The 115343-nt window shown below is 65.1% G+C and carries 84 protein-coding genes and 1 pseudogene (2 of these 85 running past the window's edge); 42 read left to right on the top strand and 43 right to left on the bottom strand.

All coding sequences use genetic code 11. The features are described from left to right. Nucleotides 1-377, top strand: the final stretch of a protein-coding gene (locus LG3211_RS11800; RefSeq protein ID WP_057943020.1) for an HD domain-containing phosphohydrolase. 1084 nt of this gene lie to the left of the window's left edge; only the last 377 of its 1461 coding nucleotides appear in the window; the start codon falls outside the window, past its left edge; the stop codon is at nucleotides 375-377. Between the two features lie 153 nt (nucleotides 378-530). Continuing rightward, the gene (locus tag LG3211_RS11795; RefSeq protein ID WP_057943019.1) at nucleotides 531-752 is read left to right on the top strand and encodes a hypothetical protein; all 222 of its coding nucleotides are present in this window, start codon (nucleotides 531-533) and stop codon (nucleotides 750-752) included. Nucleotides 753-901: 149 nt separating this feature from the next. On the opposite strand, the gene LG3211_RS11790 is transcribed toward LG3211_RS11795, so the two are convergent. Beyond that, nucleotides 902-2572 carry a trypsin-like serine peptidase gene (locus tag LG3211_RS11790; protein WP_148648872.1) on the bottom strand — a complete coding sequence of 557 codons (1671 nt, stop codon included), beginning with the start codon at nucleotides 2570-2572 and terminating at the stop codon, nucleotides 902-904. Nucleotides 2573-3087: 515 nt separating this feature from the next. Between LG3211_RS11790 and LG3211_RS11785 the strand changes: the two genes are divergently transcribed. The 3 genes from LG3211_RS11785 to lnt all read left to right on the top strand — a co-directional run bounded on the left by LG3211_RS11785 (nucleotide 3088) and on the right by lnt (nucleotide 7362). After that, nucleotides 3088-4176, top strand: a complete 1089-nt coding sequence (locus LG3211_RS11785; protein WP_057943017.1) for a hypothetical protein — start codon at nucleotides 3088-3090, stop codon at nucleotides 4174-4176. Nucleotides 4177-4257: 81 nt separating this feature from the next. Next, a complete protein-coding gene (locus LG3211_RS11780) occupies nucleotides 4258-4875 on the top strand; it encodes a hypothetical protein (RefSeq protein WP_057943016.1) in 618 nt (205 codons plus the stop codon). A 39-nt stretch (nucleotides 4876-4914) separates the two neighbouring features. Beyond that, nucleotides 4915-7362 carry an apolipoprotein N-acyltransferase gene (gene lnt / locus LG3211_RS11775; protein ID WP_222837612.1) on the top strand — a complete coding sequence of 816 codons (2448 nt, stop codon included), beginning with the start codon at nucleotides 4915-4917 and terminating at the stop codon, nucleotides 7360-7362. Between the two features lie 60 nt (nucleotides 7363-7422). On the opposite strand, the gene serA is transcribed toward lnt, so the two are convergent. Next, on the bottom strand, nucleotides 7423-8664 hold the full coding sequence (serA, locus tag LG3211_RS11770; RefSeq protein WP_057943015.1) for a phosphoglycerate dehydrogenase: 1242 nt from the start codon (nucleotides 8662-8664) through the stop codon (nucleotides 7423-7425). A 171-nt stretch (nucleotides 8665-8835) separates the two neighbouring features. Here serA and LG3211_RS11765 point away from each other — a divergent pair, with 171 nt between their 5' ends. Further along, a complete protein-coding gene (locus LG3211_RS11765) occupies nucleotides 8836-10221 on the top strand; it encodes an FAD-binding oxidoreductase (RefSeq protein WP_057943014.1) in 1386 nt (461 codons plus the stop codon). 24 nt (nucleotides 10222-10245) lie between these two features. Here LG3211_RS11765 and LG3211_RS11760 read toward each other — a convergent pair whose 3' ends face one another. Both LG3211_RS11760 and LG3211_RS11755 read right to left on the bottom strand, forming a co-directional pair. Next, on the bottom strand, nucleotides 10246-11025 hold the full coding sequence (locus LG3211_RS11760) for a hypothetical protein (protein ID WP_057943013.1): 780 nt from the start codon (nucleotides 11023-11025) through the stop codon (nucleotides 10246-10248). Nucleotides 11026-11179: 154 nt separating this feature from the next. Next, nucleotides 11180-11626 (bottom strand): DUF1579 family protein, encoded by a 447-nt coding sequence (locus LG3211_RS11755; RefSeq protein WP_057943012.1) that lies wholly within the window; start codon nucleotides 11624-11626, stop codon nucleotides 11180-11182. 261 nt (nucleotides 11627-11887) lie between these two features. On the opposite strand from LG3211_RS11755, the gene paoA reads away from it, so the two are divergent. The 4 genes from paoA to LG3211_RS11735 all read left to right on the top strand — a co-directional run bounded on the left by paoA (nucleotide 11888) and on the right by LG3211_RS11735 (nucleotide 16318). After that, nucleotides 11888-12694 carry an aldehyde dehydrogenase iron-sulfur subunit PaoA gene (gene paoA / locus LG3211_RS11750; protein WP_425479959.1) on the top strand — a complete coding sequence of 269 codons (807 nt, stop codon included), beginning with the start codon at nucleotides 11888-11890 and terminating at the stop codon, nucleotides 12692-12694. Further along, nucleotides 12691-13641, top strand: coding sequence for an FAD binding domain-containing protein (locus LG3211_RS11745; RefSeq protein ID WP_057943010.1), 951 nt, complete (start codon nucleotides 12691-12693; stop codon nucleotides 13639-13641). Before paoA ends, LG3211_RS11745 begins: the two co-directional genes overlap by 4 nt. A gap of 4 nt (nucleotides 13642-13645) precedes the next feature. Further along, nucleotides 13646-15844, top strand: a complete 2199-nt coding sequence (gene paoC / locus LG3211_RS11740; protein ID WP_057943009.1) for an aldehyde oxidoreductase molybdenum-binding subunit PaoC — start codon at nucleotides 13646-13648, stop codon at nucleotides 15842-15844. A 78-nt stretch (nucleotides 15845-15922) separates the two neighbouring features. Then, nucleotides 15923-16318, top strand: coding sequence for a RidA family protein (locus LG3211_RS11735; protein ID WP_057943008.1), 396 nt, complete (start codon nucleotides 15923-15925; stop codon nucleotides 16316-16318). A 45-nt stretch (nucleotides 16319-16363) separates the two neighbouring features. On the opposite strand, the gene LG3211_RS11730 is transcribed toward LG3211_RS11735, so the two are convergent. The 8 genes from LG3211_RS11730 to LG3211_RS25665 form a co-directional block, all read right to left on the bottom strand. Continuing rightward, entirely contained in the window at nucleotides 16364-17290 is a 927-nt protein-coding gene (locus LG3211_RS11730) for a hydroxypyruvate isomerase family protein (RefSeq protein WP_057943007.1), read from the bottom strand. A gap of 61 nt (nucleotides 17291-17351) precedes the next feature. Then, on the bottom strand, nucleotides 17352-18314 hold the full coding sequence (locus LG3211_RS11725; RefSeq protein WP_057943006.1) for a sugar phosphate isomerase/epimerase family protein: 963 nt from the start codon (nucleotides 18312-18314) through the stop codon (nucleotides 17352-17354). A 145-nt stretch (nucleotides 18315-18459) separates the two neighbouring features. Next, complete coding sequence (locus LG3211_RS11720) at nucleotides 18460-19698, bottom strand: nucleoside permease (protein WP_057943005.1); 1239 nt, start codon at nucleotides 19696-19698, stop codon at nucleotides 18460-18462. Between the two features lie 107 nt (nucleotides 19699-19805). Beyond that, complete coding sequence (locus LG3211_RS11715) at nucleotides 19806-20534, bottom strand: 3-keto-disaccharide hydrolase (protein WP_057943004.1); 729 nt, start codon at nucleotides 20532-20534, stop codon at nucleotides 19806-19808. Beyond that, nucleotides 20531-21655 (bottom strand): FAD:protein FMN transferase, encoded by a 1125-nt coding sequence (locus tag LG3211_RS11710; RefSeq protein WP_057943003.1) that lies wholly within the window; start codon nucleotides 21653-21655, stop codon nucleotides 20531-20533. Before LG3211_RS11710 ends, LG3211_RS11715 begins: the two co-directional genes overlap by 4 nt. A gap of 66 nt (nucleotides 21656-21721) precedes the next feature. After that, nucleotides 21722-23035 (bottom strand): Gfo/Idh/MocA family protein, encoded by a 1314-nt coding sequence (locus LG3211_RS11705; protein WP_057943002.1) that lies wholly within the window; start codon nucleotides 23033-23035, stop codon nucleotides 21722-21724. 86 nt (nucleotides 23036-23121) lie between these two features. After that, a complete protein-coding gene (locus LG3211_RS11700) occupies nucleotides 23122-24132 on the bottom strand; it encodes a formylglycine-generating enzyme family protein (RefSeq protein WP_222837611.1) in 1011 nt (336 codons plus the stop codon). Between the two features lie 308 nt (nucleotides 24133-24440). Further along, complete coding sequence (locus LG3211_RS25665; RefSeq protein WP_148648870.1) at nucleotides 24441-24623, bottom strand: gluconate 2-dehydrogenase subunit 3 family protein; 183 nt, start codon at nucleotides 24621-24623, stop codon at nucleotides 24441-24443. A 228-nt stretch (nucleotides 24624-24851) separates the two neighbouring features. Between LG3211_RS25665 and LG3211_RS11695 the strand changes: the two genes are divergently transcribed. The 7 genes from LG3211_RS11695 (at nucleotide 24852) to LG3211_RS11660 (ending at nucleotide 32597) form a co-directional block, all read left to right on the top strand. Beyond that, nucleotides 24852-25703, top strand: coding sequence for a sugar phosphate isomerase/epimerase family protein (locus tag LG3211_RS11695; protein ID WP_187313175.1), 852 nt, complete (start codon nucleotides 24852-24854; stop codon nucleotides 25701-25703). Nucleotides 25704-25720: 17 nt separating this feature from the next. Then, nucleotides 25721-27523 (top strand): GMC family oxidoreductase, encoded by a 1803-nt coding sequence (locus tag LG3211_RS11690; protein WP_057943000.1) that lies wholly within the window; start codon nucleotides 25721-25723, stop codon nucleotides 27521-27523. Beyond that, on the top strand, nucleotides 27523-28152 hold the full coding sequence (locus LG3211_RS11685) for a gluconate 2-dehydrogenase subunit 3 family protein (RefSeq protein WP_057942999.1): 630 nt from the start codon (nucleotides 27523-27525) through the stop codon (nucleotides 28150-28152). Before LG3211_RS11690 ends, LG3211_RS11685 begins: the two co-directional genes overlap by 1 nt. Nucleotides 28153-28217: 65 nt before the next feature. After that, nucleotides 28218-28859, top strand: a complete 642-nt coding sequence (locus LG3211_RS11680) for a 3-keto-disaccharide hydrolase (protein ID WP_057942998.1) — start codon at nucleotides 28218-28220, stop codon at nucleotides 28857-28859. Between the two features lie 994 nt (nucleotides 28860-29853). Beyond that, nucleotides 29854-30297, top strand: coding sequence for a trypco2 family protein (locus LG3211_RS25660; RefSeq protein ID WP_148648869.1), 444 nt, complete (start codon nucleotides 29854-29856; stop codon nucleotides 30295-30297). A gap of 536 nt (nucleotides 30298-30833) precedes the next feature. Beyond that, a protein-coding gene (locus LG3211_RS11665; RefSeq protein WP_148648703.1) for an IS3 family transposase occupies nucleotides 30834-31975 on the top strand; the annotation gives its coding sequence in 2 pieces (ribosomal slippage) (nucleotides 30834-31071 and nucleotides 31071-31975; 1143 coding nt in all). A gap of 166 nt (nucleotides 31976-32141) precedes the next feature. Continuing rightward, a complete protein-coding gene (locus LG3211_RS11660; RefSeq protein ID WP_237049874.1) occupies nucleotides 32142-32597 on the top strand; it encodes an OsmC family protein in 456 nt (151 codons plus the stop codon). Between the two features lie 426 nt (nucleotides 32598-33023). On the opposite strand, the gene LG3211_RS11655 is transcribed toward LG3211_RS11660, so the two are convergent. The 3 genes from LG3211_RS11655 to LG3211_RS11645 form a co-directional block, all read right to left on the bottom strand. Continuing rightward, nucleotides 33024-34502: an OmpA family protein gene (locus LG3211_RS11655; protein WP_057942995.1), complete on the bottom strand. Its 1479-nt coding sequence runs from the start codon at nucleotides 34500-34502 to the stop codon at nucleotides 33024-33026. Between the two features lie 202 nt (nucleotides 34503-34704). Further along, nucleotides 34705-35451 (bottom strand): SapC family protein, encoded by a 747-nt coding sequence (locus LG3211_RS11650; protein WP_057942994.1) that lies wholly within the window; start codon nucleotides 35449-35451, stop codon nucleotides 34705-34707. 339 nt (nucleotides 35452-35790) lie between these two features. After that, complete coding sequence (locus LG3211_RS11645) at nucleotides 35791-48429, bottom strand: FimV/HubP family polar landmark protein (protein WP_057942993.1); 12639 nt, start codon at nucleotides 48427-48429, stop codon at nucleotides 35791-35793. Nucleotides 48430-49052: 623 nt separating this feature from the next. On the opposite strand from LG3211_RS11645, the gene LG3211_RS11640 reads away from it, so the two are divergent. From LG3211_RS11640 to LG3211_RS25655, 3 genes are all read left to right on the top strand, one after another. Then, nucleotides 49053-49418 (top strand): helix-turn-helix transcriptional regulator, encoded by a 366-nt coding sequence (locus LG3211_RS11640; RefSeq protein ID WP_148648868.1) that lies wholly within the window; start codon nucleotides 49053-49055, stop codon nucleotides 49416-49418. Nucleotides 49419-49980: 562 nt separating this feature from the next. Continuing rightward, nucleotides 49981-50478: a hypothetical protein gene (locus tag LG3211_RS11635; RefSeq protein ID WP_057942992.1), complete on the top strand. Its 498-nt coding sequence runs from the start codon at nucleotides 49981-49983 to the stop codon at nucleotides 50476-50478. Between the two features lie 175 nt (nucleotides 50479-50653). Then, on the top strand, nucleotides 50654-51037 hold the full coding sequence (locus LG3211_RS25655) for a hypothetical protein (RefSeq protein WP_148648867.1): 384 nt from the start codon (nucleotides 50654-50656) through the stop codon (nucleotides 51035-51037). 75 nt (nucleotides 51038-51112) lie between these two features. Here the strand turns inward: LG3211_RS25655 and LG3211_RS11630 are convergent, their stop codons facing one another. From LG3211_RS11630 to LG3211_RS26380, 5 genes are all read right to left on the bottom strand, one after another. Further along, on the bottom strand, nucleotides 51113-51583 hold the full coding sequence (locus LG3211_RS11630; RefSeq protein WP_057942991.1) for a hypothetical protein: 471 nt from the start codon (nucleotides 51581-51583) through the stop codon (nucleotides 51113-51115). A 311-nt stretch (nucleotides 51584-51894) separates the two neighbouring features. Continuing rightward, entirely contained in the window at nucleotides 51895-55212 is a 3318-nt protein-coding gene (locus LG3211_RS11625; protein WP_083512484.1) for a S8 family serine peptidase, read from the bottom strand. Nucleotides 55213-55889: 677 nt separating this feature from the next. Further along, nucleotides 55890-56762 carry a LysR family transcriptional regulator gene (locus tag LG3211_RS11620; protein WP_057942989.1) on the bottom strand — a complete coding sequence of 291 codons (873 nt, stop codon included), beginning with the start codon at nucleotides 56760-56762 and terminating at the stop codon, nucleotides 55890-55892. A 218-nt stretch (nucleotides 56763-56980) separates the two neighbouring features. Continuing rightward, nucleotides 56981-58825 carry a Calx-beta domain-containing protein gene (locus LG3211_RS11615; protein WP_148648865.1) on the bottom strand — a complete coding sequence of 615 codons (1845 nt, stop codon included), beginning with the start codon at nucleotides 58823-58825 and terminating at the stop codon, nucleotides 56981-56983. A 721-nt stretch (nucleotides 58826-59546) separates the two neighbouring features. Next, on the bottom strand, nucleotides 59547-59705 hold the full coding sequence (locus LG3211_RS26380; RefSeq protein ID WP_187313174.1) for a hypothetical protein: 159 nt from the start codon (nucleotides 59703-59705) through the stop codon (nucleotides 59547-59549). 410 nt (nucleotides 59706-60115) lie between these two features. Between LG3211_RS26380 and LG3211_RS26375 the strand changes: the two genes are divergently transcribed. Together LG3211_RS26375 and LG3211_RS24860 are read left to right on the top strand one after the other, a co-directional pair. After that, nucleotides 60116-60271 (top strand): hypothetical protein, encoded by a 156-nt coding sequence (locus LG3211_RS26375; protein ID WP_187313173.1) that lies wholly within the window; start codon nucleotides 60116-60118, stop codon nucleotides 60269-60271. Between the two features lie 729 nt (nucleotides 60272-61000). Further along, nucleotides 61001-63211 carry a reprolysin-like metallopeptidase gene (locus LG3211_RS24860; protein ID WP_148648864.1) on the top strand — a complete coding sequence of 737 codons (2211 nt, stop codon included), beginning with the start codon at nucleotides 61001-61003 and terminating at the stop codon, nucleotides 63209-63211. 144 nt (nucleotides 63212-63355) lie between these two features. Here LG3211_RS24860 and LG3211_RS26370 read toward each other — a convergent pair whose 3' ends face one another. Together LG3211_RS26370 and LG3211_RS11600 are read right to left on the bottom strand one after the other, a co-directional pair. After that, nucleotides 63356-63529 (bottom strand): hypothetical protein, encoded by a 174-nt coding sequence (locus LG3211_RS26370; RefSeq protein ID WP_187313172.1) that lies wholly within the window; start codon nucleotides 63527-63529, stop codon nucleotides 63356-63358. 302 nt (nucleotides 63530-63831) lie between these two features. Then, on the bottom strand, nucleotides 63832-64725 hold the full coding sequence (locus LG3211_RS11600; protein WP_057942986.1) for a LysR substrate-binding domain-containing protein: 894 nt from the start codon (nucleotides 64723-64725) through the stop codon (nucleotides 63832-63834). 113 nt (nucleotides 64726-64838) lie between these two features. Between LG3211_RS11600 and phnA the strand changes: the two genes are divergently transcribed. Next, nucleotides 64839-66059 carry a phosphonoacetate hydrolase gene (phnA, locus tag LG3211_RS11595; RefSeq protein ID WP_057942985.1) on the top strand — a complete coding sequence of 407 codons (1221 nt, stop codon included), beginning with the start codon at nucleotides 64839-64841 and terminating at the stop codon, nucleotides 66057-66059. 129 nt (nucleotides 66060-66188) lie between these two features. Here phnA and LG3211_RS11590 read toward each other — a convergent pair whose 3' ends face one another. Further along, nucleotides 66189-67349 (bottom strand): LysR family transcriptional regulator, encoded by a 1161-nt coding sequence (locus LG3211_RS11590; RefSeq protein WP_237049894.1) that lies wholly within the window; start codon nucleotides 67347-67349, stop codon nucleotides 66189-66191. A 135-nt stretch (nucleotides 67350-67484) separates the two neighbouring features. On the opposite strand from LG3211_RS11590, the gene psrA reads away from it, so the two are divergent. The 6 genes from psrA to LG3211_RS11560 all read left to right on the top strand — a co-directional run bounded on the left by psrA (nucleotide 67485) and on the right by LG3211_RS11560 (nucleotide 76720). Beyond that, nucleotides 67485-68579, top strand: a complete 1095-nt coding sequence (gene psrA, locus LG3211_RS11585) for an iron-containing alcohol dehydrogenase PsrA (protein ID WP_057942983.1) — start codon at nucleotides 67485-67487, stop codon at nucleotides 68577-68579. 90 nt (nucleotides 68580-68669) lie between these two features. After that, on the top strand, nucleotides 68670-69968 hold the full coding sequence (locus LG3211_RS11580) for an MFS transporter (protein WP_057942982.1): 1299 nt from the start codon (nucleotides 68670-68672) through the stop codon (nucleotides 69966-69968). Between the two features lie 65 nt (nucleotides 69969-70033). Then, complete coding sequence (phnY, locus tag LG3211_RS11575; protein WP_057942981.1) at nucleotides 70034-71479, top strand: phosphonoacetaldehyde dehydrogenase; 1446 nt, start codon at nucleotides 70034-70036, stop codon at nucleotides 71477-71479. Between the two features lie 57 nt (nucleotides 71480-71536). After that, nucleotides 71537-72889 carry a porin gene (locus tag LG3211_RS11570; RefSeq protein ID WP_057942980.1) on the top strand — a complete coding sequence of 451 codons (1353 nt, stop codon included), beginning with the start codon at nucleotides 71537-71539 and terminating at the stop codon, nucleotides 72887-72889. 432 nt (nucleotides 72890-73321) lie between these two features. Beyond that, nucleotides 73322-74644, top strand: coding sequence for a glycoside hydrolase family 27 protein (locus LG3211_RS11565; RefSeq protein ID WP_235114795.1), 1323 nt, complete (start codon nucleotides 73322-73324; stop codon nucleotides 74642-74644). A gap of 420 nt (nucleotides 74645-75064) precedes the next feature. Further along, on the top strand, nucleotides 75065-76720 hold the full coding sequence (locus LG3211_RS11560; RefSeq protein WP_148648863.1) for an alkaline phosphatase family protein: 1656 nt from the start codon (nucleotides 75065-75067) through the stop codon (nucleotides 76718-76720). A gap of 163 nt (nucleotides 76721-76883) precedes the next feature. On the opposite strand, the gene LG3211_RS11555 is transcribed toward LG3211_RS11560, so the two are convergent. Then, the gene (locus tag LG3211_RS11555; RefSeq protein WP_057942978.1) at nucleotides 76884-77261 is read right to left on the bottom strand and encodes a nuclear transport factor 2 family protein; all 378 of its coding nucleotides are present in this window, start codon (nucleotides 77259-77261) and stop codon (nucleotides 76884-76886) included. Nucleotides 77262-77426: 165 nt separating this feature from the next. Here LG3211_RS11555 and LG3211_RS11550 point away from each other — a divergent pair, with 165 nt between their 5' ends. Beyond that, nucleotides 77427-78308: a LysR family transcriptional regulator gene (locus LG3211_RS11550; protein ID WP_057942977.1), complete on the top strand. Its 882-nt coding sequence runs from the start codon at nucleotides 77427-77429 to the stop codon at nucleotides 78306-78308. Between the two features lie 13 nt (nucleotides 78309-78321). On the opposite strand, the gene LG3211_RS11545 is transcribed toward LG3211_RS11550, so the two are convergent. Beyond that, nucleotides 78322-80193: a glycoside hydrolase family 9 protein gene (locus LG3211_RS11545; RefSeq protein WP_057942976.1), complete on the bottom strand. Its 1872-nt coding sequence runs from the start codon at nucleotides 80191-80193 to the stop codon at nucleotides 78322-78324. 129 nt (nucleotides 80194-80322) lie between these two features. On the opposite strand from LG3211_RS11545, the gene LG3211_RS11540 reads away from it, so the two are divergent. The 4 genes from LG3211_RS11540 to LG3211_RS11525 all read left to right on the top strand — a co-directional run bounded on the left by LG3211_RS11540 (nucleotide 80323) and on the right by LG3211_RS11525 (nucleotide 86582). Next, nucleotides 80323-81573, top strand: coding sequence for an ROK family transcriptional regulator (locus tag LG3211_RS11540; RefSeq protein ID WP_057942975.1), 1251 nt, complete (start codon nucleotides 80323-80325; stop codon nucleotides 81571-81573). Nucleotides 81574-81635: 62 nt separating this feature from the next. Continuing rightward, nucleotides 81636-82610: a carbohydrate kinase family protein gene (locus LG3211_RS11535; RefSeq protein WP_057942974.1), complete on the top strand. Its 975-nt coding sequence runs from the start codon at nucleotides 81636-81638 to the stop codon at nucleotides 82608-82610. 16 nt (nucleotides 82611-82626) lie between these two features. Further along, on the top strand, nucleotides 82627-83844 hold the full coding sequence (locus LG3211_RS11530) for an MFS transporter (RefSeq protein ID WP_057942973.1): 1218 nt from the start codon (nucleotides 82627-82629) through the stop codon (nucleotides 83842-83844). Between the two features lie 68 nt (nucleotides 83845-83912). Next, nucleotides 83913-86582, top strand: a complete 2670-nt coding sequence (locus tag LG3211_RS11525; protein WP_148648862.1) for a TonB-dependent receptor — start codon at nucleotides 83913-83915, stop codon at nucleotides 86580-86582. Between the two features lie 66 nt (nucleotides 86583-86648). Here LG3211_RS11525 and LG3211_RS11520 read toward each other — a convergent pair whose 3' ends face one another. Beyond that, nucleotides 86649-87038 (bottom strand): cupin domain-containing protein, encoded by a 390-nt coding sequence (locus LG3211_RS11520; protein ID WP_237049873.1) that lies wholly within the window; start codon nucleotides 87036-87038, stop codon nucleotides 86649-86651. 43 nt (nucleotides 87039-87081) lie between these two features. Beyond that, nucleotides 87082-88062: an alpha/beta fold hydrolase gene (locus tag LG3211_RS11515; RefSeq protein ID WP_057942972.1), complete on the bottom strand. Its 981-nt coding sequence runs from the start codon at nucleotides 88060-88062 to the stop codon at nucleotides 87082-87084. Nucleotides 88063-88217: 155 nt separating this feature from the next. Between LG3211_RS11515 and LG3211_RS11510 the strand changes: the two genes are divergently transcribed. After that, nucleotides 88218-89117, top strand: a complete 900-nt coding sequence (locus tag LG3211_RS11510; protein WP_057942971.1) for a LysR family transcriptional regulator — start codon at nucleotides 88218-88220, stop codon at nucleotides 89115-89117. 119 nt (nucleotides 89118-89236) lie between these two features. Here the strand turns inward: LG3211_RS11510 and LG3211_RS11505 are convergent. From LG3211_RS11505 to LG3211_RS11490, 4 genes and pseudogenes are all read right to left on the bottom strand, one after another. Further along, nucleotides 89237-89446, bottom strand: a pseudogene (locus LG3211_RS11505) (alkylphosphonate utilization protein); the annotation flags it as partial. 114 nt (nucleotides 89447-89560) lie between these two features. Beyond that, a complete protein-coding gene (locus tag LG3211_RS11500; RefSeq protein ID WP_057942969.1) occupies nucleotides 89561-89803 on the bottom strand; it encodes a hypothetical protein in 243 nt (80 codons plus the stop codon). A 61-nt stretch (nucleotides 89804-89864) separates the two neighbouring features. Beyond that, nucleotides 89865-90521: a hypothetical protein gene (locus LG3211_RS11495; protein WP_057942968.1), complete on the bottom strand. Its 657-nt coding sequence runs from the start codon at nucleotides 90519-90521 to the stop codon at nucleotides 89865-89867. Nucleotides 90522-90564: 43 nt separating this feature from the next. Continuing rightward, complete coding sequence (locus LG3211_RS11490; RefSeq protein ID WP_057942967.1) at nucleotides 90565-90924, bottom strand: hypothetical protein; 360 nt, start codon at nucleotides 90922-90924, stop codon at nucleotides 90565-90567. 278 nt (nucleotides 90925-91202) lie between these two features. Here LG3211_RS11490 and LG3211_RS11485 point away from each other — a divergent pair, with 278 nt between their 5' ends. Both LG3211_RS11485 and LG3211_RS11480 read left to right on the top strand, forming a co-directional pair. Next, a complete protein-coding gene (locus tag LG3211_RS11485) occupies nucleotides 91203-91481 on the top strand; it encodes a helix-turn-helix domain-containing protein (protein ID WP_237049872.1) in 279 nt (92 codons plus the stop codon). 70 nt (nucleotides 91482-91551) lie between these two features. Continuing rightward, nucleotides 91552-93240 (top strand): SulP family inorganic anion transporter, encoded by a 1689-nt coding sequence (locus LG3211_RS11480; RefSeq protein WP_237049871.1) that lies wholly within the window; start codon nucleotides 91552-91554, stop codon nucleotides 93238-93240. A 57-nt stretch (nucleotides 93241-93297) separates the two neighbouring features. On the opposite strand, the gene LG3211_RS11475 is transcribed toward LG3211_RS11480, so the two are convergent. The 3 genes from LG3211_RS11475 to LG3211_RS25650 all read right to left on the bottom strand — a co-directional run bounded on the left by LG3211_RS11475 (nucleotide 93298) and on the right by LG3211_RS25650 (nucleotide 95125). Next, nucleotides 93298-93966: a YoaK family protein gene (locus LG3211_RS11475; protein WP_057942965.1), complete on the bottom strand. Its 669-nt coding sequence runs from the start codon at nucleotides 93964-93966 to the stop codon at nucleotides 93298-93300. Nucleotides 93967-94037: 71 nt separating this feature from the next. Beyond that, complete coding sequence (locus LG3211_RS11470; RefSeq protein ID WP_148648861.1) at nucleotides 94038-94244, bottom strand: hypothetical protein; 207 nt, start codon at nucleotides 94242-94244, stop codon at nucleotides 94038-94040. Between the two features lie 95 nt (nucleotides 94245-94339). Then, complete coding sequence (locus LG3211_RS25650; protein ID WP_148648860.1) at nucleotides 94340-95125, bottom strand: hypothetical protein; 786 nt, start codon at nucleotides 95123-95125, stop codon at nucleotides 94340-94342. Between the two features lie 363 nt (nucleotides 95126-95488). On the opposite strand from LG3211_RS25650, the gene LG3211_RS11460 reads away from it, so the two are divergent. The 3 genes from LG3211_RS11460 (at nucleotide 95489) to LG3211_RS11455 (ending at nucleotide 99641) form a co-directional block, all read left to right on the top strand. Further along, entirely contained in the window at nucleotides 95489-95842 is a 354-nt protein-coding gene (locus tag LG3211_RS11460; protein WP_057942962.1) for a YkgJ family cysteine cluster protein, read from the top strand. Nucleotides 95843-95847: 5 nt separating this feature from the next. Next, nucleotides 95848-96057 (top strand): hypothetical protein, encoded by a 210-nt coding sequence (locus LG3211_RS25645; protein ID WP_148648859.1) that lies wholly within the window; start codon nucleotides 95848-95850, stop codon nucleotides 96055-96057. A gap of 485 nt (nucleotides 96058-96542) precedes the next feature. Then, on the top strand, nucleotides 96543-99641 hold the full coding sequence (locus LG3211_RS11455; RefSeq protein ID WP_057942961.1) for a TonB-dependent receptor: 3099 nt from the start codon (nucleotides 96543-96545) through the stop codon (nucleotides 99639-99641). 75 nt (nucleotides 99642-99716) lie between these two features. Here LG3211_RS11455 and LG3211_RS11450 read toward each other — a convergent pair whose 3' ends face one another. Then, nucleotides 99717-101231, bottom strand: a complete 1515-nt coding sequence (locus tag LG3211_RS11450) for a beta-N-acetylhexosaminidase (RefSeq protein ID WP_057942960.1) — start codon at nucleotides 101229-101231, stop codon at nucleotides 99717-99719. Nucleotides 101232-101357: 126 nt separating this feature from the next. Between LG3211_RS11450 and LG3211_RS11445 the strand changes: the two genes are divergently transcribed. Further along, nucleotides 101358-101795, top strand: coding sequence for a VOC family protein (locus tag LG3211_RS11445; protein ID WP_057942959.1), 438 nt, complete (start codon nucleotides 101358-101360; stop codon nucleotides 101793-101795). Nucleotides 101796-101932: 137 nt separating this feature from the next. On the opposite strand, the gene LG3211_RS11440 is transcribed toward LG3211_RS11445, so the two are convergent. The 4 genes from LG3211_RS11440 to LG3211_RS11425 all read right to left on the bottom strand — a co-directional run bounded on the left by LG3211_RS11440 (nucleotide 101933) and on the right by LG3211_RS11425 (nucleotide 111207). After that, nucleotides 101933-106594: a beta strand repeat-containing protein gene (locus tag LG3211_RS11440; RefSeq protein ID WP_083512481.1), complete on the bottom strand. Its 4662-nt coding sequence runs from the start codon at nucleotides 106592-106594 to the stop codon at nucleotides 101933-101935. A gap of 12 nt (nucleotides 106595-106606) precedes the next feature. Continuing rightward, nucleotides 106607-108244 (bottom strand): ShlB/FhaC/HecB family hemolysin secretion/activation protein, encoded by a 1638-nt coding sequence (locus LG3211_RS11435; RefSeq protein ID WP_057942957.1) that lies wholly within the window; start codon nucleotides 108242-108244, stop codon nucleotides 106607-106609. 1 nt (nucleotide 108245) lies between these two features. Continuing rightward, complete coding sequence (locus LG3211_RS11430) at nucleotides 108246-110432, bottom strand: CHAT domain-containing protein (RefSeq protein ID WP_057942956.1); 2187 nt, start codon at nucleotides 110430-110432, stop codon at nucleotides 108246-108248. Between the two features lie 190 nt (nucleotides 110433-110622). Next, nucleotides 110623-111207 carry a DUF4123 domain-containing protein gene (locus tag LG3211_RS11425; RefSeq protein ID WP_057942955.1) on the bottom strand — a complete coding sequence of 195 codons (585 nt, stop codon included), beginning with the start codon at nucleotides 111205-111207 and terminating at the stop codon, nucleotides 110623-110625. A 250-nt stretch (nucleotides 111208-111457) separates the two neighbouring features. On the opposite strand from LG3211_RS11425, the gene LG3211_RS11420 reads away from it, so the two are divergent. Further along, nucleotides 111458-113365, top strand: coding sequence for an ATP-binding response regulator (locus LG3211_RS11420; RefSeq protein ID WP_237049870.1), 1908 nt, complete (start codon nucleotides 111458-111460; stop codon nucleotides 113363-113365). A 19-nt stretch (nucleotides 113366-113384) separates the two neighbouring features. Here the strand turns inward: LG3211_RS11420 and tssE are convergent, their stop codons facing one another. The 4 genes from tssE to LG3211_RS11400 all read right to left on the bottom strand — a co-directional run. Further along, nucleotides 113385-113816, bottom strand: a complete 432-nt coding sequence (tssE, locus tag LG3211_RS11415; protein ID WP_057942954.1) for a type VI secretion system baseplate subunit TssE — start codon at nucleotides 113814-113816, stop codon at nucleotides 113385-113387. Between the two features lie 28 nt (nucleotides 113817-113844). Beyond that, on the bottom strand, nucleotides 113845-114294 hold the full coding sequence (locus LG3211_RS11410; RefSeq protein WP_057942953.1) for a hypothetical protein: 450 nt from the start codon (nucleotides 114292-114294) through the stop codon (nucleotides 113845-113847). 236 nt (nucleotides 114295-114530) lie between these two features. After that, nucleotides 114531-115028, bottom strand: a complete 498-nt coding sequence (locus LG3211_RS11405) for a hypothetical protein (protein ID WP_057942952.1) — start codon at nucleotides 115026-115028, stop codon at nucleotides 114531-114533. Nucleotides 115029-115121: 93 nt separating this feature from the next. Next, nucleotides 115122-115343: the 3' portion of an Hcp family type VI secretion system effector gene (locus tag LG3211_RS11400; protein ID WP_057942951.1), read on the bottom strand. Its footprint extends 273 nt past the window's final position; only the last 222 of its 495 coding nucleotides appear in the window; its start codon lies beyond the right edge, outside the window; it ends in the stop codon at nucleotides 115122-115124.

Below are 115343 nucleotides of genomic sequence, written 5' to 3'. Positions count from 1 at the left end.
TCGCCGCCGCCACCGCGCTGGCCGCGCTGCGCTCGGCGCGGCCCTGGCGGGAGGCGTATTCCGACGCCGCCGCCGGCGATCTGCTGCTGAGCGATGCGGCCGCGGGCCGATACGATGTCGATGTCGTGCATGCGCTGCTCGAAAAACGGCGGCCGACGGCGTCGCCATCGCTTGCACCCGCGACCGGGCTGCTGACCGAGCGCGAGCGCGAAATCCTTCGCTGGGTCAGCCTGGGCGCCAGCAACAAGGTGGTGGCGCAGAAGTTGTCCATCAGTCCCAGCACGGTGCGCACGCATATCGAGAGCGTGTTTCGCAAACTCGGGTGCTCCACGCGCGCAGCGGCTACGTTGAAAGCGGCTCAGCTGGGTTTGCTGTAACGCCTGCAGCGAACGCGTCGCGCATTAACGATTCGTCAAAGGTGATGCGGCATCACAGTTCCCGATTCTGAATTGGGCGGCTGCGTTATTGCTGCGGCGCGGGTCTCTTTATGATGCGCGGCGTGTCCGTATTTCTGGTCAAGGCCCTTCGTTATGACCAAGTCCCGCAATGTCCTCGCCTCGGAACTGTTCACCCTGCGCTCCACGCTGCCGCTTTGGCGCAGGCAATTGGGCGGTGAGTCGGAATTCAGCGAGTTCCTGCATGGAAGGATCGATCGCCTGCTGTCCGAAGCCGGAGCCGACGATCGGCACTACGTGTTGACTCACGTCAATCAGATGCTGGCCACGCACGGCGTGGATCGCCAGTATTCCTGACGGGTCGCTGATTCGCTGTGTGTCGCCTGGGTGCATGCCGCTTGCGGCGTGCGATGTCTGGGCGGGGTCAGGCCATTGGTTCGCGGCTTCAGCACGCACAGCGAGCCGCTCCGGCATGGAGCGGCTCGCCGGTCCGATCGATGCTCGGATCAGTTGATGCCGTTGATGAAGGTCGCGCCGGTGGCGCCCGGATCGAGCCAATTGCTCAAGCGGGTAGCCGCGGTGCCGCCGCCGGTCCACGAAGTGAACACGCGGCCGTACTGGTCGCTGCGATTGCTGCCGGTGGCGCTGCAGCTCGACGGGCCACCGTGCAACTGGCCGATCACGCGCTTTTCAGGGCTGTACAACGGCGAGCCCGACGAACCCGGCTCGGTCACACCGCCCGTGGGCTGCCATTGCACGTTCAAGTGCGTGGTGCCGGCGCCGCCGCCCCAGGCCACGAACGAGGTCGGGCTGACGGACAGGCTGATGCGTTTCTCGGCGACATTCGGATGATGGATGCCGATGGCGCTCGGGAAGTTCTGGTTGCGGCGGTCCCAGCCGGCCCAGAACAGATTGAAGGCGGGATTGGCCGCGGTTCTGAGTTCCAGCAGAGTGAAATCGGAATTGGCCGAGGTCGCCCGCACCACCGAGCCGGACTGGCTCTGGTTCAGCAGTCCATCGCCGTCGGTCGCGTTAGGCGGCGTATTGGGCGCGCGACAGGTCGAGTTCTGGTAATTCCAGTACACCACGATACTGTTCGCGGCCGCCGCGGTGGTCATGCCGCAATGGTGCGCGGTGAGAAAGTACATCTTCTTGTTGTTGGCCGTGTTGTTGACCAGCGATCCGGTGCAGGCCAGCGATCCGTTCTTCGAATACACGCCCACCGAGCGGATGATGTCGCGACGGCCGTTGCCGTCGGGACAGACCACATCGACATTGCAGATGCCCGACGTGCCTTTCTCGCCGCTGGCTTGAGCCATGCGACGCGCGAGCGGGCCGAAGCCGACATAGTCGTGATTGATCTTGGTCAGTCGCAGCTTCAGTTGGCCGGCGCTGACGCGCGGCACCACCACTTCGATCACCGCTTCCTGGCCCGGGACGATCGCCGTCCACAGCTGGCCCATTTCATTGTTGTCGCGGTCGGTGTATTCGCGGATCAGTTCGCGGTCGCCGCCCTTGGTCTGGGTCGCCGGATAAATCAGCATGCGGCCGCCGGCCGGCATGTAGTACTGGGTGAAGCCGAAATTCAGCGACATCGCCTTGTCCGAACGCACGCGCTGGCGCCAGACCACATGATCGGCGTCGAGATCTTCCCATGCACCGGAATTCAGCGGCGTCATGTCCACCGTCATCGGAAAGGCGAAGCGGGGGATATCGCCGCGCTTGTCGCGCAGCCGGTCTTGCGCCTTCAATTTTTCGACGTCGACCGCGGGCATCGTGCGCAGCGCGATCTTGTCGATGGGCGAAACGTTCGGATGATCGAACGCCGCCGGAAGCGTCGTCGGCCCGGCAATCGCGGCGCCGATCGAAAGCGATAACAAAGCCAGGGAACCGTACAGTCGTTTCATGGTTCTTTCCTTCCTAGAGAGAGGGGCCTTCTCCACGACGCAGGCGCACGCATCCGGCAGTCCAAGCCGTGTGTGGCGGCGTGGCCAGCGAGAGGAGTCGGGCAATTGAAAGACGGTTGCGGAAGCACTCAACTGCGCGAGGCAGCGATCGACGGCGACCTCGGACGTGGCCCGGCTTGGCGGCCACAGCGCACCGTATGCCTGCCTCGCACTGCACAACAACGCGAAAAATCGTCGCGCGCACGCGGCTTCCGGACTCGCATCACGCATGTGGAATTAAAATTGTTCAGGTATCTGCACGCTGTCGTGCATGCGGTCGGATGCGTGAATTTTTCGGTGAGAAGTGGTGAGGCTGGATGCCGATTTTCGGCTGCTTTCAGAACCTCGTTCGCAGCGACGACTCATTGAAAAACTTAAAGCGTCTCGCCCGCATGCAAGAGGCCGCGCGGAGAATCTGTCCACCGCATTGATCGATCTGCGATCGCTCACCGCAGCCGAAGAGAATCGACGCACCGGAGAATTTCCTCGCCAGCGAAGCCCCGGGCATCTTCAGGCCGCCTGGATACAGTCCACTGCGCGCCATGTACGAAAACGTGATGCAGCCCTGCGTGGCTGTTGCAGCGCACATTGCACCGCCTGAAACCATACGCTAGCGTCCGGGGGCGATGGCAGGGGGAGCGACGCCGCGACATTCCAGGCGTCCTCGTCGTCAGTCGGACTTCGCGTTTTCTTATCGGACACCAACGGGTGTCCGCAGCGAACATCATCTCGAAGGGGAATTAAGGATGAAGACTCTGTTCCGCAACAAAGCGGGGCGGTTGCTTTCGGCTGTGGCGCTGCTCGCGCTCACCGCCCCCGCCATGGCCAACACCCTCAACCAGAACGTGTCGTGGACCATCGATCGCGCCGGCACCAGCACCAAGTATCGATCCGTCGCCTACGGCGATTCGATCTTCGCCGGCTACAACGGCTCGATCAGCAATGCGGGCAAGTACTCGGCGACGACGGTGGACGCCGAATACCTGTCGGCGCGCTGGAACGCCGACATCGAAAACGTTCGTCGCGCCAAGTCCGGCGCGGTGGCGCGCGATGTCTATGAAAACAAGATCGTGGCCGAGCGTTCCTACATGCAGGCCGCGTCCACCCGCGTGGTGAGTTTCGAGATGTGCGGCAACGACGGTCTGCAGGCGCGTTCGGCGTTCAAGTCGCAGACCGGAACCTGCGACTACAGCGGCATGGACGCGGCGATCAACTCGTGCAAGACCTACGTGGCGCTGGCGATGGACTACATCAACGCCAACGCGAACGCCAACACGCGGCTCAAGGTGGTGTCGAATCTGTACTACCCCGGTTACAACGCCGACAACGTGCAGAGTTCGTGCACCGACGCCGGCACCGGCCAGACGGTGAACATGCGCGACCGCTTCCTGCCCGCGATCGCCAAGATGAACTACTGGATGTGCGAATACGCCCGCCAGAAGGGCTTCAAGTGCGTGGACAGCTTCGCCCAGTACATGGGCGCGGACTACGACAGCAACGGCGACGGCCAGATCGATTCCGACGCGCTGCGCTACGTGCTCGGCGAAAGCGAGGCCAGCTATATCAACCGCACCGCGGTGACCCTGCGTGCGACCTTGCGCGACGCCAACACCAAGTTCGTTTCGTCCTCCAGTTCGTTCGATTACATCCAGTCCGACGACACCCATCCGACCTACACCGGCGGCACGGTGTCGGCCGGCCTGTGGGGCGGCACCACCGGCAGCGGCGCACCGCGTTATTCCAGCTTCACCAACGGCCGCAGCCCGATCTGGAACCAGTACGGGCACGAGCGCATGGGTTGGGCCTTGTCGGTCTATCAGCCGGCCAGCCCCTGATCCAGGCCTGCGACGGACTATCGAGCCGTGGCCGAGCGCCGCCATCGGCATGCCCCGCCGTCCCGAGCGGACGGCGAGGGCATGCGTGTGATTCCGAAAGCGTCCGCTGCCCGCGGCAGGGCGCTGCCGTGGGTGGTGGCCGTCGTCGTGATCGTGGTGGCGCTGGTGGCGTGGCTGTGGATGCGCGAACCGGTGCGCGACGTGAGCACCGTCGTCACGCAGGCTGGGACGGATCGCGACGTGGCGACAGCTCCGGCCGACGACCGGTCTGTATCTACACGCCGCACACAACAAGCCGCGTCGTTGCGACAAGCGCAGGACATGCCGAGCAACGATCCGGACGATTTGGCTTCCTACTTCCAGCCCGGCGATCCGGAACCCACCGGCGCGCAGGTCATCGAGGCCTTGCAGCAGGCCGGCGTGCGCACCGGCCTGGGCGCGTTCAACCCGCCCGGTACGAGTCCGCCGCTGATCGGGCTGGCGGTGCCGGAAGGCTACGAACTGCCGCAAGGCTACGTCCGCCATCATCAGGTTACCGACGAGGGCGTACCCATCGAACCGATCCTGATGTTTTCGCCCGATTTCATTCTGCGCGACGCGCAGGGCCGGCCGATGGCGATGCCGGCCGACCGCGTCGTGCCGCCGGCGCTCGCGCCACCGGGGATGCCGCAGCGGCAGATCCGGATCCCACCGCGCTGACACCGCTACACGGAGTGTTTCGATTTGATCCAGGAGCGGTTGTCCCCGTCCCGCTGGCGTAGTCTCGCCGGCCTTCTCGCCACCGCCTTGTTGCTCGGCCTGTACGCTCGCGGCGGTCTCGCCTGGGGCCTGGGCTTCGTCGCGCTGGTGCCGTGGCTGCTCACGCTAAGCAGCGACCGGCCGACGCTGCGCGTGCTGGCGAACGCGGCGCTGATGAGCATCGCCTTCGTGGCCGCGGTGTTCTATTGGTTCGGCGCGGCGATCGGCGCCTATACCGGCGTGGGTGCGCCGACCGCGACGCTGGTGCTGCTGGTGTTCGCGCCGCTGCTGCAGCCGCAATTCATCGCCTTCGCGCTGGTGCGCCACTGGGCCGGACGCCGCTACGGACCTTGGCTGCGCGCCTTGGCCGCCGCCAGCGCATGGGTCGCGTGCGAATGGCTGGTGGCCAAGCCCCTGGGCGATACGATGGGACACGGCTTGTTTCCGTCGGCCGTGCTGCGTCAGGTCGCCGACCTCGGCGGCGCCGCGGGCATCACCGTGTTGTTGCTGCTGGTCAACGAGGCGATCGCCTTCGCCATCGAACAGCGCGGCCGCGGCGTGCGCGCGTGGCTGCGGCCGCTCGCGGCGGCGACGGGCATCGTGGCGTGCATGGCCGGTTACGGCGCGATGCGACGCGCGGATTTGCAGGCGGCCGTGGCCGATAACGCGCCGACGCTGCGCGTGGCCATGGTCCAGGCCAACATCACCGACTACGAACGCCTGCGCAAGCAGATCGGCGCTTACGGCGTGGTGCGGCGTGTGCTCGATACGCATTACGCGCTCTCATGGTCGGCGATCCGCGACCATCGGGCCGACGTGCTGCTGTGGTCGGAAACCGTGTATCCGACCACTTTCGGCCATCCGCGCAGCGAAGACGGCGCTGCGCTCGACCGCGAGATCCAGGGTTTCGTCGATGCGGCCGGCGTGCCGCTGGTGTTCGGCACCTACGATCGCGACGGGCAGGGCGAGTACAACGCGGCCGCGTTCCTCGAACCCGGCAAGGGCTTGCTCGGCTTTTATCGCAAGACCCATCCGTTCCCGCTGACCGAGCACGTGCCGCGCTGGCTGGACGGGCCGCGCTTGCGCGGCTGGCTGCCGTGGACCGGTACCTGGAACCCGGGCGACGGCGCGCGCGTGCTGCCGCTGCGCAGCGCGGACGGGCGCGAGGTCAGCGTGGTGCCGCTGATCTGCCTGGACGATGTGCACAGCGATCTGGCCATCGACGGCGCGCGGCTCGGGGCGCAGGCCATCGTCGGCATCTCGAACGATTCCTGGTTCACCGCGTATCCGGTCGGCGCTCGCCTGCATCTGGCGGTCGCGGCGTTCCGCAGCATCGAAACGCGGCTGCCGCAGGTGCGCGTCACCACGAACGGATTCAGCGCGATCATCGACGACACCGGCGAGGTGCTGGCGAACACCTCCATCGGCGATCAGGCCGTGCTGACCGCCTTCATCAGCGCCCGCGATCCGTCGCCGACCTTGATGGTGCGCTGGGGCGATTGGGTCGGACGCGCGGGCGCGGTGTTCCTGCTCGCGCTGGCGGCGCTGGCAGCGTGGCGGGCCTTGCGCCGCCGCGCCATTGCCGCACCGAAGGTGGAATCGGCCATCGAGGTCGTGGTGCTCACGCCGTTCTGGCGTGCGCTGACCGGCGCGTTGCGGCTGTGCGCGGGCGCGGGGCTGGTGTGGCTGGCCTTCGACATGCTGGCGCGCATCGGCCTGCAGATTCAGTCCTTGTCGCAGTTGTGGATATTCGCCGCGGCGGTGTTGGCGCCGGCGGTGGCCGCGTGGGCTGTCGAACGCGCGTTCGCCGCGCAAGCGCGCATCGAGGGCTCGCTGCTGGTGCTGGATCAACGCCGGCAACGGATCGAACTCCCTGTGGCATCGATCTCTGCGCTGCGGCCCTGGCGCATCCCGTTGCCGGGCAGCGGCGTCGATGTGCGCCTGGGTTCCGGTCCCTGGTGGACGCGGGGGTTGGCGCTGACGCGTGCGCATGCATTGCAGCGGATGCTGGCCGCGACCGGCGTGCCGGTTCGCCTGGAAGGCCGCTTCGCGGCCGCTCTGGCCGATCGGGCCCAGGCCCGCGCGGACGCACGCCGCCGGATCGATCACCCGCTGCTGAAATTCGCGCTGTTCCCGCTGCTGTTGGCGCTGGTCGCCTTCCGCCTGCACCAGGTCATCGCCTTCGGCGGCGCGTTCGGCGAGTACTACACCTTTGGCTTGGCGGCGTATCTCAGCGGATTGCTGATCTGGTGGGCATCGTGGTCGATCGGTCTGATGCTGTTCGCCGCCGTGCTGCGGATCGCGATCGAAACCGCCGTGGTACTGGCCATGGCCTTGCGATCCGCGCACGCGGCCGCCCTGCGCGACGCGCTGGAATGGCTGAGCCGTGTGGTGTTCTACCTCGGCGTGCCGGCCTGGCTGGCGTGGCGCCTGTTGGCTATGGGCTGAAGGCCGAGTCCTGCCGGCCCCGCGCCAAAGCAGGCGGTGAAACCACCGCCTGCCGCTGACTCAGTACAGCACCCGCGTCCGCAGCGTGCCCGGAACCGCCGCCAGCGCTTCCTTCAACACCGAGGTCTGTTCCTCGGATGCGGTCGCATCGATCACGACATAGCCCACCTTGGCATCGGTGCGCAGATACTGGCCGTCGATGTTGACCTTGTGCGCGCTGAACAAGTCGTTGATCTGCGACAGCACGCCCGGCACGTTGCGATGGATATGCAGGAAGCGGTGGCTGCCGTCGTGGCCGGGCAGGGTGACCTCGGGGAAGTTCACCGCCGACAGCGTCGAGCCGTTGTCGCTGTAGCGCACCAGCTTTGCCGCCACTTCCAGGCCGATGTTGTCCTGGGCTTCCAGCGTGCTGCCGCCGACGTGCGGGGTCAGGATGACGTTGTCCATCCCGACCAGCGGCGAAACGAAGCTGTCGTCGTTGCCCTTGGGCTCCACCGGGAACACGTCGATCGCCGCGCCGCCGATGTGGCCGGATTTCAACGCCGCGGCCAGTGCGTCGATGTCGACCACGGTGCCGCGCGATGCATTGAGAAGGTGCGCGCCCGGCTTCATCGACGCGATCTGCGCCGCGCCGATCATGCCTTGCGTGGACGAGGTCTCCGGCACGTGCAGCGTGACCACGTCCGAGCGCCGCAGCAGATCGTCGAGACTGCTCGCGTGCCGCGCATTGCCCAGCGACAGCTTGGTCTCGATGTCGTGGAAGATGACGTTCATGCCGATGCCTTCGGCCAGCACGCCCACCTGCGTGCCGATGTGGCCGTAGCCGACGATGCCCAGCGTCTTGCCGCGCACTTCGTGGCTGCCGGCGGCCGATTTCGACCAGCCGCCGCGGTGGCATTCGGCGTTCTTCTGCGGAATGCCGCGCATCAGCAGGATCGCCTCGGCGATGACCAGCTCGGCAACGCTGCGGGTGTTGGAATAGGGGGCGTTGAAGACCGGGATGCCGGCCAGTTCGGCCGCTTCCAGGTCGACCTGGTTGGTGCCGATGCAGAAGCAGCCCACCGCGACCAGGCGGCGCGCGTTGGCGATCACCTCGGCGGTCAGGTGCGAGCGCGAACGGATGCCGACGATGTGCGCCTCGGCGATGCGGCGCTTGAGCTCGTCTTCCGGCAGGGACTTTTCGTGGTACTCGATCTGCGTGTAACCGGCGGCGCGGAAGGTATCGACTGCGGTCTTGCTGACCCCTTCCAGCAACAGAACGCGGATGTCCTGCAGGGGGTACGAGGTTTTCTTGATCGCCATTGCGCAAAGAGTGGGGAAGGGGGGCGGACAGCCACAATGCCAGAAGCTGCGGCTTTTTGCTGCGATGCGGCAACGGCCCGGATCGGGCCCCCGGGGCGACCCCGGCCGGAGCCTGGATTGGCCGCGGCATCGCTGGCATGCTCGCCGTCTGCCCACCTCCCCCCGACCCCGATGACCGATCCGCGCCTGGAAGGTTTGCGCCGCGACGCGCCAGACCTGCGCCTGAAGACCGATGCCGCCGACCTGGAACACTACGGCCGCGACTGGACCCGCCGCTGGACCCCGGCGCCGCTCGCGATCGCCTTGCCGGCTTCCATCGAGGAAGTGCAGGCCATCGTGCGCTGGGCCAACGTCCACCGCGTGGCCCTGGTGCCCTCCGGCGGCCGCACCGGCCTGTCCGGCGGCGCGGTGGCGGCTCAGGGGGAACTGGTGATCAGCCTGGAGCGGATGAACCGCGTACTGGCCTTCGACCCGGCCGACCGCACCCTGACCGTGCAGCCCGGCATCGCCCTTGAGGCCGTGCACAACGCCGCGCGCGAGCACGGCCTGACGTATCCGGTGGATTTCGCCGCACGCGGTTCGTGCTCGATCGGCGGCAACATCGCCACCAACGCCGGCGGCATCCGCGTGATCCGCTACGGCAACACGCGCGAGTGGATCACCGGTCTCAAGCTGGTCACCGGTTCCGGCGAACTGCTGGATCTCAACCGCGGCCTGGTGAAGAACTCCAGCGGCTACGACCTGCGCCACCTGGCCATCGGTTCGGAGGGAACCCTGGGCGTCGTCGTCGAGGCCACGCTGCGGTTGACCGACCCGCCGCCGCCGACCAACGTCATGCTGCTGGCGCTGCCGTCGTTCGACGTGCTGATGAAAGTCTTCACCGCCTTCCGCGAGCGCCTGCAACTGGAGGCGTTCGAGTTCTTCACCGATCACGCGCTGCGGCACGTGCTGGCGCACGGCGCGCAGGCGCCGTTCGAGCAGACCCATCCGTACTACGTGGTCACCGAATTCGCGATCGGCGACGAAGCCCGCGAAGCCGCGGCGATGGCTGCGTTCGAGGATTGCATGGAACACGGCTGGGTCAGCGACGGCGTGATCAGCCAGAGCGATGCGCAGGCCGCGCAATTGTGGCGTCTGCGCGAAGGCATCTCGGAAAGCCTGGCGCCGCGCAAGCCGTACAAGAACGACGTCTCGGTGCGGATCTCGGCGATGCCGGCGTTCCTGGAAGAAACCCAGGCCTTGCTGGGCGGCGCCTACCCGCATTTCGAGGTGGTGTGGTTCGGCCACATCGGCGACGGCAACCTGCATATCAACGTGCTCAAGCCCGAGGACGTATCCGACGCCGATTTTGTCGCCCAGTGCGAGCAGGTGACCAAGCTGCTCGCCGCGTCGCTGCAACGCCACGGTGGCAGCATTTCGGCCGAACACGGCATCGGCCTGGTCAAGAAAGCTTATCTGGGCAGCACGCGCAGCGCGGCGGAGATCGCGGTGATGCGCGGGATCAAGCAGGTGCTGGACCCCAACGGGCTGATGAATCCGGGCAAGTTGTTCGACTGATGACCGGGCGCCTCGGCGCCGTGGTCATGCCTTTGGTATCGTCGCGAATCTCGCCGTCTTGACCATGCGCTGCGCGCGGCGGCCGGTGCGGCCTTGCTTGAGGATCCTGCGTTTCCGGGCCAGCGCATCGCCTTCGTGTTCGTAGGTCAGGTTGTCGGCCTTCTTCGGGTCGAAGTAGCCGATGTAGCCGCCGTGCGCGACGCCGAAGGAGGGCAGGCGATGAGCCGTCTTTCCCCGTATCGCCGCACCCATGAAGTTGTTGCGCGAACCCGGTTCCGCTGAAGGCGTGAAGTACAACGGCAGCACGAAGTCCGACACCTCGATTGCGTCGATCGCATAGGACTGGGCCTGCACGGCGTCGCACATCTCGAACCAATGGAACACGTCGCGGTCGCGGCCTTCGGGATGCGGGCCCTGCACGACCAGATTGATCTGCGGATCGGCGATCATTTCCAGCGCTTCGTGCGAGAGGCTGACGGTCCAGTCTTCCTGCAGGCCCTGGCTCAGATCCAGGTACACCACGCCGGCCGGGACGCCGCGGAAGTCGGTGTCGTGCGCGCCGCCCAGGTCCTTGTTGAACTTGTCCAGCACGTAGAGCACGCCGTCGCCGCGCATGTTCAGCGGATCGAACTTGAAACGCTGCTTGCCCTTGCGAGCCGTGTGTCCCTCCAGGCGCAGTGTCGCGCCGAAGCTCCAGTAAGGCTCGAAATCGCGTTCGATCTGGACATTGATCGCCCGGATCACCTTCTGCATATGGATGTCGGTGACGGCGCCGTGGCTCAGGTTGAATACCGAAATGATCATGGCCTGTCCCGTGTTGGCTCGAACACCTCAGGCCAACGTCAGGCGTGGGACGGACAGGCCAAAACCGAGCGTATGCGGGCCATCGCGCGGCTCGGGGACGCCGCCGCGACGTTCCGCACACGCTCGACCCCGGGGATTTCGCGGATGCTTTCGCTCAGTCGCCGATCTTGCGCGAAACGACATCGAAGCCGCCTGCGGGCCACTGCCATCGGCCGGTGATGGTCCGGCCGTCCTCGCTCAGCTGTCCCTTGAAGAAGTTGTCCGAGTCCTTGTCGCCGAACCAGGTCCAGCAGGTGCCGTCGTCGTCGACCTGATGGGTGTAGGTGAAATTGCTGCCGTCGTCGGCCAGAAGGTGGGAACGCAGGGTCTGCGTTTGGTCGTCCCAGGTGACGTATTCGATCCCGGACAGCTTGCGCCCGCGCGGGGTCGTCGCCTCGAACTCCTGGATGAGGTAGTGGCCGCCCAGCCCCATCCGGTAGGTCGAAGTGCCCGGGACCGGGCCTTCGTTCTTCCACGTGCCCAACAGATGCGCGAGTCGCTTCAGCGCGGGGTGCGGCGTCAGCGGAAGCTGCGCTGCTCGATGGTTGTTGTTGTCTGCCATGGGGCCTCCTTCCGGCCTTGCGCCTGTGATGGCCCCTGATCGGCCGGGGCTCTTCTTGACGACGTATGGGCCAGGGGCGGATCGACATTCCGATTAAAGAACTTCGGAGCCCGGGGTTGTTCGGACGGACGCATAGTCGGTTCTTCACGCTGTCAGCGGATCGGGCTGTCGAGCCAACGCGCATTTTGCGGCGCACAATTTTTGCCAAGCCTTCGGCAAAACCAATCGATGTCACGGAAATGATAGGCACGCTGACGCACGATGGCTCGCACAGATCTACTAAAAGATCAGGCCCGAGCTGCGCTAGTATCGAGCAGTTCTTCGCAACAGCGCCGAGCGTCCGCTCGATCGAACGCGTCGCGCGCTTATGGTTTTACTCTTCTGCCTGTTATGCCAGCTATCGCTAGCCTAGAAGGAGCCGCGTGCGTGGACAGCTTGCTCAAACTCGGTATCACGCGTAGGGAATTGCTCAAGGCCGGTGCCGCATCGGCCACCGCCATCGCCGCGCCCTCGGTGGCGTTCGCCAAGGCGCAGGACGATCCGCCGCAGCCGCCGGTGATGGCGACGGTGGCGTTCGAGGTCAACGGCAAGCCCGAGACGCTCGAACTGGACACGCGAACCAGCCTGCTGGACGCGCTGCGCGAACACTTGCACCTGACCGGCACCAAGAAAGGCTGCGACCACGGCCAGTGCGGCGCCTGCACGGTGATGGTCGATGGCCGGCGCATCAACGCCTGCCTGAGCCTGGCGGTGATGCACGAGGGCGATCGCATCACCACCATCGAAGGCCTGGGCACGCCGCAGAAGCTGCATCCGATGCAGGCTGCCTTCATCAAGCACGACGGCTATCAGTGCGGCTATTGCACGCCCGGCCAGATCTGCTCGGCGGTGGCGATGCTGGGCGAGATCAAGAACGGGGTGCCGAGCCTGGTCAGCGATAAATTGACCGCGCGGCCCAAGGTCAGCGCCGAGGAGATCCGCGAGCGCATGAGCGGCAACATCTGCCGTTGCGGCGCGTACTCCAACATCGTCGATGCGATCGTCGAAGTCGCCGGGAGGTCCGCATGAAGGCCTTCACCTATGAGCGCGCGTCCTCGCCGGCGCAGGCCGCCGCCGCGGCCGCCAGCAAGCCCGGCGCCCGGTTCATTGCCGGCGGGACGAATCTGCTGGACCTGATGAAGCTGGAAGTGGAGACGCCCGCGCACCTGATCGACGTCAATCCGCTCAAGCTGGACACGATCGAGCCCACGCCCGAGGGTGGGCTGAAGATCGGCGCGCTGGTGCGCAATACCGATCTGGCCTCCGACGCGCGTGTTCGCCGCGACTATGCGCTGGTATCGCGCGCGCTCGTCGCCGGCGCCTCCGGGCAACTGCGCAACAAGGCCACGACCGCGGGCAACCTGCTGCAGCGCACGCGCTGCCCGTATTTCTACGACACCCACCAGCGCTGCAACAAGCGCAATCCCGGCAGCGGTTGCGCCGCGCTGGGCGGTGTCAGCCGGCAGCTGGCCGTGATCGGCGGCAGCGACGCCTGCATCGCGACCCATCCCAGCGACATGGCCGTGGCCATGCGCGCCCTGGACGCGACCGTGCAGACGGTGCAGGGCGACGGCACCGAACGCACTATTCCGATTGCGCAGTTCTATCGCGCTCCGGCCAATACGCCGCATCTCGATACCGTGTTGGGCAAAGGCGAGTTGATCACCTCGGTCACTTTGCCCAAGCCGGTCGAGGGCGCTCACATCTATCGCAAGGTCCGCGACCGGGCCTCGTATGCGTTCGCATTGGTGTCGATCGCCGCGGTGATCCAGCGCGACGGCAGCGGCCGCGTCGCGGTCGGCGGTGTCGCGTACGCGCCTTGGCGCAGCGAAGCGGCCGAATCGCAGCTTCCCAACGGCGCCAAGGCCGTGACCGAGCGGCTGTTCGCCGGTGCCAAGCCCACCGAGCACAACGGCTTCAAGCTGCTGCTGGCCGAGCGCACGCTCGGCGCGGTGCTGGCGCAGGCGAAGGAGTGATGCCATGAAGTTCGATACCCCCGCCACGAAAAACCCCATCGACCAGCTCAAGGTGGTCGGCAAGCCGCTGGACCGCATCGATGGTCCGCTGAAGACCACCGGCACCGCGCCGTATGCCTACGAGCAGCACGAAGCGGTGCCCAACGCCGCCTACGGCCATGTGATCGGGGCCGGCATCGCCAAGGGCAACATCATGTCGATGGACCTGGACGCCGCGCGCAAGGCGCCGGGCGTGCTGGCCATCGTGACCGCCGCCAATGCCGGAAAACTGACCAAGGGCGACTTCAACACCGCCAGGCTGCTCGGCGGCCCGGCGATTCAGCACTATCACCAGGCGGTCGCGCTGGTGGTGGCGGAAACCTTCGAACAGGCGCGCGCCGCCGCCGGTCTGGTGCGCATTCGCTACGACCGCACCGGCGGCGCGTTCGACCTGACGGCGGCCAAGAAGTCGGCGGTGATCTCCGAGCGCGAGCAACCCGACATCGCCGTGGGCGATTTCGCCGGCGCGTTCGCCGCCGCGCCGGTGCAACTGGACGCCACTTACACCACGCCCGACCAGTCGCACGCGATGATGGAGCCGCACGCATCGATCGCCGCCTGGGACGGCGACAAGCTCACGCTGTGGACCTCCAACCAGATGATCGCCTGGGGCCGCGGCGATGTCGCCAAGACCCTGGGCATACCGAAGCAGAACGTTCGCCTGGTCTCGCCGTTTATAGGCGGCGGCTTCGGCGGCAAGCTGTTCGTGCGAGCCGATGCCGTGCTCGCGGCGCTGGGCGCACGCGCGGCCGGGCGCCCGGTCAAGGTCGCGTTGCCGCGGCCGCTGATCGCCAACAACACCACGCATCGTCCGGCCACGATCCAGCGCATCCGCATCGGCGCGGCGAAGGACGGCACGATCACCGCCATCGGCCACGAAAGCTGGTCCGGCGATCTGCCCGGCGGGGGACTTGAGAACGCGATCCAGCAATCGCGGCTGCTCTATGCCGGCGCCAATCGCATGATGCAGGCGCGGCTGGCCACGCTGGATCTGCCCGAAGCCAACGCGATGCGCGCGCCCGGCGAAGCGCCGGGATTGATGGCGCTGGAAATCGCCATGGACGAAATGGCGGAGAAGCTGGGCATGGACCCGGTGGAATTCCGCATCCGCAACGACACCCAGGTGGATCCGGAGAAGCCCGAGCGCCCGTTCTCGCAGCGCCAGTTGGTGCAGTGCCTGCGCACCGGCGTCGAACGCTTCGGCTGGAGCAAGCGCAACGCGAAGCACGGCAGCGTGCGCGACGGCCGCTGGCTGCTGGGCATGGGAATGGCGGCGGGGTTCCGCAACAACCTGGTGATGAAATCCGGCGCCCGCGTGCGCCTGGGCGGCGACGGCAAGGTCACGGTGGAAACCGACATGACCGATATCGGCACGGGCAGCTACACCATCATCGGCCAGACCGCCGCGGAGATGATGGGCGTGCCGCTGGACAAGGTGGTCGTGCGGCTGGGCGATTCGGATTTCCCGGTCGCCGCCGGCTCGGGCGGGCAGTGGGGCGCCAACAGCTCCACCGCGGGCGTGTATGCCGCTTGCATGAAGTTGCGCCAAGTTGTCGCCGCCAAGCTGGGCTTCGATCCGGAGAAAGCCGCCTTCGCCGACGGCAAGGTCAGCGCGGACGGCCGCAGCGTTTCGCTGGCCAAGGCCGCCGAGTCCGGCGAGGTGGTGGTGGAAGACAGCATCGAGTTCGGCGATCTGGCGAAGAAGTTCCAGCAATCGACCTTCGCCGCGCATTTCGTCGAAGTCGGCGTGGACATCGCCACCGGCGAATCGCGCATCCGCCGCATGCTGGCGGTGTGCGCGGCCGGGCGCATCCTCAATCCCAAGCAGGCCCGCAGCCAGGTGATCGGCGCGATGACGATGGGCATCGGCGGCGCGCTGTCGGAAGAACTGGCGGTGGACAAGCGCCTGGGCTTCTTCGTCAACCACGACCTGGCCGGTTATGAGGTCGCCGTGCATGCCGATGTGCCGCACCAGGAAGTGATTTTCCTCGACGAGGCCGACGACAAGTCTTCGCCGATGAAAGCCAAGGGCGTGGGCGAGCTGGGCCTGTGCGGCGTAAGCGCGGCCATCGCTAACGCCATCCACAACGCCACCGGCATCCGCGTGCGCGAGTATCCGATCACCCTGGACAAGCTGCTGCCGCATCTGCCTGCGATGGGGTGACCGTTTCCGTGCGGCTTGCCGGCGGGTGAACAATGACTGTTGCCCGGTTCCCGCCACAGTCAACAGAACAGGTAATCAATGGCGCTCAAATGCATCAACCCCGTCGATCTGCCGGCGCCGCAAAGCTACACCCAGGTCGTCGTCGCGACCGGAAGCAAGCTGGTATTCGTCTCGGGCCAGGAGCCGGAAGACAGCGACGGCAATCTGGTGGGCCCGGGCGATCTCGCGGTTCAGGCGCGCCAGGTCTACGCCAATCTCGGCCGCGCACTGGCCGCCGCCGGCGCCGGGCCCGAGCACGTCGCAAGAATCACGATCTACGTCGTCAACTACGAACGCGATGCATGCCTGCCGATTATCGAAGCAGCCCGCAAGACGCTGTTCGGCGATCACAAGCCGGCCGATGTGGTGCTCGGCGTGACGTCGCTGTCCCCGGGCTATCTGATCGAGGTCGATGCGATCGCGGTCATCGATTGACCGCGTCGCTGAGAGCTTTCCGCGCTCGACAAAGCCGAAGGCCGCTCAGAAGTCGTCGCTGCGCCGGTAAGCCTCGATCAAACGCCGCTCGCCCTCGACCCCGGGCGAGGCGTTGCCGTGTTCCATGCCGAACACGAAGTCCCGGCCTTCCTTGTGCATGCGCTCGTGGATGTAGGCGAAGATGTTGCGATAGTTGACCTCGCCGGTGCCCGGTTCCTTGCGGCCCGGAACGTCGCCGATCTGGAAGTAGGCGATTTCGTCCCAGGCCAGGTCGATGTGGTGGATCAGGTTTCCTTCGTTTCGCTGCAGGTGATAGATGTCGTAGAGGATCTTGCAGGCCGGACTGTTCACGGCGCGGGCGATGGCGTAGGCCTGCGCGGAGGTGCGCAGGAACAGCTCGGGCCGGTCGCTCAGCGGTTCCATCACCATGGTCAGGCCGTGCGGCTCCATCACCTCGGCGCCGGCGCGGATCGCGTCGATCACGTGGCCGGTCTGGATGTCCACGGGCAACCTGGCCTCGAAGAAGCCGGGCACGATGGTCATCCATTTCGCGTTGACGCGCTTGGCCGTCGCCACCGCATCGCGGCAGGTCTTGACGAAGGCCTCGCGGAATTCCTTCTTGCCGGTGGTGTAGGACACCTTCCAGTTGTCGCCGGCGTCGATCACGAACACGCCCATGGTCATGCCGTTGCCGGCGAGGGTCTCGCCGATGCGTTCCTGCAAGGCCACCGGGCGTTGCATCAGTTCGTTGTCTTCATACGCCTTGAAGCCGGCCTGGGCCATGTAACGAATCTGCGCGATCGGATCCTTGCCCGCCGAGGCTTCGAACATGCCCAGGTGCGGGGCGTACTTGAGCTTGAAGTCCGGGGCGGGCCCATGCGTCGCCGGTTTCGCGCCGGCGGCCGCCATCGAAGGCAACACGGTGGCGGCCGCGGCGGCGGCGGTCGATTGGAGGAAGGCGCGTCGTTGCATGGGCGGGTCCTGTCGGTGAGCGTATCGGGCGATGCGGGCAGTGCGAGATGGGCGCGGCGGCTCAGGTCCACCACGGCTCGTCGGCCGCCTCGCGCAGCAACGCCAGCTTCAGAGTGTCGATGGCGGTCTGGAAACCTTGCTCGGTAGACATCAGCGCGTCCTCGTGTTCCAGGCTCACCACATAGTCGTAACCGGCGACGCGCAGGGCCTGCATGATCTGTTTCCACACCAGCAGGTCGTGCCCATGCCCGACCGAGCGGAAGCTCCACGCGCGTTGCGCGATGTCGCGATACGACCTGCCGTCGATCACGCCGTTGACGGCGGTGTTGGCGCGGTCCACGGCGACGTCCTTGGCATGGAAGTGGAAAATCGCCGGGCCCAGTGCGCGGATCGCCTGCGGCATGTCGACGCCGCGCCATAGCATGTGGCTGGGATCGAGGTTGACGCCCAGGTGATCGCCGGCCGCCGCGCGCAGGCGCAGCGCCGTGTCCACGTTGTGCACGATGAAGTTCGGATGCGGTTCCAGGGCGATGCGGATGCCGTGCTCGCGCGCATCGGCGGTGGCCTCGCGCCAGTACGGAATCGCTTTCTCGTTCCACTGCCATTCCAGCGTCTGCAGCATCTCCGGCGGCCACGGCGAGGTAATCCAGTTGGGGATGCGCGCGGTGTCGCTGTCGCCGGGGCAACCGGAGAAGGTGATCACCACCGGCACTTCAAGGCGTTCGGCCAGGCGCACGGTGCGGCGCAGGATGGCGTCGTCGCGCCGGGCGATATCGGGATCGGGATGCAGCGGATTGCCATGGCAGGACAGGGCGCTGACGATCAGGCCGTGATCGGCGATGAGCGCGCGGAAATCGCGCGCTCGATCGGCCGAGGCGAGCAGGCCTTCGACATCGAGATGATCGGCGCCGGGAAAGCCGCCGGCGCCGAGCTCGACCGCGTCCAGGCCGGCGGCCTGCACCTTGCGCAGCATCTGTTCAAGACTCAGCTTGGCGAACAACGGGGTGAAGACGCCGAGTTTCATGCGATGGTCCTCAAGATTGGGCAGACGCGGCGACCGCCGTCCACATGCCGCCGCGGGCGGCGCTGTCGAGCATGGCGTCGACCGTGCACTGCACGCGCAGCGCGTGCGCGCGCCTGGGCGCTGCCGGCGAGCGCGGCCAACGGCCTCACGGCGCGGGCGCTCCCTGGCCGGTTATGGGTTGCGGTGCGCGGTCGCGGAAGAACAACGCGAACAAGACGAAGACCGCGGCCGCGCCGACAGCGGGAATCAGCCAGATCCGCGACCAGTCGTGCAGGCCGGCATCGCCGGCGACGCGATAGGCGTCGACCGCCTTGCCCGACAGCCACGAGCCGATCAACATGCCCACGCCCCAGGTCACCAGGGTCAGAAAGCCCTGCGCGGAGGCGCGCAGGTGCGCCGGCGCTTCGCGGTCGACGTAGATCTGGCCGCTGACGAAGAAGAAGTCGTAGCACACGCCGTGCAGAAGAATGCCCAGGTACAGCATCCACATCAGCTGGCCGCTGTCGCCGCTGGCGAACAGCAGATAGCGCGCCGCCCACGCGGCCATGCCGATCAGCAGCATCGCCTTGATGCCCAGGCGGCGGAAGAACAGGGGCATCGCCAACATGAAGGCGATCTCGGACATCTGCCCGAAGGTCATCTTGCCGGCGGCGTTGGACACGCCGATCTCGTTGAGAAAGCCGTTGGTGAAGGCGTAGTAGAACTGCAGCGGGATGCAGACCAGCAGCGAGCCGATCATGAACACCGCGAACGATCTGTTGCGCATCAGCTGCAGCGCGTCCAGTCCCAGGAAATCGCGCAAGCCCGGTCGCGCCGCATCCTGCGCCCGCGGCAGCGGCGGGGTGTGCGGCAACGCCAGCGAGAACAGGCCCAGCACCACCAGGGCGATCACCGAGACCAGGAATTGGACCGCGCTGTTTTCCGCGTGCAGCACATACCCGACCAACCAGCCGGCGGCGATCCAGCCGATCGTGCCGAGCACGCGTACGCCGGGGAACTGCTGCTGCGGATTGTCCATGTGGCGGAACGCGACCGCGTTGCTGAGCGCGATGGTCGGCATGAAACACAGCATGTGCAGCAGCAAGGCCGCATAGAACGGCACGAAGCTCGTCTGCAGCGAGGCGTAATACAACGTGGCCGCGCTGAGCAGGAACAACACCGCCAGAGCGCGCTGGCTGGCGAACCAGCGGTCCACCACCAGCCCCACGAACAGCGGCGAGACGATCGCCGCGATGGCCGAGGTGCCGTAGGCCAGGCCGGTCTGTTCGCCGCTGAATTTCATCGCCTGCAGCAGATACGTGCCCATCGTGACCGTCCACGCGCCCCAGGCGAAGTACTGTAGGAACATCATGACCGACAGGCGGATACGGATGGATGCGGTCATGGCGTTCCCGTGGCGCTGCAGTGGAGGAGGGCGTCGAGCCTAGCGATCGGTGTTCCGGGTAGATCCTTGTCGAGAGCGGCGATCCGCGAATCGATGCCCTTGGAACATCAAAGCTCGCGAATGCGGATATTGCGATAGCTGACCGAGTCGCCGTGATCCTGCAGGCCGATGACGCCGCTGCGGGCGACAGCGAAGGACGGCCAGTCCTTGAACTTGCTCGCCGCGACGCGGGCCTTCCAGTCCGGCGAGCCCAGCGTGCATTCGAGCACTTTCTCGCCGTTGAGCCAATGCTCGACGTGGTCCCCGCGCACGACGATCCGGGTCTGGTTCCATTCGCCGACCGGGCGGTTCGCGACCTTGGCCGGCGGATACAGGCCGTACAGGGCCGAGGCCCAGCGGTCGCGTCCGTTCTTGCCGTCGGGATGATGGTCGTTGTCGAGCACCTGGTACTCGATCGCGCTGCGGTAGATCTGCGGCTCCGACTCGCTGCCGCGATAGAAGATGCCGCTGTTGCCGCCGGGCGATATCTTCCAGTCGATGCGCAATTCGAAATCGCCGTACTGCTTGTCGCTGACCAGATCGCCGCCGGCCTCGGTGCGCACCAATGCACCATCGACGGCCTTCCATCCCTGCACCGGTTGCCCGGACTTGCCGTAGCCGTGCCAGCCCCGCAGCGAGCGACCATCGAACAGCGACACGAAACCTTCGCGGCGTTCGGCGGCGCTCACGCTGTCGCTCGCCGCGGGCCGGGCGGCGCTTGCGCTGGTGGCGCACGCCAGCAGGATGCACAGCGCCATGGGCGGCAGGAAGGGTTGCAGATGGACGGAACGGATCATGGCGGGCTCGATGATGTCGACGGAAGAGGGCGAGCAGTGGCCGCGACGGCGGCGCGGCCATGGAGCGGAGCGGCGCCGTCGTACAGCGAATGATTCTGGCGCGGCCAGCCGGTCGAAGCACGTACCTCGGTCGCATTCGCGAGCGGATCGTCCCGCTCCATGCGCATGGCCGCGCCCGGCACCGATTCGACCAGCCGCGCGCCTTCGATCGGGCCGAGCAGGGCGGCGGCGGTATCCAGGCCGTCGGCGTCGATGCCGCGGCGTGCGATCACCGTGGTCGCGCTGCGGCCCAGCATCGGCCAGCCGCTGCGCGGATCGATCAGGTGCGAATAGCGCCGTCCGTCGACCTCGAACCATTGTTCGGCATCGCCGGCGGTGGAGACGGCGGCGTGGCGCAGGTACAGCGTCGTCTGCGCGATCGCTCGCAGTGGAGCTTGCGCGGGCGCCAGCGGCGCGATGCTCACGCGCCAGCCCGGCGCGTCCGGCGGCGCGTCGGACACCGCGATGTCTCCGCCCAGCGCGACCAACGCGCGCGTCACCCCTTGCCCCGTAACCGCGGCCAAGGCTTCGTCGGCCGCGTAGCCCTTGGCGATGCCGCCGACATCCAACCCGATGCCGGGCCGATCGATGCGGACGGTGCGCGCCTGCGCATCCAGATGCAAATAACGATAGCCGCCGTTCGCGCGCGCGCGTTCGATGCGTTCGCTGCGCGGCAATTCGCTGAGCTTTCGGGCGCTGCGCCACAAGCGGGTGAGCGCGCCCTGGGTGACGTCGAAGGCGCCGCCGGAACGTTCGGCCACGTCCTGGCCGGCCTGCAGCACGCGGAACAGATCCGCGCCGACCGCGATGTCGCCGTGGCCGGCCTGCGCGGCCAGGCGCATCAGGCAGCTGTCTTCGCGGTAGTCGCTGAGTTCGCCGTCGAGTTGCGCGATGCGGGCGAACCCGGCGCGCATCGCCCGGTCGGCGCTTGCCGCGTCGGCGGCGTACAGCACGATGCGGGTCTGCGTACCCATGTGCGCCTCGCTGCGCTGGTAGCGCGTGAGCGGCGTCTGCGCGTGCGTCGCGAACGCCGTCGCCGACAGCGCGGCGAAGATCGCGAACGCGGCCAGCGGGCGTTTCACTTGCCTAGCACCCGTTCCAGGCGGCCGGGCAGCAGGCCGACGAAGTCATCGTCATGGGCCGCGCCCTCATGCCTGCTTGTCGCCGGTCCGGCCAGGCATGGCGACGACCGGCACCGCGATCGAACCGCTCAAGGTGAACGGAGCCGGCGCCAGCGATTCCTGCGAATTGAGCGCCTCCTCCCAGGTCACGCGGCCGCCGCTGTAACCGGCCATGCGTCCCATGATCGCGGTCAGGGTGGCTTCCGAAACCTGCTTGAGTTCGTTGAGCGGCTTGCCGCCGCGGATCGCCGCGATCAGGTCGGCGTGTTCCTGCACGTACGGATCGATATCGCTCTCGGCCAGGCGCGAGTCGCGCTTCCAGGCATTGGCGCCGGTGATGACGTGCTGATCCACGCGCGAGTTGCCGCGCGTGCCGACCAGGGCCTCGGAGATGTTGTTGGCGCAGCCGTCCATCTGCCTGCACATGCTGATCATGTGCGCGCCGCTTTCGTATTCGAAATCGGTGGCGAAATGGTCGTACACATTGCCGAACACCGATTCGGTGCGCACTTGCCGGCCCGCCAGGCTCACCGCGCTGGCTGGATGCGCATTCATCGCCCAGTTGACCACGTCCATGTTGTGGATGTGCTGTTCGACGATGATGTCGCCGGCCAGCCAGTTGAAGTACAGCCAGTTGCGCAGCATCCATTCGCCGTCGCTCCAGCCCGGCTTGCGGTCGACATGCCACAGGCCGCCCTGGTTCCAGTACGCGCGGGCGGCGACGATTTCGCCGATGGCGCCGTCGTGGATGCGTTTGATCGTGTCCAGATAACCGGCCTGATGCCGGCGCTGCGTGCCGGCGGCGATCTTCAGGCCCTTGCCGTCGGCGATGTCGGACAGCGCCAGCACCTGGCGCACGCCGGGCGAATCCACGGCGATGGGTTTCTCCGTGAACACGTGCTTGCCGGCTTCGATCGCCGCCTTGAGGTGCTCGGGCCGGAACGCCGGCGGGCTGGCCAGGATGACGTAGTTGATGTCCTGCGCGATGACTTTCTTATAAGCATCGAGCCCGGAGAACTGACGCTCCGGCGGTACGCCGATCGGCTTGCCGAGCTTGGCTTCGATCGCGGCGATGCTCTTGCCCAACTGCTCCGGGAACACATCGCCGATGGCGACCACGCGCACGCCGGGCGCGGCTTCCAGCACGTTGCGCAGCGCGCCGGTGCCGCGGCCGCCAGCGCCGATCAGGCCCACGCGGATTTCGTCGCTGCCACCGGCATACGCGCTGCCGAACACGGAGGCCAGGCCGACCGCGGCGGCGGTGCCGACGCCTCGCTGCAGGAATTCGCGGCGCAGCGGATCGAAGGGTGGCGTTGCGTCGCGGTTGCGTTCGTCGGTCATGGTGCCTTTCCATGTGGGTTGCGTTCGTGTGGGTGGGCGCGCCTTGGCGATAAGCGCCGGCGGCCCGCTGCGTGTGTTGCCGCGCGTTATTGATTGGGACTGGCGCGCGTCACCTTCGATTTGAACTGCTTCAATGCCGGCGCCTCATCCATCGCCCGTACCACGCGAAAGCCCACGAAGCTGGCATCGGTATGCCACCAGACGCTCTGCGGTTCCTGCGGATCGCGGCGGCTCCAGGCCGGTTTGGAGGCCCGGCGCGCGGCGCTGCGAACGTGGACGGCATCGTCTTCGAAGGAACCGCCGCGTACCACGTGCGGATAGCGCGCCGCGCCGGGCAGGGCGACCGGGTCCTTGGCGGCCGGGCCCTTCAGCGCGGCGTAGCGCTTGGGGTCGTAGCGGTCGAGGGTCCATTCGGCGATGTTGCCGTGCATGTCATACAAGCCGAATGCGTTCGGCTTCTTGCCGCCGACGCGATGCGGCGCGCTGTTGGCGTTGCCGGCGTGCCACGCGCTGGCATCGAGCGATGCGGCGTCTTCGCCCGAGGACCACGGCGTGTTGGTGCCGGCGCGGGCCGCGTATTCCCATTCGGCCTCGGTCGGCAGGCGATAGTGATGCCCGGTCTTCGCCGACAGCCAGCGGCAGTACTCGGTGGCCGCGTGCCAGGTCATGCCGATGGCGGGCTGGCGGCCTTTGCCGAATCCCCAGGATTCGTCCGCGTAAGGCGGCGTCGGCCCGGTCACTGCATCGGCGGGCGCGTCGGCGCCTTTGCTCAGCTTCGGAGCGAGTTTGCGGAATTGGTCGTACTCGTCCCAGGTGACTTCGTACTTGCTCATCCAGAACGCGCCGACCGTGACGTCGGTTTGCGGGCCTTCATCGGCCTCGCGTCCGGATTCCGACGCGGGGCTGCCCATGCGGTAACGGCCGGCGGGTATCGGCACCATGTCGAAGCCGATGGCGGTGCCCGCCACCGACTCGGTGTACGCCTTGAGGTCGGCGGTCGGGCCTTTGGCGAAGGCCGGCGCGCCGATCAGCAACACGGATGGCACGAGTGCGGCAAGGCCCAGCGCGGCCGCCGTCGAAATCGCAAGTCGATGCATGTGCATCCATTGGTTTAGATCGATCTAACCCGAACTTGCCCCAGGGGTGCGGGGATGTCAATTTGCACTGCATCATCGTCGCGGCCGTGGGTTCGTGCTGGTGTCGTGCGGCGCTGCGTTTTTACGCGGCTGCGTCGGGCAAGCGGATCGCGGATCAGAACCGCTAGCTGGTTTCCGTCTTGCCATTGCTCGCCTGCGTCTGCGCCAGCGGCACGCACGCGTGATACGTGTCCGCAATCGGACGGCACTGCATCAGCTGCGTGGCGACCGATTCGAAAGTGAAGTAGCCAACAGGGTGAACTCTTCGATCAAAAGGATGAAAGGACGAAGCGCGCCTGATCACCCTTCGGATAGACATCCAGCAACATCTTGTCGATGAAGGCCAGAATCCCGACATCGTTCGCATTCGGCATGTCGATGGGGGAATCATGATCACAGCGACTTCCGCCACCAGCGCGGCCTGCGTCTTGCTGAGGAAGATCGGCGTCCATTCGGCATTACTGCGAAAAGCCGGTAGCATCGAAACCTCTGTTGCAAGCTCGCTTGCCGAGGACTGGCGACGCGAATGCGTTGTCGCGACGCAGCATTGACTTGTCGAATTCCAGCTCTGACATTTTTTGGATTTATCGCATTCCAGCCCTGACATTTTTTGACATAGCGAGAACACGATGCCGACTCGACGTGCCTTTCTCCAAAGCGGTTCGCTTGCGCTTGCCGCGATGATGTCCCCGAATGTCTTTGCCGCGAAACCCCGCACAGGGCCGCTCAACAAACCCATCGGGCTGCAGTTGTGGACGATCCGCGACGATGTCGCGAAGGACCTGCCGGCCGCCCTGAAGGCGGTCGCCGCGATCGGATACGGCGAGGTCGAGTTCGCAGGCATACCCAAGGCGTCCGCCGCCGACGTGTGGGCCATGCTTCGGGACAACGGTCTGACCGCTCCCAGCATGCATTGCGGCATGACCGATGCGCAGAAGGATCTGCCGCAACGCATCGACTTCGCGCAGGCCATCGGCGCGCGCTATATCGTGGTCTCGTTTCCCTCGACCGCCGATGCGCGCTTCAAGGACGGCAATGCGCTGGCGGCCGGGATGACGCTGGACGACTGGAAATGGAACGCCGAACAGCTCAACCGCATAGGCGAGCTGACCCGCAAAGCGGGCATCACCTGCGGCTACCACAATCACAACATGGAATTCCGCTCGTTCGATGGCGTGGTGGCTTACGAGGAACTGTTGCGGCTGACCGATCCGAAACTGGTGACGATGGAACTCGACATCGGCTGGGTCGCCACCGCCGGCGCCGATCCGCTGCGGCTGCTCACCGGCCATGCCGATCGTATTTCGGCGCTGCACATCAAGGACGTGCGCAAGGATGCGAAGACGCTGGTCGATCGCGTCGATGCGCAGACCACCGAGATCGGCAGCGGCCGCGTGGACTGGCCGAAGCTGTTCGCCGCCATGGACCCGCGGCGCATCCGCCATTACTTCGTCGAGCAGGAGAATTTCCAACGAGCGCCGCTGGAAAGCGCGAAGCTGAGCTTCGATTATCTGCGCCGCCTGAAAGCCTGACGCGCTGAGGTAATACCGTGCCATTCCTGACCGCAAGCGCCATCAAACAAACCTATGATGTGATCGTGGTGGGCTCCGGCGCCGCCGGCGGCCAAAGCGCCTACACGCTGTGCATGGACGGCGCCAAGGTGTTGATGCTCGAAGCCGGGCGCAACTACACGCCGGCGACCGAAACCGCGATGTTCCAGACCCCGGACCAGGCGCCGCTGCGCGGCGTGGACACGCCGGAAAAAGCCTTCGGTTTTTACGATGCCACCGTCGACGGCGGCTGGCAGGTGCCGGGCGAGCCCTACATCAACACGCGACGCGACGATGCCGGCCGGTTCGACTGGTGGCGCGCGCGCATGCTCGGCGGCCGCACCAATCACTGGGGCCGGATTTCGCTGCGCAACGGCCCTTACGACTTCAAGCCCTACAGCCGCGACGGCCTGGGCTTCGACTGGCCGATCGACTACGCCGATGTGGCGCCGTACTACGACAAGGTCGAAATGCTGATCGGCGTGTACGGCGACAACGACGGTCTGGAGAACACACCCGATTCGCCTGCCGGCGTATTGCTGCCGCCGCCCAAGCCCAGGGTCAGCGATCTGCTGGTGCAGCAACGCGCCGGGCGCCTGGGTGTTCCGGTGATCGCCGGGCATCGCGCGGTGCTGACCCGGCGCCTGGATGCGGACAACCTGCCGGCCAAACTGCATCCGGGCAACCCCGAAGCGCAGCGGATCTTGCGCGAGTCCATGCTGCGTCGCGCGGCCTGCTGGTGGGCGACACCTTGCGGCCGCGGTTGCTCGACCGGCGCCAACTACCAGTCGACCACCGTGCATCTGCCGCCGGCGCTGGCGACCGGGCGGCTCGACATCGTCTGCAACGCCATGGTGCGCGAAGTCGTGCTGGGCGCGAACGGCAAGGCCGACGGCGTGCGCTTCATCGACAAGACCAGCGGGAAGGAATTCGCCGCCTCCGGGCGCGTGGTGGTGCTGGCCGCCAGCGCCTGCGAATCGGCGCGGATCCTGCTCAATTCCAAATCCACCTCGTTTCCCGACGGCCTGGCCAATTCCAGCGGCAAGGTAGGGCGTTATGTGATGGATACCGTCGGCGCCGACCTGACCGGGCAGGTTCCGATCCTGGAGAACCTGCCGCTGCACAACGAGGACGGCGCCGACGGCGGCCACATGTACACACCGTGGTGGCTCTACAAGGAGCAACTGGCCGGCAAGCTGGGTTTCGCGCGCGGCTATCACATCGAGTTCGGCGGCGGCCGGCGCATGCCCGGCCCGGGCACCGGCGCCAAGCTCGAATGGCTCACCGGCGGCAGCTACGGCCTGAAGTTCAAGCAGGACGTGCGCCGCTACTACGGCTCTTTCGTCAGCTTCGCCGGCCGCGGCGAAATGATTCCGAACGAAAACTCGTACTGCGAAATCGACCCGCTGGTGAAGGACAAATGGGGTATCCCGGTGCTGCGCTTCCACTGGCAGTGGTCCGAACACGAGAACCGCCAGGCCGCGCACATGCAACGCACCTTCGCCAACATCATCACGGCGATGGGCGGGCGCGTGCAGGGCAAGGTCGAGGCCGACGGCGCCAAGGCCATCGCCCCCGGCGGCTCGATCATCCACGAACTGGGCGGCGCGATCATGGGCGCCGATCCGAAAACTTCCGTCACCGATCGCTGGTGCCGGACCTGGGACGTGGACAATCTCTACATCACCGACGGCGCGGTGTTCGCGTCCAATGCCGACAAGAACCCGACGCTGACCATCATGGCGCTGGCCTGGCGCGCCTGCGACCACATCCTGGCGCGCATGCGCCGCAAGGAGCTCTGATGGACCGCCGCACATCGCTGAAGTGGATGTTGAGCGCGGCCAGCGCGCTGCCGCTGTTGCAGCTGGCCGGTTGCAGTTCCGACCTGCCGCCGCCCAGGCTGCCTTCGGGCGTGGGCTACGGCACCGATCCGGATCTGCTCAAGACCTACGGACCCGGTTCGGTCTGGCCGCTGACGTTGGACGAACGCCAACGGCGCATCGCCACCGCGCTGTGCAGCCTGATCGTCCCGGACGAACCCGATGCGCCGGGCGCGGTCGCCGTGGGCGTGGTCGATTTCATCAACGAATGGGTCAGCGCGCCGTATCCGCGACAGGTCAAGGATCGCAAATTGATCCTGGCCGGATTCGACTGGCTGGACGAGCAGGCGGAGCAGCGCTTTTCGCGCAGCTTCGGCGAGTCGATCGAGAGCCAACGCATCGCGATCTGCGACGACATCTGCTATCTGCCCAGGGCACGCGCCGAGTTCAAACAGGCCGCGCGGTTCTTCGCCCGTTATCGCGACCTGACCATCGGCGGATTCTGCACGTCGCCGCAAGGCCGGCAGTACCTGGGCTATGTCGGCAACGTGCCGATGGCCAGTTTCGAAGGCCCGCCGCCGGAAGTGCTCAAACTGGTGGGAGTGGGGTGATGCCGCTGGTCACACGTCGCGATTTCTTGCCGGCCGCGCGCCGGCCTGCCTGGAGGACACACCGCATGTACATTCGTTTGCTCGCCGCCAGCCTGCTGGCATGGGCCAGTGTCGCAAGCGTCCACGCCGCGGAACCGGCGCGTCGCGACTGGCAGTCGTTGTTCGACGGCAAGACGCTGGACGGCTGGCGCGCCAGCGAGGCGCCGGGTTCGTTCAATGTGAGCGACGGCGAGATCGTGGTGCACGGCCCGCGTTCGCATCTGTATTACGTCGGCGAGGTGGAGCGTCACGATTTCCGCGACTTCGAACTGCAGCTCGAAGTCATGACCAAGCCCGGCGCCAATTCCGGCGTCTACTTCCATACCGCCCGGCAGGACGAAGGCTGGCCGGCCAAAGGCTATGAAGTGCAGGTCAACAACAGCCACAGCGATCCCAAACGCACCGGCGGCCTGTATGCCGTCAAGGACAACTATCAGGCGCCGGCCAAGGACGATGTCTGGTTCACGCTGCGCATCCGCGTGGAGGGCCGCCGCATCCGCACGTTCGTCGACGACAAGCCGATCATCGACTACACGCAACCCAAGCGCCCGCAGCGACCGGCCGACATGCAGGGCAGGGTGCTGTCCTCGGGCACTTTCGCGCTGCAGGCGCACGATCCGGGCAGCGAAGTGCGCTATCGCAACATCAAGCTGCGGGTGTTGCCCTGAGCGAGCGTGATAGTGGCAGGTTGCGCGAGGGCTTGATCCGCACGCTCTGACAAATCGACTTTTTGTGGAGACGTGCAAGCGCAGCAGAAGAAACACGACCCGCTTCCCATCTACTGCCAGTTCTACAGCACGCTTAGAGGTGTGACTCCCGGTGGCCGAGCGTAGGCACAAGCTGCAAGTGGCTTCGCAGTAGCAGCCCGCCCGCCTTTGGAGATGGCCGGTCCGAGTTCCTTTCTAAGCGTTAGTTCGGCAGCCAATCGAGACCGGTCCTCCCTGTTGAGCGGTTTGAGGACTACAACGGCAGCTTTCATTCACCGGGCCTTCGTCCGTGCGACCCGTTACGTCGAGCAGTTGGAAGCGCTGGCTCAAGTCCGGGAGTCTGGTAGCACCTAACGAGAGGATTTCCAGTCAAACGCCTCACCCGAACCTGCGCCTGGTCCGAACAGGGACTAAACCAGGTCTCCTGGCCGTGGTACCCATATCGGGATAGTTCCTCCCTGCAAAAAAAGCTTGCTGTGAATCATATGCAGGTGGCACCTTGGTTTCGGGAGAGGGCGGACAAGGACGGGCAGGGTTCCAATGAAAGTATGGTTTACATTGATTTTCCTTTCCGCAGCTTGTTTCGCTGCTAGCGCCCAAACGCTCTATAAGTGCGAGCAAAAGGGTCAACCCACTTCTTACCAGACTCAGCCTTGCTCCACTGCAAGTGCCATCGCCAAAACCTGGGATGCTACTCCCGAACCCGAGCCGTCGAACGCTGAGAAATGGCGTCGTTACAGTGCTAAACAACGCGGAGAAGCGGATTCTCGCTATCTCTCGCGCCTCGCCGGCAGAGGGCATTTGCCAATGGGGCAGGGGAGAGTTGTGAACTCTCAAAGCACCAACAGTGGCATTGATCGGTGCGCCCTTGCTAAGCGACAACGCGATGACTATTTGAACGGCCCGGGTCGCGACGCCGGGATTGATTCGCGACGTGCATTGCATGACAGCGTCTATGACGCGTGCAAATGAAATCCTGTTTCAGACGCTCTATCAACTAGGAAGAGCTATGGATATTCAAGAGTTCGTTAAATCAACGTTGGTTCAGATCGCCCAAGGGGTCCGTGAAGCTCAGCAAGAGGTTCGCGACGCTGGAGGAATTGCGAACCCTTCTACTGGAGGTGGAATCTACAATCGTGAGGTATCACACATAGATTTTGACCTTGCCGTGGTCGTTCAACGTTCTACAGAGGCAGGCGGTGGAGCCAAGTTAGAGATCCCAACTGTTTTTTCTATTGGTGGCAGTGGCAAAGGTTCTGACTCATCCCAACAGACAAGTCGTATCGCTTTCAAAGTGCCCTTCGTTTACCCATTCGATGAGAAAACGCAGGCCGATATTCTTGAGCAAAAACGCAAAAACGAAAGGGCAATTCGTGAGATCAACACCGGTGGATATTGAAGCGAGGCCGTATTGCGTAAAATCTTCATCTCGGCTAAGTCGATCACGACGACCTTGACCGCGAAGCCGCGGCGAGCCTTCGACACCCGATTTGCTTCGGCCTTGCGGCGTGATTCGAAGCCTGCCGCGCGCAGTTCGTTCGCGTCCCGGAACAGCAACCCGCGTAGTCGTTCCAACGGGATTCGTTGCCCGTCATCCGAGATCAGATAGCGGCCGCGCAAACGCCAGCCGTACCACTCGCCAGTGAAGTCCATACCCATGCAATTACGCTCCTTGTAGTTGGCTGGGATTCCAACGATAGCGCGCCATCGACGCAAGCAGCGAGACCAACCAGCGGCGCAGCTCTGATAGAACATAATACACATTATGCGAAGTGTTCGTAGGAAGCGGGACGCCTACCTGCGTCTGGCCCGTCGCAAGTGGCGGGACAGGTGAAGTTGTTACATCCCGACAGGTAATGCTGTTACTTCGGCTGAATCGCCCAGGGTTTCGTAGACATCTCGCAGCCATAAACTATGGCTTAAGTGGAGGTGGTTATGAGCGCGAAGCGATACACCGATGAGTTCAAGATCGAAGCGGTCCGTCAGATCGTGGAGTACGGGCGGCCGGTGGCCGAAGTAGCCGAGCGCCTGGGCGTGTCGGTGCACAGCCTGTACGGCTGGCGGCGTCAGCAAGGCAAAAGCGATGTGGTTCGTCGTGTGGAAAAAGATCAGAACGCGGACGTGCGACGCCTGAAGGCAGAACTTCGGCGCGTGACTGAAGAACGAGACATCCTAAAAAAAGCCGCCGCGTACTTTGCCAAGGGGTAAAGGTGAAGTACGCCTTCATGAAGCAGCACGCCGACGAGTTCGGCCTGGCCGCAATGTGCCGTGTCTTGGGCATAAACCGCAGCGGTTACTACGCTTGGCTTCACGCGCCGGCCAGTGCGCGTGCACGCGACGACCAACGTCTGTTGGGATTGATCAAGCACAGTTGGTTGGAAAGCGGCTCGATCTACGGCCATCGCAAGATCACCACGGACCTGCGCGAGTTGGGTGAAACGTGCAGCAAACACCGCGTTGCGCGTTTGATGAAGCAAGAAGGGCTGCGCGCCATGGTGGGCTACGGCCGGCGGCCGCGGCCGTTGAGCGGGCCGATCGGCGCCGTCGCCAACAACGTGCTGGCGCGTGAGTTCACAGCGCAAGAACCCAATCGGGCCTGGGTGACCGACATCACCTACATTCGCACCCACGAAGGCTTCTTGTACTTGGCCGTCGTGCTCGATCTGTTCTCCCGCAGGATCGTGGGCTGGGCCACGCGTCCAACGCAGCACTCCGATCTGGTGCTGCAGGCGCTGCTAGCGGCGGTGTGGCGACGCAAGCCCGCGCCTGGTTTGCTCTTGCACTCGGATCAAGGCAGTCAGTTCACGAGCGAAGACTGGCAGAGCTTTTTGAAGGCCCACGGCATCGTGTGCAGCATGAGCCGACGCGGTAACTGTCACGACAACGCCGCGATGGAAAGCTTCTTCCAGTTGCTCAAGCGCGAACGGGTTAAGCAACGGATCTACCATACCCATGACAAAGCACGAGGCGATGTGTTCGATTACATCGAGCTGTTCTACAACCCCAAACGACGGCACAGTTCCAACAATGGCCTGTCCCCGATAGAGTTTGAAAGGCGGTACGCACTAAACGGCTGACGACTGTCTACAAAAACCTGGGCGATTCATACAGTACTTACGCTGGTGGTCATTCCCTTGCTTTATTACGTGTTGCTGGCGGCGCGGCGGCACCATGCCGCGGCAGCCTGACCCCCTCAAATAGGAAGCGAAGGAGAAAGCGATGAGCATAGAGCAACCGATCCGCGTGACTCTGGAACTGGAAGAGGGGTACGCGTTCCGCATCCGCTTCGACGACAACGCGCTGGCGCCGCTGCTGAGCGACGAAACCGTACCGCTGGGCGAAGCCCGCGGACCCAATCCGTCGCGGTTGCTGTTGGCAGCAATCGCAAACTGCCTGTCGGCCAGCCTGCTGTTCGCATTGCGCAAGTACAAGAACGTGCCCGGAACACTACACGCCGAGATCACTGCGACACCAACGCGCAACGCCGAGGGACGCTGGCGCATTCCGCGGGCTTTCGTCGAGATCCGCCTTGCTGAAGGTGGCGAGGCGCATACGCAGCTGGACCGGATCCTCAAGCAGTTCGAGGAGTTCTGCCTGGTCACCCAGAGCGTGCGCGAAGGCATCGCCGTCGAAGTGACGGTGATGGACGCCCATGGCCGGGTGCTGCTAGGCGACAAGAGCGTTGAAGCCAGCGCGTGAACGGTATCGATTCCGCCGCCTGACTGGACTGCCCAGCACAATCCCACCATCCCGCAGGGAAGCGAGGCATTGAAGGCGCTGGTCGCGGGTCTATACGTCTCTACGAACCAAGCCTGATCGTCGCCGAAGGCGATCTGGTGGCCATCCGCGGCCGGATCCGTGGATGGTCTGAAGTCCCACAGGTGACCCCAGGCCGTCTAACCCGCCGTCGCTTCCCGGACAAGTGAGCCCACCTTGCATGTGAGGCACATCGCGAATTTAGGGCCGGATCCCCCAAGCTGCACCTTCGAGCCGATCCTGCCAAATCCAGAAGCTCGGTAACCGAAGGTGCGGGCTATTGGCTCTCGAATGGACTGCCCCACTCCCGCCGCACGCCGCCAAAGGAGGACTCAGCCACTTCAGCGTCTGTGCCGCTGCGCAGCCCCACTACTGGAGCACTTTAAATTCCATCCGACGATTCTGAGCTCGCCCTGACTCGGTAGTATTGTCTGCGATCGGCTTGTCCTGACCGTAGCCCTTTCCGACCAGACGCACCGCGGGAACACCCAACTCAGCCAGACGCGCCGTTACCGCATTGGCGCGCTCGACGGACAATCGCATATTGGCCGCTGCGTCCCCGGTATTGTCGGTATGGCCGCCTACCTCGATGCGGGTGCCTTCCGGCGTAGCCTTGATGGCTTCCGCAGCCTTGCGCAAGGTTTCGGAACTGTCGTGCGTAATCGTCGCCGAACCTGTGGCGAAGTGGATGCCAGCCAAGTTAAGCGCTTTGACCAGATCCTCAGCACTGAAACCGGCTTTGAGTGATGACAGTGCCGAAATGCCCTTGTCCCAAAGCCCATTGATCTCGAAGTCGCTAAAGATTCCGCGGAGCTTGTCCGACAGCGCGACCCGCTGATCCTCGGGCAGGGCTGAGGTATCGACGTTGATTCTGTCTCCATCAAGGCTCAGCTTAGCGCCACTTGCCTTCAACTCGGGCAGGAATCCGATGAGCTTGTCGAGCCACCCGGCCGGAGGCGTCGCAGGGTCTACCGCCAAGTCTCCTTGGACGTTACCCACACCGAACGTCGTTTTAAGCGCATCGAGCAACTTGGCCTTCTCGGCATCGCTATGGAGCCGTCCACTCACGACTGCTTTGCCCGACACGTTCTCGATACTGACGCTTGCATTGCCTTGCGGCACCGGCGTGGGCACCACGGACGGCGTAGAAACTGCTGCCGTTGCAGCAGTGTTCGTAGCGGACGCAGACGTCTCGACCGAATTCTTCGTGCAGCCTTTGAATAGCAAGAAGGCCACAACCAAAACTGCACCAAGCAGCAGCCAAGGCAGCCACTTGCCGATACCACCGCCGGCCTTGCGGATTGCGCCCGCTGCCGCATCCGTCGTTGCGTCGGCCGCATGGCCTAGTGTTCTGGCTCCGCCAGCGACCGCGCCGCCCACTGCGGCGACACCCGCCGTTACGGCACCCCAGCCAAATTTGCCCAAGTCGCCGAGCCAGTCTGCGATTTCAGCAACCCAATGCCGCAATGACTCCGGGATGCCGCGTGGCTCCTGTCCGTTCTCGCTCAGCCCATCCACCAAGCCCGGCAGGGTCGCGCCAATCGCCGTCGCAGTCGTCGCGGGTGTCAGGTCCAGTCGATTGGCGATCTCCCCGATCAAGGGATTCCCGAATACACGCTCTACCTGTTCGCGCGGCAGCGCCTCGTTCACACCTTGACCTATCCACGACTGGACCATGCTTGCCAGCCCTTTTTCACGAAACCGCGCGATAAACCCAGAAAAGCCACCGGTTCGCTCGTCGAACAGCATCGCGGTCAACACGCCAATGAGCTGCCTAACCTTATCTCCGGCCAGACCCGTTTTCTGCGACACCTCGAGCACGAGCTTGTCTAAGGATTCAATGCGCATGAAGCCCCCGATAGCGTGATGTTTCACTGGTAATTGAAATGCTGAGCGCCTGAACTCGACGCAAGCGGAGTTGGACAGAATCCACGTACAGAGCCGCGACTTAGCCAATCAGGTGATGGGTGGCATTCTTTATGCCAATGCTCTAGCGCAGCCTTACATGTCTTGAATGAGCTGGAATCACAAGTGCAACCATGTGATTTCCTCAGTTAAAAGCGTTCATCGCTTCGCGCTCGCTTTCTTCCTGCCGCGCCAGTTCCGATAGCCTCTCCAAATTGCGCATCGACAGCAGATGGGTGTAAATCAGGCCGAGTGCGCCGGTGCGAAACAGTTCGGGCAGGTGCGCGTCGTCGAGCTTCATCAGCTTTTCTTCCGACACCGCGTAGACGCCATTCAACTCGGCCTGCGGCTGTTCGCCGGTACCGAAGCGGATCACCTTCTCTTCCAGCAGATCAAGTTCCTTGAGCCTGGTGACGAAGATCGCGGTGCGCTTGAACTCACCGTGCAGTTCCTGCAGGAAACCCATCGCCCGGCCTAGACTTTCGGTATCGGTGCCGTCGTCGCCGAACAACGGTTCACCTTCTTCATCCGACAGGCCGTTGTAGGCCATGTCCACGCATACCGTCACCGTGCCGGTGTTGTGGTCCTCAGCCAACACGAACGGATATTGGCGCAGGAATGCTGGTACATAGCCGCGGCGCCAGCGTGCGCTCTCGTCCACGTACAGGTTCTGTTGGTTGCGCAGGCCCACCAGTACCGCCGGCAGGAAGTCGCCATTGGCCAGCTTGGCGAAGACGATCGCGTACTCGGTGGCCGCGCTGGGGAACTCGGTCGTGGTCACCGGTACCGAGTTGAGACTGGCCGCGAAGCGAACGTTGTGCTGCGAAGAACGGATACGCAGGCGCCGATGGGTGTCGCGGTTGAGCGGGACGACGCGGTCATAGATCAGCATGATTCCGGCTCCTGATACCAGTGGTGGTAGGCATCGACGTGACCGTGAAGTCACTGTGTCGGCATGATGGTTTACAGGGTGCTCGGCCGTCCGGTGTATGAGTTGCAGCCTTCGGCGCTCTGGTGCTTGCTCCAAGTCGAGGTTTGCTGCATCACGGTTGGCAGCCCTCGCTCATGCCCAGGTTCTCGCGCTACAGCTCCACACGCACGGATGCGTACGATGCGTTATCGCACTGCATCGCGATCGCGACCGCACACCATGCGCTAAGCGCCCGGGATCCGTCTCAGCTCCAGCTAGTCGGAACCTGAGCTCCCGCGCATGGCTTCCTGCACTGCTTGCTCATTCACCGCACTGCATTGGCTGTTCCGATGCCGGTCCCGTAGCGCCAGACTTGAACGGCCCATGGCGCTCGACATGGCTCTTGGCATGCTGGCCCACGACCCGCTTGGCCTCGGACACTGGAATGTCCTTCACTGCATCCGCGCAAGGAATGCCGATATCGGAATGCGCCTTCAGCCGGTTCATGTTGTTCCCGTTGAAGGCCGCCGTGTTTCCGCGATACAGGGCGACCATCCGTTGCTCCAGCACACCCGTCGTCATGCGGTTCGCGATACCGGTTACGGAATCCCCGGGGACGGTGGAATAACGCGAGCAATCGTCGAGCATCGGTTGCCCCTGCGACGGCGCCTTGCAGGTTCCGCCGCCACTGGGCGCGGGGCTGCGTGGTTCGGCGACGGCCGCGGCCGCGGGTGCAGCGGCCGCCGCCGCAGCGACCACCGGCAGTGCGGCCGAAGAGCCGCCACCGGAGGAAGCCGCAGCCACCGCGGCCGGCGCCGCGGTCGCGGTATCGGCTTGAGCCGGCGCCCACGGCGCGGCGGATACCGCCGCCATCTGCGTGGTTCCGCCGAACGTGAACCGCACGCCCGCTTGGACCGAGTGGGCCTGATCGTCGCTGCTCAAGTCGGCGCGGTATTCCACGAAGCCGGTGGCGCTGGGCGTGAACGCGTAGGTCAGGCCCGCGCCTGCGTTGATCCGGTTGCGGTCCGGCGAGAAACCGGTGATCGCGAACCCAGGCACTTGCGCCGCGGCGAAGTGGTTCTGCGTGCGTGGCGCGTCGTTGCTCAGATCGTGCAGGTAGCGGATGTCGAAGGTGGGACGCAGACGCCCTGCCTTGCCGACGAACCGCACCCCCGCGCCCACCGTGGTCGTGTCGTAGTCCTCGCCTTCCACGCGCAGATTGGCCTCGCCGGCGCCGGTTTCGATCACATCGTCCAAGCTCAAACGGCTGTGATAGACGCCGACCATCGGCTCGATGCTCGCGCTCGCCGTTTCGAAACGCCATCCCGCTTCGACCATCGCATACCAGCCGTCGGCATCGGCACTGGCCCTGGCCGTGCGGTCGAACACGCCCACGCGCACCGGACGGGTGACATCGAAGTCGGTTTTCGCGTAGCCGGCCGCGCCTTGCACCCATGCGCCGCCATCGGCGCGCGGGGCGTAGCTGAAGTGAGCGCCGAGGTACCACTGATCGCCGTCGGCGCGATCGCCGCGACGCGGCACATCGAAGTCGGACTTGGCCATGCCGAGATGACCGCCGGCACGGAAGCCTTCGCCGAAGGGAGCATCCGCGCCCACAGTCAGGCCCCAGAGGTCATTGTCGATATCGGCCAAGGTGTCGTTGCCCTGGAACGCGGCATCTCCGCCAAAGGTGGTGGCCCAGGCGGTGAAGCCGGCGTCGGCGCGCTCGGTCCGGCCCACGTCGAGTTGCTGCCCGACGCTGCGTTGCAGTCGTTCGGCGCCGTAACGCGAGGCGCTGAGCAACGAGCCGTAGGTTTCGCCGGTCAGCGTGTCGAACATCGGCACCGCCTGCTCCGCGGTGACGCCGCGCGCGGCGGCCACGAGTTGTTCGACCGCGGGATTGCCGCTGTCGGCCAAGGCCTGCAGCGCATTGGCGACCGATTGCTGGTTGCCCGGCAGTCCCGGGAACTCGTTGAAGCGGTTGGCTTCCTCCAGGCGCAGGAACAAATCGCCGCCTTGCGCGAACAGGCTGGCGGACAGGAACGGCAGCGCGGTCTGGGTGACCGAAGCGAAGCCGTTGCCGCTCAGGCTTTGCGCGTCGATGATGCGGTAGTCGGTGATGTCGGCGTAGGCCCCGGCCTGCGGCAGCGCTACCACGGTGCCGCCGTAGAGCGCGGCGGCGCCGGCGACGATCAAGCTGTCGCTGACGCCGGCGCCGGTCTGGCGCAGGATCAGGCTGGAGGTCGGCCCGCTGGCGAAACTGCCGACGTTCAAGGTTGCGCCGGCCGCGCCGGTGCCAGCCGCGGCGCCGGTTGCGCCCGGAAGGCCGCTCGGCGCCAGCTTTCCGCCCAGAGCCAGGCCGCCGCCGATCGTACCGTCGCCGACCAGACTGCCGCCCTCCTGGATCACGGTGAGGCCGGCGAAGGTCCCGTTGACCACGAACGTGCCGCTGCCTGCGTTCATACCGCCGATGGAAGCGGTGAGGAAGTTGGCGGTGGTTCCGGCCGGCACGATCAGCGTTCCCGGGCCGACCAGGCTCAGGTTCTCGAAGCCCGCAAACGCGTTGCTGCTCAGCACGCCCTGCCCGCTTCCGCTCAGCGACAGCAGATCGCCGCCGCCCTGCCCGTCGACCACTCCCGTCACGCTGCCCAGTCCGGCCAGTGAGCTCTTGAACACGTCGTTGCCGCCGCCGAGATTGACCGTGCCGGCCACCGAACCCGATGGCGACAACGTCAGCACGTCGTCGAAGTTGCCGAAGTTCGCGGTGGTCCCGGCCGCGCTGCTGATGCCCGCGGTTACACCGTCGGTCACGCTCAGCGCACCGCCGCGGATGTCGAAATTGCCCGAGAAGCCGGACATCTCGCCCGTCAAGGCGACGGCGGAAGTGCCGTCCTTGATCAGACCGCCGCTTCCTCCGACCGCACCGCTGAGCGTGAACGGGTCAGTCCCGCCGAGCGTCAGCGCGGCCGTGGGACTCACATCGATCGCGTTGCCCAGATTCAAACCAGCGACGCTGGCCTGCAGCGCGCCGCCAGTGCCGCCGACTTGCAGCACGCCGGTGCCCAGCGCGGTATTGCTACCCACGTTGAGGGTGCCGCCGAGCAGATCGAAGCCGCCGGTGAAGCTGTTGTTGCCGCTGAGCGTGACCGCGGCCGGCCCTTCCAGGCTGAGACCGCCGCTGCCGGCGATATCGCCGGTGAGCGACAACGGCGCGGCGTTGGCGACCGAGAGATCGCCGTTCAGAGCGAACGCGTTGCCCAAGGTGGCGCCGCTCAGCGAGCCCAGATTGGCATCGCCGGCCACCGTCACCGCACCGGTGCCCAAGGCGCCATCGCTATTGGCGATGACGGTGGAGCCCGCGCGCAGTTCGACGTCGCCGCTGAAGCCGCTGTTGTCGCCGCCCAGGCTCAACGCGCCCGTGCCATCGACGTTGAGGCCGCCGGTGCCGCTGAGCTGACCGTTGAGTCCGAGGTCGCCGCTGCCGCCGAAGGTGAGATCGGCGTTCACCGCGACGTTGTTGGTCAGCGCTACGTCGGCGGACGAAGCCAAGGTGGCCGCGCCGTCGACCGTCAACGCGCCAGTGCCCAGCGCCGTGTTGCTGCCTACCGTCAGGGTGCCGCCGAGCAGGTCGACGCCACCACCGAAGGTATTGTCGCCGGCGAGCGTCAGGCCGGCCGGGCCGTCGAAGCTCAGACCGCCGGCGCCGCCGATCGCGCCCGCCAGCGTCAGGTCGTTGGTGCCGCCGATGCCCAGCGACGCGCCGGCGCCGAGGTCGATCGCATTGCCGATGTTCAGTCCCGGCAGGCTGGCGCTGAGGTTGCCGCCGAGACCCGACACGTTCAATGCGCCCGTACCGAGCGCATCGGCGTTGCCGAGGCTCAGGTTGCCACCGCCGCTCAAGCCGAGGCCACCGCCGAAGGTATTCGCACCGTTGAGGCTCAGCGTGCCAGTGCCGCCGAAGTTCAGACCGCCCGCACCGTCGATGACGCCCGACAGCGACAGATCGTTCGCGCCGCCGATGCCCAACGCCGCGCCGGTGCCGAGGTTGATCGCGTTGCCCAGGTTCAGGCCGGACACGCTGGTCGCCAAGCTGCCGCCCAAGCCCGACACATTCAATGCGCCGGTGCCCAACGCGCCGGCGTTGCCGAGGTTCAAGCTGCCGCCACCGCTCAGGCCGACGCCGCCGCCGAAGGTGTTCGCGCCGTTGAGGCCCAAGGTGCCGGTGCCGCTGAAGTTCAGGCCGCCCGCGCCGCCGATGGCACCCGACAACGACAGGTCGTTCGCGCCGCCGATGCCCAGCGCAGTGCCTCCAGCGAGGTTGATCGCGTTGCCGAGAGTCAGACCCGGCAGGCTGGCGCTGAGGTTGCCGCCCAGACCCGACACGTTCAAAGCGCCGGTGCCCAAAGCACCAGCGTTACCGAGGCTCAGGTTGCCACCGCCGCTCAGGCCGACGCCGCCGCCGAAGGTGTTCGCACCATTGAGGCTCAGCGTGCCGGTGCCGCCGAAGTTCAAGCCGCCCGCGCCGTCGATGACGCCCGACAGCGACAGGTCGTTCGCGCCGCCGATGCCCAGCGCAGTGCCGCCAGCGAGGTTGATCGCGTTGCCGAGAGTCAGACCCGGCAGGCTGGCGCTGAGGTTGCCGCCCAGGCCCGACACATTCAGCGCGCCGGTGCCCAGAGCGCCTGCGTTGCCGAGGCTCAGGTTGCCACCGCCGCTCAAGCCGAAACCGCCACCAAAGGTGTTGGCACCGTTGAGGCTCAGCGTGCCGGTGCCGCCGAAGTTCAAGCCGCCCGCACCGTCGATCACACCCGACAGCGACAGGTCGTTGGCGCCGCCGATGCCCAACGCCACGCCGGCGCCGAGGTTGATCGCGTTGGCGAGATTCAGGCCGGAAAGGCCGGCACTGAGCGTGCCGCCCAGACCCGACACATTCAGTGCACCCGTACCGAGCGCGCCGGCATTGCCGAGCGTCAGGCCGCCGCCACCGCTGAGGCCGACGCCACCACTGAAGGTGTTCGCACCGCTGAGGCTAAGCGTGCCGGTGCCGCCGAAGTTCAAGCCGCCCGCACCGCCGATGACGCCGGACAACGACAGATCGTTGGCGCCACCGATGCCCAGCGCCGCACCGGCGCCGAGGTCGATCGCGTTGCCGAGGTTCAGGCCGGAAACGCTGGCGCTCAGATTGCCGCCCAAGCCCGACACGTTCAGTGCGCCCGTACCGAGCGCGCCGGCGTTGCCGAGGCTCAGGTTGCCGCCGCCGCTCAAGCCGAGGCCACCGCCAAAGGTGTTCGCGCCGTTGAGGCTAAGCGTGCCGGTGCCGCCGAAATTCAAACCGCCTGCACCGTCGATCACGCCGGACAACGACAGATCGTTCGCGCCGCCGATGCCCAGCGCCGCACCGGCGCCGAGGTTGATCGCGTTGCCTAGGTTCAGGCCGGAAAGACCGACGCTCAAGTTGCCGCCCAGGCCCGACACGTTCAACGCGCCGGTGCCCAAAGCGCCTGCGTTGCCGAGGCTCAGGTTGCCGCCGCCGCTGAGGCCGAGGCCGCCGCCGAAGGTGTTCGCGCCGTTGAGGCTCAACGTGCCGGTGCCGCCGAAGTTCAAGCCGCCCGCACCGTCGATGACGCCCGACAGCGACAGGTCGTTCGCGCCGCCGATGCCCAGCGCCGCGCCGGCGCCGAGATTGATCGCGTTGCCGAGGTTCAGACCGGAAACGCCAGCGCTCAGGCTGCCGCCCAAGCCCGACACGTTCAATGCGCCTGTACCCAAAGCACCGGCGTTGCCCAGGTTGAGATTGCCGCCGCCGGTCAGGCCGACGCCGCCGCCGAAGGTGTTCGCGCCGTTGAGCGCGAGCGTGCCGGTGCCGCTGAAGTTCAGCCCGCCCGCACCGTCGATGACACCCGACAGGTCGAGGCCGTTAGTGCCGCCGATGTCGAGCGCGACGCCGCCGCCGAGGTTGATCGCGTTGCCGAGGTTCAGGCCCGCGATGCCGGCGCTGAGGCCCGCATTGCCCAGGACATCCAATGAGCCGGTGCCGAGCGCAGCCGCATTGCCCAACACCAGGTTGCCGGCGTTGAGGTCGACGCCGCCAGCGAAGCTGTTGGCGCCGGACAGCACCAGGGTGCCGGTATCGTTTTTCACCAGCCCGCCGGTGCCGGAGATCTGCGCCGAAATCGTTCCGGTCATGCCCGCGTCCACGCGGATGATCGTGCTGGCGTTGTCGGTGGTGAGCACACCGCCGAGGCCGCCGGCGATCTCGTAGCCGTTGGAGGCGAACTGCAAACCGCCGAAAGCCACCGGGCCGACGACGGTCACCAGGCCGGCCGTGCCTTGGAACACGCCGAAGGCGCCGTTCACCCAGCCGCTGTTGGCGGTGCCGTTGACGTTGGTCCAATTGGGCGTGGGCGCAGCGGTCCATACCCCCGCTCCGCCGTCGACGCTGCCGTTGGGCAGCACGTTGATGCCGTCCCAGAATTGCACGACGGCGCCGGCGTTGACGGCAAGGTTGATCTGGTTCGACACGCCGGTCTGCACCTGGACGCTGTCGGGCGTGAACGGTCCCGGCAGCGTGCCGAGCAGCAGTCCGCGGTCGTCGAGGGTGCCGGTGTAGCCGATCAACTGATAAACGCCCGGTCCGAATCCGCCGAGGTTGTTGACGTTGAGGGTGCCGTCGAGGGTGAGGTTGCCGTTCACGACGACCCGATCGTTGACGCCGCCGGCGACACCCAAGTCGTAGTTGAGCGTCGCGCCGCTGCCCAGGAACAACGATCCCATGGTGAGGGTGCCGGCTGCGCCGATGCTGCCCGCGTTGAGCACGCCGTCAAGCGTGACGTCACCCAAGGTGCCAGTGCCTGTGAGCGTCGCGCCCGCGTTGACGACGGTCGGCGACAGCAGCGAGCCGCTCACCGCGAGCGTGCCGGACTGGACCGTGGTGCCGCCGCCGAAAGTGTTCGCGCCGGTGAGGTTCAAGGTGCCGGTGCCGTTGAAGTTCAGGCCGCCCGCGCCGTCGATGATTCCGGACAGCGACAGATCGTTCGCGCCGCCGATGCCCAGCGACGTACCCGCACCGAGATTGATCGCGTTGCCGAGGTTCAGACCGGGCAAGCCGACGCTCAGATTGCCGCCCAGACCCGACACGTTCAACGCGCCGGTACCGAGCGCGCCGGCGTTACCGAGGTTCAGACCGCCGCCGCCGTTGAGCGCCACGCCGCCGCCGAACGTGTTCGCGCCATTGAGGCTCACCGTGCCGGTGCCGCCGAGGTTCAAGCCGCCCGTGCCGCCGATGATCCCGGACAGCGACAAGTCGTTAGCGCCGCCGATGCCCAGCGACGCGCCTGCGCCGAGATCGATCGCGTTGCCCAGGTTCAGACCAGGCAGGCTGGCGCTCAGATTTCCGCCGAGACCCGACAGGTTCAACGCACCCGTGCCCAACGCGCCGGCGTTGCCGAGATTCAGCGTGCCGCCGCCACTCAGGCCGAAGCCGCCGCCGAAGGTGTTCGCGCCGTTGAGGCTTAACGTGCCGGTGCCGCCGAAGTTCAGACCGCCCGCGCCGTCGATGATCCCGGACAGCGACAGATCGTTGGCGCCGCCGATGCCCAGCGACGCACCCGCACCGAGATTGATCGCGTTGCCCAGGTTCAGACCGGGCAAGCCGACGCTCAGGTTGCCGCCCAGACCCGACAGGTTCAACGCACCCGTGCCCAACGCGCCGGCGTTGCCGAGATTCAGCGTGCCGCCGCCGCTCAGGCCGAAGCCACCGCCGAAGGTGTTCGCACCGTTGAGGCTCAACGTGCCGGTGCCGCCGAAGTTCAAGCCGCCCGCACCATCGATGATCCCGGACAGCGACAAGTCGTTGGCGCCGCCGATACCCAGCGACGCACCCGCACCGAGATTGATCGCGTTGCCCAGGTTCAGACCGGGCAAGCCGACGCTCAGGTTGCCGCCCAGACCCGAGAGGTTCAACGCGCCCGTACCCAACGCGCCGGCGTTACCGAGATTCAGCGTGCCGCCGCCACTCAGGCCGAAGCCGCCGCCGAACGTGTTCGCACCGTTGAGGCTCAACGTGCCGGTGCCGCCGAAGTTCAGACCGCCCGCACCATCGATGATCCCGGACAGCGAAAGATCGTTCGCGCCGCCGATACCCAGCGACGCACCGCCGCCGAGATTGATCGCGTTGCCGAGATTCAGGCCGGGCAGACTGACGCTCAGGTTGCCGCCCAGACCCGACAGGTTCAGCGCACCCGTGCCCAACGCGCCGGCGTTGCCGAGATTCAGCGTGCCGCCGCCGCTCAGGCCGAAGCCACCGCCGAAGGTGTTCGCACCGTTGAGGCTCAACGTGCCGGTGCCGCCGAAGTTCAAGCCGCCCGCGCCATCGATGATTCCGGACAGCGACAAGTCGTTCGCGCCGCCGATGCCCAGCGACGCACCCGCACCGAGATTGATCGCGTTACCGAGGTTCAGGCCGGGCAGACTGACGCTCAGATTTCCGCCGAGACCCGACAGGTTCAACGCGCCCGTACCCAACGCGCCGGCGTTACCGAGATTCAACGTGCCGCCGCCGCTCAGGCCGAAGCCGCCGCCGAACGTGTTCGCACCGTTGAGGCTCAACGTGCCGGTGCCGCCGAAGTTCAGACCGCCCGTGCCGCCGATGATCCCGGACAGCGACAAGTCGTTCGCGCCGCCGATGCCCAGCGACGCACCGCCGCCGAGGTTGATCGCGTTGCCCAGGTTCAGACCGGGCAAGCCGACGCTCAGGCTGCCGCCCAGACCCGACAGGTTCAACGCGCCCGTGCCCAGCGCGTCAGCGTTGCCGAGATTCAGGCTGCCGCCACCGCTCAGGCCGAAGCCGCCGCCGAAGGTGTTCGCACCGTTGAGGCTCAACGTGCCGGTGCCGCCGAAGTTCAGACCGCCCGCACCATCGATGATCCCGGACAGCGAAAGATCGTTCGCGCCGCCGATGCCTAGCGACGTACCCGCACCGAGATTGATCGCGTTGCCCAGGTTCAGACCGGGCAGGCTTGCGCTCAGGTTGCCGCCCAGACCCGACAGGTTCAACGCACCCGTGCCCAACGCGCCGGCGTTGCCTAGATTCAGCGTGCCGCCGCCGCTCAAGCCGAAGCCACCGCCGAAGGTGTTCGCACCGTTGAGGCTCAACGTGCCGGTGCCGCCGAAGTTCAAGCCGCCCGCGCCATCGATGATTCCGGACAGCGAAAGATCGTTTGCGCCGCCGATGCCCAGCGACGCACCCGCGCCGAGATTGATCGCGTTGCCGAGGTTCAGACCGGGCAAGCCGACGCTCAGGTTGCCGCCCAGACCCGACAGGTTCAACGCGCCCGTACCCAACGCGCCGGCGTTGCCGAGATTCAGCGTGCCGCCACCGCTCAGGCCGAAGCCGCCGCCGAACGTGTTCGCACCGTTGAGGCTCAACGTGCCGGTGCCGCCGAAGTTCAGACCGCCAGCGCCGTCGATGATCCCGGACAGCGAAAGATCATTGGCGCCGCCGATGCCCAGCGACGCACCCGCACCGAGATTGATCGCGTTACCGAGGTTCAGACCGGGCAAGCTGGCGCTCAGGCTGCCGCCCAGACCCGACAGGTTCAGCGCGCCCGTGCCCAGCGCGCCAGCGTTGCCGAGATTCAGGCTGCCGCCACCGCTCAGGCCGAAGCCGCCGCCGAAGGTGTTCGCACCGTTGAGGGTCAACGCACCGGTGCCGCTGAAGTTCAGGCCGCCTGCGCCGCCGATGACGCCCGACAGGGCCAGGCCGTTAGTGCCGCCGATGTCGAGCGCAAAACCGCCGCCGAGATTGATCGCATTGCCGATATCGAGCCCGCCGACGTTCGCTCCGAACCCGGCATTGCCGCTCACGTTGAGCGCGCCCGTGCCCAACGCACCCGCATTCCCCAACATCAGACCGCCGGCCGACAGATCCACTCCGCCACTGAACGTATTGGCCCCGTTGAGGCTCAAGGTGCCGGTGCCGAGTTTGAGCAGACCACCGGTGCCGCCGATGATGCCGTCGAAACTGCCATTCAATCCCAGCCCGCCCACCGACAACCGATTGGCGCCCAGGCCGATGTTGCCGGCGCCGCTCAGATTGCCGAACGAGGCGTCGAAACCATTGAGATTCAGCGTGCCCGCCGCGCCCAGATTCACGCCGGCGCCACCGAACAGACCCGCGGTAAGCGCGTCGCCGAATTGCAGCGTGCCGAAGTCGACCGAAATGCCGGTACCGGCGCCCAGCGATCCGCCGCCCGCCAGCGTCAGCAAGCCGTTGTTGCCGGCCGAGCCGAAATTGAGTGTGCCGCCCGCGCCCAGGTTGAGGCCGCCGCCCCACCCTGCATTGAGGCCGGCGCCGACCGACAACCGGCCGCTCGCCCCTGCCCCGAGATTGAGTGCGTTGCCGAACGTGCCGTTGAGTCCCAGGATCAGCTCGCCGCCGCCCAGGTTCACCGCTCCGGTGCCGAAGGCGGCCAAATTATTGGCGCGCACGCTGCCGCCGGTGAGCGAGAAGCCGCCGGTGAAGGTATTGGCGCCGTTCAACGTCAACAAATTGGGACCAACGTAGCTGACTCCGCCGTCGCCGGCGATCGCGCCACTCATGCTCCAATCGAAATCGCCGGTTAGCGTCAGGTTCGCGCCGGGCGCGAGATTGATCGCATTGGCGAAATTGAAACCGGCGAAACCGGGACCGAACCCTGCATCGCCGGTGACGTTGAACAGCCCGGTCCCGAGCGCGTTCGCATTGCCGAGCTGCAGCGTGCCGCTGCCCAGATTGAAGCCGCCACTCCAGCCTGCGTTGTTCCCGCTCAGGTTGAGCACGCCGGTGCCGTTCATGGTCAGGCCGCCGATGCCGCTGAGATTGCCCGCCAACCCGAGGTTGTTGACGCCGCCGAGGGTCAGGTTGGCATTGAGCGCGATCGCGTTCGCCAGCGTCACCGCGGCGCTCGACTCGAGCGTGGCCGCGCCATCGATCGTCAAGATGCCGGTACCGAGCGCGAGGTTATTGCCGACGCTCAAGGTGCCGCCGGCCAGCCTCAGTCCGCCGCCGAAGGTGTTCGCGCCCGACAGCGCCAGCCGGCCGGTGCCGTTCCAGTTCAGACCGCCGGTGCCGCCGATCACGCCGCTGAAATCCGAGTCGAGCCCGGTCGCTCCCAGCGACAGGAAACCGCTGCCGAGCGAAAGGCTGCCCGAGCCGGTCAAACGGCCCAGCGTGGCGTTCACCCCATTGAGATTGAACGCGCCCGCGCCGCCGACATTGAGCCCAGCGTTTGCCAGCAACCCGCCATTGAATCCCGCACCCAAACCCAGCGTCCCGAAATCCGCGGACAGAGCGGCGCCAGCGCCGATCGACGAGCCGGCGCCCCAATTGAGCAGCAATCCGCCGGTCGCGTCGCTCGCGCCGAAGCCCAAGGTGGAGCCAGCGCCCAAATTGACGTTGCCGCCCAGTGTGGCGTTGAAACCGGTGCCCGCCGAAATCGTGGCGCCCAGGCCGCCGCCGAGATTGATCGCATTGCCGAACACGCCGTTGGCGCCCAACCGCAGCGAGGTACCGCCGCCCAGACCGATCGCACCGGTGCCGAAGGCCAACGTGTTGCCGGCGAAAACGCTGCCGCTGTTGACCGCGAGACCACCGCCGAAGCTGTTCGCGCCCGACAACGACAACAGGCCTGTACCGTTCCAGTTCAAGCCGCCGGTACCGCCGATCGCGCCGCTGAAGGTTGAGTCCAGACCGGTGGCGCCCAGCGACAGAGAGCCGCTGCCCAAGGAGAGACTGCCCGCGCCGGTCAGGCGCCCCAGTGTCGTATTGATGCCGTTGAGATTGAACGCACCGGTGCTGCCGACATTGAGCTCGGCATCGCTCAGCAGGCCGCCGTTGAAGCCGGCGCCCAAGCCCAGCGTTCCGAAATCCGCCGACAACCGCGCACCCGAGCCGATGGTCGATCCGGCGCCCCAATTGAGCAGCAATCCGCCCGTCGCGCCCGCGCGCCCGAACGCCAGCGACGAACCGGCGCCCAGATTGACGTCGCCTCCCAGCGTCGCATTGAAGCCGGTCCCGGCCGAGACCGTCGCGCCCAGGCCGCCGGCTACATTGATGGCATTGGCGAAGCTGCCGTTCGCGCCCAAAGTCAGCGACGTGCCGTTGCCCAGGCCGATCGCGCCGGTGCCGAATGCCGCGGTACTGCCGCCGAAAACGCTACCCGCATTGACCGTCAAACCGCCGCCGAAGGTGTTGGCGCCCGACAGCGACAACAAGCCCGTGCCGTTCCAATCCAGGCCACCCGCGCCGCCGATGACGCCGCCGAACGTCGAGTTCAATCCGGTCGCGCCCAGCGCCAGACGGCCGGTGCCGAGGTTGGCCGAGCCGACACCATTCAGCGACCCAAGCGTCATCGTGCCTGAGGTCAAGCCGGTCATGTCGAGACTGCCGCCGGCATTGAGCGTGAGGCGTGCGGTGCCGCCCGTGCTGGTGCCGAGGAAGCGCGCCGTGCCGCCGCTGTTGACGCCTATCGTGGCATCGCCCGCGCTGCCCGAACCGTTGAAGTCGAGGTTCCCGCCGATAGTGAGATTGGCGCTGCCCGCCGTGCTGGAACCCTGAAACACCGCAGTGCCGCCGGTAGCGACGCTGATCGTCGCCGAACCCGCCGTGGCCGTACCGTCGAAGCCCAGGTCGCCGTTGGCGCCGACATTGATTTGCGCATTGGCGGCCGTGGTGCCGGCGCCATTGAAATTAAGCGCTCCCGTCCCCGTTACCCCGACGTTGAACACGGGCTGGAACAGCGAACTGTTCTCGATACCCGTGCCGGTCAAGTTCAAGGTCGCACCGGAAACGGTGCCGAGGTTGAAGGTGTACTGCGGCGCGAGTGCACCGAACCGCACCGTCCCGATCGAACTGTTCGTGCCGTTGCCGAACGACACCACGGGGACGAACGAGGTGTTGAAGATCGCCGTGCCCGTCGGCACCGAGCCCGAACTCCAGCTTCCACCGTTTGTCCAGGACCCGCCGCCCGCGCCTGTCCAAGTCGCGTCTTGGGCAGCCGCCACGGCCGGCTGTATCAGTTGCAGAACGATCAGCAACTGCAGCCCTATCCGGATGTTCCGGCTGAGAGGGTGCAGACACGGGGATTTACGCTGTTCGCTGCGCCATTTCTTGCTGAACCGATTGACCCAGAAACGACTCGTGGCGTTCTTCCGCATGACCGCTCTCCCCTACTTCGACGTATGGATAACGACGTGCAAAACCTCTTCCTACGCCCTGTTCATGAACCGCATGAATGCGAAGGAAGGACTGGAATGGCGTGTGATTTGCGTCCCAAATTGCGATTAAAGACAGTTCTGCTGTGTCCAATTCATGCGTTTAAAGCGCAAATAAATGCGTCGAATTCGTGAGCCCTTCTACGCCTATTTGCGAAAGATTCATGTCTACTGCAATGAGGGAAACTCCTCATGGGTAGAAGATGAACGGGAAAAACCCTGTAATTTCAGCCTGTTCACGAAAATCGCAGACTCCATCGTTCAGGGTTCAGTCCGCCCTTAGTAACCGGTTAGGAAAACCAGACTCATCCCTAGGCATGGAGTCTCTCTAAATGCATATGGCAGATCGGATGCGCCGTGCTCGGTTGAAAGCCAAGCTGTCGCAACAAGAACTGGCGGGTAAGATTGGCGTGCAACGCAGCGCGGTAGCGCAATGGGAAAAAACGGGCGGCAACCTGCCCTCGATGCATCACTTGATCGACATCGCGCTCGCGACCGGCGTGACGCTGGAGTGGCTGGGAACGGGCCGCGGGCCGATCAAGCCCGACGAAGAAACCTGGACGCCTGCGGTTCAGAGCCTCGACTACGCTCAAGACGAAACCGAGTATCAATGCCTGCAAGACTTAAGACGCCTTCCCCATCGACTGCGAGAAAATGTGGCCGGCATCATTGCCATCCTCGCGAAGAATTATCCCTAGAAGTGCGACGTCCCAGCGCGACTGCTCGACCGATTCGGCGACCATGATCAAATTGGCAGATGCCGCGGTCGCGACGTATCGCGATAAGGACCTATTCGGACAGGGGGCGAACACGACGGAAGGCGCGAACAAAAAGGTGCGGACCTAATTCGGAACCCGGGGTCGCATCGTCTGATGGACTCTGGCACCTATTGATGAACGATCCGCCATCACGGCAATCGCCTGCTATTGAGTAAGGCGTGAAGCACGCTCAGTTCGAGGATGCCACTTTTAGATCGCGTTGTCGCCGGCGCCTCTTCGACGAGTTCGATCGCTGCACGAGATAAGGTTGCCAGCAAAAATTACGCCAGTTAAGCAGCGCCCGGGCCAGTTCGCAGACAACGCTTCGTTACTTACACTTCCTAAAACGAACGCCAGTAGATAGTTCGCTACGCACACGCCGTATCCGCCCCGCCGATGGGCAAAACAAAGATTCGTCTAAAGCATGGCGCATTTCGACGATGATCCCTGAGTACCACTGCCTTCCGCAGCTAGCGCTAAATAGCTTCTTTCGGAGCCCACCATGCTCAACATCACCTCGTTCGGAATTTTCCACACCGCAGTGGCTCTGGTCGCGGTCGCATTCGGCCTGATCGCACTATTCATGCATGGCGAAATCGGCGCCCGCACGCAATCGGGACGGCTCTACGTCTGGTTGACGGCGGTCACGGCTATCACCGGGCTCTTCATCTTTCGCCACGGGAGCTTTGGCCCGCCGCATGTGCTGGCGATCATGACCCTGCTGGTGCTGGCGATCGCCTATGTCGCCGAGCGTAGTAGCAACACAGGTATCGCGCGGTACGTCGCGGTGCTCGGCTACTCGCTCACGCTGTTCTTCCACCTGATCCCGGGACTGACCGAGACCGGGACACGCATTCCGGTGGGCCATCCGGCCTTCACCGGTCCGGAAGATCCGACTCTGAAGGCCCTAGTCGGCGCCGGCTTCCTCGTCTACCTCGCGGGTGCAGCCATCCAAGTAGCGCGGATCCGCCGCTCGCGCGCGCTGGCGGCCTCCACCTAGACTTCTCCCCCTTTTAGAGAGGATCGATGAGTTCGCCAAGATGGGGCGCTAAGAGCTTTTGCTATTTGCTGGATCGCCGAACGGAACGCGGATGACACTTCGGGCGACGATTCGGAGAAACGCCCCAAAATCCGGGGCCTTTTCTTTATCCTGGCAACTGACTTGGGGGGGACTTATGGATGAGACACAGGTACGCCGAAAAAGCGACGACAAGGGCTGGGGATGGATCGGAACAGCATTAGCGGTCTTGGTCTTCATGGGCATCGTCGCGGCCGCTGGCGGAACTTCATATCAGATCGGAAAGCAGCAGGTCGCGGCTGATGACAAAAAACGAACCGAGAGTGAAAAGATCGCCCTCGCCCGTCGTCAACTGGTCGAGAGCCAAATCGCTGATCTGATACAAGAACGAGACGCGCTGCGTGATCGCGTACTAAAGCTCGAAACCGAGCTTCTGGCCGAGCGAAGCGCAAATCCGAACCAACAAAGCTCGCTTCGTTGTATCAATGGCGAGCTTGTTGTACGCCGCGGTGACACGTGGACCTCCGCGGGGGATTGCTAACTTGGTGCCCTGCACTATCAGGCACGCGCAGCTTTCGTTGTCGGGCGCGTTGTCCGCTCGCGCCGAGGCAGCGACTCAGTCTGCGTCGTAGGCTTGGTCCGATGTGGTTTCGACGAGCCTGAGATTGGCGTTGGCGCGCCGATAGTCGCGCGGATCCACCAAGGTCAGCTTGCACTGCGCCGTATCGCCCTCGATATGGATCGCCGCTCCGGACAGATAGATATGTACCGCTTCGCGGCTGCGCTTGCCGAAGCGGGTGAAATAGGTCGCGCGATGGCCGCGCAGCACCACCGCGTTGGCGCCCACTGCTTGCGCCGCAGCGGCCAGGCGATCGAATGCGCGGGCATAACTCGCCTGCGGCGGCGCCTTGTCCATGCTGCTTTCGGTAATGCGGGTCCCGGCTTCGGCCGTGACTGGCCCGAGCTTGCCGTAGGCACAGGCCGGCGTCGCCTTGAGCACCGGTATCGTGGCGGCCGCTTCGCCGATGCCGAGACAACACCACAGCAGCGTGGTCGCAACGATGCAGGTACGTTGCCGATCCGACATGGCGGCTCCCCAGCCTGGCCTTGGAACGGTAAGTATAGGACGCGCCGAACGGGCGATATGTAGTTTTTCGTGCGCAGGCCTGTAGCCGCAACTCGACTGCGTGTAGGCCGCGTTCTTCTCCAGACCTGGGCAACGTAGCCGAACTGACACTTGATGATCCGGATGCGCCGCGGCGACGCTCGTCTGCAGCGCTGGCACGGTGAGCGCGGGCCCCGCCATTGCCGGGCTCACGCCAACGCCGTCAGCGGAAATGATACGCGTACAAAGAAAGGGCCCGAAATGTCCGGGCCCTTCCTTTTGCCGCCGAGTCGTCAAGGCGTCACGGTGAGACGCACCCGCGCAGCGACCTTGGGCTCGAGCGGATCGTTGCTGGCCACACACACATAGCCGATGTGCTGGCCCGGGGACAGCCCCGCGGCATCGACCCGGATACGCAGGTTCCTGCCGGCACCGGGTTGGATGCTGCCCGTAGCGCCGTCCACTACCGCACCCAACCACGGCGTCCCGCAGGTATTGCGCACCTGCATCGTGTAGGCCATGCCGGGCTCATCGTTGCGCACGCCCCAAGGCGCCGCGCGGCGCAGGCGGAAACTGCCGTCGCCGTCCACCGTCGACAGCATCCACAGCCAGCGGTTGGCGAAGCTCGTGGTGGCGTTCACCACCAGCCAGTAATGGCCCGCGGGCAGAGTGGGATTCTGCCCCGCCGCCGCCAGATCCAGCGAGACGCTCTGATTAGGACTGCCGATGGTGACCCCGGGAGCGGTCGGCGTGGCGCTGAACGTCCAGGCCGCGGCGTGCGGCGCGGTTTCCGGATCGCCGGCCGGATTGCCGTTGAGATCGGGATAAATGCTCCAGGTCAACGCACTGGCGGCGCTCGCCAGTTTCCCGCTGGCCATGAAACCCGGCGTGTACAACTTGGCGATCTGGGTCGGCTCGGTCAGAGTGAAATCGTCCGCCGCCAGGTAGGCCGCGCCAGGGCGGTCGGAGAAGATCGAGCTTTCCCAACCGAACCCGCCTTCCACTCTCTGGTCGATGTGAGTGCGGGTGGCCACGCCGGTGTTGTCCAACAGGTAGCGCAAGGGCGAGCCGCCATCGTTGCCCACGCTGAAGCTGGCATAGCCGGCACTGCCGGCTTGCAGGCTCACGGCGATCTCCTGCGGCGTCACCGCGATCGAAGGCGGCAGCACCGACACCGCCACGGGCAGATGCAGCGCCGGCGATGCCTTGCCGCCCATTCCGATCGGAACCAGTTCCACGCTACCGAAGTGCCAACTGCCGTCACCGCGCAGATTGCCGCTGTCTATGGTGACCGCCAGCGTGCGGCTCGCGCCCGCAGGAACTCGCAACACTGGCGCCGAGGTATATCCGCGCAAGCCCTCCAGCTTTACCCGATACATCACCGTGGCATCGGTCGGGTTGCGGAAGCTGCGCTCGAAGGTGCAACTGCGATAGCAATCGCCGTCGCCCAAAGAGGGCAGATTGAGCGCGGACACCTTGCCGCCGATTGCCGGATTGGCCGCCAGATAGCCCGTCTTGGTTTCGTCGAGCACCAGCCCCGCCCTCACCGCCCGGTCCACCTGGACACGGCCGGCGCCCATGCTGAAGGCATCCGCCGGCGTGGTTCCGTCTTCTTTCCAGACTTTCCGCTCGGCGGTCATCATCAGCGCCGACTTCACCTCCGCCGGCGTCCAGTCCGGCCGCATCTGCCGGACCAGACCCGCGGTGCCGGCCAGATGAGGCGTGGCCATGGAAGTGCCGCTGAGCAGACCGACCGCATTCTCCGAACCGGTGATCGCGGTCCCGGAGATCGCCGCCAGGATGTTCACGCCGGGCGCGGCGATGTCGGGCTTGACCAGATCGAACGTTCCGGCCGGGCCGCGACCGCTGAAGCCCGCCAGCACGTCCGGCGTAACAGGCAGCGGCACCGGCGGATACGGAATCCCTCCGCTCACCTGCCCCGGATGAGCGGCATGGAATGCGTTCAGCGCATCGCCGATCGCCTGAGTGGTGACCAAAAGCGGGATGCTTGCCGAGCCCGAGGTACCGAAACTGCTGTCGGCATAATTGACGACAAGCGCGACGCGCGCACCCGCGTTCGCCGCGTTCTGCGCGCGCACCGAGTAAGTGCAGTTGACCGAGTTGCGGCTGATCACCGCGATCGCGCCCTGGAAAGCGTTTGCGGGAAACGGCGCGCAGCCATCGTTCGGGGTGCCCCAGGTCGGACTCAGCACTACCGGCGTCGTGTTCGGCAATGTCGCGTTGAGACGGGGTCCGGCGCTGCTCTCGGTCAGCAAGGCCGAAGATAGCGCTTCGGGCACCGGCGCCGGGCCGGCGATCTTCAGCAACAGCCCGTAATTGCCTCGAGTGTGGGTCGACGCCGCAACCGACGCCGTCCAAGGCTCCTGATGGTGCACCGTGCCCACACCGGACCCGTCGTTGCCGGCGGCCGCGGCGACGAAGATGCCCGCATCGTTGGCATTGAGGAAGGCGAGCGAAACCGATTCGTTCCACGGGTCTTTACCGCCGCTGATCGAAAAACTGATCACATCGACGATGCCGTCGGCTACCGCCTGGTCCACGGCGGAGACCATCGCCGTGCTCGGACACGAACCGCGGCCGCCGGCGACGTCGTAGTAGCACACGTCCGACATGATGATGTTGGCGTGCGGCGCAACCCCCGAGATGCGCACCTCGTTGCCCTTGAACAAAGCGGTGCGGAAGTTGCCCGCGGCGGTGGAGGACGTATGGCTGCCGTGCGAATCGTTGTCGCCGAAGCCCGGTTCCTCGCGAAGGGTCGTGCCGGTGCATGCGTTGACCGGCGGCCCGCATACGAAGTCGTAGCCGCCGATCAGCTTGTCGTTGCAGCGGCCCTCATCGACGCCGCCGGGCGCGCACGAGCCCAGGTAATGCCCGGACCCGAGCGGGTTGGCATGGGTATAGCCCTTCTGGTCGGTCGCGGCGAACGACGGGCTGCCGAAGTTGATGCCGGTGTCGAGGATATTGAACACCACGCCTTCGCCCTTGAATCCGCCTGGCAGCGCGTCCCACAGCACGGATGCGCCGATCAGCGCCGGGCCGACATCGGTGGCCAGATCGTAGAGCCGGTTCGGTTCGACCAGGGCCACGTCGGGCAGCTTGCGCACGCGCGCGGCCTCGGCCGGGCTGAGGTCGACTATCGAGGCGTTGAGCGCATGCTGCAGGCGTTGCCGTACGCGCAGGCTGCGTCCCACGACCGAGGAAATACGCGTCTCATGCGAGCGCTGCGCCTGCTGCAGGTGCGCGACATAGCTGCGCGCCGCAGCGCTGCTGACGTCGAGCTTTCCACCCGACATGCCTGTCGCCGAGCGCAGGCGCGCGGGCGCCGCGAACCCGCGCACGCCACCGCGATAACTCGCCAACGGCTCTTCGCGATAGACCACGATGTAAGGCGTTCGCGGACTGGGCGTCGCCTGATCCGACTTCGCGCCGCTCCCGCCGCCAGCGGCCAGCCGCGTCCCGCCGAGCGCGGCCGACCAGGCCGGCGATGCATCGCGCATTGCGATCGCACCGACCGCAGCGGCGGCCAAGGTCGCCGAACCGGCAAGCGCCATGGCGAGCGTGCTTTTTTTCAAGCCTGCGAATTTCGACATGTTTTTCCTACTCGTTCACGAAAAGGCCGCGGTTGCGCAGCCAGGTGGAGTAACGGCGTGGCGCCCCCGCGCCACCGGCAGATTGCTCGCGGCCGATTGCGCATCGCGAGTGTCGATCATCGTTGGACCAAGCTCGACGACGGTCTAGCTTTCAATCGACGACACCGGTGCCGAATTCCGCACAAAGGCGGGCTTTTGTCTACTCAGGTCTCAAATCGCTTGCGCATGAAATTTTCCGCTGCATCGCCACATGTCGCGGCGAGCCGGCTGGAATCTGCATTTTGGCAATGCGCGACAGCCGCGTTCTGCGCCGCACGGAAGAGCCGGCTGAAATGGCTGATTAGAAAAAATCGATGCTTGATTGCGTTTCGCCAAACTATCTGCGCGACTTTCCATCAGAAATCCTGCCAAGAACTTGCTGTCACTAGGCTGGCCATATCGCTTCCTGCTCTGCTTTTTCGTGTTGCCCCGCAGCTTGCGCGAGTTCAACAAAGCGCACTTCCAAAGTTCGTAGAGATCCGCACAGATTTCCACCGGCCTGCCTGTCAGTATTATTTCCGAGAGATGGGCCAGTCCCCCTGCCCCACTCTCCTCACGCGCCCGGACCCTCATCCGGGCGCGTTTCTTTGTGTGTGCATCAAATCCGTCGGAGCGTCGTTTTCAACCACGGCGCGCTGTCAACGCGCCCGTACCAGCTCGATCAAGGTCTTGACCATCGGTGAAGCCAGGTGCTTGTTGGGCACCACCAGGCTGCTGTTGGCTTTCAATGCGTCGCCCAGGATCTTCTTGGTCACTATCCGCTCGTGATCGGTATGCTCGTCCTCGGCCACCACCGATACTCCCAAGCCTTGCGCGACCGCTTCGCGCACGGATTCGCGGCTGCTGAGCTCGTAGGCGATCAAGGGATCGACGCCCGCGCCGGCCAGGCCCTCCAGAAACATCTTTCGGGTCAATGAGCCGCGCTCGCGGATCAACAGTTCCTGCCCGCTGAAATCCGCGAGGGTCAGCGCGGGCTTCTCGCACAACCGATGGCCGCGCGGCAGCAAGGCCATCAACTCATAGCTGTAGAAATGGAACGTCTGTTGACCGGGCCGCTTCTCGTTCTGCACGAAGAACCCGACATCGACCGCTTCGCTGTCGATCAGGTTCTGGGCTTTGTCGGATGCCACGAAACTGATGTTCACCTTGATGTGCGGATACAGCATCCGGAACTCGCGGATCAGCTTGGAGGTGCGCATCGGATTGACCGCGGCGATGTTGAGCTCGCCGGTATGGGCCGTGGTGTGCGACAGCAGAATGAACTCGGCCTCGCGAAAATGATCGAGGACGGCGCGCGAAGGCGCCACCAGCGCGACGCCGATGTCGGTCAGGCGGTTGTTCTCGCGCTGACGCTGGAACAGCTTGGTCCGGTACGACTCTTCGATGCTGGCGATCTGATTGACGACCGTCGGCTGCGACACGCCGAGGTACTCCGCCGCCGCCTTGAAGCTCCTGAACTGCGCCAGGGCGCAAAACGCGCGGATCTGCGGAAGGGTGAGCAATGACTTCATGAAGACCTCTATGTTTCCAATGTCTTGCAGCACTAATTCCGGCGTCGGCGCTTTCGCGGAATCCAGACCGTCCTTTTCCCGGCTCCGGTGCAAAGCGCGAGCGGTCGAAATCCATCGCCTCCGGTGGGATCGCGCAAGCTGGCGTAGTGCAGCCAATCCCGGCAGAGCGCTCGAACTTCCTTTTCGCAAACCGATCTGGTTCTGTTCATGACGTTTGGTCAGGGCACATAGTCGGAAGGATCCGAGCTGAATCGCACTGGTATCGAAACATCGACGCAGGCGCCTGCCGGCAACACCACGCCCGCGACCGAAACGCTTGTGCCGCCGGCCGCGCCTCCGCTCGCGGGGCAGGTTCCTCCGCCCGAACCGCTGCAAGTCCAGGCGCTCGCCAGGCTTACGCCGGGCGGCAAGCTGTCGCCGATCGTGGCGCCGTCGGCCGGATCCGAACCCGCGGCGTTGCAGGCATGCAGCGTGTAGGTCGAAGTCGTCCCCGGCGTATAAGCATCAAGATCGCCGAGTTCGGATTTCACCATCGACAAGGCCACGCAGGCGGGATCCACCAACGCATTGGCCGAGTTGTTGGCCATGCCTGCGGGCACGGGCGTAACGAAGCCGGACTGCGCCGTAGCGCCTTCGGCCAACGCGCCGGTCACCGCTGCGCTGGCGGAATTGGTCATCGCGGCGCAGCGCTGCGCATCGACGGTCGCGTTGATGGTGTAAGTGACGAATCCGCCCGCGGCGCCGCCGGAGCCGGCCGGCAACAAGGCGGTCGTGTTGATCGGGCCGGAGCCGCCGGACGCATTGCAGGCGCCGCCGTTTCCGCCCTGGCAGCTCCAGTTGCCGAAGCTCAATCCGGCCGGAGCCGGATCCAGCACGGTCGCGGTGACGTCGTGGCTGGTGGTATCGGCCACGCTCGTGCGCGCCGTGTTGTTGCGATAGGTGACCGTAAACTGCGTAGCCCCGCCGGCTGGCGGTGTGGGATTGGCGCCGCCGGCCAAGGCTTTGGTTACCTGCAGGTCGACATCGTTATCCAGGATGGTCAACGTGCCCGCGGCGCTCGGCGCGGTTCCGCATCCTGAGGTGGAGGCCAGCGAGTACTGCGTGGGATTCGATCGGACCTGAAACGTCACCGTTTCGTTGTCTTCGATCACGCTGTCGTCAACGATGTTGATCGGGATCGGAAAGCGCTGGTCGTCGTAGACCCCGGCGGGAATCGTCACGTTGGCGCTGGCGCCGGTCGTGTAGTCGCTGCCCGCAGTGGCGGTGCCGCCGGTAATGTCCACCAGGACCGTGATGCCCCCGGCCGGCACCGTGCCGCGTATCCGGACCTGCGGCAAGGTCGGCGTAGCGGACCCCTCCCGGCTTGCGGAAGCGTTCGGATCGAACTCGAGGTAAGGGCGGAGCGTCACCTGTATGTCGTCGAGCAGATTGCCCGTGGCGCCGCCGCCGATCGCCTGGAAGCCGAAATTGTGATTTCCGGTGGTGCCGGTCCAGGTGAAGCTTCCGCTGTAGTCCGTCCAACCGTTGCCGCCCGCAGCTGAGGTACAGCTGTGACTGGTGACCGTACCGTCGCTGGGGCACGACACGGGCGCGCCGGTGCCGGTAGTGGTGCTCGACAGCACGGCCACCGTGTTGGCGGTGCTGTCGACATTGAAGTTCATCACCTCCGGGACCGTGGCGCTGTTACGGCCGCGATGACTCAAGCGCCAGTCCACTCGCTCATTGTTGGTAAGGCAAATGGTTTGCGACAACCGGGACGCGACATAGGCATTGAGTTCGGCGTGTTGGCTACCCGAGCGCGGCGGCACCGACAGATAGTTGGGACCACGCCAGACCTCGATCGGCCCGGCGATCGGCGAGCCCACGGGCGATCCGGCCAAGGCGCACGACCCGCTCACGGTATTGGCGGGATGATTGGTGTCCCACCCAGGAACCACGCCGGCGGAAATGATCAGATAGCAGTTGTTCCCCGTAAGCGCTGGCTGCTCGAATCCAAGATTGACGAACGTACGCTGCACCTGCGCAGATGAAACCGCCGGCACGCAGGCCAGCGCCACCAACATCAATCCGTACCGTGCGGCTGCGCGACCACGACCTCCAGTATTTCTCGGCACCCGTCGCCTCCCAACGCACTTCCGCGTCGCCTCGCCACATGGCGAAGTCAATTCGAAACACAACGCCGCCTGTCCGCGCACGTGGTGCGCAGGCTTCTCTACCTTGACTCGATCGGATATCGCGGACTGCTTACGACTCGTTCCTTCCCACAGATACGAACCAAATCCGCCCACGGGCGCAGATCATCAGCCAACCTTTCGCGCCGAGGAGAGGCGCCAGTCGCAGAGCACCTGCACTGCACGTTTGTATATTTCCTACATCTTTTCATCGAAATCTGCGCACGCAAATTAGCTCTTTCCTTCTCAATGTCAACACGCAAGTTAAAGTTTTGCCGCCTCACGTAACAAATCGGCATCGCACGCAAATCATCCCGATGCTTCGACAACCACATGCAGATCACGACCTTATCTTCGTCGCGCATGACACCACGCGCACTCGTATCGTGCTGATGAAAGACCCTTACAGGGCAGGATCTTCGCCGAAAATACGCACACGTACCGATAGTTTTCGCAGTTTTTTATCCGATGCAGTGCTGAATTTTTCGCCATCGCGTTCAGCGAACGCTGAGCGATGATGGCTCGCCCGCTCTGGTTAGCGATAACCTAATTTAAATTTTCATTATCAGAATTACGAATTCGTCGACACATCCATGGCCGTCGCGCGCACGGCCTATTTGATCGCACTCATCGCAATGAACGCGATGGCATCGTGCCCCAGGTAATCGGCGCTGCCCCGGAACTCGTATCGCCGTTCATTGAGCGAGCGCCGCGCCGAACCCCTCCCCGCGCGGTTGCTGACACGCTTGTTCCGGTAGTGCACATAGGCCATAACGTCCGCATCCGCGTGCGGCCACTTCGTTGCGTGGACAAGCGATGCACCCGGAAGACACGATTGCAGTCGTCTAGAAGATCAAAAACGGCCTGGGCGCCCCTCGAATCCAGGGTGCGGGCAATCGACTCTGACGGCATGCCTCCGGCGAACGGGAAAGCGCGGCGACATCGCCCCCGCTCGCTCGCCTGACGAGTGTATGACCGACATCGGAATTTCGAAGAAAGAATTTTTGTACCGTGCCAAACCATGCAACGCATCTGAGCACCGACTCATCGTGCGCGCGCCCTCGCCTTCGCGAGCGCCGGCCGCCGCGTCCTGGCGAGGAGACCATTACGTTGAAGAGACAAGCCATCTGCGAACGAACCATTCGCGGGCTATGCAATGATTGGCGATCGGCGGCCGGCCGCATGCATGAGCCCGCCGACAAGCTGTGCTTCGAGGATTTCCATCGCTGGCTGCATGAGCACCACCCCGACAAGCTGCGCGCTCGCCGCGGCGCCAACGCGGCGTTCTGGCTGCGCTTGTGGTTCGAGCAGGAAGTAGGCGTTCACGGCCCACTCTAGGCAGCTATCGGCTCATGAAAGGCCGTGGGAGCGGAGCGAGAACATCGCTCTGTCACGCCGCAGCCGGATCCACATGGTGGCTTGATGCTCACGCCTCCATCGATTGATTAGGCCAAATGAAACCAGAAGACCTTCCGTTGACATAGTCACGGATCGCTATCCCGGCTGCCATCACGCCAAAACTGAAAGGTTTCGCTTCGCGCCGAAGTAAAGAACGTGCAGCTCACTGCGCGAGAGTCAGAAATGCAAAATTTCACGAGATAAATAGTTAAATTTGTCGCGGCCATCAGCATCGGACTTATGAGTAAAAATCATTGCCTCCGCGGAAGAAATCAGGTTCTTTTCATTGGATGATTAGATGCGATGGCGTCTATTGCATGGCGCGCCACCAAGCGAGCCATCCGCCCACCATCGACATCTTCGTTGCATTCGACAGCATTGAAGCCATGCGATGAAACGCTCGAACATTTCATCGCCTCCATCCCTCGATGAAGAACATCGCTCCGGGGTGAGCGCTCCGCGTTACGTATCGAATCCTGACGATCCGACAATACGAATATTGCTGATTGATCTATCGGCCAACGCCTGAGCAACAGACTCGGCCTGGCTAGCGCGCAAGTTCAGCTGCCGCCACTTCGAACGGGTCGAAATCGAAGGGCGTCGGCCACAATTTCAGAGAACTGAAAATCAGGGGGCGCTGAAGCATGTTCTTCACCAGGAGAAGTCACCATGTTAAAGCTCACATTGCTGGTCGCGGCCATCGCCGCAAGCGGCCCGGCGGTCGCCGCTACACCGTCGCTGTTCGAAACCATGGGGCCGGCCAAGGCCATCACAGCCAACACAAAGACCGCTGGCAGAGAACTTCCAGTCAAGCTCAACCCCAACGCGCTTGAGCATGCGATCACCGAGAACGGCCTGTGGATCCAGCTTCCCGACAACAAACGCATTTTCGCCAGAACGGTTCGTCACCAGTTCCTGGGCGACGGCAACCTATTGTGGGTCGGCAAGGTGATGTTGAAGAAAAATGAGCGCACCGTCGTCATCACCATGGGCCGCGATGCCGTGTTCGGTTCGCTCGTCGCCGGGGACGGGTCGCCGTTGAAACTGGAAACCCGCAAGGGCGCCACTTACCTGGTCGTGCCGGATCCGAAGTTCGATGCGATGAATCAGCCGGGCCTCAAGCACGCGCCCGACTACATCGAAGCAGAAACGCTGATTCCGACCAAGGCCGACATGGATCGCACCCGTCTGGCGCTGGCCAAGGCCAGCGTGCCGGTCGTGGATGTGTTCATCGGCTATACGCCCGGCCTGGTGACGCGATACGGCTCGCAGGCCGCAGCCGTCACCCGCCTGAACTTCCTGGTGTCAACCACCAATCAAGCCTTCGCCGACAGCCAGGTCGATGCGACGCTGCGCCTGGTGGGCACCACGCTGGTGAACTACTCCGACACGGCGACCAACTCGGCCGCGCTCAGCGCGCTCGGCGACAAGAGCGGCACCGGCCCGCTGCAGGTTCTTCGCGACGCGCGCCGAACCAGCGGCGCGGACATGCTGACCATCGTGCGCCCGTTCCTGACGCCCGAACACGGCAACTGCGGACTGGCGACGGTGAACGGCAGCAATCTGGGCGCGTACACCACCGCGGCCGCCTCGGGCGCCAATGCCGCGATCAGCGACGGCAAGGACGACAATAGCGGCTATTTCTGCCAAGACACGACCTTCGCGCATGAGCTCGGCCACAACTGGGGCCTCGTCCACGACTCGTCGAACAGCAGCACCCCGGGGCCGTTTCCGTATACCTACGGTTGGCGGCGGACGCTTCCGGAAGGCAGCTTCTACACACTGATGGCCTACGGTGCCGATGGCCAATCCCTGGCTCCGTATTACTCAAATCCGGATATTTACCTGTGCAGCGGCCAGCCCTGCGGCGATGCGGGAACGGCCGATCAGGCACGGGCGCTCCGGCAGATCCTGCCGATCGCGTCCGCATTCAACCAGCCGCTCGACCCACTCATCGATATCAACGGCGACGGCAGCGCGGACGTTGTCTATCAAAACGACGGCAGCTTGACCTATATGCTTTATGAGAGCGGCAGCGCCCGCGGGGCGGGCCAGCAAACCATGGGCACCGGTTATACGCTCAGGGCCGCGGGCGACTTCAACGGCGACCATCGCACCGACCTGGTCTGGACCAGCAGCGCTCGCATACCGCAGATCTGGATCACTCAACCCGACGGCAGCTTCCAGCTCACCGCCAAGGCATACACGTCCTACGACGTAGTCGGCGCGGCCGACATGAGCGGCGACGGCAAGGGCGACATACTTTTCATCAAGCCCTCGGAGAACAAGCTGCGCTACTGGGTCATGAACGGCGCCTCGACATCAACCACGAAATCCTTCGACATCACGCCGGGATACACCATCGTATCGGCGCGTGATTTCAACGGCGATGGGCTGGCGGACCTCATGTGGTCCAATGCCGAGCACAAGCTCGAGTTCTGGCAGAACAACGGCAACAACACGTTCACCATCACCGCCAGCGCGCTCCAGTACGACCAGAACCTGCGCATCGTCGGCAGCGGCGATTTCAACAACGACGGCAAGGCCGATCTGGCGTTCTTCAACGACGGCGCGCTGCTTCTGTCTCCCACCACCGTGTGGCTGATGGACGGCGGCAATCGCATCGGCACGCAGTCGGTGGACGGCCCTGTGCTTTCGCTGCTGCACGACCCCATTGCCGTGGACCGCTACAGCGGCGGCACCGCCAGTGTCATGTGGAGCAGCGGCCTGCGAGATCTCTGGCTGTCGCGCAACGACGGCACCGGTGAAAACTTCTCGACTACCAGCATCCTCGCGTATCCGGCCAGCAGTCCCGGCTCGTATTACCGCAACTATCCGGCGGGCTGGACCCTGTTCTCCGGCGCTCCGATCGCACCGTAGAATCGCGCGGCCATGACGGAACCCGCAGCCGGATCGGTGCGGGTTCCGCTTTTTTCGTCGCCGGCGTGGCGTTGTCTGAATGACGGCTCGACACGGCGCATCGATGATGCGCACATCGAGCTGTCGCTCGCGCGGCGTGGGCGGTCAATCCCAGTTGGTATTGAGGAACCACTCCGGCGCAAGCGCGGGATGCCGCCGATAAAGCGGAATCAACGCCTCGAACATCAGATCGAACATCGCCTTGCTCACGCAGTCGCGAAATGCCGCGAACTCGCCGTGCGAACACTCTTGCTGGGCAAGCTCCAACGATGCGTTCATCAGGGACGTGGCTTGCAACAGGCGATCGTTGATCTGTTTTTCTACGTCTTGGTCCGTGATCATTGGATACGCTGCTCGACGATCGGTGGCAACCCTAGGCGGACTTGACTTGGGCGCGCGCCATTTTCTCATAACAGCCGCGCAGCGATCCAAAAGCGCTTCGCACTTTGAGTGAGGCTCAGCCTAATCGCGTCGTGCTTGGTCTGCATCTGCGGCGCGAGCGTGAGCGACGCCGTCGCAGGCCGGCTTGCAACATCGCACTTCGATTGCCGATGTCGCCAGCGCCCTGGGCGCCGTTCGGGCTAAGCCGTCCCCGCCGCGCCTTGCGCCAGCAACCAGTCGACGAACGCGCGCAAATGCGCGGGCTTGTCCCCGTCGCGCGGCACGAGCAGGTAGTAACTGCTGCCGGTAGCGCGGATGTCGTCGAAGGGCGTAACGATGCGTCCGGCCTGACGGTCCATGTCCAGCGTCGGAAACGTTCCGATGGCGAATCCCAGTCCGTCCACCACCGCTTGCAAGGTGACGAAGAAATGATCGAAACGCAGCATGCGCAGCGGTCGTAGCGAATCGAAGCCGGCTTCGCGCAACCAGGCCTCCCAGGTCCCCGGCCGCGTCTCGGTGTAGAGCAGGACGCCATCGATCAGGTCCTGCGGATCGCGCAGCGGCGTGCGCGCCAGCAACGATGGGCTGGCGATGACGGTCTGGGTCTCGCTGAAGATCGGCTCGACCTCGAACTGCCCATTGCGCTCGATGGTGCGGCGGATGGCCAGATCGAAGGCGCCGTGCAGACCCGATTCGTTGCTGAAGGCGGTCGACACGCGCACATCGACATCGGGCTGCAGCCGATGGAAGTCGTCGAGCCGCGGAATCAGCCAGCGCATGGCGAAGGTCGCCGGCGCGCTCACGCGGATTACCTTGCGCGTGGCGATCCGGCCATACAGTTCGGAGGCGGCGCCGATATGGTCGAAGGCCTCGCTGATCTCGCGTCCGAACGCCTGTGCATGCACGGTCGGCACCATGCGCCGGCCCTCGCGCCGGAACAGCGGCTGCCCCAGCCATTGCTCGAGGATCTCGATCTGCCGGCTCACCGCGCCGTGGGTCAGGTTCAACTCGCGCGCGGCCAGCGAGTAGCTACCGGCGCGCACGGCGACCTCGAAGATGCGCAACGCGTTGAGTGGTGGAAGCTTATGCGGCATATGTGAGTTTTTCTGACAAATAGGCCAAATAAAGTCGTTTGTGGCAGTTTAATTCATAAATTAGGATGCCGGCCATAGCGATCCGCCCGGTTTCGCCACTTACCAAGGTCCCCATGAGCTCCGAGATTCAGGTCAACGGCCACGCCTATCGCCTTCCCGCCCAGCCGACGGTCATCGTCTGCGTCGATGGCTGCGAGCAGGAATACATCAATCTGGCCGTGCAAGCCGGCGTCGCGCCGTTCTTCGCCAGCCTGGTCCAGCGCGGCAGCGTGCTGGCGGGCGATTGCGTGGTGCCTTCGTTCACCAATCCCAACAACCTGTCCATCGTTACCGGCGCGCCGCCCTCGGTCCACGGCATTTGCGGCAATTTCTTCTACGACGCCGATGCCGACGCCGAAGTACTGATGAACGACGCGCGCTACCTGCGCGCGCCGACGGTGCTGGCGGCGGCGGCACGCGCCGGCGCGTCTGTGGCCGTGGTCACCGCCAAGGACAAGCTGCGTTCCCTGCTCGGCCACGAGCTCAAGGGCATCTGCTTCTCGGCCGAGAAGGCCGATCAGGCCACCGTGCAGGACAACGGCATCGACGACGTGCTGGCCAAGGTCGGCAAGCCGCTGCCGTCGGTGTACAGCGCCGACCTGTCCGAATTCGTGTTCGCCGCCGGCGTGATGCTGATGGAAACCGCGCGGCCGGACCTGATGTATCTGTCCACGACCGACTACATCCAGCACAAGCACGCACCCGGCACGGCCGGCGCCAACGAGTTCTACGCGATGATGGACCGCTATCTGCAACGCCTGGACGAGTTGGGCGCGCTGATCGGCGTCACCGCCGACCACGGCATGAACGCCAAGACCGATGCGGCGGGCAAGGCCAATATCGTGTTCCTCCAGCAGGTGCTCGACCAGCGCTTCGGCGCCGGCGCGGTGCGCGTGCTGCTGCCGATCACCGATCCGTACGTGGTCCATCACGGCGCGCTGGGTTCTTACGCCACCGTGTATGTGCCCGAAGGCGTGGGCCGGCGCGCGGTGCATGAGGCCGTGGCCGCGCTGCCGGGCATCGAACTGGTGCTGGACAAACAGGCCGCGGCCGAACGCTTCGAACTGCCGCCGGACCGCATCGGCGATCTGGTAGTGGTCAGCGAACGCTTGACGGTGATCGGTACCACGCCGGACCGCCACGATCTGAGTGGCCTGGACGTGCCGCTGCGTTCGCACGGCGGCTTGTCCGAACAGGCGGTGCCGCTGCTGTTCAACCGCAAGCTGCGCGACGTGCCGCAACGGCGCCTGCGTAATTTCGACATCCTGCGGCTGGCGCTGAACCACGTCGCATAAGCCCTATCCGCCGGGTCGCGATTCGCGGCCCGGCGGTCGCATGTCCGTAGCGGCGCGCGCCGGCTTCATCTCGCCGGGTGCACGAAACCCGCGTGGACCATCTCTTGGGGCGCCCCGCCCTCTTTCGCGCTACCCGCGCTCGTCCAATACCGCGTCGAACAAGGCCTTGATCAACGGGCGCTCGCGGCGGACCTCCAGACAGCATAACGCATAGTCGATCGACAGCAACGGCTCGTCGATGACGACCATCGCCAGGCCCGGCAGCGGGATGCACTCGATCTGGGCGACGAAGCTGATGCCCATGCCGCTGGCGACCGCATGCAGGATCGCCTCGCGGCTGTTGATCTCCATCGCGCAGTTCAGCGGGACCTCGTTGTGCCTGCAGGCCAGTTCGACCCGATCCCGGGTCTTGGAACCGAGTTCGCGCAGGATGATGTTCTGGCCTTCGATGTCGCGGATCGAAACCGACGGTCTGCCGATCCAGGAGTGGCCATCGGGCACCACCGCGACGATCCGTTCGCGGCAGTACGGCGCGATATGGATGCCGTCGATCGACCCGGTTTCCGCCAGCAACCCGACATCGATATCGAAATCCAGCAGCCGCTTCAACACCAGCGCCTCGGTGCCGACGGTCACGGCGATGTCCAGCGCGGGATGCGCCTGCTTGAACCTGCGCGCCAGTTCGAGCGAGATCGGAGGCGAGACCGCGCCGACGCGCACAAGTCCGGTCTTCAGCTTGTGCGCGTTCTGCAGGAAGGTCAGTGCTTCTTCTTCCAGCCCGAACAGCCCGCGGGTAATCGCATACAAGCGCTCGCCGGCGTCGGTGAGCTGCACGCTGCGACTGCCGCGCAGGAACAGCTCGACACCGAAACGGTGCTCCAGCGCCTTTACCTGGTCGGTCACGGTGGGCTGGCCGATATGCAGATACTGCGCCGCAGCAGTAAACCCTCCGGTTTTCGCGACGGCCTGGAAACAGCGAATCCACTTGTAGTACTGATGAAACATCACGCGTTCGATGTGTGGCGCTGTATTCCAGCGACGGAGCCTGAGTCTCCCACACTTGCCGAACGCCGTGCATACGCCACGCACCGCGACGCGGATCGCATCGCATCGAAACCATGCCCGCCGCGCCGATTTTCTGCGATGCAGCGCCGTATCGGGCGCGAGTGCCGAGTATTGCAATGCAGCATCGAGCAAGACCATCGCGCATGACATTGCAACCGCGCATCTATCGGTTTTTCCCGATACGTCCATCGAATATGCGATTGGACGCGGCAATCGCTGCTCCACCAACCTTGGTGCCGGCACGCAACTACACGTAGCCATCGGTGCGGAAGGGGAATGCCGCAACCGATGCGTGTCAGCGATCTCGCCAGACAGCAGCGCCGCTCGCCGCGGACGCCGGCCATCCAACGGAGACCCACCATGATCCACGCCTACCGCAATCCCGTAGATATCCATTGCGGGCGAGGCAGCCTCGAACAGTTGCCCATCGTATTGGCTCAGCGGCGCGCGGTGGTGGTGACGTTTCCCGAAGCGCGCGCGCTCGGCCTGGTGTCGCGCCTGCAGGCGTTGCTGGGCGATCGTCTGGTGGCGGTGATCGAAGATGTGCAGCCGAACCCCGACGTGGCCCAGCTGAAGGATTTGTACAACCGTTTCTGGGCCGCTCCCGATGCCTGCGATGCGATCATCGCCGTCGGCGGCGGCAGCGCCATCGATACCGCGAAAGCGCTGATGGTCGGCACCGGCAGCGGTCAGTTCGACGAACTCATCGACCTGCTCGCCGGAGGACGGAGTTTCACTCCGGCTAAGCTCAAGTCGCTGATCGCCGTGCCGACCACCGCAGGCACCGGCAGCGAAGTCACACCGTGGGCTACCATCTGGGACGCGGCCAGACAGAAGAAGTATTCGCTGCACCTGGAAGCGACCTGGCCGGAAGCGGCGATCGTCGATCCCGAAGTGATGCTCTCGGTGCCGGCCGGCGTCACCGTGTCGACGGGCCTGGATGCGCTTTCGCACGCGCTGGAATCGATCTGGAACGTCAACGGCAATCCGGTTTCCGACGCGCTGGCGGTCTCGGCGGTCGAGGACATTCTCGACTGTCTGCCTAAACTCATGCGCAATCTCGGCGACGTCGAGTTGCGCGAGCGCATGTCGCTGGCCGCGCTCAAGGCCGGGCTCGCGTTCTCCAACACCAAGACCGCGCTGGCGCATTCGATCTCTTACGAAATGACCTTGCGTCACGGACTGGCGCACGGCATCGCCTGCTCGTTCACGCTGCCGCTGGTGCTGGAAAAGGCGTGGTCCAAGCGCGCCGATCGCGATCGCACCCTGCAGCGTCTGTTCGGCCCTTCGCTCGATTCGGCCACGCGGCGCCTGCGCGATTTCCTGCGTTGCCTCGGAGTCAAGACCGAGTTCGCCGATTACGGCGTGGACGCGGAGGAAGCCGACGCCATGATCGCGCGGGCCATGCACGGCGCCCGCGGCAAGAACTTCATCGGCGCGGTTTCATCGGCCTGAGGCCGCCGCGCTTCCCATCCAAAGCGGCAGTACGCGCCGCGTTCGCCAGCCCAGCCCTTCGGCTGGCCGCCAGCTAAGCAGGAGATCACGATGGAATCAGCCGAACGCATGTTGGGCGGTCTCACAATGCCCGTCGATCAATCCTTTCGCCGCGCGCAGTGGCGGATGTTGTTCGCCGCCATGTTCTGTTACCTGTTCTTCTACACCGGACGGCAGACCTTCGGCTTCGCCATTCCCGGCCTGCAGCGCGAGTTCGGCCTGAGCAAGGAATCATTGGGCTGGGCATCGACGGCGTTGTTGTGGTCGTACGCGGTCGGCCAGGCGATCAACGGCAACCTGGCGGACAAGTTCGGCGGACGCCGGGTAATGACCGCCGGCGCGATCCTGTCGTGCGCGGCGAACTGGGTGGTGAGCTTCGCCACGGGCTTCAAGAGCCTGGTGATTCCGTGGGGCATTAACGGCTATTTCCAGGCGCTCGGCTGGGCGCCCGGCAGCCGCCTGCTGTCGAACTGGTGGGGCCTGAGCGAGCGCGGCAAGGTCTACGGCTTCTACACCTTCGCCGCGGGCTGCGCGTCGGTGCTGTCTTTCGTCACCTCGATGATCGTCGTCGATACCCTGCAACTCGATTGGCGCTGGATCTTCCGGATGCCGGTGTTGTTGATGCTGCTGGGCGGCATCACCTTCTACCTGGTGGTGCGCGAGCGTCCTGAGGACCTGGGCTATGCCTCGCCCGACACCGGCATCGCCAATGCCGAGGATGCCGCGAGCGCCGGTAATTCCGCGAAGACGGCCGATGTCGCGGAAGGCTCGTGGGATCGCTACAAGGCCGTGCTGCGCAATCCGCGCCTGTTGATCGCCGGCCTCTCCATCGGCTTCCAGAACGCCGCCCGCTACGGACTGCTGGTCTGGGTGCCGGTGCACTACCTGGGCCCGGCAGCCAAAACCACCACGATGGGCACCTGGATCGCCGTCGCGCTGCCGGTGGGCATGGCCCTGGGCGCGCTGACCAACGGCTGGATTTCAGACCGGCTGTTCGGCTCCAGCCGTTGCAAGGCGGTGGTGCTCTACATGCTGTTGGGCGCGGTGGCCGCCAGCGGCATGTACTTGCTGCCCGCGGGCGCGCTCTCGCTGATCGTGTTGTTCCTGGCCGGCTTCTTCGTCTATGGCCCGGCCTCCTCGTTCTGGGCGCTGTGCCCCGACCTGGTCGGCGCCAAGCGCGCCGGCACCGCCACCGGGGTGCTGAATTTCTTCTCCTACCTGCTGGCCGGACTGGGCGAGCCGATCATCGGCCACCTGCTGGATCAATCCGGCAACACCGCCCTGGTGTTCCCGATCGTGGCGACGAGCTGCCTGATCAGCGCGGTGATCGCGGTGTTCATCCGTCGCTGACTGCAGACGCCGGTGCAGGTACGCCCGCACATTCAGATGAAACCTCTACACGTAAGGAAAGTGCATTGAACACCTTGCTTAGCGATACCCCGATCCGCCGCGAGTCGCTGCGCATCGCCGGCGAAAAGGTCGGCCGCGACGAAGTGATCGAAGTCGCCTATCCCTACACCGGCGAAGTCGTCGCCACGGTGCCGAAAGCGACGCTGGAGGATGTGCGCCGCGCCTATCGGATCGCCCGCGACTACCAGCCGACGCTGACCCGCTTCGATCGCTACAAGATCCTCATGCGCGCCGGCGAGATCATCGCCTCGCGCCTGGACGAAATCTCGCGCGTCATCACCCTGGAGTCCGGCCTGTGCCGCAAGGACTCGCTGTACGAAGTCGGGCGCGCGTCGGACGTGCTGCTGTTCGCCGCCAACCAGGCGCTGGTGGACGACGGCCAGGTGTTCTCCTGCGACCTCACCCACCACGGCAAGAGCCGCAAGGTCTATACCCTGCGCGAACCGCTGCTGGGCACGATCACCGCCATCACCCCGTTCAACCACCCGCTCAACCAGGTCATCCACAAGGTGGCTCCGTCGGTGGCCACCAACAACCGCATGGTGCTCAAGCCCAGCGAGAAGACGCCGCTGTCGGCCTATGTGCTGGCCGACATCCTGTACGAAGCGGACCTGCCGCCGCAGATGCTGTCGGTGATCACCGGAGATCCGCGCGAGATCGCCGACACCATGCTCACTCACGAGGACGTCGATCTGGTGACCTTCACCGGCGGCGTGGCCATCGGCAAGTACATCGCCGGCAAGGCCGCGTATAAGCGCCAGGTGCTGGAACTGGGCGGCAACGATCCGATCATCGTGATGGAAGACGCCGATCTGGAAGAAGCCGCCACCCTGGCCGCGAGCGGTTCGTACAAGAATTCCGGACAGCGCTGCACCGCGATCAAGCGGATGCTGGTGCATACATCGGTGGCCGACGAGTTCGTGGAGCGGCTGGTGGCCAAGACCGAGGCGTTGAAGTACGGCGATCCGATGGACCCGGCGACCGACATGGGCACGGTCATCGACGAAGCCGCGGCGATCCAGTTCGAACAAGTGGTCAACGAGGCCATCGCCGCCGGCGCGCAGCTGCGATACGGCAATATCCGGCGCGGCGCGCTGTATTCGCCGACGGTGCTGGACCACGTCGATCCGCAGATGTCGGTGGTCAAGCACGAAACCTTCGGCCCGGTCTCGCCAGTCGTGCGCTTCGACACCATCGAAGACGCCATCCGCATCGCCAACGGCACCGCCTATGGGCTGTCGTCCTCGGTGTGCACCAACCGGCTCGACTACATCACTCGTTTCATTCGCGAATTGAAAGTGGGCAGCGTCAACATCCGCGAAGTGCCCGGCTATCGCCTGGAGCTGACGCCGTTCGGCGGCATCAAGGATTCGGGTCTCGGCTACAAGGAAGGCGTGCTGGAAGCGATGAAAAGCTTCACCAATACCAAGACCTACTCGCTGCCCTGGTAACGGCTGCGCGCTGCTGCAATTCGCTGAATCACACTATCCATTCCTGAGGAAAAGCCGATGCCTGCCCATCGACTGAATCGATCCGCCCTGGCCGTCGCCGTTTGCGCGGCCAGCCTGGCGAGCGTAGCGCATGCCGCCGACGACAAAGCCGCGCCGCTGACATGGAACGGCATCACCTTGTACGGCGCGGTCGACATCGGCGTGGCCTACCAGAATCACGGCGTGCCGGTGAGCCAGGACATGTATACCGGCGTGGCCTATCTGGTCACCAAGAACAGCCGCGATTCAGTCACCTCGATCGCGCCCAACGGGATGAGCCAGTCCAAGCTCGGCCTCAGGGGCGACATCCCGCTCGCCGACGATCTGTCGGGCGTGTTCAATTTCGAAATGGGCTTCAACCCGCATTCGGGAAAGATTTCCGATGCGCTGGCCTCGCTGGTGAGCAACAACGGGGTGGCGCGGGAAGATCAGCGAACCGCCGCCGACGGCTCGCGCGCGGGACAGATCTTCAACGGCCCGGCGTTCCTGGGCCTGAGCTCGAAACGCTACGGCACGTTGAGCCTGGGGCGGCACAACACCCTGCTCACCGATGTCGTCGGCAAGTACGATCCGCTCGGCTTGTCGCTAGCGTTTTCGCTGATGGGCGCCTCGGGCACCACCGCCGGCGGCGGCAATACCCAGAACGTGCGGCTGGACAATTCGATCAAATACACCCTGACCCACGGCGCCTTCCACGGCGGGTTGCTATACCAGCCGGGCAACAGCGAGAGCAGCCCGGGCAAGGCGGCTCAACTCGACCTGGGCGTACAGAAAGGCGCGCTGTCGGTCGATGTGGTGTACGCGTTCAAGAACCGCGCGATCAGTGCCGCTTCGCTGAGCGCCAGCCAGTTCGCGACGCCAGGAGTACCGCGTGATTCGCTGGCCGCGACGGTATCGGACAACCGCGCGGTCGCCCTCGCCGCCAGCTACAAGTTGGGCGATAACTGGAAGATTTCCGGCGGCCACGAGCGCATCCGCTATCGCAATCCGAGCGATCCGCTGCAACCCGGATTCCACGGCCTGGGCGGCTATCTGATCAGCTTCGTCAACAATGCGGCTTTCCCGCGCGCCAAGCATCTGCAGGTGTCGTGGCTGGGGGCGAACTGGCAGATCGACGAACGCCTGAGCCTTACCGGGGCCTGGTATCACTACGACCAGAACAGTTACGGCGCCGCTCATTGCGCGGACCGTTCCGCGGGCACCTGCCAGGGCACGCTCGATGCCTGGTCGGCGGTGCTCGATTACCGTTTCAACAAGCGTTTCGACGTGTACGGCGGCGCGATGTACTCGCGGGTTTCCGACGGCTTGTCCAGCGGCTTTTGGCGCACCAGCGTCGTCAGCCCGATGGTCGGGGCGCGGCTGCAGTTCTGAGTGCGCTCGGCGGATTTCGACATGCGCTCCTTCGCTCGCAAAAGGGGCGCAATCGCGCAGTCGGGCCTGGCAACGGCGCTTCCGCGCCACCTGCGAATTTTTCGCGCAAATTGAATTGCGCATCGCGAATGCCGATCATCGCCGGACCGGGCTCGACGGCGGTCTAGTCTTAAATCGACAGCATCGGCGCCGAATTTTGCACAAACAAAATTCTCTAATGCCTGGACCTCACATCGTCCATGACGGCTGCCGCTCTTACGCTACGATCGGCGCGAAAATCGGACGCGTAACGAACGACGCCGCATAGAGCACCCGCATCGAACCCTCTCTCTTGCGGCCTCGATCGCCCGTGGGCTGGATAGGCTTCGGGCCTGTGTCATATCGGAGCGACCGGTTGATTCCGCACTTTCGAGCCGCCCAAGGAAACCGCCCATGCACGACCGTCGATTTCGCTTCACCCTCGCTCGCGCAGTGCTGCTCACCACCGCGCTGCTGAGCTCCACCGGCGCCGCGGCGCAGGCCGTGCAAGCCAAGAAGTTCACTCCGCTGGACGACTACAACGTCGAATTCGGCCCCAACGCCAACCTGTTTCCCGCGTCGAAAGACCCTAAGCGCACACATAACGGACTGGCGATGACGCCGCCGATGGGCTGGAACAGCTGGAACAAATTCGGCTGCCAGATCAGCGAGAAGGTCGTGCGCAGCGTCGCCGACGCCATGGTAAGCAGCGGCATGAAAGACGCCGGCTACGAGTACGTGATCATCGACGACTGCTGGCAAGGCCCGCGCGACAAAGACGGACGCATCACCGCCGATCCGGTGAAGTTCCCATCCGGAATCAAGGCGCTGTCCGACTACATCCACGCCAAGGGACTGAAGTTCGGCATCTACTCCGACGCGGGACGCATGACCTGCGGCCGTCGCCCGGGCAGCCAAGGCTACGAGTTCCAGGATGCGCGCACGTATGCCGAATGGGGCGCGGACTACCTCAAGTACGACTGGTGCTACACCGGCACGCGCGACAGCCAGGAAGCCTATTCGCTGATGGCCGACGCGCTGCGCGCGACCGGGCGCGATGTCGTGCTCTCGATCTGCAACTGGGGCGTCAACCGGCCCACCTTCAGCGACAAGAGCCGGCCTTGGGAATGGGGCCAGAAGATCGGCAACTTGTGGCGGACCACCGAAGACATCAACGATCGCTGGGAAGGCGGCGGCATGTTCGCGCTGGGCGTGTCCAACATCATCGATCTGCACGAACCGCTGCATCCCTACGCCGGCCCAGGCCATTGGAACGACCCCGACATGCTGGAGGTCGGCAACGGCGGCATGACGACGGATGAATACCGTTCGCAGTTCAGCCTGTGGGCGTTGATGGCCGCGCCGTTGCTCGCCGGCAACGACATCGCCAGCATGGATAAGACTACCGGCGAGATCCTTCTCAATCGCGAGGTCATAGCCGTCGATCAGGATCCACTCGGCGTCCAGGGACGGCGCGTGCGCGACGATGGCGACTTAGAGGTGTGGTCCAAGCCGCTCGCCGACGGCGGCCGGGCGGTGATCTTGTTCAACCGCGGCAAAGCGCCGGCCGAGATCGCGGTGAGCTGGCCGGAGCTGGGCCTGCCCGCCTCGGTGCCCGTGGAAGTGCGCGACCTGTGGGCGCACAAATCGCTGGGGGCAAAATCCGGCCGTTATTCCGCCACCGTTCCTTCGCACGGGGTGGTGATGCTTCGGCTGCAGGCCGTCGATAAGCACTGAGCGCCGCTCCAGCCCAATGGCATATGCAAGGAATTATTCGATGCTCCTTGCATATCGCCGAGCGACAGCGACGCCGCGGCGGATCAGGCCGGCATGAGCGTGCCGATCCGCTGTTCGCTCCGGCGAGCACGCTTCGTTCAACACAGGCGTGCTTACGCACAAGCTAATCGCGATTAGGAAATTCAGCGTCATGGCCAATCTTTATCACGCACCAAATCTCCCGCGCGCGTGACCCTAATCACGAACCACATGGGCTCGCATCGTTACGATCCCTGACGATTCATTATCACCGTCCATGTGACGCAGTGCGGCGACTGGATTCGCCACAAGTCCATCCAACGACGATACGCGTCGCCCATCAACCGTCCATCAGGAACTGTGGTGAATACAATCCCTTTGCTGCCGCAAGCCGCCTTTTCGATGCTGCTGGGCCTGGCTGCATTGCCAGCATTCGCGCAGACCGCGACGCCGAAGTCGCTGGTGATCGCGATCGACGGCGCCCGCGCCGACGCTGTCGAAATAGCCAACGCGCCCAATATCCGCAGCCTGATCAACGGCACCTGGTCCAGCGGCTATCGCGGTGCCTACGCCCACCAGGCCCAGACGATCAAGGACGCCGCCACCTTGAGCGGCCCCAACCATACCTCGATCTATACCGGCGTCACCGCGATCAAGCACATGGTCACCGCCAACGACAATACGCAGATGGCGGCGGTCAAACAGCTCGACTACCTGACCATCCTCGAGCAAAAGAATCCTTCGCTCAGTACCGCGAAACTGGCCACCTGGTCTTCCGATGGCGTGGTCCCAACGGCGGCCGACTACCTGAAAGTCTCCAACGACGCCACATCCGCCGCCGTCGGCGCGCAGATGCTGCGTGGCGCCTACAGCGACGTCAACTGGCCGCTGGGGCGCGATGTGGATGCGATGTTCGTTTTCTTCGACGATGTCGATCACGCCGGACATGCCAGCACCTGGCTGAGCAGTTCCTATCTCGCCGAAGTGGAAGAAGTGGACGGCCAGATCGGCCAACTGCTCGCGGCAGTAAAAGCCCGTCCCAACTTCGCCAACGAGAACTGGCAGATCCTCGTTACTTCCGACCATGGTGGCCGCGACGGGCACGGCGCGATGGAAGCGGCGTGCTATACGATCCCCTTCCTGGTCGCGAGCAAATCCGTCGCGCAGGGCGTGCTCGCGGGCCGGGCAGGCAATAAAGACGCGTCCGCCACCGTACTGACTCACTTCGGCATCGATCCGGGCCAGGTATTCCAGTTGGCCGACGGCAGCGGCAGCTACATGCTCGACGGCGTAGTTCAGGGCCGAAATATTCGGCCTGCCGACGGCTCCCTGGCCACCGGCCTCGTCGCCAACCTGCGCTTTAACGGCAACTACGCCGACGCCACCGGCCGAGGCAACAATGTCGCGGTGGGTGCAGGCACGCCGTTTTTCATCGTCGGCAAGTTCGGCAATGGCGTACAAATCGCCAGCCAGAAAAAACAGAAGGAATACCTCAGCTTCGGGGCCCACCGGCCCGATCTCGATTTCGGCGGCAGCGCAGGCAGCAGCTTTACCTTCACCACCTGGTATCGCGGCGGTGCGCAAACAGGCGACCCGGTCATCTTCGGCAACAAGAACTGGAACAACGGCGCCCAGTCCGGCGTGCTGTTCTCGGTGGGCGTGTCCGGATCGGGTTCCGGACTCGGGCTTAACCTCGCCGACACCGGCGCGCATCGCAGCGACGCCTACCGGATCAGCACGGCCGAATCGTCCAGCGGCTGGTGGTTCCTCGCCATCACGGTGGACCGCGCCAACGGCCTGTCCACGGTCTACGCCGGCAGTCCCGCGGGCAAGCTGTATTTCATTTCCAACGAGGTCACCGCCCTGCAGGATATCGGCTCATCGTTGCCGTTCAACATCGGCCAGGACGGCACCGGCTCGTATGTGTCGCAGCTGAAGGCCGACCTTGACGACATCGGCATCTGGCGCCGTGCGCTGAGCAAGAACGAGATCAGCACGATCTTCAACAACGGCACGGGCCGGGAGTTGTGCAGCGCAGCGGGTACAGGCTGCAATTGAGGCGCGGCAGTCGCCTGGTTTTCATCGAAGCGTGGGATCGCCAGCGCTTCGCCGACCACGCGCTGTGGTGACACGGCGCGCGGTTGCCGTTAAACGGCGATTTTATGGAGTTAGCAGCCTTGGAGTCTTCTGCGTCCGCCCACGGCAGGCGGCGCGATCTGGGTTAGTCCCTGCGCACATCAACCGACATTACCTTCTGAACAATCTTCCAGTTGCCCTGCACCTTCAGGCATGACAGCAGATCGGTGAAGTAACGCGGCGGCATCTGCAGCTTCAGCTTTACCAGGGCGAGATCGTCCGAAACGTCGACCGCGACGACCTCGTCCTTGCGCTCAAGTCCGAGTTTTCGCGGCGCGGTCGCATTGCGCACGCCGGACAGCCAGGTCTCGATCGGCATCACGCCGACTTCGCCGTCATCGCCGATTCTGGTTACCGCGCTGCTGGGGTGAAATATCGTCTGGAACTGTTCCGCGTCCATGTCGTACGCGGCATCGAAATAGACTTGAGCCAAGGCTCGCAAAGCATGTTCGGCGTCTTGCATGGATTTATCCCATTGCCTGGTATCGAAGATTGATTGTTGCGAACGCGGCGGCGGTTGCCCCCTTTCCACTCTGGGCGTTCTCTCGCGGTCGCCGCATGGAATATTGGATCGCGCCTATATATGAGTAAAGTGCACATATCTGCATAGGACTCATGAGTCGATTTCATGAAGAGCGAATTGAACGACCTCGCGGCATTCGCCGTCGTCGCCGCCGAGCGAAGCTTTACCAGGGCCGCGGAGCGGCTCGGGGTCACGCAGTCCGCGCTGAGCCACACGATCCGCGGCCTGGAGCGTCGGCTGGAACTGCAACTGCTCGCCCGCACCACCAAAAGCGTATCGCCGACTTCCGCGGGCGCCGAACTGTTGAAGAGTCTCTCGCCGGCGCTCGAGCAGATCGATCGCGCGCTCAACGAGGTTCGCACCGCTCGCGATCGTCCGGCCGGCCGGCTTCGCCTTGCCGTGTCGAAATCCGCCGCTGCCTTGATGCTGTTGCGCAAACTTCCGGCGTTCGCCGCGGCTTATCCCGAGGTGGTGCTCGATGTGTCCACCTGCACGGGCCCGGTGGATCTGGTCGGCGGCGGGTTCGATGCCGGCATCCAACTGGAAGAATTCATTCAGAAGGACATGATCGCCGCGCGCGTGACCCAGGAACTGCGGCTGGCCGCCGTGGCTTCACCCGGATATTTCGCGACGCGCAGCCTCCCCTTGCACCCGCGGGACCTGAGCGCCCACAACTGCATCGGGCTGCGTCTTCCGGGCGGCTCGTATCGATGGGAATTCGAGAAGGGCGGCCTGCCCGTAACAATCAGCGTCGCCGGGCCGCTGGTCGTCGACGACACCAGCCTCGCCATCCACGCCGCCTTGGCCGGCCTGGGTATCGCGCTGGCCTATGAAGATCAGGTGGCGGACTACATCGACCGGGGCCGGCTCGTCAGGGTGCTGGAAGACTGGTCGCCGTCCTTTCCCGGATTCTTTATCTACTATCCGGATCGGCGCCATCAATCGGCGGCGCTTTCCGCGTTGATCCGCGCCCTGCGCTTGAGCTAGCGCCGCGAACAGTTCAGCGCGTTTCGTCCGCCGTCATCGCCATGACCGCAAACAGCATCCAGGTCGTGTGCGGAATCCACTGCTCCACCCAGCGCCACTGCTCCGAATCCGGGCCGGGCGCGAAGCTGATGCCGGCGCCGGTGTCGCTGCCTACTGCGCCGGTGATGCCGTTGGAGATGCCGCCGACGAACATTTCGCCGGCGCTCTCCAGCACGGTCGGCGGGTTCTTGCGGCCGAAACCGTAGAGCATGCAGATGCCGTAAGGGTTGCGGCCCAGCGTCCAGTCGAGCTGGCTCTGCGCATAACCCGCCCGCTCGGCGGACAGGCCATAGCCGGCCGTGCCGTGGTCCGACAGCTTGCGGCCGCCGATGATCATGGCCGCGCTGAGCGAGGCCAGGCGGGCGCTTTCGCCTTGCCACCAGTAGCCGGTTTCGTTGCGATGCGGAATGAAGAATCCTTCCAGCACCTCGCCCGCGGCCTTGCCGTCCTGCGTCAGCTGGAAGCGCTGGCGGGCGTAGCCATACGGATTGGCGACCGCGTTGGTGATGGTCAACTCGTGCTTGAGCGCCACGCCGATGGCATCCAGCGCGCGTTGACGACGTCCCTGCTCCGGTTCGATATCGACATAGGCCGACAGGCTGATCACCGGCAAGCCCGCTTCGGCGGCGTGGTAGTACGGGCGGCTGCCGCCGTCGCTGACGAAACCGCCGTCGGCCTGCTGACGCGCGATCAGGCTGGCGGCGCGCTCGCGCGCGTCGTCGAGATAGCGCGACTGGCCGGTGGCGTTGTGCAATTCCACCAGCGCCATCAAGGCGGTGTAATCGTCGATGATGTTTTCTTTGCCGTCGGCACCGTACTGCGGATTGAACTTGCGCAGGTGCGCGTAAGCACGCTCGGCATCGGCGAGATATTGCGCGCCGTCGAATTCGCCATGGCGGCCGCTTTGCCTGGCCAGCATCGAAGCACGCGCGAGCGCGGCGATGGCCATGCCGCCGCCGGCGCGAAATGCCGAGCGGTACAGCGTGGTGTACGTTCCGGCCGCGCCTTCATAGCCGGTGACCATGCGCTTGGCGCCCGGCGTGCCCCATTGGTCGAACACCGTGGTGTAGAAGTAGCCCTCAGCATCCAGGATGCGGTGCAGATAGTCCGCGCCCCAGAACGCTTCGTCCTCGGCCTGCGTCTGCAGGCCGTGGGCGGTAAACAAAGCTTTGCGCACATGCGCGCCATAGGCCAGCACCCACGCCGCCATCGAAGCCTGCTGCGGATTGAAATGGTTGGCGTAGCCCAGGTGCGACAGGTATTTGCCCTTGTCGCCGCCGGCATCCTGCCAGCCGCCCCATACGTTCACTGTGCGCGTGCTCTTGAAGATGGGCAGGTCGCGATCGGCGTCGTCGGTGTGGCGGCTGCGCTTGAAGTAGCCCAGCAACTGCGCGCCGGTAGTGGCGAAGACCGCGTTGTCGCGTACCGGCACGGAGGCCGACTGCGCATGCCGATTGCCGATGCGCACGTCCACTTCGTACTTGCCGGCCTCCTGCGCATCGGAAAAATCGACGCTGAAATAGCGCTTGCCCGGGCTCCACTCGCTAAACGGCTGCAGCGGCCGCAGCTCGCCTTGCTTGATCGGCTTGCCGTCGCGCAGCACGGTGTAGCTGCCTTCCCCGGCCTCGCCCGCGTATTCGACGACGGCCAGTTTCGGCCCCTTGCGCTCCAGCGCCACCTCGTTGATGTGTACCAGCAGCGGCTCTTTGGGCAGGCTCACCGACACCGTGGTCTTCGACGCTTCCGGCGAGGCGGCGCCGGCCGGCTGCAACAGGCCGGACCAGGCCACCGCCAGCGCGGCCACCACTTGAATTCCGGTCTTGCGGGAATGCGGCAAACGGGTCATCGGCACGGTTCCGGATAGACTAGCCACCGCAACTTAGCCATGTCGCCGGCCTTCGTCAATAAATACTTCACATGGATGTATGAATAATACGAGCCATCCCTCCCCTACGCTCAACCGGTTTCGACGCCTATGAACATTGGCCGCGGCGCCACCCAGCAATCCAGCGCCCCCTACAACCGCCGCCTCGTGCTGGATTTCATCCGCCAGCACGGCGCGGCTTCGCGCAAGGACATCCAGGAAAAGGTCTCGCTCAGCCCGCAGACGGTCGCCAACATCACCAATGAGCTGGAATCGATCGGCCTGATCGTTTCGCGCCGGCAGAAGGATCTGAAGACCCGCGGCCAGCCGCCGATCGCCTTCGAGATCAATCCCGATGCCGGCCAGTCCATCGGCATCAGCCTGGAACCGGGCCGCGCCTCGGGCGCGCTGGTCAATCTGGTGGGCCGGATCGATGCGCGCTGCGAGGTGCCGTTGCAGGGCTGCGATCGCCCGCAGCTGCTGGCCGCGCTGCTGGAACTGGTGGCCACCCTGCGCCGCCAGGCCAATGCCCGGCTGTGGGGCATCGGCGTGGCCCTGCCCGGCCCGCTCGGCGACACCGAACTGAGTTTTGTCGGCCCCACCGCACTGGAGGGCTGGAAGGACCTGTCCATCCTCGACCAGTTGCAGGAAGCCACCGGCCTGCCCCTGTTCCACAGCGTCGACAGCGTGGCCGGCGCGCTCGGCGAGACCTTGTACGGGGTCGCCAGACACCTGGACAACTTCTTCTACCTGCATCTGAGCATGGGCCTGGGCGGCTCGTTGATCGTCGGCCGCAACACTTACCGCGGCGCCGACGGCAACGCCACCGAGATCGGCCACGTGCCGGTCGTTCCCGGCGGCACGCCCTGTTATTGCGGCAACCAGGGCTGCCTGGAGCGCTACCTGTCGCTGCACTCGCTGGCCGAGGCGCTGGGCCTGGACGACGGGCAGATCCACACCACGGACTTGCTCGACCGCCTGGACGACGCCGGGGACCTGCCCCTGCAGCAGTGGTGCGAGCAGGCATCGCAGCGCCTGCGCGACGCCATCTGCATGATCGAGAACATGCTCGACCCGCAGACCATCGTCATCGGCGGATCGGCGCCGCAGAAACTGGTGCAGCGCCTGGTCGACCTCGCCCAGCCGTTGCACCGCTCGGTCCGCGGCCGGCCCGCCCCGCAATGGCCGCGGGTGATGATTTCCCAGCGCGAGGAAGACTGTTCGCTGCTGGGCGCGGCGGTGCTGCCGATCCATGAACTGCTCTCGCCGCGCCTGGAAGGCCTGCAGAAAGACGACCTGGAGGAACTCCAGACGGCGGAGCTGCTCGGTCACCGCCCGTCCGTCGGAGGGCGCCGGGTTTAATTAAACTTCCACTGGATATTTTTATTGACGAGGCGGAATTGGGGTGGCTATAGTCGCCCCCCATGAAGCTCGATCAGCCTCAACTCAGCCCTCCCCAATTCAGCATCATCGGCGACGTCAGCGTAGACCTGGTTCTGGGCACGCTGGACGGCTGGCCCAAGATCGGCACCGAACAGTTGCTGCCGCGCAGCGAGCTGCGCGCCGGCGGTTCGGCCGCCAACTCCGCCCTCGCGGCCCGGCATCTCGGCCTTAGCCCGCATCTGATCGGCGCGATCGGTAACGACGACCTGGCCCAGTGGCTGCTGCTGCAGCTGTCGGGTATCCGCGTCGAACTGCAGACCTGCGCCAGCGACACCACCATGTCGGTGGGCCTGCTGCACACCGGCGGCGAGCGCACCTTCTTCACCAGCTACGGGCATCTGCAACATCTGACGCCGGACTTCGTGCTGAAACACCTGCCGCAGGCCTCGCCCGGCAGCGTCGCTTTGTTCACCGCCCCCTTCCTGCTGCCGGGCCTGCGCGAACGCTTCCGCCAGTTGCTGGCGCAGGCCTCGGCCAAGGGCTATCAAATCGCGCTGGACACCGGCTGGCCGCCGGAAGGCTGGACGCCCCAGGTGCACGAGGAAGTCGAAGGCTGGCTGGCCCATTGCGACCATCTGCTGGTCAACGAGCTGGAGGCGATGAGCATCGCCGGCAATCCGGACGACTGCCACGACCTGGAACTCGCCGTGCAACGCGTCGCCGGCCTGCTCAAGCCCGGTGCGCATCTGATCGTGAAACTGGGCGCCGCCGGCGCGCTGGGTCACGTCGATGGCCGCAGCATCCGCTACGCCACGCAAGAGACGCTGGAAATCTTCGACACCGTGGGCGCCGGCGACAGCTTCAACACCGGCTATCTGGCCGCGCGTTTGAATCGGGCCAGCCTGATCGAGGCGCTGGCGGCCGGTTGTCGCACCGCCAGCGCGATCCTGCCCCGCTTCCCGCGCAAGAGCATCGCCGCCGGCGAACTCTCCCATTGCCTGCTGCCGCAGTCCTGACCGAACGGATACGACGATGAAGCACCGGCCGATGATCGTCAGCTACATCCTCCTGATCTGGTTCGCGATCTCCTTCATCACCAATCTGATCGGGCCGCTGATGCCCATCGCCATCCAGGATTTCAAGCTGAGCCTGACCATGGCCGGCTTCATGCCGTTCTCCTTCTTCCTGGCCTACGGCCTGATCTCGATCCCGGGCGGCATCCTGATCGAAGTGCGCGGCACCCGCCTCACTTTATTCACCGCCTTCGCGCTGAATTTCATCGGCGCGCTGGCCATCGCGGTGATGCCCGGTTACGTCTCGGTCGTCGCCGGCTTGTTCGTCATCGGCCTGGGGATGGCGCTGCTGCAGGTGGTGATCAACCCGCTGATGCGCACGGCCGCCGGCGAGGAGCACTTCGCTTTCTTCTCGGTGATGGCGCAGTTGGTGTTCGGCCTGGCTTCCTTCCTCAGCCCGCTGGCGTTCCGGCTCTACATGCAGCGTCCGGGCATCGAGGGACAGCCGCTGGCTTGGCTGACGTTCTACTGGTTTTTCAGCGCCGCCTTCGTGCTGCTGGCCCTGCTCAACTACAAGCTGCCGCTGCCAAAAGTGGAACTGAAGGACGACGAGCGCACAGGCAGCCGCGACGCTTACCGCAGCCTGCTGCGGCGCGTCGATGTGCGTCTGTATTTCCTGGGCATCGTCGCCTATGTCGGCACCGAGCAATCCCTCGCCAACTGGATGTCGCAGTTCCTGCACAGCTACCACGGCATGTCGGCCACCGAACAAGGCGCGATCGCCGTCAGCCGCTTCTGGGGCTTGATGTCGCTGGGCTGCCTGGCCGGCCTGGGCCTGCTGAAACTGCTGGATTCGAAGCAGGTGCTGGCGATCTTCTCGACGCTGGCCATCGTCTGCCTGGGCCTGGCGCTGTTCGGCACGGCGGAGATCTCGCTGCTGGCCTTTCCCGCCGCGGGCTTTTTCCTGTCGGTGATGTTCTCGGTGATCTTCTCGCTGGGATTGAATTCGGTCAGCCAGCATCACGGCGCGTTCTCGGGAATCTTGTGCAGCGGCATTCTCGGCGGCGCCGTCGTGCCGCTGCTGATCGGCTTGATCGCCGATCACTGGGGCCTGCGCGTGGGCCTGTCGCTGGTCTTCATTCCCCTGCTCTACATCCTCAGCGTCAGCGCCTGGGCCAGGCCGCTGGTGCGCAACCAAACCCTGTACTCCGGGAAAAACACTCCCGCCTCGCCCTGACCGGGCAACACCACCAGCCACTGCACGGGTCCGCCGGCCCGAGTCGCCGTACAACCAGGAGCCAATCAATGAAAAAGCATCCCAGCGATGTTCGACCGACCGGCATCGCCGCCGCGGTGGCAGCGGTATTGATCAGTTGCGCGACCGCTCCGGTCATGGCCCAGTCCAGCACGACCGAGAAGGACAAGCAGGCCGACGCGGGCGAAACCAGGACCACCCTGGAAACCGTGCACGTGTCCGCCACCCGCATCGAATCGGATCTGCTCAAGACGCCGGTGGCCGTCACCGCCGTCACCCAGGAAGCGCTGACCCGCGAAGGCATCCGGGACGTGCGCGGCCTGTCGGGCACGATGCCCAACGTGCAGATCGGCGCCGGCCCGGATTCCGGCGTGCAGGTCAGCATCCGCGGCATCGGCGCGAACAACTTCACCGAGATCGGCGACCCGGCCGTGGGCCTGCATGTGGCCGGCCTGTACTCGCCGCGTCCGCAAGGCGCGCTGGCGCTGATGTTCGACGTAGACCAGGTCGAAGTGTTGCGCGGCCCGCAAGGCACCTTGTTCGGCCGCAACTCCACCGGCGGCAGCATCAACATCATTCCGGCCAAGCCGCGTTTCGATTCCACCTTCGGCAGCGCCGAACTCGACGTGGGCAGCTACAACCTGCGCCAGCTCAACCTGATCCAGAACATCGCCGTGAACGATCGCTTCGCCCTGCGCTTTTCCGCGACCAAGGTCGAGCGCGACGGCTGGATCGACCAGCAGCAGGACTTCACCGACGTCAATATTCCCGAGCGCGGCTTCATCGCCGACGGCATCCCGGACGTGGACCAGCGCCGCAACGTCAAGGTCGGGCGCGACAAGTACTACTACAACCGCGACGAATGGGCGTTCCGCCTCGCCGCCCGCTTCGCCTTCACCGACAACGTGGAATGGCTGCTGGCCTACGAGAAATTCCAGAACTCCGGCGCGGGGCAAGTGGGACTGAAGGACTGCGACCAGGCCGCCGGCACCCGCTTCGCGTGCCAAGGCGGCAAGTGGGACGTGAAGATCAACGTGCCCGGCAAGACCGACATGTCGATCGACACGGTGCGCTCGAACCTCAACTGGTTCCTCAGCGACAGCAACAGCCTCGAATACAGCGTGGCCTTCGCCACGCAGAAGCGCTCGCAGATATCCGACGACGACGGCGGCTACCACGAGATCCCCTCGCAGGTCACCGCCACCTTGCCGGTACCGCACGAAGGCGACTGGGGCATCTGGCCGGTACGCGACAACACCTCCATCACGTTGGACTCGAAGTACCAGTCGTTCGTGCACGAGTTGCAGTTCAAGCATCAGGGCGAGCGCCTGAAGCTGGTGTCCGGCCTGTTCTGGATGCACGAGAAGAACCAGATCAACTACGCGCAGGAACTGCTGGTCAACGCGCCGTTCGGCTACCCGATCAGCCAGTTCTACCATCAGCCCAATCGCCAGGTCGATGCCAAGGCGATCTTCGCCCAGGCCGACTGGCGCTTCGCGCCCACCTGGACCGCGACGATGGGCGCGCGCTACAGCCGCGACGAAAAGACCGACCGCGGCGGCCAGGTATACGGCGGTTGGGATACCGAATCGACGGCCTACTACAACGGCCTGTACGACCCGGGCACGCCGGGCGAGCCGGGCTTCCGCCCGCACAACGGCCGCGACCTGACCGAACGCATGGGCCCGTTCGGCGGCATCGACGCCTACAAGCTGTGGGGACCGCCGGCGGAGAACGAACACTCCGAAGCCTGGCGCAAGTTCACCTATCGCCTGGGCCTGACCAAGGACCTGTCCGATGAGGAAATCCTGTTCGCTTCGTTGTCCACCGGCTACAAGGCCGGCGGCTTCGGCGACAAGGACGATGCCTGCGACGGCAAGGTCTGCATCGACGGCCCGCCCGGCCCGCATTACACCTTCTTCCCGTACAAGCCCGAAACCGTCACCAACTTCGAAATCGGCTACAAGGGCCTGCTGCTGGACAAGCGCCTGAGCCTGTCGGTCACCGCCTTCTACAGCCGCTACAAGGACATGCAGGTGACCGGCGACTTCTACGCCGCCAAGGTTCACGTCGACGAACCCTGTCCGGCGCAGGACCCGACCTGCGACATCGTCAACAAATGGCAGACCGTCAACGTCGGAACGGTGAACATCCCGGGCCTGGAAGTGGAAGTGGACTACCTGCCCACGCCCAACACCCGCATCGGCGGTTTCTTCTCGTACATCAACAGCAAGATCAAGGACTACCCCACCTTCAGCGACGAATGGAACTGCGGCGTGCGCGAAGAGTTCGGCGCGCCGGCGTGCCCGGCGCCCTACACGGGCACCGACCCCGCGCTGGCCGGCCGCCAGATCTACGACATCACCGGCAACCATCTGCCGATGAGTCCGAAATTCACCGCCGGTGTCAACGTCTCGCATACCTTCAAGTTCGGCAACGGTTATGAACTGGTGCCGTGGGTCAACGTGAAATGGCAGGACAAGATGTACTTCACCCTGCGCAACCTCGACAACGCGCATATCTCCGACGCGCAGGAGGCCTACACCACGGTCGATGCCAGCCTGAGCCTGCAGTCGCCGTCGTTCTGGCGCGCCGAGCTGTATGTGCTCAACGCCACCGACAAGATGAGCAAGAACTCGGCCGGCGACGGCGGCGGCTTCGTCCGCGCTTACTGGAACGATCCGCGCACGGTCGGCCTGCGGGTTCGCCTCGACTATTGATGTTGTTGCAGCGCGCCAAGCCCCTCGCCTCGCGAAAGGGGGGCTTGGCGCAGCCCAGCGCCAAGGCTAATGCTGCGGCAAGTCGAGACTGTGATCCGTCGGTTCCGGCGTGACGCCCATAACCTTGAGCCGCACGGAGTTCTCGAATCGGTGCCAGCGCCCCTGCGGGACCACCACAAGCTCGCCGGCCTTCAGATCGATGCGCTGCTGCTCGCCGTTCGCGAGCAGCACCACGGTCGTGTGTCCGTCCATGCACATCACGATCTCGTCCCCGCCGGGGTGGCGCTCCCACTCGGTGTTGCCGGAGTAGTAGCCCACCGAGATCGCGCCATTGCGGTATGGCGCGACCTTGGCGAACGCCGAATCGGCTACGCCATCGAACGCCATCGCCGGCGTGCGGCCGGCCAGATGGGTGAGGCCTTGCACGATATCGGTCAGCGATTTTTTCTCCACCATGAAGACGGCTCCTTCTGACATGCGGCCTTGACCTTGACTCAGCTCAACGAAGCGCTCCGGCCGATCCGCCATGCGCGCGCTCGTTGGAGTCCATGAAATCCCGAATCAAGCCTGCAATGGGCGCCGCGTCCTCTTCAAGTGCGAAATGGCCGGTGTCGAACAGATGGACTTGCGCCTTGGGCAGGTCGCGCTGGTAGGCATAGGCGCCCGGGGTGAGAAAGATCGGATCGTTCTTTCCCCAGACGATCAGCGCCGGCGGCTGATGCTTGCGGAAATACGCCTGCCAGGCCGGATAGTGCGACGGATTCGAGCCGTAGTCGTAGAGCAGGCGCAACTGGATGTCCTGCACGCCCGGACGATCCAGCAAGGCCTGATCGAGCAGCCAGTTTTCCGGCGCGATGGCCGACGGATCGCGCACGCCATGCAGGTAATGCCATTTGGTCGAGCTCAAACTCAGCAGCTTGTCTGCGATCTGTTGCGACCGCTGCGGCGTGCGCTCCTTCCAATAGGCCCGCAAAGGATCCCACAGCGAGCCCATCCCCTCTTCGTACGCGTTGCCGTTCTGGATGATCAAGCCCTCGATTTCTTCCGGATGGCTCGCCGCGATGCGCAAGCCGACCGGCGCGCCGTAGTCGAACAGATACAGGCTGTAGGACTTCACATCCAGCTTGCGCAGCAGCCGATGCATGCTCTGCGCGATCCGGTCGAACGAATATTCGTAGTCGGCCGGATCGGGCACGGCGCTGGCGCCGAAACCGGGGTAGTCCGGAGCGATCACGCGATAGCGATCGGAAAGCAGCGGCATCAGGCCGCGGTACATGTGCGACGAGCTGGGCAGGCCGTGCAGCAGCACGATCACCGGAGCGTCCTTGGGGCCGGCTTCCCGGTAGAAGATTTCCACGCCGTCGGCTTCGACCACGCTATGGCGCGTCATGGCGCTTTGCGCCGGCGGCGGCAGGGCGGACGCGTCGGCCGCGGGGAGAAGCATCGAGGTCGCCAGAACGGCAGTCAGCAGTTTGTCCATGATCGTGTCGAATCCGAAATTAGGGTGAGGGCTGCGGTCGAGACCTTGCGTCTTCGACGCCGCCGGATGGGCTGGCGGCTAATTTCGCCCATTCCTCTTGCAATAAGAATAATCGCCAATCAAAATTTATTATTCCTGTAACCGGAATAATCGATATGGACCGGTTCCATCTGCTGACCGTGTTCGTGGCTGTCGCCGAAGAACAGAGCTTCGCCGCGGCCGCGCGCAAGCTGGGCCTGTCGCCGCCCGCCGTGACCCGGGCGGTGGCGACCTTGGAAGAGCGCCTCGCCGTCAAGTTGCTCAGCCGCACCACCCGCTTCGTTCGCGCCACCGACGCGGGGCGGCGTTACCTGGAAGATGCGCGCCGAATCCTGGCCGAACTGGACCAGGCGGACGAAGCGGCCGGCGGCGTCGACGCCGAACCGCGCGGGCACCTGACGGTAACCGCGCCGGTGCAGTTCGGCCGGCTCTTCGTTCTGCCGGTCATCGGCGAGTACCTGCGGCGCTATCGGTCGGTGCAGGTGTCGGCGATGTTCCTGGACCGGGTGGTGAATCTGCTGGAAGAAGGCGTGGACGTCGGCGTGCGCATAGGCGAACTGCCGGATTCGAGCCTGCAGGCCATCCATGTCGCGAATGTGCGCAGGGTGCTGTGCGCGTCGCCCGATTACTTGCGCGAACGCGGCCAGCCGAAGACGCCCGCGGATCTGGCCGGGCACGACATCATCTCGGCCCTGGGCACCAACCCGGTCACCGAGTGGAAATTCGGCGAAGGCCGCAAGCAGCAAACGCAGCGCATCGCGCCACGGCTGATGGTGACGGCCAACGACTCGGGGATCGATGCGGCCTTGAGCGGGTTCGGCATCACGCGATTGCCTTCTTACCAGATCGAATCCTATCTGGCCGCCGGCCGGTTGCAGATCGTCTTGAGCGAGTTCGAACCGGCGAAGGTGCCGATACACGTGCTTCACCGCGAGGGGCGATACACCTCGCCCAAAGTCCGGACCTTCCTCGATCTGATCGTCGCCGAACTGAGAAACAACACGAGCTTGCCTTGACGGGCCCGGACTACTGTCCCGTCCCGCGCGAACAGTCGCCGCCATCGCGGCGAGGTGTGCTGGCGAACGCGCGGCCGCAGGCGACGGCCATGGGGTTTTCCTGGCCCGCCCGGATCAGGTCAGGCCTTCTTCAAGAACTCGGTGCGCAGCACCAAGCCTTTGACCTTCTCGACGTTGCACTCGATCAGTTCCTCGTCGTCGGTCAATCGGATGTTCTTGCACAAGGTGCCGCGCTTGAGCGTCACCGAGGTGCCCTTGACCTTCAGATCCTTGATGACCAGGACCGAGTCGCCATTCGCCAGCGGCGTGCCATTGCTGTCTTTCACGATCATGTTGCGGTTCCATTATTCGATGAGAGGGACGCTCGCCGAAGCGGGCTTGGCGGATGCCGGAAGAGGTCGAAACAGATTTCAAACAAACGTTCGCGCCGGGCGACAACCGCGTCAGCGATCGCGGCCAGGCCTGCCGATGCGAATCGGCGTTTCGTCGCTCAAAAATACGTTGCCCAGATACGCCTGCCGATAGCTCAGCGCCCGCTCGGCCTGGCTGCGGGTCAATCCGCTGGAGACGAAGTGGGTGAACAACTCGTTGTCGCTGGAGATGTCGTCGTTCGACAAGTGATCCTCGACAAAGGCGAGCACGCGCCAGGGTAAGCGGGCCAGTTCGCAATCCGTTTTCGTGAGCATAGTGATGATTTCGGAAGATTGAAGCGCCCCATGCAACCATGGGGGTTGATCCAGACAGCGGTTAGAGATGGTTCGGCGTCACATGGCGCAATGCCGCCTGAAGCTCGGGAAATTCGAAGCGCTGCAAGGTTGGATTCGATTGACGAAGCGACGCGATCATCTGCGTCAATGTCCTTGGGCCGAATCCAAGCACCGTATTGAACGACTCGGCCTTCCAGTCGTGCAGGCGCCGCTCAGGGGTGAGGCGCAATTCCCTGAGCAGACGGGCCAGCACTCTGCCGGGAGAGGTGTTCCATGCGATCAATGTCAGGTGGATGGCATTGAACAACTCGCGGTTGAATGGGTCCCAATGCGCCATGGGATCGCGCGCGCGTCCGCGCGCTTCCGACCTGACTCTGAACGCCGCCGGCAGCTCAAGCGGATCGAACAATGGCAACTTGCCGATGTGCTCTCCCCTGTCGGCCGCCAGCGTCATCAACCGAGCGGCGCAACCGGTGTTGCCGGTACTGCCGGCGTAGACGATTCCCTCTTGCTCCGCCGTGCTTCGATTGAACGCGTCGAATCGGTAGTAGTCGGTGCCCAGGGGCTTGCCGCAGCAGCACATCAGCCGCGCCCCGTTCAACAGTCGCGCGTGGATCAGCGGCTCCAGTTCGTATTGAGCCAGAAGCTCTCGCTTTCGTTCGTCCCCCAATACGTTTTGAATCAACTTCACTGGCATCGTGACGCCTCCGCGCTGAAGTCATCGCGTTGATCGGGATGCGCTACACCTCGCGCGGATCCACCCAGTAGCGCTGCTGTATCGCTTCGAAGACCAGGGCGATGATCAGGTGCAGTCCGGACGAGATCAGCCCCGCTTTGCGGCGTTCGCATCCCTGCAATCCGCCTGCCGCTCGCTTGAGGCTCTCAAGCAGTGCCGCGCATTGTTCGCTGCCCGGCGGGTACAGACTGAAGTCGCATACGCCGGGAAGTTTCCGGTCTATGTCTTGCAGCAACGTGCCCTGATCGATCCCTCGATAGACTTCGCTGAACGTCAGGTTTCCTCTGAATTCGATTTCGATCGCGGAAGTGAGCTGAAATCCGACCGACGATAGCGTGCTTAACCACGGCAGCTTTTCAGCCACGCGAACCTCCAGGATCGTTGTAGACGCAAGCCCGCGAGCCCCGGATCGGACGCTCGGCGCAGACCGAGGACGACGCCCCGCTGGCGAGGGAAGCGCTTGATGGCGATAGCCTATCAAGAGATGTTTTATACATCAATATAGATGGAATATATGTAATATGTGGGCTGGAGATGGCGTCTTCCCTCTCACTTGGGGATGATTCGCCGCCTCGGCATCGCCTTATCGCTGGAACCGTACATGGCTTACCCCTGCTTCAAAGCTCGTCCCGTTCCGTACCTGTGGGAGCTGCAATTTTGATTACCGCAGATCAGCTTCGCGCTGCACGGGCTCTGGCCGGACTGGATCAGAAGGCGCTGGCGGAAAAGGCCGGAGTTTCCCTGCCCACGATCCAGCGCATGGAGGCCAGTTCGGGCAATGTCCGCGGCGTGGTCGACACCCTGACCAAGATCATCAATGCATTGGACGCGGCGGGTGTCGAGTTGATCGGCGAGAACATGCCCAGCTACGGCAAAGGCCGCGGCGTTCGGCTCAAGACGCCCAAAACCGCTTCCGATTAAGGTCCCACGGCTCATTCGGCACGTGGTCGGTTCAACGAAGGATTGGATCAGCTACTAACGGACGTGCCCCATGTCCATGCCGTTGCCCAGCCTCATCGAGTTACAGCGCCTCTACGAACCCAAGCTGCTGACCGTACTGCGGCACGGTTACACCATCGGCAACCTTCGGCAGGATCTGGTCGCCGGCCTGACCGTCGCGGTCGTCGCCCTGCCCTTGGCGATGGCCTTGGCGATAGCCTCCGGCGTCGCGCCGGAAAAAGGCCTGCACACCGCGATCGTCGCCGGCTTTCTCATTTCCTTTCTCGGCGGCTCGAAGGTGCAGATCGGCGGCCCCACCGCCGCCTTCATTCCTGTCGTGTTCGCGGTGATCCAGAAGTTCGGCTACGGCGGGCTCATCCTGTGCACGCTGCTGGCCGGACTGATGCTGATCGCGGCGGGCCTGATGCGACTGGGCACCTTGATGAAGTACATCCCGCAGCCGGTGGTTACCGGTTTTACCGCGGGCATCTCGGTCAGCATTTTCCTCAGCCAGGTCAAGGACCTGCTTGGACTGCGCATGGGGGCCGTGCCGGCGGAGTTCTTCGCTCGCATGCAGGCGCTGGCCCAGCACGTCGCCAGCGCGAGTTCCTCCGCGGCCCTGGTCGCGCTGGCTTGCGTGGCATTCGTCGTGGCGCTGCGGCGCTGGCGCCCGGCTTGGCCGGGATTTCTGATCGCTCTGGCCATCGGCACGGCCTGCAGCACCTGGCTGTCCTTGCCGGTGGAGACGATCGCCAGCCGGTTCGGCGCCGTTCCGGCCGCGCTGCCGCAATTCCATATCCCGCACATCCCGTTCGAACGCACGCTGGAGATGCTCCCCAGCGCGTTCACCATCGCGTTCCTGGCGGGCATCGAATCGCTGCTGTCGGCCGTGGTCGCCGACGGCATGACGGGCGGGCGCCATCGCTCCAATGGAGAACTGCTCGCGCAAGGCGTGGCGAACGTGGCCGCGGCGTTATTCGGCGGCCTGCCGGCGACCGGCGCTATCGCCCGCACGGCGGTCAACATCCGCGCCGGTGGACGCACACCGGTGGCCGGAATCGCTCACGCCGGCTTCTTGTTGCTGTTCATGCTCCTGCTGGCGCCCCTGATGGGGTATGTGCCGCTGGCCGCGCTCGCGGGCATCCTGGTCGTCGTGGCATGGCAGATGTCGGATGTCGAAAGCTTCCGGCACCTGATGAAAGGCCCGATCGGCGACCGCGTGGTCCTGCTGCTGACCTTCGCCTTGACGGTGATGTTCGATCTGACGGTAGCGATCGAGGTGGGCCTGGTGCTGGCCGCATTCTTGTTCATGCACCGCATGAGCGAAGTGGTCGAGATGCAATCCAGCAATTCCCTGATCGAGGCCGACGACGACAACGGCGACGCGCCGGACCAGCGCGCGCAGCTGCCGCCCGGCGTGGAAGCCTTCCAGATCTCCGGTCCGCTGTTCTTTGCGGTCGCCAACCGCCTGGATGAGGTGTTCAATCAATTCCCCGCTCCGCCGCGCTGCTTCATCTTGCGGATGCGCGGCGTGCCGCTCATCGATGCGAGCGGAGTGACCGCGCTGACCCAGTTCCTGCAGCGGTGCGAGCGGCATGGAACACGGGTCATTTTGTCGGGACTGCGCAGTCAACCGCGGCAGATTCTGGCGCAGATGCACATCGAGCAGGACGGCGATCAGCTGCGCTTCGCGAAGGATTTCGCCGAAGCCATTGCGCTGACGCGCGAGAATTCCCCATAGGCGAACTCCTGCGCAGCTGTCACCCAGGCGCCGGGTTCGATGCGAGGCCCCGCACCGTCAACGCGGCAATGGGCGCCAATGGCGATAGATCGCATAGCTGACGCCGACCAGTCCGGTCAGGGTCGCGGGCACGTACAGCGCGGCATATCCAATACGCAGGAACAAGAACGCCCCGACCGCGCTGCCGGCAAGAAAGCAGCAGACGATCAATGCGCTCAGCATCAGGCGCCGCCGCGGCAAGGGCATCCGCCGCAACGCATGGCCCAAGCCGATGCCCAAATCGGTGAACATCCCGGTCAGATGCGTGGTGCGCACGAGCGCGCCGCTGAAGGTGGTCGCCATGGCATTTTGCAATCCGCACGCCATCGCCGCCATCACCGCCCCCAGCCACGGCTGGTAACGGAACAGCGGAACGGTCGCGAACAGCATCAACGACTCGATCGTCAAAGTGACGCCATAACGGCGTCCCAGACGCAGCGTGCTGTCCTGGATGATCATCCCGCTCAATACGGCGCCGACGACGAAGGCCGCGATGATGCCGAGCAACTGCCGCACCGCCCGGACATCGCCGTGAACCACGGTGGTCGCCAACAACGTCGAGGTTCCCGTCATGTGGGTCACGGCCTGGTGCTCGAAGCCCAGAAAACCCACCGCATTGACCATGCCGGCCACCGCCGCCAGCGCCCCCGCCCCGCCCCACACCCAGCCCGGCAGTTGCACGCCCATGCTCAGGACCCCGCATGCGGCAGGAACAGCGCGTGCACAGACATGCCGCAATCGTTCACTCGCGTTACCGGCTACAGGTCGTAGCCGGATCTGTCTTTGGCCAGGCTTTGCATTCGCCGGTCGAGCAGTTTCAACGAGGCTTCCATCGTCTCTCGACAGGCCTCCTCGTCCCGGCCGCCGGCCGGCTCGATATCCAAGCGGCGGCGAATGTCCTGCAGCTCGCAAAACACCACCGCGCACATCCGCTTGATTTCGTCGATGTCAGCATCGGTCGCCATACTCATCACCTCACAGGTTCCAACTCAAGCGCCAAGGCTCCGGCGCGATCGCATCAATCGGCTCCATCCGTGGAATACCGAGAACGATTTGCCGCTCAACCGCGCTTTCGCGACGAAGAACGGCCTGTCTTCGCCACCCAACCGCGCGGAAAGGGATCGTTCGTCAGCTTGGTGGATACCGCATCGAACACCGGATCGCGGTCGCCATCGGCGAGTACATGGCGCATCACCGAAGCGGCGGCCAATTGCGCCAATTCCAGGGGCAGCGGCTCGACTGGGTCCGTCCATGCCTGCAATTGCATGTCGCGCAGCCATGTCGCTCCGGCCATTTGCGCGCGGCACTGGTCGAGATCCTTCAGATACAGCCGATCCGTTTCCGCGGACTGGCTGCGGCATACCAGCATCGTGCATGCGCGGCGCAATGGACCGCGCAGATACCGGTCGTAGGCAACCAGGCAATTCGACAACGTGCGCGGGCTTGTCGCGCCCGAAGAGCGTCCCAGGCCATGGATCGAAACCGCGATCTGCACCGGCGTTCTGGCCAACAGCGCGGCGACCGAGCTTTCCTCCGCCGCGGCGGTACCCTGGAAAGGCTCCGCCAGCTGAGGGGCGCATTGCCTGATCCATGAAGAGGTGCCCGCGGCAACGGGGGTATACGGACTAGGATTGCCTCGCCCTATTCGCAAGGTCCGCCACGCCTGATTGAGCCCGATCCAGGCCTCCGGAACGGTCGGCCAGCACAACGCCTGCACCACAATCGGTTCTCCGGCGCCGGTCTCGCCATCGGCCGCGCCGAGGAAAGCGATACGGTCAGGATTAGGACTCGCCGGCGCGGGAGCTGCAACGCGGTTGCGAGGGGCTGATTGGGAGGCCGCCGTCATCTGATGCACCTGTCGTACATGCCCCAAGTGCTTTGGGACAGGTTGGAGATGTTATAAGGGTATCAATAGATGGATAAAACATCAATTTGCATGTCTTGAACCTTATAGCCGCTACCAAGACCGGCGCCACGGGGACACGCCCTGCCCGCCGCCTCGGCCATACGGTTAAACAGCCGCCCTGCATCACGGTTAACATCCCTATATTGATGCTCAAGACATCTATTGATAGATTTTCAACATCATTTGGCTTAACAGGCGAAGTCGCCGCCAGTGGCGGTGGCCGTCGTTTTGGACCTGCATGAATGAGTACGAGGCCGGCGACTGCAAAGCGCCCGTGGTAACCGCTCGTTCCGGGAGAGAGCGTTGACGCGCAACAATCGAAAAATCGACGAGCTGCGCCGGCGAATTCCATCGTTCACCTGCATCGTGGGTTGCCATGACTGTTGCGGCCCGGTCACCGCATCGTCGGAAGAAATGGCACGCCTGCCGGTCAAGAGCGAAGCCGAGCATGACGCTGCCCTGGCCGAATTGAGCTGCCCGCATCTGGGCAGCCATGGCTGTGAGGTCTACAACGAGCGGCCGCTCATTTGCCGGCTATTCGGCACGACGCCGCAGCTGCTGTGCCCCAACGGACAGCGCCCGGTGTACATGATCGATACGCGAACCGAACAAGAGATCCATGCCTTCCTCAGGCAAACACGGCAAGTGCTGGTCTGACCGGCATGCACGAACTGTCTGCCCTTGAGCGTGCCGCGTTCCTGATCCTGTTGAAGCGTCAACCGCTGTTCAAGTGGGAACGCGAAGCGCTGACCGACACTGCAATGCGCAGCCTGGAACACAAAGGGCTGGTCGCTCGCGCAGGACAGCGGTGGCAAGTCACTGAGCAAGGCCAAACCGCAGCGACGCGCTGGACCAAGTCCAAGCGACCTTAGGGACGGATGCGGGCTGCGTGCCCGGCTGAAGCGCCCTTCAAGCTCGAAGTCCTGCTGATCCATCTGTCCGCAGTCGCCGGATGCGACCGCCGCCGTGCTGCGATCGCGCAAGGGCGCTGCGGCGCCGCCCGCATTTCGTGCCATTCCCGTCGATGGAAGCCGCTTCCGGCGAGCCGCGGATATCTGCCGCGTGGTGCGTGAGCCATGCACCCCGCGCCCTTCGTCTGAGCCACCCATCCCGGAAACCGTGGCGCCCATTCCAATGCGGCAGTGCAAAGGGTGACCCGGTTCGCAAAGCACCGCCCTTGCTGCGCCGCCGCATGCGTCAGGCCCCGGCTTCTGGCGATACTTAGATCGATCCAATCGCTTTCTTATGCGGATCGAGGCAAGTCAGAACCCCACACGTCTACACCTTGTTTAGATCGATCTAAGTGCTGTCGCTCGCGCAAGACACCAGTCACAGGGGCAACTCCGGGGGTAATTCAATGAAAGTCCACGCTCGCAACACCTTGGCCGCGGCGCTGTGCGCGGCGCTCTACGTACCGGTCTGCGTACACGCTCAATCCCAGAACACCCAGCCCGCTCCGGCCACCGCCGATGCCTCCGGGCGGGCCACCGATCTCGACAAGGTCGTGGTCACCGGCTTTCGCTATTCGATCGAAAAAAGCCTGGACCAAAAACGCAACGCGAACGCGGTGGTCGAAGTCATCACCGCCGAGGACGTCAGCAAGTTCCCGGACAAGAACGTGGCCGATGCGCTGCAGCGCGTGCCGGGCGTGGTGATCACCCGCAGCGGCGGCGAAGGCAAGAGCGTGAGCGTCCGCGGCCTGGCTCCGGACCTCACCCTGACCCAGTTGAACGGCAACTACGTCGCCTCCTCCGAAACCAACGACGAGGCCACGCGCTCGTTCAACTACACGCTGCTGCCGGCGAACATGCTCTCCGGCGCGGAACTGTTCAAGACGCCGGAAGCGCGCATCGACGAAGGCGGCATCGGCGGCACCGTGATCCTGCGTACCCGGCGCCCGCTGGAGATGGAATCCAATACCGGCTTCGTCACGCTGGAAGGCACGTATTCCGACACCAGCAAGACCACCGATCCGCAGTTGTCGGCCATGTACTCCTGGCACAGCGACGACAGCCGCTTCGGTTTCCTGATCGGTGCGACTCAGCAGAAGCGCACCAACCGCAGCATGGAAGTCAGCACCGAGGACTGGAACTGGTACACCGACAAGGTAAACGGCGTCGCCACGAATCCGGTGACCGACGCCAACGGCCGTCCTCTCGACCCGAGCATCGGCAACTGGTGGGGACAAGGCTCGGCCATCAACGACCAGAACGGCAACCGGTACTCGGGTTTCTTCCTGCCGACCTCGGTCAATTTCGGCGTGCGCGAGGAAGAGCGCGAGCGCAAGGGCCTGCAGCTGACCTATCAATTCAAGCCGGCGGACAACCTGACGCTGACGGCCAACTACTTCCGTTTCGAGCTGCAAGGCAACTACACGCTCAATACCCTGAAGATTCCCGAGTGGAACCTGGCCCGTTTCAACTCCGACGGCAACTGGGCATCGGGCCGGCTGCTCAACGGATTCACCCTGGATCGCAGCGGTACGGTCGTCACCGCCGCTGAGTACGCAAAACTCGCGGGCAAGGTCTACCCCTGCAGCGATGCCGAAGCCGCAGCGCAAGGCAAGCCCGGCGGCGGCTGGGGCTCGGACGACTGCACCATACCGACGCCGCAACTGACCGGCGGCTACAGCCGCGAAAAGGCGCTGTCGCAGACCGCCGGCTTCGAGATGGAATGGCAGGCCACCGACCTGCTGCACATCTCGGCCAAGGCGGGACGGACCTGGTCCGACGGCGGGCCTTCGATGAGCTTTCGCATGTCGGCCAAGCCGCGCCGCAACGTCAACGGCGTATGGGAAGCCGGCAATACCTACAGCGCGTGGGATCTGAGCGGCACGCCGTCGATGAGGTTCGCGTCGAATCTGCAGAACCAGCTGATGGCCGGCATCGCCGAGATCGATACCGGTTCCACCGACTCGTCGTGGAAGGAAACCAGCATCTCGCAGGATCATTTCCAGATCGACGCCACCAAGACGTTCCTGAGCGGCTGGCTCGAATCGGTGCAGTTCGGCGCCAAGTTCACCGACGCCGCGGTCCATCGCAACACCGGCAACACCTACTGGGTATGCCAGGGCGCGGACCCGGGCGATTACAGCAAGCGCTATCAGGCCGGCTGCGATTCGACCGCGGGGATCGCGCGCCCGGACTTTTTCCTGTCCAGCCCGATCGGCAATCTCGCCGGCGGCTTCAACGCCAATGTCTTCCCCGGGATCGACTTCCCGGCCTACATCGACTATCTCAACGGCCGCTACGGTGGAATGCAAAGCCGGCGCGAACCGGATTTCGTCTACGACGTCGATGAGCAATCCACGGGCGGCTATTTCCAGGCCAATTTCCGCACCCAGCGCCTGCGCGGCAACTTCGGCGTGCGCGTGGTCAAGACCAAGCAGAGCGCGGCATCGACCGATGCGGTCGAGCGCTTCACGGATTATTTCGCCGACAACGCCGGCGGCAATCCGATGGCGTGCACCGACCCCGCCGCGGGCGCGCTGTTGGGTTCCAATGGCGGCTATACCTGCGAAAGCGGCTTCGTGAGATTGCCCGAGGCGCTGGCCAGATCCAAGACCTTCGCCCTCAACACGCTGGACAAGAGTTACACCGACTACCTGCCCAGCTTCAATATCGCCTGGGACCTGACGGAAAACATCGTGCTGCGCGGCGCGGCTTCCAAGGTCATCGCGCGATCGGCCTTCACCGACATCGCCTATCCCGGCGCATTGAATTACTACAGCCCGGAATACAGCAACGACCGCTCGGCCGCCGGCGGCAGCGATCTGGGCTGGCGAGGCAACGGCAGCAACAAGGCGCTGGACCCGTATGAGGCGACGCAATTCGACATCGGCGTGGAGTGGTACTTCCGTCCCGGCTCGGTCCTGGGTCTGGGCTTGTTCCGCAAGAACGTGAAGAACTTCGTCGTGCCCGTGGTGCAGGACACGCCGGTGACCATCGGCGGGGAAACGGTGACCGTGCAGGACTACAGCACCTCCGCCAACGGCCGCGACGGCGTCTCGCAGGGCGTGGAGGTGTATGCGCAGCACACCTTCGATTTCGGTCTGGGCTTCCAGGCCAACTACACCTACAACGACACCAACCTGGCCGCGGTGGAACTCAACGGCGAGCAGATCGCCAGCTCGCCGCTGGTGGGCAGCGCCAAGAACCAGGCCAACCTGACGGTGTTCTACGAGACCCCGAAGTTCCTCGTTCGCGCCTCGTACAACCGTCGCGGCGAGGTGGTCGGCGGCCTGCACACCGGCCTGAACATCTACACCGAGCCCTACGCCCAGCTCGATCTCAATGCGTCCTACAACCTCACCGACCGATTCACCGTGAGCGGTTCGGTGTTGAACGTGACCAAGGAGGAGCAGCGGGCGCACCTGGGCCACGACACCGATGCGCGTCTATGGACCAACAACTACTCCGGCCGAATCATGTATCTGGGTTTGACGTACAAGTTCTGATCGCTGCATCGCATCGCTGACGGCTTGCCCTCGCGCTACCTGCGTACGCGAGGGCAGCCTGTTCCAAGGTCCCGCTCAATGCGCATCCTTCGCATCGGCCCAGTCCAGATCCGGCTCGGCGTGATAGTGGATACCCATCGCATCCAGTTGCGGGCGCAAGGCCCCCATGCGCTGCACGAACCCGGCATAGCCGCGCTGCCCGGCCGGGCTCCATGCAAGTTCGGCCACCGCCGCCAGGCGCGGCCACAGGCGATCGTCCGCCGCGGCGTCGGAATGCACGTACTCCGTCCATAGCGCGGCCTCGATACCCACCGCGCTCTTGAACGGCGCCGGATCGAAGCTGTAGACCCGCTTCAGCGGCACGCCGTCGCCGCGGCACCAGTCGGCGCCGGGCTGGCCTTTGTAGTTGCCGTGGTCGATGTACAGATACGAACACGGCGACAGGATCAATCGATGGCCCTTGGCGACCGCCGCATCGATGGCGTAGCCGTCGTTCCACAGTTGCAGCAGCACGTTGGGTTTCATCTCGGCCACCGAGCCCTCCTCCCAGACGATGGCGGTACGCCCCATCGCATCCACCATCGCCGCGATGCGGGCGATGAAATCGGCGTACAGCGGGTGCTTGATCTCATCCCCGCCGATATGGATTTCGGCCGACGGGAAGATCGCCGCCACTTCCTCCAGCACATTGCGCACGAAGGGATACACGACCTCGGGCTTTTTCAGGCAGAACACGCTGAAACCCACTTCCACGCCCGAGTAGGCACTCAGGTTGCTGACGTCCTCGCAGGCCAATTCGTTGTACGAAGCCAGCGCGGCCTGCACATGCCCGGGCATGTCGATCTCCGGCACGATGGTGACGCCGCGCGCCTGCGCGTAGGCGACCAGATGCTTCAGCTCCGCCTGGGTGTAATAGCCGGCGCGTCCGCCCTTCACCGCGCTGGCGCCGCCGATCTCGACCAGTTTCGGATAACGCTTGATCTTGATGCGCCAGCCTTGATCGTCGGTCAGGTGCAGGTGCAGGCGGTTCAACTTGAACAGCGCCATGCGATCGATGTGTTTCTCCAGGTATTCCACCGGCAGAAAGCTCCGGGCCACATCCAGGGAAATACCGCGCCAGCGATAGGCCGGCACATCGGTGATCACGACGCGAGGCAGGCGATAGTCGGCCTGGGGCTTCACCGGCAACAACTGGCGCAGGCTCTGCACCGCGTGCAGCAGGCCGGTGTCGGTCTGCGCGCTTAGATCGATCGCATCGTCCACCACCAGCCGATAGCCTTCCTCGCCCAATGCCGGGTCATTGATCAGCTGCAGCCGGATCGGTGTCGCCGCAGGGCCCTTGCCGCCGATGCTCAGCGAGGTCAGCAATTCGTCCAGGGCACGCCCGGCGTTGGCCGCGGCCGCGTCCGCATCCACCGCGGCGGCGGATATCCGCAGCTCGCCGGACGCTACCGCCATCGACTGAGGAATGGGCACGATGTGCGCCGATGGCGTCTTGGCCTGCGCGACCGCCAGGCGGTGGCCGCATCCGGTAACGGCAACGGCGGTCAGGCAGAGCAGCAGGACCTCGAGCTTGAAGCGCATTTTCATCTGGCAGGCAATCCGCGGGGGCATCCCCGCATGATGCACAGTTCGGGTCCACAGGGGCAGTGACGCACGCCGCAAGCGTGTACCGGTGCGTTGTTAGACTGGGCGCCCCTCTTGGAGATCGGAAACATGGCGCTCAAGCGGATGGACAACGTCGGCATCGTCGTCGAAGACCTCGAACGGACGATCGATTTCTTTCGCGAACTGGGCCTGGAACTCGAAGGACGCGCCACGATCGAAGGAGAATGGGCCGGACGCGTCACCGGACTGGGCGATCAGCATGTCGAGGTCGCCATGATGCGCACACCCGACGGCCACAGCCGGCTCGAGCTGTCCCGCTTCCTGCGGCCGACGGTCATAGCGGATCACCGCAACGCCCCGGTCAACGCCCTGGGTTACCTGCGCGCCATGTTCACCGTGGACGACATCGACGACACGCTCGAAAGACTCCGCGCGCACGGCGCGCAGCTCGTGGGCGAAATGGTCAACTATCAAGACGTGTACAAGCTGTGCTACATCCGCGGGCCCGAAGGGCTTCTCATCGGACTCGCGCAGGAACTCGGCTGAGTCAGGTGCGGGCCAACCAGGAATTCCGGCGGCCCGTCTTCATGGTCAGGAGGCGATTGCCTTCCCTCTTGAAGATGCCTGTACGACGTTCCCAGCGTCGTGGTGCCCGCTGCCCGCTGCCCGCTGCCCGCTGCCGATCAGAAGTCGCCGCAGCCGCTCTTGCGTTCGCTCGCCAGGCAGCTGTTGAGGTTCGGACGCGACCGCACCTTGGACCACTCGCGCGCGAGCGTGTCGCCGCGGCGCGCCAGCCCCGGAGTGTCCAGCGGCCCCGTCGATGGACACGTCGGCGTCTTGCCGACATTGCTGCTGTAAACGTAGCTGTCCGGCGGCAGGCGGGTCATATCGGGAAGCGCGGGCGGCGGCAACGAGTTCAAGCTCAATGCGGTGAGATTGGCCGGCGCCTGCGCGAAGGTGTAGTTCTGCGCCTCCAGGCCGCTGCCCTGGATGGGGTAGACCCCGGGCACCGCGTCGGCGCCGACCTCGGCGGAGAACTTCAACGTGCCGGTCGTGGCGCCGCCCGGCGTGTCGCCGTTGCGGAACCCGGCCACGCTGCCGGTGAAGTCGCCGAGCTTTTGCCCGAACAGCACTGTGACCGGATCGGCGACGTAGGTCAGCGTCGCCTTCTGGATTTCCAGCGCGGTGGCGTTGCTGCCGGCCGCGACGAACTCGTAGTTCCGCGACGAGACGCCGCCGAAGCCGATGGCGTATCTGCCCACGCCCGAAGCCTGAGTGGCGTCGCTGCTCCAGGCCAGGCTGCCGGCCAGATCGGCCACGCTCTGGCCGTTGCGAAAGCCGCTGACAGTTCCGCTCAGGACGCCGTTGGGATCGCCGTACAGGCGGATGAAAGGATCGGCCGTGAACACCAGCGGCGCCTTCTGGATCTCCAGCGCGGTGGCGTTGCTGGCCGCCTCGACGAACTGGTAGTTCTGCGAGGACACGCCGCCGAAGCCGATGGCGTACTGGCCCACATCCGAAGCCTGCGTGGCGTCGCTGGTCCAGGCCAGACTGCCGGCCAGGTCGGCCACGCTCTGGCCGTTGCGGAAGCCGCTGACGGTTCCGCTCAAGGCGCCGTTGGGATCGCCGTAGCGGCGGCTGAAAGGATTGGCCGTGAACAGCAGATTGGCTCTTTGGATGTCGAACGCGCTGGCGTTGTCCGGCGCCCCGACAAAGCGGTAGTTCTGCGAGGAGACGCCGCTCAGGCCGATGGCGTATCTGCCCACGTCCGAGGCCTGCGTGGCGTTGGTGGTCCACACCGGTGTGCCGAGCAGGTCGGCCACGCTCTGGCCGTTGCGAAAACCGCTGACGGTTCCGCTCAGCGTGCCGTTGGGATCGCCGTACAGCCGGCTGTAGGGATTCGCGGTGAACAACAGGCTGGCCGGAGTAATGCTCAGCGTGCCCGGATTGATTTGCAGGGCATAACCGGCCGGCGAAGTGAAGTTGCCGCCGATCGCATAGTTGCCCACGTCGCTGAGGACGGTAGCGAGCGTGGAGGCATCGCCAGCGATCGCGTTGCCGAACGTATCGCCGAGGATCAGCCCGGCGAAGCTGAAGCTGAACACCGGATTGTCCAGCCCGTACTCGCGCACGGAGCTGGCGATGTCGATCGTCGCGGTCGGTTGCGCGGCATAGATGAAGTGGTCGCCGGCGGTCGGCACGGTCACCCCGCAAGTACCGCCGAAGCTGCAGTTGTACAGGTTCGGCAGCGTGCCCGAGCCGGCCAGGCCGCCACGCGTTTCGCCGACCCAGGTGTTGGCCCATACCCGCCAGCGATTGCTGGCGTTGATGCCCGCCCCGGCCGCGTTCTGCAAGCGGCCGGCCGTGACCAGATCCACGTCGGTGCCGCTGACATTCTGGCTCAAAGTCATGTCGCCGGCGTTGTTGCGCACCGACACCGCGCCGGCCGCGCCGATGCCAGATTCCGACAGTGCGCTCGCAGCGCCGGCCGCGTCGAATCCCGTGGCCGCCACGGTGCCGATGCTCAGCGCGTTGATGTCGGTGTAGCCGAAACCTCCCGCCGCGCCGCCGGCCAGCGTGTTGCCCGAGACATCGTTCTGCCCCGCGCTCAGATCGACGCTGCCGTTGTTCGAACGAGCCAGCAGGCTTTGCGCGGTGATGCCGCCCGCTGCGCTCTGGTTGATGTTGCCGCCGCTGACCAAGGCCAAGGTGCCGCTGCCCAGGTTCACCGCGCCATTGAGCGCGATGCCGCCGTTGCCGCCGGTATTTTGCACGGTCAGGTTGCCGCTGCGCGTCAGCGCCTGCGCCAGCGTGATCGCGCCGGCGTGATCGGCGTGGCCGATCACCAGGTTCGGCGCGGCGATGTTGGCCAACGAAGCCAGCGACACGAACTCGCCGGCGCCGCCGCCGATCTGCAGCGCCGCGGCATTGCGATCGAGCACATCGCCGGCCGCGGTGACCTCGCCCGCGCGCACATCGACCGCGCCGGCCGCGACCGTGCCCGCGAGTTGCATGGGGCTGGCGGCGCCGTTGTTGCCGGCGCGCAGCAGCACCGTGCCGGCGCCGCCGTCGATGCGGCTGGCCGCGCCGATGCTCACGCCGACGCCGCTGCCGTCGGAGGAGCCGTTGAGCTCGATACCGCCGCCGCTGGCGATCACGCCATCCTCGATCACCAGGGCATCGGAGATTTCATCCGCGTTAGGGCCGCCGTTGGCGCCGGAATGACCGCTCAGCCGGATGCGTCCGCTGCCGCTTTGAATCGCGAATCCGCCCAGCACGTTGAGACCGGATTGATTGGGGACAGCTCCCCCGCCGTTGATGCCGACGATGTCGATGGCGCCGGAGGTCGTCGAGATGCCTGCGTTGGTCCCGCGGCCCTCGAGTTGCACCCCGTAAGAGCCGATATCGCCTACGCCCAGCAGGCTGATATTGCCGGTCGAGGCGTAAACCTGCGTGCCGCTCAACAACAAGCCCTCGCCGACGAACTCGCCGGCGCTCGCACCCAATCCCCGCCCCCGTACCAGGACATTGCCGCCGCTGTTCGCATCGTTTTGTCCGATGCGCGTGTCGAGCGTCGTTCCGAACAACTGCAAACCGAAACCGCCGGTGGCCGTCGCGAAACCGTTGACGGCGTCGTTCTGGCCGTACAATCGAATAGCGCCGGCGTTGCTCAGCAACGTCGCGTTGGCGAAGGAGATGCCGCCGTTGATCTCGGCGGTGATCACGGCATTGCTGTTGACGTCGATATTGAGAGGACCGCTGCTGGAGCCGATGCTGAAGTTGTTGCCGGCAATCTGGTTTTTCGCGCTCAGCATCATGGTCAGCGGCGCGCTGCCGACGCTGCGATTGATCGCCACCGCGCCGGCCGAGCCATCGACATTCAGGTCCCCGCGCAGGCTTGTAGTGCCCAAGGCGACGACATTGATGCTGCTGCCCGCATCGAGTCCGCGATTGATATCGCCGTCTTGAAGAACCGCGGTGGTGACCGCTTCATACGCATCGGCCGGCATGACGCCGGTGTCGGTGCCGTGCACGATCGAAACATTGCTGGAGGCGGCCACGGTCCAGAACCCGCCGCCGGTGTTGACGCGGACCCCGCGCAGATCGAAGCCGGCCGACGATCCGGTCACGACTTGACCGCCAAAGCCGCCGTTGGCCCCGCCATGCGAGCTTAGATCGCCGAAGATGCGCGCGCCGCCGTTGCCGCCCTGCAGCCCGACGTAGCCGCCGTTGCCGTTGTCGATCGCGTTGGCGCTCAGCGCGCTGCCGGCATCGACGACCAGGGTGCCATCGTTGCTGCCCAGGTCCATGCGGCCGCCGCCGGCCTGCCCCGACGCGTCGAGCCGCGCGCCGTTGAAGAGGCCGACATCGCTGCCGCTCACGGCGATGTTGCCGCCGCTCTGGCCGGGGTCCGCGCCGCTGACGTCGATCTGGCCGCCGTCGATTGCCACGCGGCGGGCGCCGGCCGACAGCACCACGCGTCCGCCGCGGTTGTCCAGCGTGCGTGCGCGGATCGTGCCGGTGTGGACGATGCCGCTGACGATATCGTTGCCCTGTATCGTCAACACGACCTGGCCGCCGTCGGCCGTCAACGTGCCGCTGTTGTTGATGTCGAAAGCCAACGCCGGCCCGGCGTCGTCGATGGTCACCTGGGTCAGGCCGTCGCCCTGGAAATCCAGGGTGATGCCGCTGCCCTTGGCGCCGATGACGGTGCCGCGCTGAGCCGATATCTGGCCGGTATTGTCCACCGAGTCGCTCGACAGCAGCGCCACCGTGCCGCCGGATGCGGCGGTGATCGTGCCGTTGTTGGTCACGCCTTCGCCGTTGCCGGTGAAGACGAAGCGACCGCTGCCGAGGCCGGCCTGAAAGTCTTCATTGCTGATGCTGAGCGTCGACGCCACCAGGCCGCCGACGTTCACCTGCGAGCCCGCGCCGAACAGCACGCCGCTGGGATTAACCAGGAACACGCGGCCATTGGCGTTGAGGCCGCCGAAGATTTCCGAGACCGGCACCGTGCTGCCGTCGCCGATCACGCGATTGAGCAGCACGCTGGCCGCGCCCGGCTGGGTGATAGTGACCGTCGCGGCGCTGCCGACGGAAAAGCTGCCCCAATCGATGATCGCGCCGTTGCTGGTCTGGTTGATGGTCATGGTGTTGCCGCCGGGCAGCGCGATCGTCGCGGTGCCGCCGACGACGTTGCCGTTGATCGGCAATGTCGTCGGCAGCGGCGGCTGCGCCTGCGCGAGCGAGGTTGCCAGCGACGCGGCCAAGGCCAACGGCAAGGCATGCCGAACCAGCGGCCGCGGCGTGCGATGGATGGATCGGACATTGGCTTGCGCGCCCATGGGAGTCTCCACTCAGAGGTGCTTCTGCAGTTGCAGGTACAGGCGCGGTTCGCGCCGATCGGCGACAGCGCGTATGCCGTCGGGCCAGGCCAGCGTGGCGTTAAATGCCCAGTTGCCGGGCCGGGCCCAGCTCAGTCCCAGGCCGTAGCCGCGCAGGCTCTTGCCGTTCTCGGGCACGAAGCGCGAGCGGTCGTGAGCGAACGCGCCGTGGGCGGCGTCGTAGAACAAGAACGGAGTCACGCGCTCGTTCAGCGCATAACGCAGTTCGAGGTTGGCGATCCAGCCCTCGTCCACCAGTGCCTCGTTGGTCGAGTACGCGCGCACCGCGCGTGGCCCGCCCAGCGACAACTGCTCGGAGGAATCCAGGTTGCGGTTGGCCAGTTGCATGCCTACGCCGAGGAACAGGCTCAGGTCCTGCGTCAAAGCCTGCAGACGCGTGGCCTGCACGGTGAACTTGGTGAAATAGCCCTGGGTTTTTCGGCCGATCGGCGATTGGTCGATGAATTCGCTGACCGGATCGCGGATATCCAGCTCGCCGCGATAGAGCACGCCGTTGACGCTGGTGTAGCCGCCGCCGAACAAGGCGTCTCGATGCTCGAACGACCAGCCGGCGGTCGCCCCGCGTATGCGCTTTTCGGTTTCGAACTCGACCGCTTCGAATTCGTCGGTCAGCGACTTCCGGTCGAATCCGAAACGCAGGAACAAGTTGGTCCCGCGCTGGCGGATCAAGGGATAGGTGGCCGAGACATCTGCGATATCGGCCGTGCCCGTGGCGCGCAGGGGGCGGAACCCGCCGCCCAGTTCGTACTGCACGCGGGCGACGCCGGCGCCGATGCGCAGACCGTCGTAGCCGACCGGAAGTTCGTAGGCCAAACGGCCGAACGCGGTATGCGCGTCTTCGGCCAGCATCACGCGCAGATCGAGGTTGTCGCCGTGCCCGCTCGGACTCGCCCAGCGCATGGTGCCGCCGGCGCGGATGCGTCCGGACTCCGGAGTGCCGTGGTTGTCTACCTCCACCACGAATCCCAGGGCTTCGCCGCGGGACACCTGCACGTTCAGATCGGTGCTGCCGATGGCGGCGCCGGATTCGACCGCGGATTTGGGCCGGATGCCGGGCAAATCCGACAACAGCAGCATCGCGCGCTCGTAGCGCGGACCATTGAGCGCCTGGCCCGGCTGCAGCGCCGCCATCAAGGTGTTCTCGACCCGCGCGGGCGGAATCGGCGCGTCGGGATCGACATCGATCTCGACCTGGCCCAGGGTGCCCTCGACGATGCTGATCGTGACCCTGCCCTGCTCCACTTCCTGCACCGGCACCACGGCCTGGGCGAGGAAATAGCCGCGATCGCGATAGCGCGCGGTTACGCGTTTGGCGATGTCCTCGAGATCGGCCAGGGCTACTTCCTGGCCGATCCGATTGGCCACCATCGTCTGCAGATCGCTGTCTGTGAAACGCGTGTTGCCGACGAACTCGATGGCGGTCAGGGTGAAGCGCGTCTGCGACGGCGCCCGCATCTGCGGCTCCGGCAGCGCTTGCGGCGGCGCCTGCGGTTCGGGCTCGGGCTCGGCCCGCGCGTGCCCGCACAGGGCCATCAACACGGCGCAGGCGAGCGTGGGCAGGCGAAATACGGAAGGCTGCATCGGCGTCATTTCAGTTCTCCACCGTCAGGCGCCAATTGCCGATCAGGTTGAACGACGCCCAATAGAACGGATGCGAGGTTTCCGGGTGCTCGAGCACCGCCAGCTGTCCGGCCTGCATCGCCCGTTGCAGGTCATCGCCCGCGCGCAGATCGCGGTAGAAGGTGGTCATCAGGCGTTCGGTGTCGCGGTCGGGAACCGGCCACAACGAAGCGACCAGGGCCGAAGTCCCGGCCGAGAGGAACGAACGCGTGAAGCCCAGCACTTCGTCGCCGTCGGCGACGCGGCCCAGGCCGGACTCGCAGGCCGACAACGTCACCAGCGAGACGTTGTTGAGATTCAGGCTCAGCACTTCGCGCGCTTCGAGGAAATTCTGCCGCCCGTTCTCGTCGGCGAGCAGGATCTGCGAATGCAGGGGATCGGCGATATCGGCACGGGCGTGCGCGGCGACGTGGACGATGCGCGCCTTGGGCGCCTCGGACTGGAAGCGCGCTTTCGTCGCCGTGGCCTCCAGATAGACCTGCGGCCGCGGGAACAGCGCCGCCAAGTTGCCGACTTCGCGCTCCGCCCCGGGCAAGGGCTCGGCGACCGCGGGGCTCACCAGCGGATTGCCGAAGGCGAGCAACCGCGGCGCCGTCGTCGGCGCGCGCGCAGCCAGGCGCGCGGCGATGCTGACCGATGGCGCGATCGCGATGGGATGGCGCTGGATCAGGTATTTGCCGTCCATGCGCAGCGCCTGGAACGGCAGGTAATGCAAGGGCCCGTGCGGAATCACGATCAGCCGTAACCCGTCTTGCAGGCCGAGCGGCGCCAGCAACAAGCTGGCGATGCTGTCGCCGGCATCGACCGCGGACGGACGCAGGCCGACGATCGCCTGCCGGTAGGCTTCCACCAGACGCACCAGGTCGGCGCGCGACACCGCGATGCGGTGTTCGCTCACGCCCTCCGGCGAGATCACCCAGACCAGCAACTGGTCCTTCAGCGAGTGGAAGGCGACGATGCGCTCATCGGCGCGCAGCAGCTTGCGCAGGCTGGCGACGTCGGCGACCTGCGCGGTCGCGTCCTCCGGCGTCTTGCCTCTGTCGGCGACCGCGTCCAGCAACGCGCGCGCGCGGCTGCGCTCGCTGACGGCGAACGCGCGCTCGGGGTTGCCGGTTTGCGAATACAGACCGATGGCGCGCTCGAACACCGATTGCAGGTCAGAGAACAAACCCATCTTGAATTCGTCGCTGCGAAACCGCGCGCGCACGTTGTCGAACGCGGCGAGCGCCTGATCGAGCGCCTGCGCCGCCTGATCCGGATGCCCAAGCGCCTGTTCGCTGCGCGAAACCCCGTCCAGCGCCCACATGCGGTAATTGCCTTCATCGCCGGGCACCGTCTGCGCGGCCAGGCGCTGGAACAAGGCCAGCGCCTGCGCCGGCTTGTTTTCCGCCAACAACAGGCGGCCGCGCGTGCGTTCGAGCTGAGCGCGTTGCGCGGGGTCGTCCGGCGCCTGAAGCGCATCGAGTTCGCGCTGCGCGCGGACGAGGTCGCCGGACTGGATCAGCGCGTTGGCCAGCGACGCCTGCACCAGCGGGCGATAGCGCGCGGAACTGGTCTGCAGGGCGAGTTCGTACGCCGCGATCGCCTCCGGGTAGCGTTGCTGCCGGCTGCGCACGTCGCCCAGGATCTTGTGCGCCGGGCCTTGCACCTTCTGCGGATCTTCGGCGTGCTTGGACAACGCGAGCGTGGCGAAGGTCTCGGCGCGGTCGAGCTGGCCGGAATAGCTGAAAACGATGGCCAGATCGCGGTAAGCCTTGGCCAGCAGGTCTTCGTTGCCGGTCTGCAAGGCGACGTGCAGGGCCTTGCTCGCCGCCTGCACGCTGCGGCGGAATTCGCCGCGGTCGGCCAGCGCCACGGCCTGGCTGCAGTATTCGTAGCCGTCGAGCCGGACGGTTTCGGTCTCGTACAAGGCGGCACCGTCTTCGGCCAGGGCCAAGGCGGTGTCGGCATCGTCCATGCGCGAGATCGCGTGCAGCGCCGCGCGCACGTCGGCACGCTCGGTTTCCGCCAGCGTGGTCTGCGCCGGCGCGGGCGCCTGCGCCGATGCGCAAGACGCGATCGCCGCCAGCGCGATCAATACGACATGAGCCAGACGCGACGCGAGCGCCGAGTCCGAGCGGTTCCGCTTCTGGCAGGAAAGCGGGCGAATGATGCGCATGCCGAAACTCCATGTCCGGGGGAATGTCGATCACGATCGCAAATCGCGGCGACGACGGGAGTCTAGGAAGGCATGCGCGCGGCGCCTATCCGTGAAAGGGAGTAGTGCTTTCGGCTTACGCGGCCTTTACATGGAGGCCGAATGACGGACACGGCGCGACAGAGCGCGCGGTGTTTTTACGGCGGAGCGATCAGGCCAGCTTCGCCACGCGCAGATCGGGCAAGCAGCGGGCCTCGCTCTTGCCCGCTGCGCCGAGCGCGCAGCCGTCCGCACAGGCATCGCGACTGAACCCGATCAGACTGCCCGGCGTCGGGCCCGAGACGTACACGCATCCCAGCGGCGCCAGGAATTGCGCGCGCCGCTCGGCGGACAGGCTCGGCAAGATCGCGCGCAGCACGCGCGGATCGTAGAAACGGAAGAATTGCGTGCGACCGTCGGCTCCGGGAATCCGCAACCAGGCGCGCAGATGCACGCGCAACGCGCGGCCGTCGCTGCCGGCGCAGGTGCACAGCACGATGCCGCTGCCGCGTTCCCACACCGCGCGCAGCGCCGCGGCGACGGCCGAGCCCTCGCAATGCAACCGCACCAGATACGGCGCACATTCGGCCAGGACCGGGTCCAGGCCTTCGGCCAGCAGACACCAGAACTCCGCGCCGGTGGCGTGCAGACGCTCGGGCAGTCCCGGAATCTTGCGCCCATCGAGCACGGCGTAGACATCGCCGGTGCCGGTGAACAAGCGTTCGTGCAGCACATCCTCGAGCGCGCCCGCGTTCATGCCGGTCTCCCGTACCGGGGCGGCCGCCCGTCCTGGACTTGCCATCCGCCGCGCACCTTCGACTGCCTTGTCATCGTCCTGCTCCTGTCTGCTGCCGCCCTTCCTGAGCGACAGGGCGAGGGAATTCATCGACCGATTTCTCGGCCTGGGCCCCCCGCCATATCTGAAACGGATTAACGCCTGTGCAGCGGCCACCTATCGCGGCCGCGGCCGCGCCGAATCGCGGCGGACGCGCTAGATTACCGTGGCGATGAATACCAATGTCCACAATCCGGCCATGCCCGACCGTCGCAGACGGCCGTACGACCTGCCGCTGGTCGCGCGGCTGAGCCTGCTGGCGATCGTTCCGGCCACCTTGATCGCGATCTTGCTGGCGGTGTTGCTGAACGACAATCAGCGCCGCGAAGTCGAGCGGGTCACTTCGGCCTCGGCCGAAGTGGTGGCGGAAAATTTCGCCGCCGCCGCCTCAACGGCGATGAAGCAAGGCGACCGCGCGGCATTGGCGCGCATCGCCAAGCCGCTGGCGAGCAATACCGATCTGGTGCGCGTGCAATTTCTCTCGCGCGACGGCGAAATCCTGGCCGAGGCGCTCGGCCCGACCGCCGCTTCGCAATCGCGCTACGTCGAAGTCTCGCGCAAGATCCGCTCCAACACCGCGTCGGCGCCCTCCCCTGGCTGGGTGCGGGTGCAGTTCGGCTTGCGCCGCATGGACGACATCCGCACGCGCCAGGCGCAGGCGACCGCGGCGGTGCTGGCGGTGTGCCTGGTGATCGCCGGCGTGATCGGATGGCGAGTGGCCCGGCGAGTCAGCGCGCCGGTGCTGGAACTGGCCGAAGCGGTGGACAAGCTCGGACGCGGCGGGCGCAGCGTGCGCGTCCCGGTCACCCGCGGCGGCGAAATCGGCCATCTGCAGCAAGGCTTCAATGCCGCCTCCGTCGCCCTCACCGAGGCCTGGGAAGAACTCGAAGCGCGAATCGCCGCGGCCACCTCCGAACTGGCGCACAAGAACGCAAAACTGGAAGCCGCCAGCCAGGCGCGCGCGCATTTCCTCGCCGCCGCCAGCCACGACCTGCGCCAGCCGCTGTACGCCCTGACCCTGTTTTCCTCCGCGCTCAAGGTCGGCGAAACCGATCCGGCCCGGCTCACCCGGGCCAGTCACATTCAGGAATGCGTGGCCACGCTCGACGGCCTGTTCTCGGAACTGCTGGACCTTTCGCGGCTGGAAAGCGGCGCGATGCAACCGGCGTTCAGCGAGTTCGCCCTCGACCCCTTGCTGGAAGACGTGAACCGCACCTTCCGCATGATCGCGGAGAAACGCGAACTGCGGCTGGTCCTGCGCAAGACCGACGCCTGGGTGCATACCGACCGCATCATGCTCGCGCGCGTCATCAACAATCTGGTCAGCAACGCTCTGCGCTACACCGAGCGCGGCGGCGTGCTGGTCGGCGTGCGCCGCGCCGGCGATACGCATGTGCGCATCGAAGTGTGGGACACCGGGCCGGGCATCGCGCCGGAGCACCAGACACGCGTGTTCGAGGAGTTCTTCCAGGTCGAGCAGGCGCGCGCCGACGCGGAGTACCGCGAGCACGGCCTCGGCCTGGGCCTGGCCACCGTGCACCGGTTGATGCATCTGTTGGGCGGCGAAGTCGTGCTGCGCTCTCGTCCGGGCAGCGGCAGCGTGTTCAGCGTGACCATCCCGCGCGCCGGCGCGGAAGCCAGCACCCGCATCAGCGAGCACCCGACCGAAGCGCCGCTGGACGTCAGCGGCCTGCGCGTGCTGGTGATCGACGACGAGCGCGCCATCCTGGAGGGCATGCGCGTGCTGATGCACAGCTGGAACTGCGATATGCGCGCGGCCGAGGACGCCGAGCAGGCGGTGGCCGCGCTGCGCGACTGGGGCCCGCCCGACATCGTGCTGTCGGATCTCAAGCTCGCCCGCGGCCGCACCGGCCTGGAGGCGCTGCAGCGGCTCGACGCGCACTACGGCGTGGACGCCGGCGCGGTGCGCCCGTTCGCGCGTCTGCTGATCACCGGGGAAACCAAGGGCGAGCGCCTGCACGAGGCGACCGCGGCGCGCATCCCGGTCCTGCACAAGCCGGTGCCGCCGGAGCGGCTGCGCGAGGCGATGATGGCGGCGATCCTGACCAAGCAAGCCTGAGCGCCGGCGGCGCCCGGCCTCAGCGCACCTGGTAGACCTGGGTGTTGAGTTGCAACACCGCGTCGAACTGCACCTTTTCGCGCTCCGGTCCCAGCTCCATCAGCGCGTCGATGCGGAACCGCAAGGTGCGCTCGAAGGCACGCTGCGGTTCCAGCGAGATCCTGATCCGGGTCAGGCGCGGCTCGTGCAGCGCGACCGCCTGCTCCAGGGCGCGGCGGATGCGGTCGCGGTCGTGCACGTTGAGCAGGCTGTAGGAGGAGAAATCCGGAATGCCGTAGGTCAGCGAAGACCTGCGGCATTCCTCGAACGCATCCGGGATCAGCCGCGCGCCTTCCGAGCGCGTATTGAGCAGGCTTTCCAGGTCGCGCGAAATCGCCGCCCTGATCGCGTAGACGTCGCGACGGTCGCCGGGCTGGCTGCGCTGGTCGAGCCGATCGAGCAGGCTTTGCATCGTCGTGATCGCTCGCCGCCGGCCGCGCTCAGCGAACCTGCATCAACATGCAGATCAGCAGCGGCTTGAAATCGTCCGGATCGACCTGCTCGGCGCTCTTGGCGCCCCATTCGATATGGATATGGCTCAAGTGGCGGTTGATCGCCGAGCCGGTGCGCGGGAACTTGATCCCGGCGCTGTTCCATTCTTCGCCGTTGTAGATCAACCCGCCCCAACGCATGCGTTCGCGCATGGTCAGGAACACATCGACCAGTTGATCGGCGACCGCGCGCTCTTGCTCGACCGTCGCGTCCAGGATGATGTCCAGGGCGCGTCCGGCGATGTGCGGATCGCCGCCGGACTTGTGCGGCCCGGCGGTCGCCTGCAGGCGGCCGAGCTGCCGGGGCTTGGGATACTTTTCCAGATACGTGCTGCGGATGAGGTCCGGGCCGAAATGATAGATCGTGTTCTTGGTTTCTTCGACGACTCGCGCGGCCATGAGGGTTCCTGAAAATTTACGGCGATGCGGAATATTTCGCCGGTAACGCAGTCGTAGCTTGTCGCCATGATCCACCTCGCGACGCGGCGGTGCGATCGGGCCGTCTTGCGACCCGGCGCAGCGACGTTCTGGTTTCCTCGACGATCCGCGGCGCAAGATCGCGCCCCGCATCGGATCGCGATCGCCGGGATCGATCGGCGCTCGGCCCAGCAATGCAGGCCGAGCGCCGCGCCGGCTTACAGCTCGGTCAGTTCGTTCGAACCGTCCGGATGCCACATCCACACATCGCCCTCGAAGCCGTCGATGCATCCGTACGGAATCGTCGGCCACGCGCCGGTGGTCTGCGTGTGGTTCGACGCGATCACCCGGGCCGCGGCGTTCTTGGCCATCGCGCCGCAGAACAGATTGCCGTCGCCGCTGCCGGAGAACGACACGACATTGCAGGCCACCAGATAGATGGTGGATACGCTGGGAGCGAGCAGCGTGAACAGCGGCAGCTGCGCCCAGCCGAAGCCCGTGCCCAGGCCCAGGCGGGCGTTGGCGCCATGGCAGTTGATCACCAGGTTGAATCCGCCTTCGGTAAGCGGCGCCGAACCGGCGACCGATGCGACCCAGGCCATGATATCGGCGGGTTTCGCGGCCGGAGGAACCGTCCAGCTGTTCCACATCTTGTAGTACGGCCCGGGAACGCCTTCGGCGTTGAGGACCATGGAAGGTTGTTCGAGCTTGATCATTGTCGTGATCTCGAGTCGCGCGCCGGCCCGTTCCGTTTCCCGGGACGGGCCCGGGAAACGGCGGCGGGAGATCGCGCGCCCATGCGGGAGCGGTCAGACCTTCTTGTTCGCCTTCAGGTCCCAGCCGGCCGAGGCATTGCCCGCGGCTTTGCCGTCAATGCCGATCTTGGTGTAGGTCATCTCGCACTTTCCGAACACCAGGCTGACCGATTCGATCGGCACGTCTTCGTCGCCCTTGGAGTCGCCGCCGCGGCCGACCGAACTGATCAGCACGTCGGTGAGCTTGTATTCCATGTACTTGGCCTTGTCGCCGCC

The sequence above is a fragment of the Lysobacter gummosus genome (genome assembly GCF_001442805.1).
Taxonomy (GTDB): domain Bacteria; phylum Pseudomonadota; class Gammaproteobacteria; order Xanthomonadales; family Xanthomonadaceae; genus Lysobacter; species Lysobacter gummosus.
Note: the sequence above shows the minus strand (reverse complement) of the source record. Positions and strands in the feature narration are given on the sequence as shown.

Excerpts from the sequence above, each read along its gene's own strand:
- LG3211_RS11795 (WP_057943019.1), top strand. The coding sequence starts at position 531 with ATGACCAAGTCCCGCAATGTCCTCGCCTCGGAACTGTTCACCCTGCGC.
- LG3211_RS11790 (WP_148648872.1), bottom strand. The coding sequence starts at position 2,572 with ATGCGTGATGCGAGTCCGGAAGCCGCGTGCGCGCGACGATTTTTCGCG.
- LG3211_RS11785 (WP_057943017.1), top strand. The coding sequence starts at position 3,088 with ATGAAGACTCTGTTCCGCAACAAAGCGGGGCGGTTGCTTTCGGCTGTG.
- LG3211_RS11780 (WP_057943016.1), top strand. The coding sequence starts at position 4,258 with ATGCGTGTGATTCCGAAAGCGTCCGCTGCCCGCGGCAGGGCGCTGCCG.
- serA (WP_057943015.1), bottom strand. The coding sequence starts at position 8,664 with ATGGCGATCAAGAAAACCTCGTACCCCCTGCAGGACATCCGCGTTCTG.
- LG3211_RS11765 (WP_057943014.1), top strand. The coding sequence starts at position 8,836 with ATGACCGATCCGCGCCTGGAAGGTTTGCGCCGCGACGCGCCAGACCTG.
- LG3211_RS11760 (WP_057943013.1), bottom strand. The coding sequence starts at position 11,025 with ATGATCATTTCGGTATTCAACCTGAGCCACGGCGCCGTCACCGACATC.
- LG3211_RS11755 (WP_057943012.1), bottom strand. The coding sequence starts at position 11,626 with ATGGCAGACAACAACAACCATCGAGCAGCGCAGCTTCCGCTGACGCCG.
- paoA (WP_425479959.1), top strand. The coding sequence starts at position 11,888 with ATGGCTCGCACAGATCTACTAAAAGATCAGGCCCGAGCTGCGCTAGTA.
- LG3211_RS11745 (WP_057943010.1), top strand. The coding sequence starts at position 12,691 with ATGAAGGCCTTCACCTATGAGCGCGCGTCCTCGCCGGCGCAGGCCGCC.
- paoC (WP_057943009.1), top strand. The coding sequence starts at position 13,646 with ATGAAGTTCGATACCCCCGCCACGAAAAACCCCATCGACCAGCTCAAG.
- LG3211_RS11735 (WP_057943008.1), top strand. The coding sequence starts at position 15,923 with ATGGCGCTCAAATGCATCAACCCCGTCGATCTGCCGGCGCCGCAAAGC.
- LG3211_RS11730 (WP_057943007.1), bottom strand. The coding sequence starts at position 17,290 with ATGCAACGACGCGCCTTCCTCCAATCGACCGCCGCCGCCGCGGCCGCC.
- LG3211_RS11725 (WP_057943006.1), bottom strand. The coding sequence starts at position 18,314 with ATGAAACTCGGCGTCTTCACCCCGTTGTTCGCCAAGCTGAGTCTTGAA.
- LG3211_RS11720 (WP_057943005.1), bottom strand. The coding sequence starts at position 19,698 with ATGACCGCATCCATCCGTATCCGCCTGTCGGTCATGATGTTCCTACAG.
- LG3211_RS11715 (WP_057943004.1), bottom strand. The coding sequence starts at position 20,534 with ATGATCCGTTCCGTCCATCTGCAACCCTTCCTGCCGCCCATGGCGCTG.
- LG3211_RS11705 (WP_057943002.1), bottom strand. The coding sequence starts at position 23,035 with ATGACCGACGAACGCAACCGCGACGCAACGCCACCCTTCGATCCGCTG.
- LG3211_RS11700 (WP_222837611.1), bottom strand. The coding sequence starts at position 24,132 with ATGCATCGACTTGCGATTTCGACGGCGGCCGCGCTGGGCCTTGCCGCA.
- LG3211_RS25665 (WP_148648870.1), bottom strand. The coding sequence starts at position 24,623 with ATGGACGCCGATCTTCCTCAGCAAGACGCAGGCCGCGCTGGTGGCGGA.
- LG3211_RS11695 (WP_187313175.1), top strand. The coding sequence starts at position 24,852 with ATGATGTCCCCGAATGTCTTTGCCGCGAAACCCCGCACAGGGCCGCTC.
- LG3211_RS11685 (WP_057942999.1), top strand. The coding sequence starts at position 27,523 with ATGGACCGCCGCACATCGCTGAAGTGGATGTTGAGCGCGGCCAGCGCG.
- LG3211_RS11680 (WP_057942998.1), top strand. The coding sequence starts at position 28,218 with ATGTACATTCGTTTGCTCGCCGCCAGCCTGCTGGCATGGGCCAGTGTC.
- LG3211_RS25660 (WP_148648869.1), top strand. The coding sequence starts at position 29,854 with ATGACGCGTGCAAATGAAATCCTGTTTCAGACGCTCTATCAACTAGGA.
- LG3211_RS11655 (WP_057942995.1), bottom strand. The coding sequence starts at position 34,502 with ATGCGCATTGAATCCTTAGACAAGCTCGTGCTCGAGGTGTCGCAGAAA.
- LG3211_RS11650 (WP_057942994.1), bottom strand. The coding sequence starts at position 35,451 with ATGCTGATCTATGACCGCGTCGTCCCGCTCAACCGCGACACCCATCGG.
- LG3211_RS11640 (WP_148648868.1), top strand. The coding sequence starts at position 49,053 with ATGCATATGGCAGATCGGATGCGCCGTGCTCGGTTGAAAGCCAAGCTG.
- LG3211_RS11635 (WP_057942992.1), top strand. The coding sequence starts at position 49,981 with ATGCTCAACATCACCTCGTTCGGAATTTTCCACACCGCAGTGGCTCTG.
- LG3211_RS25655 (WP_148648867.1), top strand. The coding sequence starts at position 50,654 with ATGGATGAGACACAGGTACGCCGAAAAAGCGACGACAAGGGCTGGGGA.
- LG3211_RS11630 (WP_057942991.1), bottom strand. The coding sequence starts at position 51,583 with ATGTCGGATCGGCAACGTACCTGCATCGTTGCGACCACGCTGCTGTGG.
- LG3211_RS11625 (WP_083512484.1), bottom strand. The coding sequence starts at position 55,212 with ATGTCGAAATTCGCAGGCTTGAAAAAAAGCACGCTCGCCATGGCGCTT.
- LG3211_RS11620 (WP_057942989.1), bottom strand. The coding sequence starts at position 56,762 with ATGAAGTCATTGCTCACCCTTCCGCAGATCCGCGCGTTTTGCGCCCTG.
- LG3211_RS11615 (WP_148648865.1), bottom strand. The coding sequence starts at position 58,825 with ATGTTGGTGGCGCTGGCCTGCGTGCCGGCGGTTTCATCTGCGCAGGTG.
- LG3211_RS26380 (WP_187313174.1), bottom strand. The coding sequence starts at position 59,705 with ATGGCCTATGTGCACTACCGGAACAAGCGTGTCAGCAACCGCGCGGGG.
- LG3211_RS26375 (WP_187313173.1), top strand. The coding sequence starts at position 60,116 with ATGCATGAGCCCGCCGACAAGCTGTGCTTCGAGGATTTCCATCGCTGG.
- LG3211_RS24860 (WP_148648864.1), top strand. The coding sequence starts at position 61,001 with ATGTTAAAGCTCACATTGCTGGTCGCGGCCATCGCCGCAAGCGGCCCG.
- LG3211_RS26370 (WP_187313172.1), bottom strand. The coding sequence starts at position 63,529 with ATGAACGCATCGTTGGAGCTTGCCCAGCAAGAGTGTTCGCACGGCGAG.
- LG3211_RS11600 (WP_057942986.1), bottom strand. The coding sequence starts at position 64,725 with ATGCCGCATAAGCTTCCACCACTCAACGCGTTGCGCATCTTCGAGGTC.
- phnA (WP_057942985.1), top strand. The coding sequence starts at position 64,839 with ATGAGCTCCGAGATTCAGGTCAACGGCCACGCCTATCGCCTTCCCGCC.
- psrA (WP_057942983.1), top strand. The coding sequence starts at position 67,485 with ATGATCCACGCCTACCGCAATCCCGTAGATATCCATTGCGGGCGAGGC.
- LG3211_RS11580 (WP_057942982.1), top strand. The coding sequence starts at position 68,670 with ATGGAATCAGCCGAACGCATGTTGGGCGGTCTCACAATGCCCGTCGAT.
- LG3211_RS11570 (WP_057942980.1), top strand. The coding sequence starts at position 71,537 with ATGCCTGCCCATCGACTGAATCGATCCGCCCTGGCCGTCGCCGTTTGC.
- LG3211_RS11565 (WP_235114795.1), top strand. The coding sequence starts at position 73,322 with ATGCACGACCGTCGATTTCGCTTCACCCTCGCTCGCGCAGTGCTGCTC.
- LG3211_RS11560 (WP_148648863.1), top strand. The coding sequence starts at position 75,065 with ATGCTGCTGGGCCTGGCTGCATTGCCAGCATTCGCGCAGACCGCGACG.
- LG3211_RS11555 (WP_057942978.1), bottom strand. The coding sequence starts at position 77,261 with ATGCAAGACGCCGAACATGCTTTGCGAGCCTTGGCTCAAGTCTATTTC.
- LG3211_RS11550 (WP_057942977.1), top strand. The coding sequence starts at position 77,427 with ATGAAGAGCGAATTGAACGACCTCGCGGCATTCGCCGTCGTCGCCGCC.
- LG3211_RS11545 (WP_057942976.1), bottom strand. The coding sequence starts at position 80,193 with ATGACCCGTTTGCCGCATTCCCGCAAGACCGGAATTCAAGTGGTGGCC.
- LG3211_RS11540 (WP_057942975.1), top strand. The coding sequence starts at position 80,323 with ATGAACATTGGCCGCGGCGCCACCCAGCAATCCAGCGCCCCCTACAAC.
- LG3211_RS11535 (WP_057942974.1), top strand. The coding sequence starts at position 81,636 with ATGAAGCTCGATCAGCCTCAACTCAGCCCTCCCCAATTCAGCATCATC.
- LG3211_RS11530 (WP_057942973.1), top strand. The coding sequence starts at position 82,627 with ATGAAGCACCGGCCGATGATCGTCAGCTACATCCTCCTGATCTGGTTC.
- LG3211_RS11525 (WP_148648862.1), top strand. The coding sequence starts at position 83,913 with ATGAAAAAGCATCCCAGCGATGTTCGACCGACCGGCATCGCCGCCGCG.
- LG3211_RS11520 (WP_237049873.1), bottom strand. The coding sequence starts at position 87,038 with ATGGTGGAGAAAAAATCGCTGACCGATATCGTGCAAGGCCTCACCCAT.
- LG3211_RS11515 (WP_057942972.1), bottom strand. The coding sequence starts at position 88,062 with ATGGACAAACTGCTGACTGCCGTTCTGGCGACCTCGATGCTTCTCCCC.
- LG3211_RS11510 (WP_057942971.1), top strand. The coding sequence starts at position 88,218 with ATGGACCGGTTCCATCTGCTGACCGTGTTCGTGGCTGTCGCCGAAGAA.
- LG3211_RS11500 (WP_057942969.1), bottom strand. The coding sequence starts at position 89,803 with ATGCTCACGAAAACGGATTGCGAACTGGCCCGCTTACCCTGGCGCGTG.
- LG3211_RS11495 (WP_057942968.1), bottom strand. The coding sequence starts at position 90,521 with ATGCCAGTGAAGTTGATTCAAAACGTATTGGGGGACGAACGAAAGCGA.
- LG3211_RS11480 (WP_237049871.1), top strand. The coding sequence starts at position 91,552 with ATGTCCATGCCGTTGCCCAGCCTCATCGAGTTACAGCGCCTCTACGAA.
- LG3211_RS11475 (WP_057942965.1), bottom strand. The coding sequence starts at position 93,966 with ATGGGCGTGCAACTGCCGGGCTGGGTGTGGGGCGGGGCGGGGGCGCTG.
- LG3211_RS11470 (WP_148648861.1), bottom strand. The coding sequence starts at position 94,244 with ATGGCGACCGATGCTGACATCGACGAAATCAAGCGGATGTGCGCGGTG.
- LG3211_RS25650 (WP_148648860.1), bottom strand. The coding sequence starts at position 95,125 with ATGACGGCGGCCTCCCAATCAGCCCCTCGCAACCGCGTTGCAGCTCCC.
- LG3211_RS25645 (WP_148648859.1), top strand. The coding sequence starts at position 95,848 with ATGCACGAACTGTCTGCCCTTGAGCGTGCCGCGTTCCTGATCCTGTTG.
- LG3211_RS11455 (WP_057942961.1), top strand. The coding sequence starts at position 96,543 with ATGAAAGTCCACGCTCGCAACACCTTGGCCGCGGCGCTGTGCGCGGCG.
- LG3211_RS11450 (WP_057942960.1), bottom strand. The coding sequence starts at position 101,231 with ATGAAAATGCGCTTCAAGCTCGAGGTCCTGCTGCTCTGCCTGACCGCC.
- LG3211_RS11445 (WP_057942959.1), top strand. The coding sequence starts at position 101,358 with ATGGCGCTCAAGCGGATGGACAACGTCGGCATCGTCGTCGAAGACCTC.
- LG3211_RS11440 (WP_083512481.1), bottom strand. The coding sequence starts at position 106,594 with ATGGGCGCGCAAGCCAATGTCCGATCCATCCATCGCACGCCGCGGCCG.
- LG3211_RS11435 (WP_057942957.1), bottom strand. The coding sequence starts at position 108,244 with ATGACGCCGATGCAGCCTTCCGTATTTCGCCTGCCCACGCTCGCCTGC.
- LG3211_RS11430 (WP_057942956.1), bottom strand. The coding sequence starts at position 110,432 with ATGCGCATCATTCGCCCGCTTTCCTGCCAGAAGCGGAACCGCTCGGAC.
- LG3211_RS11425 (WP_057942955.1), bottom strand. The coding sequence starts at position 111,207 with ATGAACGCGGGCGCGCTCGAGGATGTGCTGCACGAACGCTTGTTCACC.
- LG3211_RS11420 (WP_237049870.1), top strand. The coding sequence starts at position 111,458 with ATGAATACCAATGTCCACAATCCGGCCATGCCCGACCGTCGCAGACGG.
- tssE (WP_057942954.1), bottom strand. The coding sequence starts at position 113,816 with ATGCAAAGCCTGCTCGATCGGCTCGACCAGCGCAGCCAGCCCGGCGAC.
- LG3211_RS11410 (WP_057942953.1), bottom strand. The coding sequence starts at position 114,294 with ATGGCCGCGCGAGTCGTCGAAGAAACCAAGAACACGATCTATCATTTC.
- LG3211_RS11405 (WP_057942952.1), bottom strand. The coding sequence starts at position 115,028 with ATGATCAAGCTCGAACAACCTTCCATGGTCCTCAACGCCGAAGGCGTT.